Source organism: Paraburkholderia sp. SIMBA_027, assembly GCF_046535315.1.
GTDB classification, from domain to species: domain Bacteria; phylum Pseudomonadota; class Gammaproteobacteria; order Burkholderiales; family Burkholderiaceae; genus Paraburkholderia; species Paraburkholderia tropica.
In genome coordinates, this window is sequence record NZ_JAWRWY010000023.1 from 1 (window position 1) to 96909 (window position 96909).

The 96909-nt window shown below is 62.2% G+C and carries 83 protein-coding genes; 57 read left to right on the forward strand and 26 right to left on the reverse strand.

The window, feature by feature from the left end; genetic code table 11:
• Nucleotides 1-712: 712 nt before the first annotated feature.
• Together SB764_RS32965 and map are read right to left on the reverse strand one after the other, a co-directional pair.
• On the reverse strand, nt 713-3289 hold the full coding sequence (locus tag SB764_RS32965; RefSeq protein ID WP_065060171.1) for a [protein-PII] uridylyltransferase: 2577 nt from the start codon (nt 3287-3289) through the stop codon (nt 713-715).
• Nucleotides 3290-3610: 321 nt separating this feature from the next.
• Nucleotides 3611-4432 (reverse strand): type I methionyl aminopeptidase, encoded by an 822-nt coding sequence (gene map, locus SB764_RS32970; protein ID WP_065060170.1) that lies wholly within the window; start codon nt 4430-4432, stop codon nt 3611-3613.
• 456 nt (nt 4433-4888) lie between these two features.
• Between map and rpsB the strand changes: the two genes are divergently transcribed.
• The 16 genes from rpsB (at nt 4889) to SB764_RS33050 (ending at nt 21328) form a co-directional block, all read left to right on the forward strand.
• Nucleotides 4889-5644, forward strand: coding sequence for a 30S ribosomal protein S2 (gene rpsB / locus SB764_RS32975; protein ID WP_065060169.1), 756 nt, complete (start codon nt 4889-4891; stop codon nt 5642-5644).
• A gap of 213 nt (nt 5645-5857) precedes the next feature.
• Nucleotides 5858-6739 (forward strand): translation elongation factor Ts, encoded by an 882-nt coding sequence (gene tsf, locus SB764_RS32980; protein ID WP_065060168.1) that lies wholly within the window; start codon nt 5858-5860, stop codon nt 6737-6739.
• A gap of 270 nt (nt 6740-7009) precedes the next feature.
• On the forward strand, nt 7010-7726 hold the full coding sequence (pyrH, locus tag SB764_RS32985) for a UMP kinase (RefSeq protein ID WP_027814826.1): 717 nt from the start codon (nt 7010-7012) through the stop codon (nt 7724-7726).
• A 92-nt stretch (nt 7727-7818) separates the two neighbouring features.
• Nucleotides 7819-8379, forward strand: a complete 561-nt coding sequence (frr, locus tag SB764_RS32990) for a ribosome recycling factor (protein WP_065060167.1) — start codon at nt 7819-7821, stop codon at nt 8377-8379.
• Nucleotides 8380-8442: 63 nt separating this feature from the next.
• The gene (gene uppS, locus SB764_RS32995) at nt 8443-9225 is read left to right on the forward strand and encodes a polyprenyl diphosphate synthase (protein ID WP_074984510.1); all 783 of its coding nucleotides are present in this window, start codon (nt 8443-8445) and stop codon (nt 9223-9225) included.
• On the forward strand, nt 9219-10028 hold the full coding sequence (locus tag SB764_RS33000; RefSeq protein ID WP_065060166.1) for a phosphatidate cytidylyltransferase: 810 nt from the start codon (nt 9219-9221) through the stop codon (nt 10026-10028). Before uppS ends, SB764_RS33000 begins: the two co-directional genes overlap by 7 nt.
• 24 nt (nt 10029-10052) lie before the next feature.
• Complete coding sequence (locus SB764_RS33005) at nt 10053-11234, forward strand: 1-deoxy-D-xylulose-5-phosphate reductoisomerase (RefSeq protein ID WP_065060357.1); 1182 nt, start codon at nt 10053-10055, stop codon at nt 11232-11234.
• Nucleotides 11235-11322: 88 nt separating this feature from the next.
• On the forward strand, nt 11323-12795 hold the full coding sequence (rseP, locus tag SB764_RS33010; protein WP_110328457.1) for an RIP metalloprotease RseP: 1473 nt from the start codon (nt 11323-11325) through the stop codon (nt 12793-12795).
• A 67-nt stretch (nt 12796-12862) separates the two neighbouring features.
• Complete coding sequence (gene bamA, locus SB764_RS33015; protein WP_065060164.1) at nt 12863-15169, forward strand: outer membrane protein assembly factor BamA; 2307 nt, start codon at nt 12863-12865, stop codon at nt 15167-15169.
• A 44-nt stretch (nt 15170-15213) separates the two neighbouring features.
• Nucleotides 15214-15759, forward strand: coding sequence for an OmpH family outer membrane protein (locus tag SB764_RS33020; protein WP_074984514.1), 546 nt, complete (start codon nt 15214-15216; stop codon nt 15757-15759).
• An 18-nt stretch (nt 15760-15777) separates the two neighbouring features.
• Nucleotides 15778-16848, forward strand: coding sequence for a UDP-3-O-(3-hydroxymyristoyl)glucosamine N-acyltransferase (gene lpxD / locus SB764_RS33025; RefSeq protein WP_065060162.1), 1071 nt, complete (start codon nt 15778-15780; stop codon nt 16846-16848).
• A gap of 318 nt (nt 16849-17166) precedes the next feature.
• Complete coding sequence (gene fabZ, locus SB764_RS33030; RefSeq protein WP_065060161.1) at nt 17167-17631, forward strand: 3-hydroxyacyl-ACP dehydratase FabZ; 465 nt, start codon at nt 17167-17169, stop codon at nt 17629-17631.
• 73 nt (nt 17632-17704) lie between these two features.
• Nucleotides 17705-18493 carry an acyl-ACP--UDP-N-acetylglucosamine O-acyltransferase gene (gene lpxA / locus SB764_RS33035; RefSeq protein ID WP_065060160.1) on the forward strand — a complete coding sequence of 263 codons (789 nt, stop codon included), beginning with the start codon at nt 17705-17707 and terminating at the stop codon, nt 18491-18493.
• 3 nt (nt 18494-18496) lie between these two features.
• Entirely contained in the window at nt 18497-19666 is a 1170-nt protein-coding gene (gene lpxB / locus SB764_RS33040) for a lipid-A-disaccharide synthase (protein ID WP_065060159.1), read from the forward strand.
• On the forward strand, nt 19663-20448 hold the full coding sequence (rnhB, locus tag SB764_RS33045) for a ribonuclease HII (RefSeq protein ID WP_080180069.1): 786 nt from the start codon (nt 19663-19665) through the stop codon (nt 20446-20448). The genes lpxB and rnhB overlap by 4 nt, the downstream gene beginning before the upstream one ends.
• A 94-nt stretch (nt 20449-20542) precedes the next feature.
• On the forward strand, nt 20543-21328 hold the full coding sequence (locus SB764_RS33050; RefSeq protein ID WP_065060158.1) for a TrmH family RNA methyltransferase: 786 nt from the start codon (nt 20543-20545) through the stop codon (nt 21326-21328).
• 99 nt (nt 21329-21427) lie between these two features.
• Here SB764_RS33050 and SB764_RS33055 read toward each other — a convergent pair whose 3' ends face one another.
• Nucleotides 21428-22243 carry a pyruvate, water dikinase regulatory protein gene (locus SB764_RS33055; RefSeq protein ID WP_065060157.1) on the reverse strand — a complete coding sequence of 272 codons (816 nt, stop codon included), beginning with the start codon at nt 22241-22243 and terminating at the stop codon, nt 21428-21430.
• A gap of 403 nt (nt 22244-22646) precedes the next feature.
• Here SB764_RS33055 and ppsA point away from each other — a divergent pair, with 403 nt between their 5' ends.
• The 3 genes from ppsA (at nt 22647) to SB764_RS33070 (ending at nt 26660) form a co-directional block, all read left to right on the forward strand.
• The gene (gene ppsA, locus SB764_RS33060; RefSeq protein ID WP_176079204.1) at nt 22647-25046 is read left to right on the forward strand and encodes a phosphoenolpyruvate synthase; all 2400 of its coding nucleotides are present in this window, start codon (nt 22647-22649) and stop codon (nt 25044-25046) included.
• A gap of 161 nt (nt 25047-25207) precedes the next feature.
• Entirely contained in the window at nt 25208-25663 is a 456-nt protein-coding gene (locus tag SB764_RS33065; protein ID WP_074984517.1) for an NfeD family protein, read from the forward strand.
• Between the two features lie 40 nt (nt 25664-25703).
• Nucleotides 25704-26660: an SPFH domain-containing protein gene (locus tag SB764_RS33070; RefSeq protein ID WP_074984518.1), complete on the forward strand. Its 957-nt coding sequence runs from the start codon at nt 25704-25706 to the stop codon at nt 26658-26660.
• A 152-nt stretch (nt 26661-26812) separates the two neighbouring features.
• Here SB764_RS33070 and smpB read toward each other — a convergent pair whose 3' ends face one another.
• Nucleotides 26813-27259: an SsrA-binding protein SmpB gene (gene smpB / locus SB764_RS33075; RefSeq protein WP_065060154.1), complete on the reverse strand. Its 447-nt coding sequence runs from the start codon at nt 27257-27259 to the stop codon at nt 26813-26815.
• Between the two features lie 102 nt (nt 27260-27361).
• On the opposite strand from smpB, the gene SB764_RS33080 reads away from it, so the two are divergent.
• Both SB764_RS33080 and SB764_RS33085 read left to right on the forward strand, forming a co-directional pair.
• Nucleotides 27362-27805, forward strand: a complete 444-nt coding sequence (locus tag SB764_RS33080; protein ID WP_065060153.1) for a type II toxin-antitoxin system RatA family toxin — start codon at nt 27362-27364, stop codon at nt 27803-27805.
• Nucleotides 27802-28134: an RnfH family protein gene (locus SB764_RS33085; RefSeq protein ID WP_065060152.1), complete on the forward strand. Its 333-nt coding sequence runs from the start codon at nt 27802-27804 to the stop codon at nt 28132-28134. Before SB764_RS33080 ends, SB764_RS33085 begins: the two co-directional genes overlap by 4 nt.
• A 132-nt stretch (nt 28135-28266) precedes the next feature.
• Here SB764_RS33085 and SB764_RS33090 read toward each other — a convergent pair whose 3' ends face one another.
• Entirely contained in the window at nt 28267-29310 is a 1044-nt protein-coding gene (locus SB764_RS33090) for a DMT family transporter (RefSeq protein WP_410865978.1), read from the reverse strand.
• A 313-nt stretch (nt 29311-29623) separates the two neighbouring features.
• Here SB764_RS33090 and guaB point away from each other — a divergent pair, with 313 nt between their 5' ends.
• From guaB to guaA, 3 genes are all read left to right on the forward strand, one after another.
• A complete protein-coding gene (guaB, locus tag SB764_RS33095) occupies nt 29624-31084 on the forward strand; it encodes an IMP dehydrogenase (RefSeq protein ID WP_065060151.1) in 1461 nt (486 codons plus the stop codon).
• A gap of 6 nt (nt 31085-31090) precedes the next feature.
• Nucleotides 31091-31780 (forward strand): hypothetical protein, encoded by a 690-nt coding sequence (locus SB764_RS33100; protein WP_410865979.1) that lies wholly within the window; start codon nt 31091-31093, stop codon nt 31778-31780.
• A 165-nt stretch (nt 31781-31945) separates the two neighbouring features.
• Nucleotides 31946-33529, forward strand: coding sequence for a glutamine-hydrolyzing GMP synthase (guaA, locus tag SB764_RS33105; RefSeq protein ID WP_074984522.1), 1584 nt, complete (start codon nt 31946-31948; stop codon nt 33527-33529).
• A gap of 248 nt (nt 33530-33777) precedes the next feature.
• Here the strand turns inward: guaA and SB764_RS33110 are convergent, their stop codons facing one another.
• Nucleotides 33778-34251: an Lrp/AsnC family transcriptional regulator gene (locus tag SB764_RS33110; protein WP_065060148.1), complete on the reverse strand. Its 474-nt coding sequence runs from the start codon at nt 34249-34251 to the stop codon at nt 33778-33780.
• A gap of 254 nt (nt 34252-34505) precedes the next feature.
• On the opposite strand from SB764_RS33110, the gene SB764_RS33115 reads away from it, so the two are divergent.
• Both SB764_RS33115 and SB764_RS33120 read left to right on the forward strand, forming a co-directional pair.
• A complete protein-coding gene (locus SB764_RS33115; protein ID WP_065060147.1) occupies nt 34506-35918 on the forward strand; it encodes an amino acid permease in 1413 nt (470 codons plus the stop codon).
• 62 nt (nt 35919-35980) lie between these two features.
• Nucleotides 35981-37177, forward strand: coding sequence for an amino acid aminotransferase (locus SB764_RS33120; protein WP_110329132.1), 1197 nt, complete (start codon nt 35981-35983; stop codon nt 37175-37177).
• 59 nt (nt 37178-37236) lie between these two features.
• Here SB764_RS33120 and SB764_RS33125 read toward each other — a convergent pair whose 3' ends face one another.
• On the reverse strand, nt 37237-37425 hold the full coding sequence (locus tag SB764_RS33125) for a hypothetical protein (RefSeq protein WP_074984526.1): 189 nt from the start codon (nt 37423-37425) through the stop codon (nt 37237-37239).
• Nucleotides 37426-37678: 253 nt separating this feature from the next.
• Here SB764_RS33125 and SB764_RS33130 point away from each other — a divergent pair, with 253 nt between their 5' ends.
• From SB764_RS33130 to SB764_RS33175, 10 genes are all read left to right on the forward strand, one after another.
• Entirely contained in the window at nt 37679-38083 is a 405-nt protein-coding gene (locus SB764_RS33130; RefSeq protein ID WP_065060145.1) for a DUF1992 domain-containing protein, read from the forward strand.
• The gene (tadA, locus tag SB764_RS33135; protein ID WP_110329133.1) at nt 38080-38760 is read left to right on the forward strand and encodes a tRNA adenosine(34) deaminase TadA; all 681 of its coding nucleotides are present in this window, start codon (nt 38080-38082) and stop codon (nt 38758-38760) included. The genes SB764_RS33130 and tadA overlap by 4 nt, the downstream gene beginning before the upstream one ends.
• 41 nt (nt 38761-38801) lie before the next feature.
• A complete protein-coding gene (ldcA, locus tag SB764_RS33140; RefSeq protein ID WP_183713963.1) occupies nt 38802-39728 on the forward strand; it encodes a muramoyltetrapeptide carboxypeptidase in 927 nt (308 codons plus the stop codon).
• Between the two features lie 306 nt (nt 39729-40034).
• Entirely contained in the window at nt 40035-40763 is a 729-nt protein-coding gene (locus SB764_RS33145) for a GntR family transcriptional regulator (protein WP_065060143.1), read from the forward strand.
• A gap of 323 nt (nt 40764-41086) precedes the next feature.
• On the forward strand, nt 41087-42610 hold the full coding sequence (locus tag SB764_RS33150) for an NCS1 family nucleobase:cation symporter-1 (protein WP_321865418.1): 1524 nt from the start codon (nt 41087-41089) through the stop codon (nt 42608-42610).
• Between the two features lie 43 nt (nt 42611-42653).
• A complete protein-coding gene (locus SB764_RS33155) occupies nt 42654-43442 on the forward strand; it encodes an aspartate/glutamate racemase family protein (RefSeq protein WP_110329135.1) in 789 nt (262 codons plus the stop codon).
• 258 nt (nt 43443-43700) lie between these two features.
• On the forward strand, nt 43701-44660 hold the full coding sequence (gene puuE / locus SB764_RS33160) for an allantoinase PuuE (protein WP_321855479.1): 960 nt from the start codon (nt 43701-43703) through the stop codon (nt 44658-44660).
• A complete protein-coding gene (gene uraD / locus SB764_RS33165) occupies nt 44657-45178 on the forward strand; it encodes a 2-oxo-4-hydroxy-4-carboxy-5-ureidoimidazoline decarboxylase (protein WP_065060139.1) in 522 nt (173 codons plus the stop codon). The genes puuE and uraD overlap by 4 nt, the downstream gene beginning before the upstream one ends.
• A 78-nt stretch (nt 45179-45256) precedes the next feature.
• A complete protein-coding gene (alc, locus tag SB764_RS33170) occupies nt 45257-46267 on the forward strand; it encodes an allantoicase (RefSeq protein ID WP_336751765.1) in 1011 nt (336 codons plus the stop codon).
• Between the two features lie 8 nt (nt 46268-46275).
• Nucleotides 46276-46800, forward strand: coding sequence for an ureidoglycolate lyase (locus tag SB764_RS33175; RefSeq protein WP_410865980.1), 525 nt, complete (start codon nt 46276-46278; stop codon nt 46798-46800).
• 124 nt (nt 46801-46924) lie between these two features.
• Here the strand turns inward: SB764_RS33175 and SB764_RS33180 are convergent, their stop codons facing one another.
• The gene (locus SB764_RS33180; protein WP_410865981.1) at nt 46925-50401 is read right to left on the reverse strand and encodes an ESPR-type extended signal peptide-containing protein; all 3477 of its coding nucleotides are present in this window, start codon (nt 50399-50401) and stop codon (nt 46925-46927) included.
• 675 nt (nt 50402-51076) lie between these two features.
• Between SB764_RS33180 and SB764_RS33185 the strand changes: the two genes are divergently transcribed.
• The 4 genes from SB764_RS33185 to SB764_RS33200 all read left to right on the forward strand — a co-directional run bounded on the left by SB764_RS33185 (nt 51077) and on the right by SB764_RS33200 (nt 56957).
• Nucleotides 51077-52036, forward strand: coding sequence for a hypothetical protein (locus SB764_RS33185; protein ID WP_110329139.1), 960 nt, complete (start codon nt 51077-51079; stop codon nt 52034-52036).
• Nucleotides 52037-52108: 72 nt separating this feature from the next.
• A complete protein-coding gene (locus tag SB764_RS33190; RefSeq protein WP_410865982.1) occupies nt 52109-53317 on the forward strand; it encodes an HlyD family efflux transporter periplasmic adaptor subunit in 1209 nt (402 codons plus the stop codon).
• A 2-nt stretch (nt 53318-53319) separates the two neighbouring features.
• A complete protein-coding gene (locus SB764_RS33195; protein WP_336751757.1) occupies nt 53320-55431 on the forward strand; it encodes a peptidase domain-containing ABC transporter in 2112 nt (703 codons plus the stop codon).
• A gap of 32 nt (nt 55432-55463) precedes the next feature.
• On the forward strand, nt 55464-56957 hold the full coding sequence (locus SB764_RS33200; RefSeq protein ID WP_231957551.1) for a TolC family outer membrane protein: 1494 nt from the start codon (nt 55464-55466) through the stop codon (nt 56955-56957).
• Between the two features lie 110 nt (nt 56958-57067).
• Here SB764_RS33200 and SB764_RS33205 read toward each other — a convergent pair whose 3' ends face one another.
• Both SB764_RS33205 and uraH read right to left on the reverse strand, forming a co-directional pair.
• On the reverse strand, nt 57068-58261 hold the full coding sequence (locus SB764_RS33205; protein ID WP_065060132.1) for a urate hydroxylase PuuD: 1194 nt from the start codon (nt 58259-58261) through the stop codon (nt 57068-57070).
• Nucleotides 58262-58505: 244 nt separating this feature from the next.
• Complete coding sequence (gene uraH, locus SB764_RS33210) at nt 58506-58859, reverse strand: hydroxyisourate hydrolase (protein ID WP_065060131.1); 354 nt, start codon at nt 58857-58859, stop codon at nt 58506-58508.
• Between the two features lie 270 nt (nt 58860-59129).
• On the opposite strand from uraH, the gene SB764_RS33215 reads away from it, so the two are divergent.
• On the forward strand, nt 59130-59321 hold the full coding sequence (locus tag SB764_RS33215) for a hypothetical protein (protein ID WP_065060130.1): 192 nt from the start codon (nt 59130-59132) through the stop codon (nt 59319-59321).
• 153 nt (nt 59322-59474) lie between these two features.
• Nucleotides 59475-60884 carry an 8-oxoguanine deaminase gene (locus SB764_RS33220; protein WP_110329143.1) on the forward strand — a complete coding sequence of 470 codons (1410 nt, stop codon included), beginning with the start codon at nt 59475-59477 and terminating at the stop codon, nt 60882-60884.
• Nucleotides 60885-60947: 63 nt separating this feature from the next.
• Here the strand turns inward: SB764_RS33220 and SB764_RS33225 are convergent, their stop codons facing one another.
• The gene (locus SB764_RS33225) at nt 60948-61880 is read right to left on the reverse strand and encodes a LysR substrate-binding domain-containing protein (RefSeq protein WP_065060128.1); all 933 of its coding nucleotides are present in this window, start codon (nt 61878-61880) and stop codon (nt 60948-60950) included.
• Between the two features lie 365 nt (nt 61881-62245).
• Here SB764_RS33225 and SB764_RS33230 point away from each other — a divergent pair, with 365 nt between their 5' ends.
• The 4 genes from SB764_RS33230 to SB764_RS33245 all read left to right on the forward strand — a co-directional run bounded on the left by SB764_RS33230 (nt 62246) and on the right by SB764_RS33245 (nt 67211).
• The gene (locus tag SB764_RS33230) at nt 62246-63868 is read left to right on the forward strand and encodes an ABC transporter ATP-binding protein (protein WP_410865983.1); all 1623 of its coding nucleotides are present in this window, start codon (nt 62246-62248) and stop codon (nt 63866-63868) included.
• A 71-nt stretch (nt 63869-63939) separates the two neighbouring features.
• On the forward strand, nt 63940-65046 hold the full coding sequence (locus tag SB764_RS33235; protein ID WP_065060127.1) for an ABC transporter permease: 1107 nt from the start codon (nt 63940-63942) through the stop codon (nt 65044-65046).
• An 89-nt stretch (nt 65047-65135) separates the two neighbouring features.
• Entirely contained in the window at nt 65136-66065 is a 930-nt protein-coding gene (locus SB764_RS33240; RefSeq protein ID WP_065060126.1) for an ABC transporter permease, read from the forward strand.
• A gap of 60 nt (nt 66066-66125) precedes the next feature.
• Entirely contained in the window at nt 66126-67211 is a 1086-nt protein-coding gene (locus SB764_RS33245) for a BMP family ABC transporter substrate-binding protein (protein ID WP_065060125.1), read from the forward strand.
• 148 nt (nt 67212-67359) lie between these two features.
• Here the strand turns inward: SB764_RS33245 and SB764_RS33250 are convergent, their stop codons facing one another.
• A complete protein-coding gene (locus SB764_RS33250) occupies nt 67360-67569 on the reverse strand; it encodes a dodecin (RefSeq protein WP_065060124.1) in 210 nt (69 codons plus the stop codon).
• A 217-nt stretch (nt 67570-67786) separates the two neighbouring features.
• On the opposite strand from SB764_RS33250, the gene SB764_RS33255 reads away from it, so the two are divergent.
• The 6 genes from SB764_RS33255 (at nt 67787) to SB764_RS33280 (ending at nt 77221) form a co-directional block, all read left to right on the forward strand.
• Nucleotides 67787-68686, forward strand: coding sequence for an NAD(P)-dependent oxidoreductase (locus SB764_RS33255; protein ID WP_410865984.1), 900 nt, complete (start codon nt 67787-67789; stop codon nt 68684-68686).
• A gap of 224 nt (nt 68687-68910) precedes the next feature.
• On the forward strand, nt 68911-70503 hold the full coding sequence (locus SB764_RS33260) for an ABC-F family ATPase (RefSeq protein WP_065060123.1): 1593 nt from the start codon (nt 68911-68913) through the stop codon (nt 70501-70503).
• A 348-nt stretch (nt 70504-70851) separates the two neighbouring features.
• Nucleotides 70852-71607, forward strand: a complete 756-nt coding sequence (locus SB764_RS33265) for a hypothetical protein (RefSeq protein WP_410865985.1) — start codon at nt 70852-70854, stop codon at nt 71605-71607.
• A gap of 494 nt (nt 71608-72101) precedes the next feature.
• The gene (locus tag SB764_RS33270) at nt 72102-75005 is read left to right on the forward strand and encodes a DUF927 domain-containing protein (RefSeq protein ID WP_410865986.1); all 2904 of its coding nucleotides are present in this window, start codon (nt 72102-72104) and stop codon (nt 75003-75005) included.
• Between the two features lie 406 nt (nt 75006-75411).
• On the forward strand, nt 75412-76500 hold the full coding sequence (locus tag SB764_RS33275) for an endonuclease NucS domain-containing protein (RefSeq protein WP_410865987.1): 1089 nt from the start codon (nt 75412-75414) through the stop codon (nt 76498-76500).
• A 157-nt stretch (nt 76501-76657) separates the two neighbouring features.
• The gene (locus SB764_RS33280; RefSeq protein ID WP_410865988.1) at nt 76658-77221 is read left to right on the forward strand and encodes a hypothetical protein; all 564 of its coding nucleotides are present in this window, start codon (nt 76658-76660) and stop codon (nt 77219-77221) included.
• Nucleotides 77222-77296: 75 nt separating this feature from the next.
• Here SB764_RS33280 and SB764_RS33285 read toward each other — a convergent pair whose 3' ends face one another.
• From SB764_RS33285 to SB764_RS33320, 8 genes are read right to left on the reverse strand one after another with little or no spacing between them, the layout of a single operon-like run.
• Nucleotides 77297-77908, reverse strand: coding sequence for a PolC-type DNA polymerase III (locus tag SB764_RS33285; RefSeq protein ID WP_410865989.1), 612 nt, complete (start codon nt 77906-77908; stop codon nt 77297-77299).
• A 47-nt stretch (nt 77909-77955) separates the two neighbouring features.
• Complete coding sequence (locus SB764_RS33290) at nt 77956-78552, reverse strand: hypothetical protein (protein ID WP_410865990.1); 597 nt, start codon at nt 78550-78552, stop codon at nt 77956-77958.
• On the reverse strand, nt 78543-79352 hold the full coding sequence (locus tag SB764_RS33295) for a hypothetical protein (RefSeq protein ID WP_410865991.1): 810 nt from the start codon (nt 79350-79352) through the stop codon (nt 78543-78545). The genes SB764_RS33290 and SB764_RS33295 overlap by 10 nt, the downstream gene beginning before the upstream one ends.
• A gap of 18 nt (nt 79353-79370) precedes the next feature.
• Complete coding sequence (locus tag SB764_RS33300) at nt 79371-79796, reverse strand: DUF3293 domain-containing protein (protein ID WP_410865992.1); 426 nt, start codon at nt 79794-79796, stop codon at nt 79371-79373.
• 31 nt (nt 79797-79827) lie between these two features.
• Nucleotides 79828-82905 carry a type I restriction endonuclease subunit R gene (locus SB764_RS33305; protein WP_410865993.1) on the reverse strand — a complete coding sequence of 1026 codons (3078 nt, stop codon included), beginning with the start codon at nt 82903-82905 and terminating at the stop codon, nt 79828-79830.
• A 2-nt stretch (nt 82906-82907) separates the two neighbouring features.
• Nucleotides 82908-83729 carry a DUF3883 domain-containing protein gene (locus SB764_RS33310; protein WP_410865994.1) on the reverse strand — a complete coding sequence of 274 codons (822 nt, stop codon included), beginning with the start codon at nt 83727-83729 and terminating at the stop codon, nt 82908-82910.
• Complete coding sequence (locus tag SB764_RS33315) at nt 83726-85108, reverse strand: restriction endonuclease subunit S (protein ID WP_410865995.1); 1383 nt, start codon at nt 85106-85108, stop codon at nt 83726-83728. The genes SB764_RS33310 and SB764_RS33315 overlap by 4 nt, the downstream gene beginning before the upstream one ends.
• Entirely contained in the window at nt 85105-86946 is a 1842-nt protein-coding gene (locus SB764_RS33320; protein WP_410865996.1) for an N-6 DNA methylase, read from the reverse strand. The genes SB764_RS33315 and SB764_RS33320 overlap by 4 nt, the downstream gene beginning before the upstream one ends.
• Nucleotides 86947-87219: 273 nt before the next feature.
• Between SB764_RS33320 and SB764_RS33325 the strand changes: the two genes are divergently transcribed.
• Nucleotides 87220-87774, forward strand: a complete 555-nt coding sequence (locus tag SB764_RS33325; protein WP_410865997.1) for a hypothetical protein — start codon at nt 87220-87222, stop codon at nt 87772-87774.
• Nucleotides 87774-88700, forward strand: a complete 927-nt coding sequence (locus SB764_RS33330; RefSeq protein ID WP_410865998.1) for a Kiwa anti-phage protein KwaB-like domain-containing protein — start codon at nt 87774-87776, stop codon at nt 88698-88700. Before SB764_RS33325 ends, SB764_RS33330 begins: the two co-directional genes overlap by 1 nt.
• A gap of 207 nt (nt 88701-88907) precedes the next feature.
• Here SB764_RS33330 and SB764_RS33335 read toward each other — a convergent pair whose 3' ends face one another.
• The 4 genes from SB764_RS33335 to SB764_RS33350 form a co-directional block, all read right to left on the reverse strand.
• Nucleotides 88908-89837, reverse strand: a complete 930-nt coding sequence (locus tag SB764_RS33335) for a hydrolase or metal-binding protein (protein ID WP_410865999.1) — start codon at nt 89835-89837, stop codon at nt 88908-88910.
• A gap of 15 nt (nt 89838-89852) precedes the next feature.
• Nucleotides 89853-90854 carry a YqaJ viral recombinase family protein gene (locus SB764_RS33340; protein WP_410866000.1) on the reverse strand — a complete coding sequence of 334 codons (1002 nt, stop codon included), beginning with the start codon at nt 90852-90854 and terminating at the stop codon, nt 89853-89855.
• A gap of 82 nt (nt 90855-90936) precedes the next feature.
• On the reverse strand, nt 90937-91902 hold the full coding sequence (locus tag SB764_RS33345; RefSeq protein ID WP_410866001.1) for a DUF932 domain-containing protein: 966 nt from the start codon (nt 91900-91902) through the stop codon (nt 90937-90939).
• Nucleotides 91903-92014: 112 nt separating this feature from the next.
• Nucleotides 92015-92161 (reverse strand): hypothetical protein, encoded by a 147-nt coding sequence (locus tag SB764_RS33350; protein WP_410866002.1) that lies wholly within the window; start codon nt 92159-92161, stop codon nt 92015-92017.
• 87 nt (nt 92162-92248) lie between these two features.
• On the opposite strand from SB764_RS33350, the gene SB764_RS33355 reads away from it, so the two are divergent.
• Complete coding sequence (locus tag SB764_RS33355) at nt 92249-93355, forward strand: hypothetical protein (RefSeq protein WP_410866003.1); 1107 nt, start codon at nt 92249-92251, stop codon at nt 93353-93355.
• 13 nt (nt 93356-93368) lie between these two features.
• Here SB764_RS33355 and SB764_RS33360 read toward each other — a convergent pair whose 3' ends face one another.
• On the reverse strand, nt 93369-93794 hold the full coding sequence (locus SB764_RS33360) for a transcriptional regulator (RefSeq protein ID WP_410866004.1): 426 nt from the start codon (nt 93792-93794) through the stop codon (nt 93369-93371).
• A gap of 199 nt (nt 93795-93993) precedes the next feature.
• On the opposite strand from SB764_RS33360, the gene SB764_RS33365 reads away from it, so the two are divergent.
• Nucleotides 93994-94566 carry a hypothetical protein gene (locus SB764_RS33365; protein WP_410866005.1) on the forward strand — a complete coding sequence of 191 codons (573 nt, stop codon included), beginning with the start codon at nt 93994-93996 and terminating at the stop codon, nt 94564-94566.
• Nucleotides 94567-94592: 26 nt separating this feature from the next.
• On the forward strand, nt 94593-95522 hold the full coding sequence (locus SB764_RS33370; RefSeq protein WP_410866006.1) for a hypothetical protein: 930 nt from the start codon (nt 94593-94595) through the stop codon (nt 95520-95522).
• A 344-nt stretch (nt 95523-95866) separates the two neighbouring features.
• Here SB764_RS33370 and SB764_RS33375 read toward each other — a convergent pair whose 3' ends face one another.
• A complete protein-coding gene (locus tag SB764_RS33375; RefSeq protein ID WP_410866007.1) occupies nt 95867-96817 on the reverse strand; it encodes a site-specific integrase in 951 nt (316 codons plus the stop codon).
• Nucleotides 96818-96909: the final 92 nt, after the last annotated feature.

Consider the following 96909-nt stretch of genomic DNA (forward strand, 5'->3'; position numbering starts at 1 on the left):
TCATCGCGGCGTTGGAACGGACGACGTTCGCCACCTTCCTCACGCGGACGGAATTCGCGACGCTCGCCACCTTCGTCGCGGAGTTGGAACGGACGACGTTCGCCACCTTCCTCACGAGGACGGAATTCGCGACGCTCACCGCCTTCGTCACGGCGCTGGAACGGACGGCGTTCACCGCCTTCATCGCGGCGCTGGAACGGACGACGTTCGCCACCTTCCTCACGCGGCCGGAATTCGCGACGCTCACCACCTTCATCGCGGCGCTGGAACGGACGGCGCTCGCCACCTTCCTCACGCGGCCGGAATTCGCGACGCTCACCACCTTCATCGCGGCGCTGGAACGGACGGCGTTCACCACCTTCCTCACGCGGCCGGAATGGGCGACGCTCGCCACCCTCATCCCGGCGCTGAAACGACCGACGCTCATCCCCCTCGCCACGGCCGCGCGAGAACCCGCGCTCGCCGCGTTGATCGCCATCGGCGCGTCGCGGGGGACGCGCGTCGCCCTCGCGCGGCGCGCGCGGTTTCGACGACGCGCCTTTCGGCCCCGTCGACTGGGCAAAAGGCTTCGCCTCGGCCGGACGCACCGGTTTGCGCGCGGTCGTGGCGCCGCGGCGGACGGGGGCGCGTTCCGGGGTAGTCGGGCGCGGATGCTTGGCTGTCAGTTTGGCTCGCATGATTCCAGGTATTTCGATGTTGCTCGGTGTTGCATTCAGACTGCGATCGCGCGCAGCAATTCAGTTTCGACGCGGATTTGCAACCGGTTGTCGGAAAGTCCCGACCCGTCCAGCAGGAAAACGTCCTCGACGCGCTCGCCGAGCGTATTGATTCGCGCCGCCTGGACGCCAATCCGGTGCTCGGCCAGCACGCGCGCGATCGAATAGAGAAGGCCGGGCCGGTCATTCGCCGACACGGACAGGATGTAGTACTGGCCGCGCTCGTCGGCCCGCAGGTCGACGCGCGGCGTCACCGGGAAGGTGCGCGACAGGCGCGAGAGGCGGCCCTTGGACGGCTCCGGCAGCACATGGCTTTCGGCCGTCAGCCGCTCGGCGAGTTCCTGCTCGACGAGGTTCGCGATATCGCGATAATGCACTTCGTCCTCGGTATTCGCGACGATGAAGTTGTCCAGCGCGTAGCCGTGGCGCGTCGTGCTCACGCGCGCGTCCAGCACCGACAGGCCGCTGCGGTCGAAGTACGCGCACATCGTCGCGAACAGATCCGGACGGTCCTTCGCATAGACCAGCACCTGCAGCGCTTCGCCGACCGGCGACGGGCGTGCGCGCACGACGGGCGACGGTGTCTCCACGTGGCGGTACAGCACGCGCGTCTGCCAGGCGATGTCAGCGGCGTCGTGACGCAGGAAATAGCCCACGTCGAGCTTGTCCCAGAGCGCGCGATGCGCGTTTTCCGGGACGGTCTCCAGACGCAGCAGCGCGAGCGCCAGCTCCTGGCGCGTCTTCAGCTCGGAATGCGCGTCGGGCTTGGCGCCGCCGAGCACCGCGAGCGTCGCGCGGTAAAGGTCTTCGAGCAGCTTGCCCTTCCAGTTGTTCCAGACCTTCGGGCTGGTGCCGCGAATATCGGCGACCGTCAGCAGATAGAGCGCGGAAAGGCGGCGCTCCGTGCCCACGAGATCGGCGAAACGCTTGACCACTTCGGGATCGCTCGTGTCCTGCTTTTGCGCGACCTGGCTCATGGTCAGATGCTGCTCGACGAGCCAGACGATCAAGTCGGCGTCCTCGCGCTCGATGCCGTGTTCGCGGCAGAAGCGGCGCGCGTCGGCCATGCCGAGCTGCGAGTGATCGCCGCCGCGACCCTTGGCGATGTCATGAAACAGCGCCGCGACGTAAAGCACCCACGGGCGTTCGAAGTTGGCGATCAGCTGGCTGCAGAACGGGTATTCGTGCGCGTGTTCGGCCACGGCGAAGCGGCGGATGTTGCGCAGCACCATCAGAATGTGCTGATCGACCGTGTAGACGTGATAGAGGTCGTGCTGCATCTGCCCGACGATGCGGCGGAAATTGAGCAGATAGCGCCCGAGCACGCTCGTCTGGTTCATCAGCCGCATCGCGTGCGTGATGCCCGCCGGCTGACGCAGGATCTCCATGAACAGGCGGCGGTTTTCCGGGTCGCGGCGCCAATGCTGATCCATCGTGTCGCGCGCGTTGTACAGCGCGCGCATCGTGCGCGCCGACAGGCCCTTGACGCCGGGCACCTGTTCGTAGAGCAGGAAGGCTTCGAGGATTGCGTGTGGATCGCGCTCGAACACGTCGTCGGCGACGATTTCGAGCATGCCTTGCTTCTCGACGAAATGGTCCGAGAGCGTGCGCGTGATGCCGCTCGTGCTCGGGAACAGCTGGGCTTCGATGTTTTGAATCAGGATACTCGAGAGCTGCGTGACTGCCTTGGCCGCCCAGTAATAACGGCGCATGAGCTGTTCGCTTGCGCGCCGCGAGCTGCTGGCCTTGAAGCCGAAACTTTCGGCGACGGCGGTTTGCAGGTCGAACACGAGAATGTCCTGCCGACGCCCCGTGATGACATGCAGACGCGCGCGCAGCGTCTTCAGAAAGGTTTCGTTGCGGCGCAGTTCGCGCGCCTCGCGGCCGGTGATCAGGCCGCGCTGGTCGAGTTCCTTCCAGCTGCTGCCGAACGCCGCCGCTTCGGTCATCCAGAGAATCAGTTGCAGATCGCGCAGGCCGCCGGGGCTTTCCTTGACGTTCGGTTCGAGCGCGTAGGGCGTGTCCTGGAAGCGCGCGTGACGCTGGCGCATTTCGAGTACTTTCGCCTGGAAGAACGCGCGCGGGTCCATGGCGTCGCGATAACGCTGGGCGAAGTCGCCGAACAGCGTCGGGCTACCGGTCAGGCGGCGCGCTTCGAGCAGCGAGGTGCGCACGGTTACGTCGTTGGCCGCTTCCTCCAGACACTGCGAGACGCTGCGCACGCTGCTGCCGATCTCCAGCCCGAGATCCCACGCGAGTCCGATGAAGCGCTCGATGCGCGCTTCGAGCGGCGCGAGCGGTTCGTCGTCGGGGAGCAGGACCAGAATGTCGACGTCGGAAAACGGTGCGAGCTCGCCGCGACCGTAGCCGCCCACCGCGACGAGCGCGAGCGAGGCCGGCAGCTCGCACAGGCTCCACGCGCTGCGCAGCGTGTCGTCGGTGGTATGGGAGAGGGCGTGCATCAGCGTGTCGACGTTGGAGGCCGACTTGAACCGTTCGAGTAACTGGGCCTTGGCGGCCTTGTAATCGGACCTCAGCGACGACGTATCGGGTGCGGCGGCGAGAACGCTCATGAACTGGAACTGGACGATGGTTGGCGCACGGGGCGCGGTCGAAGGGGCAGGCCACCGGGGCCGGGCAGCCGCTGGCGCACGCGGGCGCCTTCACTGCATGTCTTGCCTGAACTGCTGCGAGCCGGTCGCTGGATGCGCGCCCGCCTTGCGGCTGCTGGATTACGGGGCCGGATGCGCGACGGCACGCTTTCCGGCGGACTGCTCATGATCGACTGTCGCTCGCTGCGTTGCGCGCTTCGTGCCACGGAATCGTCGATCAAACGTGGCCGGGACTGACGCGGCGGCCGCCCCGGGAAGGGCGCCGCCGCCGTGCGAACCCGCTCAGGCCGGGCTGCCCGCCATCTGCGCGACGATCGCCGGCTTGGCGGGCGTGCCCGCCGACACCGTCAGCACTTCGTAACCGGTTTCGGTCACGAGCACCGTGTGCTCCCATTGCGCCGACAGGCTGCGGTCCTTCGTCTTGACGGTCCACTGGTCCGGCATGGTGCGGATGTCACGGCGGCCGGCGTTGATCATCGGCTCGATCGTGAAGATCATGCCCGGCAACAGTTCGACGCCCGTACCGGCGCGGCCGTAGTGGAGCACTTGCGGCTCGTCGTGGAACACGGTGCCGATGCCGTGGCCGCAGTATTCGCGCACCACGCTGTAGCCTTGCGACTCGGCGTAACGCTGGATGGCATGGCCGATGTCGCCCAGATGTCCGCCCGGACGCACCTGGTCGATGCCCAGCCACATGCATTCATACGTGGTCTGCACGAGACGCTTCGCGAGAATCGAGCCTTCGCCCACGATGAACATGCGGCTCGTGTCGCCGAAATAGCCTTCCTTGATGACGGTGATGTCGATATTGAGCGTGTCGCCGTTCTTCAGCGCCTTGTCGCCCGGAATACCGTGACAGATCACGTCGTTGACCGAGGTGCAGATCGCCTTCGGGTAGGGCGGATAGCCGGGCGGCTGATAGTTCAGCGGCGCGGGCACGGTGCCCTGCACATTGGTCATGTATTCGTGACAAAGGCGGTCGAGCTCGCCGGTCGTCACGCCCGCGACGACGAACGGCGTAATGTAGTCGAGCACCTCGCTTGCCAGGCGGCAGGCGACGCGCATTTGCGCGATGTCGTGTTCGTTCTTGATCGAAATGGCCATGGTGTGCGCCCGAAAATGCAGTCGAATATCGAATTATCGCACCTAATCCCGGCGGTCGCTGGCCTATTGCTAATAGATGCGCGGTATACAGGCGGCCGCGGCCGGCGACGGCGAGGCTCGGGTTGCCGAGGGGGCTGTCGGTTCGGCATCCGCCTGCCGCCCACGTTTCGAGGGTAATAGCTGGCTTGAGTGGTGCTGATTTCGCGTGCTATAATCATCGGCTAAGTCGCTCCCCGTATTCTTTCATTCCCTGACTAACATGGGTGGAAGGTGTGGCGGGGTGCTGGCTGAGTCCGCAGTCGCCGCGGGCTCAGTTGATCAGTAGCAAGTCGTACCAGGCGGCATTTTTAAATCGCGAGCCGGCGCACCCAGGGTGTCGGGCGTTTATCCGCAAAAGCGGAGGGCGTCACGATACGGCAGCCGGCTTAAGACCCAAACCCTAGCGGAGAAATTCTCATGGCAGTTACCATGCGCCAAATGCTGGAAGCCGGTGTCCACTTCGGCCACCAAACGCGCTTCTGGAACCCGAAGATGGCCCCCTTCATCTTCGGTCATCGCAACAAGATTCACATCATCAACCTCGAAAAGACGCTGCCGATGTACAACGACGCACTGAAGTACGTGCGTCAGCTGGCATCGAACCGTGGCACGATCCTGTTCGTCGGCACGAAGCGTCAATCGCGTGACACGATCGCCCAGGAAGCGCAGCGCGCTGGCATGCCGTTCGTGAACGCACGCTGGCTCGGCGGTATGCTGACCAACTTCAAGACGCTGAAGGTTTCGATCAAGCGCCTGAAGGACATGGAAGCGGCTGTTGAGGCAGGCGAACTCGAAAAGATGAGCAAGAAGGAAGCGCTCCTGTTCGAACGCGAAATCGCCAAGCTGCAAAAGTCGATCGGCGGCGTGAAGGACATGGGCGGCATTCCGGACGCAATCTTCGTGGTCGACGTCGGCTACCACAAGATTGCCGTGACGGAAGCCAACAAGCTGGGCATCCCCGTCATCGCCGTGGTCGACACGAACCACTCGCCGGAAGGCATCGACTACGTCATCCCGGGTAACGACGACGCCAGCAAGGCAGTCGCGCTCTACACCGCAGGCGTGGCCGACGCGATCCTCGAAGGCCGTGCGAACTCGGTCAACGAAGTCGTCGCAGCCGCGCGCGGCAACGACGGCGACGACGAGTTCGTCGAGGTCAACTCGGAGGCGTAAGCTGCCCCGTGTCCGGCAAGAAAAGGGGGCTTTCCATAGGCCCCTTTTTTTTAAGCCGCGACTTTCGTCGCCGCGTCATCACCGCGGCACCGTAGTCCTGTAGAAGCAGCTGTAAAAAAGCGTTTCAGAACAGACTCGAACGGAAACGAATTCCAGCCGGCCGCATCGAAGCATGCGGCGCGGCGTGTACCAGACAGACTCAAGGAGCGAATGATGGCGGCAATTACCGCAAGCATGGTGGCAGAACTGCGCGCAAAGACCGACGCGCCGATGATGGAATGCAAGAAGGCGCTGACGGAAGCCGACGGCGATCTGGCGCGTGCTGAAGAGCTGCTGCGCGTGAAGCTCGGCAACAAGGCAAGCAAGGCAGCATCGCGCGTCACGGCTGAAGGCGTGATCGCTTCGTTCATCGGTGGCAATGCTGGCGCAGTCGTCGAACTGAACTGCGAAACCGACTTCGTCGCCAAGAACGACGACTTCCTCGCCTTCGCGAACACGGTGGCCGAACTGGTCGCCACGCAAAACCCGGCTGACGTCGCTGCCCTGTCGGCGCTGCCGCTGGAAGGCTCGACGGTCGACGCAGTGCGCCTCGCACTGGTCGGCAAGATCGGCGAAAACGTTTCGATCCGCCGTTTCGCGCGCTTCGAAACCGCCAACCAGCTGGCTTCGTACCTGCACGGCACGCGTATCGGCGTGCTGGTCGAGTACACGGGCGCGGAAGAGCAGGTCGGCAAGGACGTGGCAATGCACATCGCCGCGATGAAGCCGGTCTCGCTGTCGTCGGACGAAGTGCCGGCCGACCTGATCGCCAAGGAGCGCAGCATCGCCGAACAGAAGGCTGCCGAGTCGGGCAAGCCGGCTGAAATCGTCGCCAAGATGGTCGACGGCTCGGTGCAGAAGTACCTGAAGGAAGTCTCGCTGCTGAACCAGCCGTTCGTGAAGAACGACAAGCAGACGATCGAACAGATGCTCAAGGCGGCTAACACGTCGGTGCAGAAGTTCTCGCTGTTCGTCGTTGGCGAAGGCATCGAGAAGCGCCAGGACGACTTCGCTGCTGAAGTGGCCGCGCAAGTCGCTGCTGCAAAGCAGCAATAAGGGCCGCGCAGCCTTTAGCCGTATCGAGTCGTACCCGTATCAAAGTCTCATCGCAGTCCCGTAGTACGCCGCGGCGGCGCATTTCCGCCGCGGTGGGGCAGCGTAGCGACGCTCGATGTAGCGACGCCCGGCGAACTTGCCGGGCGCAGCGGTCTCCCGCTGTGCCCCGTGGCGCCAACTTTCGCTATTTCTGGTGGCGCTTGCCCCAAGTCGTATTTCACCCCTACAGTTTCAAGTTATTGCCCTTTGCGCGCGATCCTGGATACCTCCATGCCCACACCCGCCTATAAACGCGTCCTGCTCAAACTTTCCGGCGAAGCCCTCATGGGCGATGATGCCTTCGGCATCAATCGCGCCACGATCGAACGAATGGTGGCAGACGTGGCCGAGGTGGTGCGGCTCGGCACCCAGCTCGCAGTCGTGATCGGCGGTGGCAATATTTTCCGCGGCGTCGCGGGCGGCGCGGCCGGTATGGACCGCGCGACCGCCGACTACATGGGCATGCTCGCGACCATGATGAACGCGCTCGCGCTGCAGGACGCCATGCGTCACGCCGGTATCGAAGCGCGCGTGCAGTCCGCGCTGCGCATGGACCAGGTGGTCGAGCCGTACATCCGCCCCCGCGCGATCCGTCAGCTCGAGGAAGGCAAGGTCGTGATCTTCGCGGCCGGCACGGGCAACCCGTTCTTCACGACCGACACGGCCGCCGCCCTGCGTGGCGCCGAAGTGGGCGCGGAAGTCGTGCTCAAGGCCACCAAGGTCGACGGCGTCTATTCGGCCGACCCCAAGAAGGACCCGACGGCCACGCGTTACTCGACGATCAGCTTCGACGAGGCAATCGGCCGCAATCTGCAGGTGATGGACGCCACCGCTTTCGCGCTGTGCCGCGACCAGAAGCTGCCCATCCGCGTTTTTTCGATCGTCAAGCCGGGTGCGCTCAAGCGCATCATTCAAGGCGAAGACGAAGGCACGCTCGTCCACGTGTAAACTCTCGTTTCACACGAGATCGATTCTGGGCCGCGCCGCCCTTCATGCGCGCGGGCGGGCCCACACCGTAACAAAGGTTCGGAGGTATCAAAATGGCTGTGGCTGACATCAAGAAGGGCGTCGAGCAGAAGATGCAACGCTCGATCGACGCGTTCAAGAGCGATCTCGCGAAGATCCGCACGGGCCGCGCCCACACGGGCCTGCTCGATCACATCCAGGTCGACTACTACGGTTCGCCCGTGCCCATCTCGCAAGTGGCCAACCTCACGCTCGTCGACGCCCGTACGATCGGTGTGCAGGCGTGGGAAAAGAAGATGGTTCAGGTCATCGAAAAAGCCATCCGCGAGTCGGATCTGGGTCTGAACCCGGCCACGCACGGCGACCTGATCCGCGTGCCGATGCCCGCACTGACCGAAGAGCGCCGCAAGGAACTCACGAAGGTCGTCAAGAACGAAGGCGAAACGGCCAAGGTTGCCGTGCGTAACCTGCGTCGCGACGCCAACGAGCAACTGAAGAAGCTCGTGAAGGACAAGGAAATCTCGGAAGACGACGAGCGCCGTGGCGGCGACGACGTCCAGAAGCTGACGGACCGCTTCGTCACGGAAATCGACAAGCTCGTCCAGACCAAGGAAGCCGAGATCATGACGGTTTGAGGCCGCCAGGCTCTCATCCCGCCAGGGTTTCTCTTTCCTTATCGCAGTTATAGTCCGACGGCCATGACCTATACCAGCTCAACCGTTCGCGTGCCCGAAGTGGCGGCCGTGCCGCGCCACATCGCGATCATCATGGACGGCAATGGCCGTTGGGCGACGCAACGCCGCTTGCCGCGCGTCGCGGGCCACACGCGTGGCGTGGACGCCGTGCGTGCGGTCGTCGAGGGTTGCGTCGAGCGCGGCGTCGAGTACCTGACGCTGTTCGCCTTCAGTTCCGAGAACTGGCGGCGCCCGACCGACGAAGTCTCGTTTCTCATGCGCCTGTTCATCTCGGCGCTGGAGCGCGAGGTAGGGCGCCTGCACGCGAACGGCATTCGCCTGCGCGTGGTCGGCGACCTGTCGATGTTCAACGAGCGTATTCAGGATCTGATCCGCCGCGCCGAAACCAAGACGGCGCGCAACACGCGTCTGACGCTGACCATCGCCGCCAACTACGGCGGCCGCTGGGACATCCTTCAGGCCACGCGCAAGCTGGTCGAAGCCGCCGTGGCGGCGGGCGAACCGGTGCCGGTCACCGAAGACACGCTCGGCCAGTATCTCGCCATGAATTACGCGCCCGAGCCCGACCTGTTCATCCGTACGGGCGGCGAGCAGCGCGTGAGCAATTTCCTGCTCTGGCAACTGGCTTACGCAGAATTCTATTTCACCGATACGTTCTGGCCCGACTTCGATCGCGACGCGCTCAACCGCGCGATCGCGTCGTACACCGAACGTGAGCGCCGCTTTGGCCGTACCAGCGCGCAGCTCGAAACCCAGTCTCAGAACGCCGACTCCCTTTCATGCTAAAGACCCGTGTCATCACGGCGATCGTCCTGCTGGCCGTGCTTTTGCCGGTCACGCTGTTCGCGCCGGTGGCCGCCTTTGGCGTGCTGATCCATGTCGTGGTGGCGTTCGCCGCGTGGGAATGGGCGCGCCTGCTCAAGGCGGGCAAGGTCGGTTCGATCGTCTATGCGCTGATCGCCGCGCTCGCCGTGCTGGCGAGCGAGCGTCTCGCTTCGCCGCGTCCGCTGTTTCAGGCGGCCGGTATCTTCTGGATCGTCGCCGGGCCGTATGTGCTGGTGCGCAAACCGGTGCTCGCCGCGGGCGCCTGGCGCGCCTTCCTGCTGGCCGCCGGGCTCGTGATCTTCTGCGCCTGCTGGCATGCGCTGGTGCTCGCACGCACCTCCGGCGTGGCCTTCGTGCTGTCGCTGCTGCTGGTGGTCTGGCTGGCCGATATCGGCGCATACTTTGCCGGTAAGGCATTCGGCAAGCATAAGCTTGCGCCCGCCATCAGCCCCGGCAAGACCTGGGAAGGGGCCGTCGGCGGCTGGGCGGCCGTGATGATCGTCGCCGCTGCCGCGCTTGCGCTGCACGCGTTCGAACCCACGCTTTATTCGGCGCTGGCCGGCCAGCTTGGTCTGGGCCGCGCGTTCTTCGTGCTTACCGTGCTGGTCGCGTTCAGCGTGGTCGGCGATCTGTTCGAATCGATGCTCAAGCGCCAGGCCGGCGTGAAGGATTCGAGCGGCCTCCTGCCGGGTCACGGCGGAGTCCTCGACCGCATCGATGCGCTGTTGCCGGTGCTGCCGCTTGCCATGCTGCTGCTTGGCTAAAGGCGTTCGGCTAGAGAAATGGAAATGCAAAAACGACTCACCTTGCTCGGTTCGACGGGCTCGATCGGAGACAGCACGCTCGACGTCGTCGCGCGTCATCCGGACCGCTTCACGGTTTATGCGCTCACGGCGCACCGCAACGGCGACAAGCTCGTCGAACAATGTCTGCGTTTCGCGCCTGAAGTGGCCGTGGTCGGCGACGCCGCGACGGCTCAGGACGTCGAGCGCAAGCTGCGCGCGGCCGGTTCGAAGACCATTGTGACGCACGGCCCGCAGGCACTCATCGATGTCGCGAAGAGCGACGGCTGCGATACGGTGGTCGCGGCCATCGTCGGCGCAGCGGGCCTCGAGCCCACGCTCGCGGCGGCGCAGACCGGCAAGCGCATCCTGCTCGCGAACAAGGAAGCGCTCGTGATGTCGGGCGACATCTTCATGAACGCGGTGCGCGACAACGGCGCGGTCCTGCTGCCCGTCGACAGCGAGCACAACGCCGTGTTCCAGTGCTTGCCGCGTGAAGCGGCCATGCACGGCGGCGTGACCAAGATCATCCTGACCGCCTCGGGTGGCCCGTTCCGCACGCGCGAACCGTCGACGCTCGTCGACGTCACGCCGGAGCAGGCCTGCAAGCACCCGAACTGGTCGATGGGCCGCAAGATTTCGGTCGACTCGGCCACGATGATGAACAAGGGTCTCGAGGTAATCGAGGCGCATTACCTGTTCGATCTGCCGGGCGATCGCATCGACGTGCTGATCCATCCGCAGAGCGTGATCCACTCGATGGTCTCGTACGCCGACGGTTCGGTGCTCGCGCAACTGGGCAACCCGGACATGCGCACGCCGATCGCGCACGCGCTGGCGTATCCGGATCGCGTAGATTCGGGCGTCGCGCAACTCGATCTCGTGCAGGTCGCGACGCTTAACTTCGAGCATCCCGACTACACGCGCTTCCCGTGCCTCGCGCTCGCCATGAAGGCGCTGAACGAAGGCGGCGTGGCGAGCGCCACGCTCAATGCGGCCAACGAAATCGCGGTCGAGGCCTTCCTCAACCGCCGCATCGGCTTCATGGCCATCGCGCAGACGGTCGACGCCGTGCTCAACGCACTGCAGAATCGTCCCGCCACGAGCCTCGAAGTCGTGCTCGAAGCCGACGCCGCCGCGCGCCGCGCGGCACACACCATCATCGACAGCCTGCCGGTGCCGGCGTAAGGTCCGGCAGCGGGCCCAGCGGCGAGGCCGGGCGATCCCCGGCGCGCCGCTCCAGCACCAGCGTGCTGCTTCCAGCAGAGGAGGCGCTATGAATCTGCTCACCGAACTGGTGGCGTTTGTCGTTGCGATCGGCGTGCTCGTCGTCGTACACGAGTATGGTCACTATAGCGTCGCGCGCTTGTGCGGCGTTAAGGTTCTGCGATTCTCGATCGGCTTCGGCCGTCCGCTGCTGCAATGGGTCAGCAAAAAGACCGGCACCGAGTGGACGATCTCGGCGTTGCCGCTCGGCGGCTACGTGAAGATGCTCGACGAGCGCGAGTCTCCCGACACGATCGATGCGGCCGATCTGCCGCACGCGTTCAACCGTCAGCCGGTCAGCAAGCGTATCGCCATCGTGGCGGCCGGTCCGGTCGCCAACTTCATTCTTGCCATCGTGCTGTTCGGCGCGGTCTACGCGAGCGGCGTGACCGAGCCCGCGGCGATCGTGGCGACGCCGCCCGCGCAGTCGGCCGCGGCGCAAGCCGGTTTCCAGGGCGGCGAAACCATTCTCTCCGTGAGCAACGCCAGCGGCAGCCACACTGAACCCGTGCGTTCGTGGGCGGATCTGCGCTGGAAACTCATGTCGACGGCGTTCGAGCACGGCCGCGTGGTGCTCGCCGCGCGTGACGGCGCCAGCACCTACGATTTCCCGCTCGATCTCTCGCGTCTCACGAGTCAGGACCTCGACGACGACTTCATGTCGAAGCTCGGCCTCGAACCGGGCGGCGGCACGCTGCGCATCGCGGGCATCGAACCGGGCAGCGCGGCGCAGCGGGCGGGTCTGGAAAAGGGCGATCGTCTGCGCGCGATCGACGGTCGTCCCGTTGATAGCGCAAGCAGTTTCATCGCATATGTGAAGGCGCACGCGGGCAAGCCCGTGCAGTTGTCGATCGAGCGCGGCGGCGCCGTGCAGTCCGAGGTCGCGGATAGCGACGCGGACAATAATGCCGACGACAACGCCGGCGCCACCCGCGGCAATCCGTCGAACGCCGCGCCCTCGAAGCCGCAAACGCTCACGCTGAGCGTGACGCCGGCCGCGCAGCGCGACGAGGAAACGGGCAGCGAGGTGGGTCGCATCGGTGCGGCGCTGTCGGCGCAAGCGCCTTCGGTGGAGGTGCGCTACGGTCCGATCGAGAGCGCGCGGCTGGGTGCTTATCGCACGTGGGATATCGCGTTTTACTCGCTGCGGATGTTCGGCCGCATGCTCACGGGCGAGGCTTCGCTGAAGAATCTTTCGGGGCCGGTGACGATTGCTGACTATGCCGGCAAGAGCGCGCGGCTCGGTCCTTCCGCATTCCTGTCGTTCCTCGCCCTTGTCAGTATTAGCCTGGGCGTACTCAACCTGCTCCCAATTCCCGTATTGGATGGGGGGCATCTGTTATATTATGCGGTTGAAGCCGTAACGGGCAAAGCCGTCTCGGACCGCTGGCAGCTCGTGCTGCAGCGAGCGGGACTTGCCTGCATCGTCGCGCTGTCGGCGATCGCGTTGTTCAACGATCTGGCTCGGTTAATCCATTTCTAAAGGTGTCTGGCGGCGTCCTAGGGCGGGCCGCCTGACCTGATGCAGCTATACATACTGGGGAAGCACGTTGTTTAGACCTCATCGCTTGGTTCCAAAAACGGTTGCGGCTGCGGCGATCGCCGCACATGGTCTCGTTGTCCACGCAGCGACGACGCCTTTTGTGGTACAGGACATCCGCATCGAAGGACTGCAACGCGTCGAGCCGGGCACGGTGTTCGCGTACCTGCCCATCAAGCAGGGCGATACCTTCAACGACGACAAGGCTTCCGAAGCCATCCGCGCATTGTATGCGACGGGCTTTTTCAACGACGTGCGCATCGCTACCGAAGGCGGCGTCGTGGTCGTCCAGGTGCAGGAGCGTCCCGCGATCGGCACGATCGACTTCGCCGGCATCAAGGAATTCGACAAGGACAACCTCACGAAGGCGCTGCGCGCAGTCGGTCTCTCGCAAGGCCGCTACTACGACAAGGCACTCGTCGACAAGGCGGAGCAGGAACTCAAGCGCCAGTACCTCACGCGCGGCTTCTACGCCGCCGAAGTGACCACCACCGTCACGCCGATCGACCGCAACCGCGTCGGTCTGCTGTTCTCCGTGGTCGAAGGTCCGAGCGCGAAGATCCGCCAGATCAACTTTATCGGCAACAAGGCATACAGCAGCGGCACGCTCCTGAGCGAAATGCAGCTGTCCACGCCGAACTGGTTCTCGTGGTACACGAAGAACGACCTGTACTCGAAGGAAAAGCTCACGGGCGACCTCGAGAACGTGCGCTCGTACTACCTGAACCACGGTTACCTCGAGTTCAACATCGACTCGACCCAGGTTTCGATCTCGCCCGACAAGAAGGACATGTACCTCACGATCGGGCTGCACGAGGGCGAGCCGTACAAGATTTCGGGCATTCATCTCGCGGGCAATCTGCTGAACCGCGAAGCCGAGCTCACCAAGCTAATCAAGATCAAACCGGGCGATACGTTCTCGGCTGAGAAGCTGCAGGCAACGACCAAGGCGATCGTCGACAAGCTCGGCGAATACGGTTACGCCTTCGCGACCGTCAACGCGCTGCCGCAGATCGACCAGGCGCATCACACGGTCGAACTCACGCTGCAGGTCGACCCGAGCCGCCGCGTCTACGTGCGCCGCATCAACGTGGTGGGCAACACCCGCACGCGTGACGAAGTCGTGCGCCGCGAAATGCGCCAGCTCGAAAGCTCGTGGTTCGATTCGAGCCGCCTCGCGCTCTCGAAGGACCGTATCAACCGTCTGGGCTACTTCACCGACGTCGACGTGACGACGGTGCCGGTGGAAGGCACGGCCGACCAGGTGGACGTCGACGTCAAGGTGGCCGAAAAGCCGACCGGCGCGATCACGCTGGGCGCGGGCTTCTCGTCCACGGACAAGGTGGTGCTCTCGGCGGGCGTGTCGCAGGACAACGTGTTCGGTTCGGGCACCTCGCTGTCGGTGAACGTGAACACCGCGAAGACCTACCGTACGCTCGCGGTCACGCAGGTCGACCCGTACTTCACGGTCGACGGCATCAAGCGCATCACCGACGTCTACTACCGCACGTATCAGCCGCTGTACTACTCGACTGATTCGAGCTTCCGCATCATCACGGCCGGTGGCGACCTGAAGTTCGGCATTCCGTTCTCGGAAGTCGACACGGTCTTCTTCGGCGTGGGCTTCGAGCAGGACCGCCTCGACGTCGACTCGTACACGCCGCAGAGCTACATCGACTACGTGAACCAGTTCGGCCGCGTGTCGAACAACGTGCCGCTCACGATCGGCTGGTCGCGCGACGCGCGTGACAGCGCGCTCGTGCCGAGCCGCGGTTACTTCACGCAGGCGAACGCCGAATACGGCACGCCCGCGGGCGCCACGCAGTACTACAAGGCCGACGTCCAGGCGCAGTACTATTACTCGTTCGCGCGCGGCTTCGTGCTGGGCATGAACTTCCAGGCCGGTTACGGTAACGGTCTCGGCGGCAAGCCGTACCCGATCTTCAAGAACTACTACGCTGGCGGTATCGGTTCGGTGCGTGGCTATGAACCGAGCTCGCTCGGTCCGCGCGACAAGACCACGAACGATCCGATCGGCGGCTCGAAGATGGTGGTCGGCAACATCGAACTCACGTTCCCGCTGCCGGGTACGGGTTACGACCGTACGCTGCGCGTCTTCACCTTCGTCGATGGTGGTAACGTCTGGGGCGACGAGGGTTCGAGCATCGGCTCGAACGGCCTGCGCTACGCCTACGGTGTGGGTCTTGCGTGGATCTCGCCGATCGGGCCGCTCAAGCTGAGCCTCGGCTTCCCGCTCACGAAACACGAAGGCGACCAGTATCAGAAGTTCCAGTTCCAGATCGGGACGGCATTCTGACGACGCGCACCGCCACAGGCAATTTCAGAAACGAGAGGATAACTTTGCTAACGGGATTGTTTTCCAGACGGACGATCGGGGCCATGACGCTGTCGCTGGCGATGCTCGCTCTCGGCACGGGCGCGGCCCATGCGCAGGAAGCGAAGATCGCGGCGGTCAACTCCGACCGCATCCTGCGCGAATCCGCCCCCGCGAAGGCCGCGCAGACCAAGCTCGAAGCCGAGTTCGCGAAGCGCGACAAGGACCTGCAGGACATGGCGCAGCGTCTGAAGACCATGTCGGACTCGATCGACAAGAACGGTCCGTCGATGTCCGCGACCGACCGCGCGCAAAAGCAGCGCGATCTGTCGCAGCTCGACAGCGACTTCCAGCGCAAGCAGCGCGAGTTCCGCGAAGACCTGAATCAGCGTCGCAACGAAGAACTCGCCGCGGTGCTCGACCGCGCGAACAAGGTCATCAAGCAGATCGCCGAACAGCAGCATTACGACCTGATCGTGCAGGAAGCGGTGTACGTCAGTCCGCGCATCGACATCACCGACCAGGTGCTGAAGGCGCTCGCAGCCAACAGCACCGGCAGCAACAGCAACTAAGGCAGGAGCAGCACGCGTATGGCATTTACGCTTGAGGAAATCGCCGGGCGGTTCGGCGGCGAAGTGGTCGGGAATCCGGCGCAACGCGTCGGCTCGCTCGCGCCGCTCGACCAGGCCGGTCCGCAGCAGCTGGCGTTCCTTGCCAATCCGAAGTATCTGTCGCAGGTGGATGCCACCCGCGCCGGCGCGGTCCTGATCAGCCCGAGCGATCTGGAAAAGCTCGCTTCGCGCGAGGGCCGCAACTTCATCGTCACACCCAATCCGTATGCTTATTTCGCGCGTGTCGCGCAGGCGTTCATCGACCTCGCTACGCCGAAAACGCAGCCGGGCGTGCACCCGAGCGCGCACGTCGACGCGTCGGCGAAGATTGCCGCAAGTGCGGTGATCGGGCCGAACGTCACGGTGGAAGCGGGCGCCGTGATCGGCGAGAACGTGCGCCTGGACGCGAATGTGTTCATCGGCCGCGGCACGCAGGTGGGCGAGGGCTCGCACTTCTATCCGGGCGTTACGGTCTATCACGGCTGCAAGTTCGGCGCGCGCGCGATCGTGCATGCGGGCGCCGTGATCGGCTCGGACGGCTTCGGCTTCGCGCCCGATTTCACGGGCGAGGGCGAGGCGCGCACGGGTAGCTGGGTCAAGATTCCGCAAGTTGGCGGCGTCACGATCGGACCGGACGTCGAAATCGGCGCGAACACGACGATCGACCGTGGGGCCATGGCCGACACGATCATCGAAGAGTGCGTGAAGATCGACAACCTTGTGCAGATCGGCCACAACTGCCGCGTCGGCGCTTACACCGTGATCGCGGGCTGCGCGGGTATCGCCGGCAGCACGAGCATCGGCAAGCACTGCATGATCGGCGGCGCGGTCGGCATCGCGGGGCACGTCACGCTGGGCGACTACGTGATCGTCACGGCGAAGTCGGGCGTCTCGAAGTCGCTGCCCAAGGCCGGCATCTACACGAGCGCCTTCCCGGCGGTCGATCACGCCGACTGGAACAAGAGCGCCGCGCTGCTTCGCAACATCGACAAGCTGCGCGACCGCATCCGCGCGCTCGAAGCCGCCCAGAAGCCGCAAGGCGACGCCTGAGCAGGCTCGGGCAAGAATCAAAGCAGTTTCGGGGCACCGGGCAGCGCGCCGCCATTCTTCATTTGCTAACTGTGTTGGCGGAGATAGGCGGCGCGCGGCCTGGCCGGCACGCAAAAGCCGGCGCCACGCGCGGGCGCCGTTTTTTGCGTGCCGCTTTGCGTTCCGGGCCTCGGGCCATCGGCCCCGGGGCAATCCGCATGCACGAAGCGCCGTGCGTGGCGCATACTGCGCCTCAGCGCGGGCCGTCGAGGTACGTCAGGCACTTCAGGCATCGCATCCGATAGTCACACGCGCAATTCCTGCGTGAGCAGAAACACCATGAACATCGAAAAACTCAACTTCGACATCCACAAGATCCTCACGCTGCTGCCGCACCGCTATCCGTTCCTGATGGTGGACCGGGTTATCGAGCTCGAGCCGCACAAGAGCATCAAGGCGTTGAAGAATGTGACGATCAACGAGCCCTTTTTCACGGGCCATTTCCCGCAGCGTCCGGTCATGCCCGGCGTGATGATTCTCGAAGCGCTGGCCCAGACCGCCGCGCTGCTCACGTTCTCGGAAGAGGAGCAGGACTTCGAGAACACGCTGTATTACTTCGTCGGCATCGACGGCGCGCGCTTCAAGCGCGTGGTGGAACCGGGCGACCAGCTCGTCCTGAACGTGACGTTCGAGCGCTACATGCGCGGCATCTGGAAGTTCAAGGCAGTCGCCGAAGTCGAAGGCTCGGTCGCCTGCGAAGCGGAACTGATGTGTACCGTCAAGAAAATGGACGCAGCGCAATAAGACGCGCCGCGCATTGCCGTCGCGCGCCGGGTGGCGCGCGGGCACGCTAACAGAATTCGGAGAGCCAGGACGAATGAGCAGGATCCATCCCACTGCGATCGTCGAGCCGGGCGCACAGGTCGATGAAACGGTCGAGATCGGCCCGTATGCGATCGTGGGCGCGAACGTCACCATCGGTGCGCGCACCAAGATCGGCTCGCACAGCGTGATCGAAGGCCACACCACGATCGGCGAAGACAACAGCATCGGCCATTACGCGTCGGTCGGCGGCCGCCCGCAGGACATGAAGTACAAGGGCGAACCCACGAAACTCGTGATCGGCAACCGCAACACGATCCGCGAGTTCACGACGCTGCACACGGGTACGGTGCAGGACACCGGCATCACCTCGATCGGCGACGACTGCTGGATCATGGCCTACGTGCACGTCGGTCACGACTGCCGTCTGGGCAACAACATCATCATGTCGAGCAACGCGCAGCTCGCGGGTCACGTGATCGTCGACGACCACGCGATCGTCGGCGGCATGACCGGCGTGCACCAGTTCGTGCGCATCGGCGCGCACTCGATGGTCGGCGGCGCCTCGGCGCTCGTGCAGGACGTGCCGCCGTTCGTGATCGCCGCCGGTAACAAGGCGGTGCCGCACGGCATCAACGTCGAAGGTCTGCGCCGCCGCGGTTTCTCGCCCGACGCGATTTCGGCGCTGCGCTCGGCGTACCGCACGCTCTACAAGAACGGTCTGTCGCTCGAAGAGGCGAAGGTGCAACTCGCCGAACTCGCCCAGGCGGGCGGCGACGGCGACACGCACGTGAAGGCGCTGCTCGATTTCGTCGAGCTGTCGCAGCGCGGCATCATCCGCTAAACGATGGCGCTGCAAAACCGTCCGCTGCGTCTCGCGATGGTCGCCGGCGAACCGTCCGGCGACCTGCTCGCGTCGTCGCTGCTCAAGGGGCTCGTCAGCAAGCTGCCGGATAGCACGCAGTACTACGGAATCGGCGGCCCGCGCATGCAGGCCGTCGGTTTCGACGCGCACTGGCCGATGGACAAGCTGACCGTGCGTGGCTACGTCGAGGCGCTCAAGCACATTCCCGAAATCCTGCGCATCCGCAACGAGCTCAAGCATCAACTGCTCGCGGAACCGCCCGACGCTTTCATCGGCGTCGACGCGCCGGATTTCAATTTCGGCCTCGAACACCCACTGCGCGACGCCGGCATTCCGACGATTCACTTCGTCTGTCCGTCGATCTGGGCGTGGCGGGGCGGCCGCATCAAGAAGATCCAGAAGTCGGTGGATCACATGCTCTGCGTGTTCCCGTTCGAAACGGCGATTCTCGAAAAGGCCGGCGTGGCTGCGTCCTACGTGGGCCATCCGCTCGCCGACGAGATTCCGCTCGAACCGGACGTGCCGGGCGCGCGTCGCGCGCTCGGTCTGCCCGAGAGCGGCCCGGTGATCGCCGTGCTGCCGGGCAGCCGTCGCTCTGAGATCAACCTGATCGGCCCGACCTTCTTCGACGCGATGCAGATCATGCAGCAGCGCGAGCCGGGTCTGCGTTTCGTGATGCCGGCGGCGACGCCCGCGATCCACGCGCAGTTGCAGGAACTCGCGAATTCGCATCAGGGTCTCGCGCTGACGATCATCGACGGCCAGTCGCAGGTTGCGATGACAGCCGCCGACGCGATCCTCGTGAAGAGCGGCACGGTCACGCTGGAGGCCGCACTGCTCAAGAAGCCGATGGTCATCTCGTACAAGGTGCCCTGGCTCACGGGTCAGATCATGCGCCGCCAGGGCTATCTGCCGTATGTCGGTCTGCCGAACATTCTCGCGGGACGCTTCGTCGTGCCCGAGATTCTTCAGCATTTCGCCACGCCCGAGGCGCTGGCCGAAGCCACGCTCACGCAGTTGCACGACGAGGCGAACCGGCGCACCCTGACCGAAGTGTTCACGCAGATGCACATCGCGCTGCGCCAGAACACCGCGGAGCGCGCGGCGGAAGTGGTCGCGCGCATCACCGAAGGCCGCAGGAGCAAGGCATGACCGGAAGCACGACCCGCGCCAAGGCCGCGCCCAAGGGTGCGGCGGGCGGCGCGACGCGGGCGAAGGCGCCGTCGCAGGCGGCGCAAAAGCGCGCTGCGCGTCTGCAACTCGCGGAACAGGCCGGCTTGCTGTTCGAGTCGCCCGACGACGTGATTTGCGGCGTCGACGAAGCCGGGCGCGGCCCGCTCGCCGGTCCCGTGGTCGCGGCCGCGGTGATTCTCGATCCGGCGCGCCCGATTGCCGGACTCGACGACTCGAAGGTGCTCACGGCCAAGGCGCGCGACGCGCTCTACGATCTGATCGTCGAGCACTCGCTGGCCTGGTGCGTGGCCGAAGCGAGCGTCGAGGAAATCGACACGCTCAACATCCTGCACGCGACGATGCTGGCCATGCGCCGCGCTGTCGAAGGCCTGAGCGTCACGCCGACGCTGGCGAAGATCGACGGCAATCGCTGCCCGGTGCTGCCGGTGCGCAGCGAAGCGGTGATTGGCGGCGACGCGCTCGTGCCCGCGATTTCGGCGGCGTCGATCATCGCCAAGGTCACGCGCGACCGCATGCTGACGCAGTTGCACGCAACCTTCCCGTTCTACGGCTTCGATGCGCACGCGGGCTACGGCACGGCGCAGCATCTGGCCGCGCTGCGCGAACATGGTCCGTGCGAACATCATCGCCGCTCGTTCGCGCCGGTGCGCGAAGCGTTTGCGCTGCACGGCGCGGTGCTGACCGCAAGCGTCGCTACGGCGGCGTCCGCGGCCGAAGGCGACGCATTCGCGCCGCTCTAGACGCACGCGTGTCGCCGCGCAGCCCTATCGGCGTCGCCTCGTGCGGCGCCGTTTTCCTTTTCATTCATCGCATTACTGATCGTCAGGCCCGCCCGTGAAAGCCATTACCTCGCGCGACAATCCGCTCTACAAGCGCCTCAAGGCGCTGGCCGGCTCGACCCATCAGCAGCGCCGCGCGCATCAGGCGCTGCTCGAAGGCTTCCATCTGGCGAGCGCCTGGCTCGATGGCGGCTCGCAGCCCGAATATTGCGTCGTGACCGAAGGCGCGCTCGCGCACGCGGAGGCGCAGGACATCGTCGCGCGCGTGGACGAGCGCCGTATCATCACGCTCCCCGACGCGCTGTTCGGCCAGCTTTCGAACGTAGTGCACGGCGCGGGCATGCTGCTGCTCGTCGATATGCCCGAAGCGACGCTGCCGCAGCGCGTCGAATCGACTTGCCTCGTGCTCGACGGTCTGCAGGACGCGGGCAACGTCGGCTCGATTCTGCGTAGCGCGGCGGCGGCGGGTATCGACAAGGTGTTCTGCACGCCGGGGACCGCCTACGCGTGGTCGTCGAAGGTGCTGCGCTCGGCGATGGGCGCGCATTTCCTGTTGCAGGTGTTCGAGAACGTCGAGCCCGAGACGCTCGTCGATCTGCTCGGCGTGCCCGTCGTGATCACCGATTCGCACGGCGCGCAGGCCATCGACGAGGCCGATCTCTCGGGTCAGGTCGCCTGGGTGTTCGGCAACGAAGGCGCGGGCGTCTCGCAGGTCTGGCGCGACGCGGCCGCGCTGCGCGTGACCATTCCACAGCCAGGCGGCATGGAGTCGCTCAACGTGGCGGCGGCCGCCGCCGTGTGCGTGTTCGAGCAATGCCGGCAGCAGCGCCGCGCGCGCTGAATCTTGCGGATCGTCGCCGCAAATTGAAAAAGGCCCGCTGCGTGCGGGCCTTTTTGCGTTTGCAGCGATCCGTTTCCGCGATCGGCCGCGCTCGATCGCTCAATAGGCGGGCTTGTCGATGCGGATTTCCTGCAGGATCGTGGTGGCGATTTCCTCGATCGACTTGTGCGTGGAGGAGAGCCACTTGATGCCTTCACGGCGCATCATCGCCTCGGCCTCGTTCACTTCGTAGCGGCAATTTTCCAGCGCCGCGTACTTGCTGCCCGGACGGCGTTCGTTGCGGATTTCCGTGAGGCGCTGCGGATCGATCGACAGGCCGAAGATCTTGCCGCGATGCGGCAGCAGCGAATTCGGCATCTTGCCGCGCTCGAAGTCGTCGGGGATCAGCGGATAGTTCGCGGCCTTCACGCCGTATTGCATCGCCAGATAAAGGCTCGTCGGCGTCTTGCCGCTGCGCGACACGCCCACGAGGATCACGTCGGCGTCGGCGAGATTGCGGTCCGACTGGCCGTCGTCGTGCGCGAGCGAGAAGTTGATCGCCTCGATGCGGTTCTTGTATTCGTCGGTGTCGGCGTTCTGGTGGCCGCGACCCATCGCGTGGCTCGACTTGAGCTCCAGCTCCTGTTCGAGCGGTTCCACGAAAGTCTGGAACATGTCGAGCACGAGCGCGTTCGCGCGTTTGACGATCTCGTTCGAATTGCTGTCCACGAGCGTCGTGAAGACGATCGGACGGCGGCCTTCCTGAACGGCGGCTTCGTTGATTTTTTCGGCGGTCGAGTAGGCTTTTTCCGTCGAATCGATGAACGGAACGCGCACGAGGCGGAATTTCTGGTCGAACTGCGACAGGATCGAATGCGCGAAAGTCTCGGCGGTGATCCCGGTACCGTCGGAGACGATGAATACGGTTGGCGGCATCGGATGAGGCTGGGTACGTGAACTGCTGTGCGGCTCACAGGACGGGCTTGGGCGCCCGGACTACGCCTGCGGGCGGGGCCGCGGCGCGATTCTCGCCGACTGACACAATTTCTGTAGTCGGCACGGTAGAATAGCGGCAACCTGTTGGATAAGCAATTGCAGTGCAACCACGCCAAACGGCAGTCCATCGTGGCTCAATCTGGCGTCAACTTGCAGCGATTTTGCATAACTCCCTGCAATCGCGCGCATCTTCCTGCTTTTCCTTCCGCTGCGTGTGAGCTTTCGCACCTCTCGCGATTGCTTCTCCAACAGGTTGCGCAAGACGCGAATCCGCTTCCAATGGGCGGTCCGCGTTCGAGCCCACTTGCGCAATCGTGAATTTTTTTCACACTTAGGGGCTTGTATGACTAACACCGTTGCCAAGGATCAGGCTTATGTAGTGCCTTTCGAGCAGTTGCGGATGACCGACGTCGAGATCGTGGGCGGCAAGAACGCCTCGCTCGGCGAAATGATCAGCCAGTTGGCTGAGGCTGGCGTGCGCGTGCCCACGGGTTTCGCGACGACCGCGCTCGCATTCCGCGACTTCCTGAAGCACAACAACCTGACCGAGCGGATCGCCGCCCGTCTGGAAACGCTCGACGTCGACGACGTCAAGGCGCTGGCCGAAGCGGGTAAGGAAATCCGTCAATGGATCATCGACGCGCCGCTGCAGCCGAAACTGGAAGCGGACATCCGCGCCGGCTTCGAAACGCTGAAGGCGAGCTCGCCGTCGGAACTCTCGTTCGCCGTCCGCTCGTCGGCAACGGCGGAAGACCTGCCCGACGCTTCGTTCGCCGGTCAACAGGAAAGCTACCTGAACGTGGTCGGCATCGAAGACGTGCTCGACCGCCTCAAGCACGTGTTCGCGTCGCTCTACAACGACCGCGCCATCTCGTATCGCGTCCACAAGGGCTTTACCCACGCCGAAGTCGCCCTGTCGGCTGGCGTGCAGCGCATGGTCCGTTCGGACCGCGGCGCGGCTGGCGTGATGTTCACGCTCGACACGGAATCGGGCTTCAAGGAAGCGGTGTTCATCACGTCAAGCTACGGCCTCGGTGAAACCGTGGTGCAGGGCGCCGTGAATCCGGACGAGTTCTACGTCTTCAAGACCACGCTCGCACAAGGCAAGGCGCCGATCATTCGCCGCTCGATCGGCTCGAAGCTCATCAAGATGGAATTCACGCAGCCGGGCGAGCCGGGCCGCGTGAAGACGGTCGACGTCTCGCACGAACAGCGCAACCGTTTCTCGATCACCGACGAAGACGTGATCGAGCTGGCCAAGTACGCCGTCATCATCGAGAAGCACTACCAGCGTCCGATGGACATCGAGTGGGGCAAGGACGGTCTCGACGGCAAGATCTTCATTCTCCAGGCGCGCCCGGAGACGGTGAAGAGCCAGGCCGCCGGCAAGGCCGAGCAGCGCTTCAAGCTCAAGGGTCAGTCGCAGGTGCTGGCAACGGGCCGCGCAATCGGTCAGAAGATCGGCGCGGGCCGCGTGAAGGTGATTCACGATCCGTCCGAAATGGAACGCGTGCAGCCGGGCGACGTGCTGGTCGCCGACATGACCGACCCGAACTGGGAGCCGGTGATGAAGCGCGCAGCGGCCATCGTCACGAACCGTGGCGGCCGTACCTGCCACGCGGCGATCATCGCGCGTGAGCTGGGCGTGCCGGCAGTCGTGGGTTGCGGCGACGCAACCGACCTGCTCAAGGACGGCGCGCTGGTGACGGTGTCGTGCGCGGAAGGCGACGAAGGCCGCATTTACGACGGTCTGCTGGAAACCGAAGTCAGCGAAGTCCAGCGTGGCGAGCTGCCGGCCATTCCGGTCAAGATCATGATGAACGTCGGCAACCCGCAACTCGCGTTCGACTTCTCGCAACTGCCGAACGCAGGTGTCGGCCTCGCGCGTCTGGAGTTCATCATCAACAACAACATCGGCGTTCACCCGAAGGCGATTCTCGAGTATCCGAACGTCGACGCGGACCTGAAGAAGGCCGTGGAAAGCGTGGCGCGCGGCCATGCGTCGCCGCGCGCGTTCTACGTCGACAAGCTGACGGAAGGCATCGCCACGATCGCGGCGGCGTTCTATCCGAAGCCCGTCATCGTGCGGATGTCCGACTTCAAGTCGAACGAGTACAAGAAGCTGATCGGCGGTTCGCGTTACGAGCCGGACGAAGAAAACCCGATGCTGGGTTTCCGCGGCGCGTCGCGCTACATCGCCGACGACTTCGCGCAGGCGTTCGAAATGGAGTGCCTGGCGCTCAAGCGCGTGCGTGAAGAAATGGGCCTCGCGAACGTCGAGATCATGGTGCCGTTCGTGCGTACGCTGAAGCAGGCGGAGCGCGTGGTTGGCCTGCTCGCGAAGTACGGTCTGAAGCGCGGCGAAAACGGTCTGCGCCTGATCATGATGTGCGAAGTGCCGACGAACGCGATTCTTGCCGAAGAGTTCCTGCAGTACTTCGACGGCTTCTCGATCGGTTCGAACGACCTGACGCAGCTCACGCTCGGTCTCGACCGCGACTCGGGCATGGAACTGCTGGCCGCCGACTTCGACGAACGCGACCCGGCCGTCAAGTTCCTGCTCAAGCGTGCGATCGAAACCTGCCGCCGCCTGGACAAGTACGTCGGCATCTGCGGACAGGGCCCGTCCGATCATCCGGACTTCGCCCAGTGGCTTGCTGAAGAAGGCATCGCTTCGATTTCGCTGAATCCGGACACGGTTGTCGAAACGTGGCAGGCGCTGGCCAAGTCGCAAGGCAAGTAAGGCAGCCCGCGTCACATGCGTTTCGTGTGTGACGCGCCGTGCGCGAAGGTTGAGGCGGTCGAGGTACCTTACGCTTCACTTTCGCGCGCTGCGGAAAAAAGTGTCAGCTTCGTGCTATAACACCCCGGTCTATCCGGGGTGTTTTGCTTTGGGAGGTCGAAGTGGGTCCGCATGGTGTGTTCTGGTGGATCGGCGCGGGCGTGCTGATCGTGGCCGAGCTGATGACCGGCACCTTCTATCTGCTGATGATCGCGCTTGGCTTTCTCGCGGGCGTGGCGGCGTATGAGCTGGGCGCGCCGCTCGATCTGCAGCTCATGTGCGCGGCGCTTGTGGCGTTGATCGCGGTGATCGTGCTGCGCCGCTCGCGGTTTGGACGTCGCCGCCGCATGGTCGATGCGTCGACCGATCCTGGCGTGAACCTCGATATCGGCTCGACGCTGACTGTCGCCGCGTGGCATGAAGGCCGCGCGCGCTCGATGTATCGCGGCGCCGAATGGGACGTGGAACTCGCGCCCGGCGAGCCCGATAACGCGCCCCTCTATGAAATCCAGGCTGTGCGCGGCAACTGTCTGATCGTGGGCGCGCATCGCGCAGCGGGCGCGCCGCGTCACGCGTGATCAATCGAAACAAACCAGTCGAAGCTCAGGGGGAAAGTGTATGCAAGTGCCTATCGTCGGATTGATTTTGCTCGTGATCGTCATCGTGATGGTGTCGAAGACGGTCAAGATCGTGCCGCAGCAGCACGCGTGGGTGTTGGAGCGGCTGGGCCGCTATCACGCAACGCTCACGCCGGGCCTCACGATCGTGCTGCCGTTCATCGACCGTGTGGCGTACAAGCACGTGCTCAAGGAAATTCCGCTCGACGTCCCGAGCCAGATCTGTATCACGCGCGACAACACCCAGCTTCAGGTCGACGGCGTGCTGTACTTCCAGGTCACCGATCCGATGAAGGCGTCGTATGGTTCGAGCAATTTCGTGTTCGCGATCACGCAGCTTTCGCAAACCACGCTGCGCTCGGTGATCGGCAAGCTGGAGCTCGACAAGACTTTCGAGGAACGCGATTTCATCAACCACAGCGTGGTGTCGTCGCTCGACGAAGCGGCGTCGAACTGGGGCGTGAAGGTGCTGCGCTACGAGATCAAGGATCTCACGCCGCCGAAGGAAATCCTCCACGCGATGCAGGCGCAGATCACCGCCGAGCGCGAGAAGCGCGCGCTGATCGCGGCGTCGGAAGGCCGCAAGCAGGAGCAGATCAACCTCGCGGCCGGTGCGCGCGAGGCGGCGATCCAGAAGTCGGAAGGCGAGCGGCAGGCGGCCATCAACCAGGCGCAGGGGCAGGCGGCGGCGATTCTGGCCGTGGCCGAGGCGAATGCGCAGGCGATCCAGAAGATCGGCAATTCGATCCAGGCGCAGGGCGGTATGGACGCCGTCAACCTCAAGGTGGCCGAGCAGTATGTGAACGCGTTCGGCAATCTGGCTAAACAGGGCAACACGCTGATCGTGCCGGGCAATATGAGCGATCTGAGTTCGATGATCGCGTCGGCGCTCACCATCGTGAACCGTACCGGCATGAAGGAAGGGCAGTTGAGCCGGGACGCGGCGAAGGGCGTCTGAGCGGGCCGCCCGGCTGCGGCAAATCGGCACATTTGGGGACCGATTTCGCGTCGTTTCGCACGGTTCGGTTTCGGGTGGTTCAGACGAAAAAAGGGCGGCTCGAAGCCGCCCTTTTTGCATCCGGACGCACGTGACGCGTGGAACGCGTGCGATCAGGTCGGCGTGCGCATCAGGCGCGCCTTTTCGCGCTGCCAGTCGCGCTGCTTCTCGGTTTCGCGCTTGTCGTGCTGCTTCTTGCCCTTCGCAAGGCCGATTTCGCACTTCACGCGACCGCCCTTGTAGTGGAAATTCAGGGGCACGAGCGTGAAGCCGCGCTGCTCGATCTTCCCGATCAGCTTGTCGATCTGGTCGCGGTGCAGCAGCAGCTTGCGGGTGCGCGTGGGATCGGGATTGATGTGCGTCGAGGCCTCCGGCAGCGGGCTGATGTGCGTGCCGATCAGGTAAAGCTCGCCGTCCTTGATGATGACGTAGCCTTCCTTGATCTGGGCCCGCCCGGCGCGCATAGCCTTGACCTCCCATCCTTCGAGCACGAGTCCTGCCTCGTAGCGCTCTTCGATGAAGTAGTCGAAGAACGCTTTTCTGTTGTCGATGATGCTCATAGGAAAATGGAAAAGGCCCAACTCTTGTAAAATTACGATTTTAGCAAAGCGGGCCAGCGAAAGCCCGTCGCGCTTTCACCCTTGCCTCGCATTGCGCAATTTATGGCGGATGTCCAGAAAACCGTGTTGATTCGCCATTCGGCGGAACAGATGTTCGACCTCGTCACCGATGTCGACGACTACCCCAACTTCCTGCCGTGGTGCGGCGGCGTCGAGGTTCGTCGCAAGGACGAAACCGGTATGGAGGCGAAGATCGACATCAACTTCAAGGGTATCAAGCAGCACTTCGCCACGCGCAACACGCAGACACGCCCGGAACGTATCGATATGGAGTTCACGGACGGTCCTTTCAAGAAGTTCACGGGCGCCTGGCGCTTCACGCCGCTGCGCGCCGATGCCTGCAAGATCGAATTCGCGCTGCATTACGAGTTTTCGAACATCATTCTCGAAAAGATCATCGGGCCGGTGTTCCATCACATCGCGAACACCTTTGTCGATTCGTTCGTCAAGCGTGCCGACCAGCGCTACGGCAAGAACAAGGTATGAGCGCGACACTGTCCATCGACGTCTGCTACGCGCTGCCCGACGCGCAGACGCTCATCGGCGTGCAACTGGCGCCGGGCGCCACGGTGCAGCAGGCCATCGAGGCGAGCGGCGTGCTCGCGCGCCATCCCGAGATCGATCTGACGAAACTGAAGGTGGGCGTCTACGGCAAGCTCAAGCCGCTCGACACGGTGCTCGCCGACCACGACCGCGTGGAAATCTACCGTCCGCTGCTGGTCGATCCGAAGCTCGCGCGCCAGCGCCGCGTTGACAAAACGCGTAAGGAAGGCTCGATCGAAGGGCGCAAGTGGCAGAACAAGGATTCGCGCTGAGCCGGTTCGGCGTGTCTTCGGCGTTTTAGTCTGAGCGATCAGCATTTCGGCGCGGCCATCGTTCGATGGACCGCGCCGAATTCGTTTTAAGCGCGCGGTTTTCGCGCCCGCTCCACAAGGGATCAAGCGGGATCAAGCCGTCGTGCTGCGTCGCTCGCTGCCGTTGCCGGGCCTGCGCGGGCCCGAATCGCCGCCGAGACCCGGCAGATCGCCGTCCGGCACGAAGCCGTCGCCGTGCGCGGTGTCTTCCGGGCCGCCCGCGTGCTGGCGCACCGACCAGCTCACGCCCGCCATCAGCAGGACGATGGCGGCGACTTCGAGTACGCGCGGCAGGCGGTGATCGTAGATAAAGCCGTAGAGCAGCGCGAACAGCGTCTCGAATACGATCATCTGCCCGGACAGCGTGAGCGGCAGGCGCTTGGCGGCGGCGTTCCAGAGCCCGTTGCCGAGCCACGACGCGCCGATCGCCAGCACCAGATTGAGTTGCCAGAACGTGGTCCAGCGGCCGTCGGCGACGGTTGCCTGCACCGCGCCGGAGGGCAGCACGAGAATCACGAGCCACAGCAGCGCGCCGAGCGCGCCCGTCACCACGCCCCAGAGCACTGACCATTCATTGCCGCCGAAGTGGTCGTTGCGCTGGAGGTAGCGCGCGTTTTCGACCGCGAACCACGTCCAGCAGACCAGCGCGCCCAGCGCGCAGCCGAGCCCGGCGATCTTGGTCAGCACGCTCGCGTGGTCGGAGGCGTCGGCCGTGAACACATCCACGTTGATGCAGACGATGCCGGCCGCGATCATCGCGAGCGGCCAGACGAGCTTCGAAAGCGGCACGGCGCCGTGATCGCCACGACCCAGATACGTGACGGTCACCGGCAGCACGCCGACGATCAGCGAAGCGGGCGCGATGCCCACGAGATGGATTGCACTGGCGAGAAAGAGGTAATAAAGCAGATTGCCCATCAGCGCGAGCTTGACGAGCGCGATCAGATCCGCGCGCGTGATGCGCGGCCAGACGCGGCGCAGCATCGGCACGAGCGCCGCGAGCGAAACGAGCCCGTACATGACATAGCGCCCGGCGCTCAGCAGCAGCGGCGAAAACTCCGGCAATTGCCGGGGCACCAGAAAGACGGTTCCCCATAACGCACCGGCCAACACGCCGTACAACACACCACGCTGCATTTCACTTGCCTCCGCTTCGGCTTTGCTTGGACGCGCTGATTGCGCGCTGGCGGCCCGCATGGCCGCTCAGAATGGGTGCCAGCATAGCGGGGCGGTGCGCGCGCGTCTTGTTCAATCCTGCACCGGACTCGCGTGCGGCGGAGCTGAAGTGAAAATCGGGTCGAAATCCCGGTGCGCATACGATGTCCGAGGCGCCGCGAGACCCCTTCAAAACTTCGCGGAAATCCCAAATTCGGCGCTAAGCTACTGTAGGCACTGATGATTTCCAGGGCGGTATCCCGTATAATCTGCTTTTGCGCCTATAGGATTTGCCATGCGTCTGATCCAGAAAGCACTCACGTTCGATGACGTGCTCCTCGTTCCCGCCTTCTCCGACGTTCTCCCGCGCGACACCAGCCTGAAAACCCGGCTGACCCGCAATATCTCCCTGAACATTCCGCTCGTGTCGGCCGCTATGGATACCGTCACGGAAGGTCGTCTGGCGATCGCCATGGCGCAGCAGGGCGGCGTCGGTATCGTCCACAAGAACCTCACGCCGTCCGAACAGGCGCGCGAAGTGGCGAAGGTGAAGCGTTTCGAGTCGGGCGTCGTGCGCGATCCGATTACCGTGCCGCCGCAGATGAAGGTCGCCGACGTCATCGCGCTCTCGCAGCAGCATGGCATCTCGGGCTTCCCGGTCGTGGAAGGCGCGCAACTCGTCGGTATCGTGACCAACCGCGATCTGCGCTTCGAAACCCGTCTCGACGAACCCGTGCGCTCGATCATGACGCCGCGCGAGCGCCTCGTCACCGTCAAGGAAGGCACGCCGCTGGCCGAAGCCAAGTCGCTCATGCACAGCCACCGCCTCGAGCGCGTGCTGGTCGTGAACGAAGCGTTCGAACTGCGCGGCCTCATGACCGTCAAGGACATCACCAAGCAGACCGAACACCCGGCCGCCTGCAAGGACGAGCACGGCAAGCTGCGCGCGGGCGCGGCAGTCGGCGTCGGTCCTGACAACGAAGAGCGCGTCGAGCTGCTGGTGCAGGCCGGCGTCGACGTCATCGTCGTCGATACGGCGCACGGCCACAGCAAGGGCGTGCTCGAGCGCGTTCGCTGGGTCAAGCAGAACTTCCCGCACGTCGAAGTCATCGGCGGCAACATCGCCACGGCTGACGCTGCGCGCGCGCTCGTCGAGTACGGCGCGGACGGCGTGAAGGTCGGTATCGGCCCGGGTTCGATCTGCACGACGCGTATCGTCGCGGGTGTGGGCGTGCCGCAGATCACGGCCATCTCGAACGTCGCCGAAGCGCTCAAGGGCACCGGCGTGCCGTGCATCGCCGACGGTGGCGTGCGCTACTCGGGCGACGTGTCGAAGGCGCTGGCCGCCGGCGCGAACGCCGTGATGATGGGCAGCATGTTCGCGGGCACCGAAGAATCGCCGGGCGACGTGTTCCTGTTCCAGGGCCGCCAGTACAAGTCGTACCGCGGCATGGGTTCGGTCGGCGCGATGAAGGACGGCGCGGCGGACCGCTACTTCCAGGACAACTCGGCGAACATCGACAAGCTCGTGCCGGAAGGCATCGAAGGCCGTGTGGCCTACAAGGGCCCGATCAACGCGATCCTGTTCCAGATGATCGGCGGCGTGCGCGCCTCGATGGGCTACTGTGGTTGCCGCACGATCGACGAACTGCACACGAAGGCGGAGTTCGTGCAGATCACCGGCGCCGGCTTGAACGAATCGCACGTGCATGACGTGCAGATCACGAAGGAAGCGCCCAACTACCACGTGGACTAAGCCCCGATGAAGCCGCTGCTGCGCATAGTACTGATTGTCGATGCGTTGACGTTGCTGGGTTTCGGCGTGCTGTTTCTGCTCACGCCGTGGACCTCGCTCTACAACGCGCTGCAACTCGTGCAGACGCAGCCGGCGCTCATCGGACAGGCGTTCGGGGTCGTGCTGATCGGTTTCGCCTGGCTCGCGCTGCGCGGCGCCATCGACGGCGCGCTGACCGCCACGGTCGGACGCACCGCGGGCCACGTCAACTGGATCGCGGGTGTGCTGATGCTGGTCTGGCTGATCGGTCTGCACGAGCCGCGGCTCACAGGCTTCGGTCAGCTTGTGGCGGGCGCGGTCGGGGTCTGGCTGATCATCGTCGGACTTGGCGGCGCGCGTCTCGCGGGCGCGGTGAAGCAGCGCGATCGCGTGCTGGCTTCCGAAGCCGCTGCGCAGGAGCGCGAAGCGCGTGCGGCGGCGAAAGCCCGCCGCGACGAGCCGGTCGTCTACGCGAAGCCGGTTTTCGCGGGCGAGAAGACGGCGCCTGCCGTCGAGCCGGTGGTGGTCGAGCCGCTTGCGCCCGCTGCGCCCGCTGCCGGATCGACAATGGTCCCGCATCCGGTGGCCGAAGCCGCCGGGTCGACCGAAGCCGCGGACGCGCGCCTCACCGCGCGCGACGAAGCCGCCGACGCGCCGAGGCCGCCGCTGCGTGGCTAAGGCCCGCGAAACCGGCCGCCGTTTCGACAGACGTAGTCCGCCCGAACCGCGCCGCTCCACGGCGGCAAGGTTCCGCGCCCCGGTCCGAAAAATTCATGCCGCGCGCCATGCTCAGCCAGCGCGCGGCTTTCTGTATCCGTTCTTTTTGAGGTCTCGTCCGCTGCCATGCATGACAAAATCCTGATCCTCGACTTCGGTTCGCAAGTCACCCAGCTGATCGCGCGCCGCGTGCGCGAAGCCAACGTCTACTCGGAAATCCACCCGTACGACGTCGACGACGCGTTCATCCGCGAATTCGCACCGAAGGGCATCATTCTCTCGGGCGGCCCGAATTCGGTCACCGAAACCGACACGCCGCGCGCGCCGCAAGCCGTGTTCGAACTGGGCGTGCCCGTGCTCGGCATCTGCTACGGCATGCAGACGATGGCCGAGCAGCTCGGCGGCAAGGTCGACGGCGGCCACCTGCGCGAATTCGGCTATGCCGAAGTGCGCGCGCGCAATCACACGAGCTTCCTGAACGGCATCGAAGACTTCCGCACGTCGGAAGGCCACGGCATGCTCAAGGTGTGGATGAGCCACGGCGACAAGGTCATCGAAATGCCGGCGGGCTTCCAGCTGATGGCGTCGACGGAATCGTGCCCGATCGCGGCGATGGCCGACGAGGCGCGTCACTTCTACGGCCTGCAATGGCACCCGGAAGTCACGCATACGGTGCAGGGTCGCGCGATGCTCGAGCGCTTCGTGCTGGGCATCTGTAACGCGAAGGCCGACTGGGAAATGGGTCACTACATCGACGAAGCCGTCGAAGCGATCCGCAAGCAGGTCGGCAAGGAACACGTCATTCTCGGTCTGTCGGGCGGCGTGGATTCGTCGGTGGCCGCGGCGCTGCTGCATCGCGCGATCGGCGACCAGCTGACCTGCGTGTTCGTCGATCACGGCCTCCTGCGCCTGAACGAAGCCGAACAGGTCATGTCGATGTTCGCGGACAACCTCGGCGTGAAGGTGATTCACGTCGATGCGAGCCAGGCGTTCATGTCGAAGCTGGCGGGCGTGACCGATCCGGAAGCGAAGCGCAAGATCATCGGCGCCGAATTCGTGGAAGTGTTCCAGACGGAAGCGGGCAAGCTGACGGACGCGAAGTGGCTCGCGCAAGGCACGATCTATCCGGATGTGATCGAGTCGGCGGGCAAGGGCAAGAAGGGCGCGCACACGATCAAGAGCCACCACAACGTGGGCGGCCTGCCGGAAACGCTGAACCTGAAACTGCTCGAGCCGCTGCGCGAACTGTTCAAGGACGAAGTCCGCGAACTGGGCGTGAAGCTCGGTCTGCCGCACGACATGGTGTATCGCCACCCGTTCCCTGGCCCGGGTCTGGGCGTGCGGATTCTCGGCGAAGTGAAGCGCGATTTCGCGGATTTGCTGCGCCGCGCGGACGCGATCTTCATCGAGACGCTGCGCAACACCATCGACAAGGAAACCGGCAAGTCGTGGTACGAGCTGACGAGCCAGGCATTCGCGGTGTTCCTGCCGGTGAAGAGCGTGGGCGTGATGGGCGATGGCCGCACGTATGAGTATGTCGTCGCGCTGCGCGCTGTGCAGACGCTCGACTTCATGACGGCGCATTGGGCGCATCTGCCGCATGAGCTGCTCGGCCATGTGTCGAATCGCATCATCAATGAAGTGCGCGGTATTAACCGTGTCGTGTACGACATTTCGGGTAAGCCGCCTGCGACGATCGAGTGGGAATAATCCCGTTCTAACCGACGCGCTTGCACGTCGGCGTCAACAAAAAACCCGCGCACGGATCTCGATCCGGCGCGGGTTTTTTTGTTGGCGGCATCCGCGTCCGCTACAAAATCTGATCCCTTCGTACTTATTCGATTTCGCCCTTGCTCACAGGGCCAAAACGCAATCTTCCCTCATCTGCGGCATGCAAATGAGATAAAATTGTGTACCCGCACGGGACTTATCCCCAGCGAGCCGGCTTCACGCTCCGCTCACGCCTCCAGCGGCATCGCGCTCGTACCCTTGAGTTCATCGAGGCAGACAATCGAATGCACGCTGCTCACGCCAGGCGCGCGCATGAGCGTGTCTAGCAGGAATTCGGACAGCGCCTTGAGATCGCGCGCCACCACTTTCAGTACGTAGTCGATATCGCCGGTCACGGAGTAGCACTCCTGCACCTGCGGCAACTGCGCGACGAGTTCCTTGAACTTCATAAGCTCGCGCATGTGCCCGCGCTCCATCGTCACCTGAATGAACGCGACCACGCCAAAGCCAAGTGCTTGCGGGTCGAGGCGCGTCTCGTAGCGCTTGATCACGCCCAGTTCTTCGAGTCGGCGATGGCGTCTGAGCGTCTGGGCCGGCGAGAGCTTCACGGCGGCGGCCAGCTCGAGGTTCGAGGCGCGTCCGTGCTGCTGGAGCGCGGCAAGTAGCCGCAGATCGATGGGGTCGAGGGCGATGTTTTGCACTTTTCTTGCTCGGGATAAGTTCGATGCGAAACGAAATTGTACCAATCAGGGTTTGCCTGCGTATCAGATGAAATCATATTTTCCCCCGCCGCCTATACACTGGGCGCACCTGACGGGCTTGTCGGCTGCTGCCGATGGTCTCGTAAGCGCGCCAGCGCAGAAAGTTGCGCGCGCAATTTTATTTCGCGCGGCCGTGCAGGGTCCCCAGCCGGACACCTCGCGGGCGCATCGATAAAGAAGAGACAGGAAGAGACATGGTTTCCCACGATACAAGCGGCGCACGCGGTCAGCAGGACGCGAACGGCCACCTCAAGCGCGGCCTCAAGAACCGTCACATTCAACTGATCGCGCTGGGCGGCGCAATCGGCACGGGCCTGTTCCTCGGCATCGCGCAGACGATCCAGACGGCCGGTCCCTCGGTGCTGCTCGGCTATGCCATTGCCGGCGTCGTCGCGTTCTTCATCATGCGGCAACTGGGCGAGATGGTGGTCGACGAGCCCGTCGCCGGTTCGTTCAGCTATTTCGCCGATAAATACTTCGGCCCGTTTGCAGGCTTTCTCTCCGGCTGGAATTACTGGGTGCTCTACGTGCTCGTGAGCATGGCGGAACTGTCGGCGGTCGGCATCTACATGCACTACTGGTGGCCGACTCTGCCGACGTGGGTGTCGGCGCTCGGCTTCTTCGTCGTCATCAACGGCATCAATCTGGCGAGCGTCAAGTCGTACGGCGAGCTCGAATTCTGGTTCGCGATCATCAAGGTGCTCGCCATCGTCGGCATGATCGCGTTCGGCGGCTGGCTGCTGCTCTCGGGTTCGGCGGGGCCGGAAGCGGGCGTGTCGAATCTCTGGCGTCACGGCGGCTTCTTCCCGCACGGCGTGTCGGGTCTCGTGATGTCGATGGCCGTCGTGATGTTCTCGTTCGGCGGTCTCGAACTGGTCGGCATCACCGCCGCCGAAGCCGACGATCCCTCGCACACCATCCCGCGCGCGACCAACCAGGTCATCTATCGCATCCTGATTTTCTACGTCGGCGCGCTGGGCGTGCTGCTCTCGCTGTATCCGTGGGAAAAGGTCGTGTCGGGCGGCAGCCCCTTCGTGCTGATTTTCCACGCGATGAACAGCAATCTCGTCGCGCACGTGCTCAACGTGGTCGTGCTGACGGCGGCGCTCTCGGTCTATAACAGCGGCGTGTACTGCAACAGCCGCATGCTCTACGGTCTCGCGCTGCAGGGCAACGCGCCGCGCGCGCTGCTCAAGGTGAACAGCCGCGGCATTCCGCTGGCGGCGCTCGCGGTGACGGCGGTCGCGACGGCGGCTTGCGTGCTGATCAACTACTTCATGCCGGGCAAGGCTTTCGAGCTGCTGATGGGGCTCGTGGTCTCCGCGCTGATCATCAACTGGGCGATGATCAGCCTGATCCACCTGAAATTCCGCCGCGAAAAGGCGCGCGCCGGCGAGACGACGGCGTTCAAGAGCCTCGGCTATCCGCTCACGAATTACGTGTGCCTGGTGTTCCTCGCGGGCATTCTCGTTGTAATGTATTTGATTCCGGACCTGCGCATTTCCGTGTATCTGATTCCCGTGTGGCTGGCCGTGCTCGCCGGCGCGTATCGTTTCTGGCGTCGTGGCGCGGCGCCCGCGCTGCAAGGCAGCGTGCCGACGCGATAAGCGAGTCGACAAACTGCGCCGGCCACTTCGTAACCTGCTCATCAACGAAACAAGCAACCGTCATGTTCGAACATATCGATGCCTATCCCGGCGACCCGATTCTCTCGCTCAACGAGAACTTCCAGAAAGATCCGCGCCAGAACAAGGTCAATCTGAGCATTGGCATCTATTTCGACGACGACGGCCGCTTGCCGGTGATGCAGGCCGTCCACGCAGCGGAAGCGGCGATTCTCAACGAGCCGGGTCCGAAGCCCTATCTGCCGATGGCCGGTTTCGCGCAGTATCGCGATGCGGTGCAGGCGCTCGTGTTCGGCGCCGAGTGCCCGTCGCGCGCGGCGGCTCGCATCGCGACCGTGCAGACGCTCGGCGGCTCGGGCGCGCTCAAGGTCGGCGCCGATTTCATCAAGCGCTATTTCCCGCAGAGCCAGGTGTGGGTGAGCGATCCGACGTGGGAAAACCATCGCTTCATCTTCGAGCGCGCGGGCTTCGAGGTGAACACGTATCCGTACTACGACGAGGCGACGGGCGGCCTGAAGTTCGACGCGATGCTCTCGGCCATCGACGCGCTGCCCGCGAAGAGCGTGGTGCTGCTGCATGCGTGCTGCCATAACCCGACCGGCGTCGATCTGAACGACGCGCAGTGGGTGCAACTGATTGACGTGCTGCAAAAGCGCGATCTGCTGCCGTTCGTCGATATGGCGTATCAGGGCTTCGGCGCGGGCCTCGATGCCGATGCGTTCGCCGTGCGCGAACTCGGCCGCCGTGGCGTGCCGGCGCTGGTCGCGAACTCGTTCTCGAAGAACTTCTCGCTGTACGGCGAGCGTTGCGGCGGTCTGCATGTGATCTGCGAAGACGCAGCGGCCGCGGATCGCGTGCTGGGTCAACTGACCGGCGCGGTGCGCTCGAACTACAGCAATCCGCCGACGCACGGCGCGAAGATCGTCACGCGCGTGCTCTCGACGCCGGAACTCAAGCAATCGTGGGAAACCGAGCTGGCGGCGATGTGCGAGCGCATCGCGCGCATGCGCGTGAAGATTCACGACGGCCTCAAGGCGCACGTGAGCGGCGAGGCGCTGGAGCGCTACGTCAAGCAGCGCGGCATGTTCACGTACACGGGGCTGAGCGCGGAGCAGGTCGATCGGCTCAAGGAAGAGTTCGGCGTGTACATCCTGCGTTCGGGCCGCATGTGCGTGGCCGGGCTCAATGAGAAGAACGTGAGCGTCGTGGTCGATGCGGTGGGCAAGGTGCTGAAGGACTAAGCAGCGAATCGATCCACGCAATGCAGGCAAAGGCCCCGTGAAAGCGGGGCCTTTGCTTTTTAGAAGCGCATGCCGGTTCCGCACCCGCCGGCGACGCCGCCACCGCTGCCGCCCGCTGCGCCGCAGAACACGCCGCAGCCGCTGAGGCTGACGGCGATCAAGAGGCCGATCGCGCCCAAACGCGCCTTGCGCGCGAGCGCCGCGCGAAATCTAACCGGATTGTCATCAAAACTCGTGTGTTTCGTCATTGCGTGCGCACCAGAGAATGTTGAGCGATGGCGGCGTCGATCCTGCGCCCCGATTGGCCACGCTAACGCCGTGCCGCGGCTGGGCGCCATCAGACGTATCCGGTTTTTCCGGTATTGGTCTGAGTTAATGCGCTTCGCATCAAACAGGGCGCCTGTCAACCTGTAAGAGCTTGACGTGTCACACGACAGACGTCGACGGTCTTCCAGGTCTTACCCTGATAGAATGCGTGGGCCGCAACGTAGTGGATTGCCGATGAAATTGCTTGATGCCCTCGTCGAACAACGGATTGCCGCCGCAGCAGCGCGCGGCGACTTCGACGATCTGGATGGCGCACGCGCGCCCCAGGAACTCGACGACGACCCGTTCGTGCCCGATGACGTCCGGGTCGCGAACCGCATCCTGAAGAACGCCGGTTTCGTGCCGCCCGCGGTCGAACAACTGCGCGCGCTGCGCGATCTCCAGGAAGAACTCGCCAAGGTCGGCGACAACAAAGCCGCGCGCTGCCGCCTGCGCGCGCGCATGCTCGCGCTCGACATGGCGCTGGAGTCGCTGCGCGGCGGCCCGATGGTCGTGCCGCACGAATATCGACGCCGTATCGCCGAACGCCTGTCCGAACGCGCGGCAGGCGAGGGCGGCTTCGCGGCGGGCAGCGCGTGAACGTCGATCCGGGCGCCACGCCGCCCGACGAGACGCCGCAGCCGGGCGTCAGCGCCGAACCGGCTGCCGCTGTCGACCCTTCAGTCGCTCCTTCCGCCGATCATTCGGCTGACGCCTGCGCCGCTCCTCAACCCGATTCCGTCACCGACCGCGACCGCCATTTCATGCGCCTCGCGCAAGCCGCCGCCGACGAAGCGCGCGCGGCCGGCGAAGTGCCGGTCGGCGCGGTGCTGGTGCGCGGCGACGAGGTGATCGCCACGGGCTTCAATCATCCGATCGGCACGCACGACCCGTCGGCGCACGCGGAAATGGCGGCGCTGCGCGCGGCCGGCGCCGCGCTGGGTAACTACCGCTTGCCCGGCTGTGAACTCTATGTGACCCTAGAACCGTGCCTGATGTGCGCGGGCGCCATCATGCACGCCCGCATCTCGCGCGTCGTGTACGGCGCGCGCGACCCGAAGACGGGCGCGTGCGGCAGCGTCGTCGATGCCTTTTCGAACGGCCAGCTCAATCACCACACGAGCGTGATGGGCGGCGTGCTCGAAACGGAATGCGGCGACGCGCTGCGGTCGTTCTTCGCCGAGCGGCGCCGTGCCAGCCGAGAAGCGCGACGCGCAGCGGCGGAGCAGGCCACCGACGCCTCCGCTGGCGCGCCGTCCGACGACAACCCATCCTGACTCCGCTCGCCGCGCTCCGGCGAGCTTCCACCGCCTCGAACATGATCAAGCATCGCACCATCGAACTGATCGCGCCGTCGGGCTATCCGCATGATCCGGCGGCGGTGCATCGCGGGATCGCGCGTCTGCGCGCCGAAGGTCACCGCGTCGAGAACGTCGACGCCACCGAACGCCGCTTTCAGCGCTTCGCGGGCACCGACGGCCAGCGCGCCGCCGAACTGAACCGTCTCGCCGATCCCGCGCGCGCGTTGCCCGACATCGCGCTGGCGGTGCGCGGCGGCTACGGCGCGGTGCGCGTCCTGCACGGACTCGACTACGAAGGATTGCAGCGGCGCCTGACCGATCAGCCGATCGCGTTGGTCGGTCATAGCGATTTCACGGCGATCCAGCTCGCGCTGTTCGCGCGCGCAGGCATCAAGACGTTCGGCGGCCCGATGCTGCTCAGCGATTTCGGCGCGGAAACGCTCAGCACTTTCACGATGCGCCACTTCTGGGACGTGCTGACGAAACCCGAGTACACGCTCAAGGTGCACGCGCCGCAGGCGCAGCAGGCCGAGGTGTCGGGCATGCTCTGGGGCGGCAATCTGGCCGTGCTCACCTCGCTGATCGGCACGCCGTATATGCCGCCGGTGGAGGGCGGCATTCTTTTCGTCGAGGATGTGAACGAGCAGCCGTTCCGCGTCGAACGCATGCTGTATCAGCTGCATCTTTCCGGCATCCTCGCGCGGCAGAAGGCACTCGTGCTCGGCGATTTTTCGGGCGGCAAGCCGTTCGACTACGACAACGGTTACGACCTGCACGCAGCGATCGAACAGATTCGCTCGCTGGCGGGCATTCCGGTGATCACGGGCCTGCCGTTCGGCCATATCGCCGATATGGTCACGCTGCCGTTCGGCGCGCAGGCGCAATTGAGCGCCCACGCGCATGGTTTCGAGTTGCAGATGAGCGGGTATCCGCATCTTGGCTGATCGACGTGACTGCGAAGCGCCTTCGGGCGCTTTTTTTGAGGCCTTATTTGCAACTAACGGCCAATAAATCGCGCCCCAGACCTATGTTCAAGGAACCGCCTCGTCGCTAAATTGTTGACAAAAAATTGGGCCAATGTGGGGCAGCTGGTCACCACGAAAGTGCGATATTCCCAGAATTGACGCGGGTTTCACCGTTGAGATGCACGAACGTCTTGCGTCGGTGTGGGTGTCTTCCCCAGGATGGCCGATAAAATTGTTGACAATATTTATGTCCAAACTAGCATACCCAACATCAAGGTGACAGACATGCGAAACACCGAAACCGATACCGAAGCCGACGCGACCGGCACGAAACCCGAGGCGATCGCCGCGCGTATCCGCGCCGCGATCCTCGAACATCGTTTGCCGCCTGGCGCGAAGCTGACGGAAGCGCAGTTGTGCGAAGTGTTTGGCGTGAAGCGTGGCCCGATCCGCCAGGCGCTGGCGCTGCTGGCCACCGATCATCTCGTCGATCTGGAACCGAACCGGGGCGCGTTCGTCGCGAGTCCTTCGCTACAGGAGGTTCACGAGGTGTTCGAGATGCGCCGCATCATCGAACTCGCGGTGGTGGAGCGCGTTTGCAGCGCGCAGCACGGCAACCGGCGGTTGAAGAGCATCGGCGAGACGATCCGGCGCGAACGCAAGGCGTTCGAGAGCCGCGACTTTCCGGCGTGGATTCGCCTCTCGGGCGAGTTCCACACGGCGCTCGCGACGCTTACCGGCAACACGGTGCTGTGCGACTGCCTGAACGGACTGGTGGCGCGTTCGACGCTGATTTCGGCGCTTTACGAATCGCCGGGACGCAGCCCCTGTTCGTACGACGATCACGAGGCCATTTTGACGGCGCTCGAAAGCGGTCAGGCGCAGGAAGCGGCGGCGCTGATGGTGCGGCATCTGCAGGGCGTCGAGCTGAAAATGCTCGACCGGCCGGCGGGCGCATCGGTCGATTTGCAGGATGTGTTCGGCACGCGCGAGACCGCGGCGTCCGGACGTTGAACCAGACGCCGAATCGGGCAGGGCGGCGAGCGTTGCGGCGAGCAACCGCCGCCGCATAAAAGAACGAAACAGCGCAAACCCGGGAATTCAAACGATCGTGATGCGCATGCCGCCAGGCGTGAAGCGCACACGTATCGGCATGACGGTGGGCACGGCGATCAGGGCGCGCGCAAGCGGCGACCGACGCGGTGCCCAGCACGCGGCGCAAGGCCCCGTGCATCCGCAGGGAATCATCGCGGCGGCCGCAACGAGCGGCGCGGCGCGCGTGTCGAGGCGTTCAGGCGTCTTTTTTCCGTCGGCGTATCCATCCCAAGGAGCGGGTCATGGCTCAGTTCAGCGCATCTCCAGGCAGTCCGGCAGTGCCCGGTTTCGATTCAGGCGAAAGCGGCAACAGCGGCGATGGCGCCGACAATCTGACGATCCCGGCCGGCTACAGCGAGCGGCTCTACAACCACGATCTTGCGCCGCTCAAGGAGCAAACCTGGGGCGCGTACAACATCTTCGCGTTCTGGATGTCCGATGTGCACAGCGTCGGCGGCTATGTGTTCGCGGGCTCGCTGTTCGCGCTTGGTCTCACGAGCTGGCAGGTGCTGGTCGCGCTGATCGTCGGCATCTCGATCGTGAACGTGCTCTGCAATCTCATCGCGCGTCCGAGTCAGCGTCACGGCGTGCCGTATCCGGTCGCGTGCCGCGGCACCTTCGGCGTGCTCGGCGCGAATATTCCCGCCGTGATTCGCGGCCTCATCGCGGTGGCGTGGTACGGCATCCAGACCTTCCTGGCGTCAAGCGCGCTTGTGATCGTCGTGCTCAAATTCTTCCCGCAACTGATGCCTTACGCCGACGTGCACAAGCACGGCATGCTCGGTCTTTCCACGGTCGGCTGGGCCGGCTTCATGACGCTCTGGGTGCTGCAGGCGTTCGTGTTCTGGAACGGCATGGACACCATCAAGAAGTTCATCGACTTCGCGGGCCCGGCAGTCTACGTGGTGATGTTCGCGCTCGCGGGTTACATGGTTTATCGCGCGGGCTGGCAGAACATCGGCCTGAATCTCGGCGGCGTGAAGTATCACGGCACCGAGGTGATTCCGGTGATGATCACGGCGATCTCGCTGGTGGTGTCGTATTTCTCGGGGCCGATGCTCAATTTCGGCGACTTCTCGCGCTACGGCAAGTCGCTGCGCAGCGTGCATCGCGGCAACTTCTGGGGCCTGCCCGTCAACTTTCTCGCGTTTTCGCTGGTCACGGTGATCACGACGTCGGCGACGCTGCCGGTGTTCGGGCAACTGATTACCGATCCGGTCGAAACGGTGGGTCGTATCGATCATCCGACCGCCGTGATTCTGGGCGCGCTCACGTTCACGATCGCGACCATCGGCATCAACATCGTCGCGAACTTCGTGTCGCCCGCGTTCGACTTCTCGAACGTCGCGCCGCGTCTCATCAGCTGGCGTGCGGGCGGCATGCTCGCGGCGGTCGCGTCGATCTTCATCACGCCGTGGAATCTGTTCAACAATCCGGGCGTGATTCACTACACGCTCGACGTGCTCGGCGCGTTCATCGGGCCTTTGTATGGTGTCCTGATCGTCGACTTCTATCTCGTGAAGCGCGGCCGGCTCGCGGTCGACGACCTTTATTCGGTTTCGCCGAAGGGCGCGTACTGGTACAGCAACGGCGTGAACTGGCGCGCGGTCGCGGCGCTGTTGCCCGCAGCCGTGATCGCGGTGCTCTGCGTGATGGTGCCGTCGTTCGGCAATGCGGCGAACTTCTCGTGGTTCATCGGCGCGGCGCTCGGCGCACTGTTCTATCGCGCCTTCACGATGGGCGAACGCGCTCGCGCGCAGGCCTGAGCCCGCGAAAGACGCAAGAGACGAAGGAGACGAAGGAACTGCCATGCGTATCAAACTCATCAATCCGAATACCACGCAGCGCATGACGGCCGCCATGGAGCAGTGCGCGCGCGCCGTCGTTGCGCCGGGCACCGATGTGGTGGCCGTGAGTCCGACCATGGGGCCGCCCTCGATCGAGGGCTATTACGACGAGGCGCTCGCGACGCCCGGCTTGCTCGCGGAAGTGGAGGCGGGCGAGCGCGAGGGCTATGACGGCTACGTGATCGCCTGCTTCGGCGATCCCGGTCTGTACGCCGCGCGCGAACTGGCGCGCGGGCCGGTGGTGGGCATCGCCGAAGCGGCCATGCACGCGGCGAGCGTGCTCGCGCCCGGCTTCTCGGTGGTGACGACGCTCTCGCGCACCCGCGCGATGGCCTGGCATCTGGCCGAGCGCTATGGCATGACGCGTTTCTGCCGCAACGTGCGCGCGATCGACGTGGCCGTGCTCGAACTCGACGAGCCGGGTTCGGCGGCGCGCCGCGCGATCGTCGACGAATGCCGGCGCGCGCTCGAGGAAGACGGCAGCGATGCCATCGTGCTCGGCTGCGCGGGCATGACGAGCCTGTGCGCCCAGGTGGAGGACGCGCTGGGCGTGCCGGTCGTCGATGGCGTGACGGCGGCCGTGAAATGGGTCGAGGCGCTGGTCGCGCTGCGCCTGACGACCGCCAAGCGCGGCGACTTCGCGCGTCCGCTCGCCAAGCGCTACGACGGCGAATTCGCCCGCTTCAGCCCGACCAGCCCCGCGAGCGCGACGGACACGCCGCCGCCGGTGCGCCCGCTGCGCTACGGGTAAACGCGTGTCCGGCGAGCGTGCAAGCCGGGCGCGGCCCGTCCGGCTCATACACCTCGCTTGACCTGCACTATCTGAGCGTGCATATGGGCGCGGCCTGACGATTTCGCTACACTGGGCCGGTCCGTGAAGCAGATCGCCGTCGAATCCCGCCAATCCTTGTGGCGCAAGGCTTGCAGGCGGGTGGTACCGGTATCGCGCGGACCCGGAAGCCGTTTTCAGCGTGTGTTTCATCCTCACCATTCGATTGATTCGACCAGCATGCCACTCGATCCCCACTATCCCCGCGATCTGATCGGTTATGGCCGCCATCCGGTGCAGGCCAACTGGCCTGGGCGCGCGCGCGTCGCTGTGCAGTTCGTGCTCAACTACGAAGAGGGCGGCGAGAACTGCGTGCTGCACGGCGATCCCGCGTCGGAGCAGTTTCTCTCCGAGATCGTCGGCGCGGCTGCGTATCCCTCGCGTCATATGAGCATGGAGTCGATCTACGAATACGGCTCGCGCGCGGGCGTCTGGCGCATCCTGCGCGAGTTCGAGAAGCGCGGTCTGCCGCTGACCGTGTTCGGCGTGGGCATGGCGATCGAGCGTTATCCCGACGTCGCGCGCGCATTCGTTGAACTGGGTCACGAGATCGCGTGCCACGGTTATCGCTGGATTCACTATCAGGACGCGACGCCGGAACTCGAAGCCGAGCACATGAAGCTCGGCATGCAGGCGATCGAGCGCGTGACGGGCCAGCGCCCGCTCGGCTGGTACACGGGGCGCGACAGTCCGAACACGCATCGTCTGGTGGCGGAATACGGCGGCTTTCTCTACGACTCCGACAATTACGGCGACGACCTGCCGTTCTGGATGGACGTGGCGGTGACGGGCGGCAAGACCTCGCCGCAACTGATCGTGCCGTACACGCTCGACACCAACGACATGCGCTTCGCCACGCCGCAAGGCTTCAATACGGCGGATCACTTCTTCACCTATCTGCGCGACGCGTTCGACGTGCTCTACGAGGAAGGCGACGAAGCGCCGAAGATGCTGTCGATCGGCATGCACTGCCGACTGCTCGGACGTCCTGGGCGCTTCCGCGCGCTGCAGCGCTTTCTCGATCACATCGAAAAGCACGAGCGCGTGTGGGTCACGCGCCGCGTGGATATCGCGCGCCACTGGCGCGAGCACCATCCCTATCAACCGCAACAGAACGAGAACCGCGGGGCCGCCGCATGAAGGCAATGCACTACACCCTCGACCAGCTGAATCAGGCCTCGACCGACGCCTTCGTGGCGGCGCTCTCGGGCATCTTCGAGCATTCGCCCTGGGTGGCCGAGGCGGCCGCGCAGCAGCGCCCCTACGCGAGCATCGACATGCTGCACACGACGATGTCGAACATCGTCGAAACCTCGGGCGAAACGCGCCAGCTCGCGCTCATCAACGCTCACCCGGAACTCGCGGGCAAGGCGGCGGTGCGCGGCGAACTGACCGCCGAATCGACGCGCGAGCAGAGCGGCGCGGGCCTCAACCAGTGCACGCAGGAAGAGTTCGACAAGCTGCAGGCGCTCAATCGCGCGTATCGCGAGAAGTTCGGCTTTCCGTTCATTCTCGCGGTGCGTGGCTATGACCGTCACGGCATCATCGCGAACTTCGAAGCGCGTGTGAACAACAGCCGCGCCGACGAAATGCGCGCGAGCCTCGACCAGATTTATCGCATTGCGCGCTTCAGGCTGGATGAGCTGATCGACGCGTGACGTGGCGATGCGCTCCGGCAGCCGACGCGGAGCGCAGCGCCTTTTTGAACCACAGAAAAGATACGAAGGAAGACAAAGATGGCACTCCCGACTCTCGACCCCAACGCACCTGACTTCACGCGCCGCTACGTGAATCTCGCGGACCCGCGTCTGGGCGCGCAGGCGCTCGAGGCGAGCGACGACTTCTTCGCGCCGAAGGAGCGCATGCTCAATCCGGAGCCGGCCGTCTTCATCCCTGGCAAGTACGACGATCACGGCAAGTGGATGGACGGCTGGGAAACGCGCCGCAAGCGCACGACGGGCTACGACTGGTGCGTCGTGAAGCTTGCGCGTCCGGGCGTCATCAAGGGCCTCGATCTCGACACGAGCCACTTCACGGGCAACTATCCGCCGGCGGCCTCCGTTGAAGCCGCGCATGTGCCCGACGGCGCGCCCAACGGCTCGACGCAATGGACGGAAATCGTGCCGTCGATGTCGTTGAACGGCAACAGCCATCACTACGTGGAAGTGCGCAGCGACAAGCCGTTCACGCACCTGCGCGTGAACATCTATCCGGACGGCGGCATTGCGCGTCTGCGTGTCTACGGCCAGCCGCAACTCGACTGGCAGGGCGCGAGCCGCACGGAACTGTTCGACCTCGCCGCGATGGAAAACGGCGCGTATCTCGTCGGCGCGAACAACCAGCACTTCGGTCTCGCCTCGACGATTCTGATGCCGGGCCGCGGCGTGAACATGGGCGACGGCTGGGAAACGCGCCGCCGCCGCGAACCGGGCAACGACTGGGCGATCATCGCGCTCGCGCAGCCGGGCATCATCAAGAAGATCGAAGTCGATACGGCGCACTTCAAGGGCAATTATCCGGATCGCTGCTCGTTCCAGGCCGCGCGCGTGGTGGGCGGCACCGACAGCTCGCTCGTGACGCAGGCGATGTTCTGGCCCGTGCTGCTCGGCGAGCAGAAGCTGCAAATGGATAACCAGCACTACTTCGAAAGCGAACTCGCGGCGCTCGGCCCGGTCACGCACGTGCGCTTCAACATCATCCCGGACGGCGGCGTGTCGCGCGTGCGTCTGTGGGGCACGCTGGCCTGAGCCGCATCATGAGCGATACCCGTACCACGCTGACCATCGAGCCGCTCACGCGCGAGGCGTTCGCGCCGTTCGGCGACGTGATCGAGCTTGAAGGCGCGAAGCAGATTCCGATCAATCTGGGCACGACGATCCGCTATCACGATCTCGCGAAAGTGGATGTCACCGACGAAAACGGCCGCACGCTGGTCAACCTGTTTCGCGGACAACCGCGCGTGCTGCCGTTCGAAGTGAGGATGCTGGAGCGGCATCCGCTCGGCAGTCAGGCGTTCGTGCCGCTCAACGACAAGCCGTATCTCGTCGTGGTGGCGCTGGCCGGCGATCTGGACCTGACGAAGATTCGCGCGTTCGTCACGAGTGGGTGGCAGGGCGTGAATTACGCGAAGGGCGTCTGGCATCACCCGCTGATCGCGCTGGGCGAGGTGAGCGATTTCATCGTCGTCGATCGTGGCGGTGACGGGCTCAATCTCAACGAGCTGGATCTGCCGGAATCGCTGTGGCTCACGCAGGAAGCGATGGAGGCGGCGGGTCGCTGACGCGGTGTTTTCGTCGTCAGTTGTGGCTTCGCCATGCAAAAAGCCACGAACTCGCGTTCGTGGCTTTTTTGTTTGCTGCGAGGTGGCGCGCCCGCGTAGCCGCGAGCGCGCCACCGCATGCCGATCAGAACTCGTAGCCGACCTGGGCGCGTGCGCCCGCGTCGCCGTTGTTCGTGACCGCTACGCCGACGTTCGCCAGCCAGTGCATATTGGCCGAACGATACGTGACGGCGACTGCCGCCGCGCTGCTGCCCTTGTAGTAGCCGCCGCCCGCCGCGACCACGGTCTTGCCCGGGCCCGAAGGCGTCAGGTTAGGCATGGCCATGGCCGCTGCCACGCCCGCATACGCGTTCTTCTCGACCGTGTTGATCGAGCGCTGCAGGCTTTGCACCTGCTGGTTGAACGTGTTCGACTGCTGCGAGAGCGCGCTGTTCATCTGGCTCAGGTTGACCACGTCCGTGCCCGACGTGCCCGCCGCGACGTTGGTGATCTGCCGCTCCGAACCTTCCGAGCCCACCGACACCGCGCCTGCGCGGTCCGCAACCGAATTCGCGCCGATGGCAACCGAGTTCGCCGCCGTGGCCGACGCGTTGCGGCCGAGCGCAACCGTGCTCTCGCCCGACGCCACCGACGAATCACCGATCGCCGTGGCGTTATTGCCCGACGCCGCTGCGCCGCCGCCGAGCGCGATGGTCTGCGCGTTCGTCGCCGATGCCGGACCGTTCGCACTGTTGACCGAAAGCGCCGTGGAACCCGTCGTGGCGATGTTCTGCACGGCCTGGTTCAACGCGTCGACTTGCAGGTTGGTCGCGAAGAGTTGCTGGCCGGTCACGGCGTCGCGGCTCGTCGACGACAGATCCGCGTTTTCCAGACCGCTGAGCTTCACGTTGCCGCCCGTTGCGCTCGCCAGCGTGATCTGGTCGTGCGCATCCGAGTCGTAATGCACGGCGCTGGTGTCCGTGGCAGCGCTCGCTGCGACGTTCGTGTCGCTCGCGGCGAGCAGGGTGCGGTTGACCGCGGACATCTGCACCACGGAGTTCGACGAGCCGCTCGCATGGATCGCGTTCGCGCCGCCCACGACATCCGCGAGATCGGCCGTGTTTTGCGTCACGCGGCTGTCGAGATTCGCGATGGCGTCGCCGACCGTGTTGACGACCGTGCCGCCTACCGAATACGACGGCGCGACGAACGCACCCGCCGAGTTGATCGACGCGCCGCCGCCCAGTGCGCTCACGACGCTGCGCATCTGACCGACGTTGACGGCGTCGTTATCGGCCTGACCCGCCGCCATGTTGACGATGCGGCGCGTGTTGGCCTGGCTTTGCGCGGTGTAGGCATTGCCGTCGGCGTCATAGGCGGTGAACACACCCGTGCCGTCGCTGCCCACGGAGACCGTGTTCGACTGGTTGGCCACCGAGCCCGCGCCGAGCGCGACGGCGTCCTTCGCGTTGGCGTAGGCCTGCACGCCGAGCGCGACGGCGTTCATCGCGGGCGTGTAGGCACCCGAACCGATGGCGATCGATCCCGCGCCGAATGCGCGCGCGACGTCGGTGGGCGCCGTGCTGCCCGAGTCGTTGCCGTAGCCCGCGACCTGCGAGTAGTACGCCGCGCTCTTATAAGACTCGGTGCGCCCCGAAGCGTCGACGCCGGAACCGCCATTGACGTCCGAACCGGGGCGAGCGGCGAACAGCTGTTGACCGCCGCCGGCGCCAGGCATGTGGGAGGCGACGATGTCGTAGACTTGCCCGACGTTAGCGGCATCCGTGTCTTGCACGCCGTCGGCCAGGTTGCTAATGCGGGTGCCGACCGGCAGGTGGCCTTTTTCGCGGTCCCCATCGACGAAATACACGCTGTCGCCGACACCGGGGTTCAGCACGATTTCCGGGCTGCCGGCGTCGATCGAACCCGCCACATAAGTCACGGCTGCATTGCTGACGTTGCCCATGCTGTCGAACTGGAAGCCGGCCGAGGCCATTTGCGCCACGTTCACGGCCGCGCTGTCGGCAATGCCGTTCGCGAGACCCATGAGCTGACGCGCACCGGCCGTGCCCGTGAAGTCAACGTTCGCACCGTCGGTGTCTTTCGCAACGGTGATGTCTCGCGTGTCCTCGTCCTGCAGGGTGAGGCCGATCTTGCCGTTCGTGATGTTGTACGTCAGGTTGTTGATCGTAGTGGTGTTCGCACTGGTTTCCTGGATCGTCGAGAAGAGCTGCGAGCCGTTCACCGCGTCGGTCGAGTCGGCGCTCAGGCGGCCAGCCGCGACGTTGGTGATCGTGCGCTCCGCGCCCACGTCGCCGATGCTGAGCGTACCGACCGGCGCCACGCCCGCGAAGGCGTAGTCGTTGTCGCCGATCGTGGCTTCCGTGGTGGCGACGACCGGCGCGGTCTTCGCGTCCGCGCCGAGGGCGATCGAGCCGTTGTCTGCCGCGTGCGCATTGCGGCCGATCGCAATACCGTCGATGCCGGAAGCGGCTGCATTAGCGCCGAGCGCAATGGCTTGCGCGCCGGTTGCGCCGTCGTTGTTGAAGTTGCTGAAGCTGGTGTCGCTGTTCACGCTCAGATAGTGCAGCGACGAACTCGTGATCTTCCTGTCGATGGCGTAGAGCTGCGCGCCGTTGACGGCGTCGGTACTCGTGCTGCTGAGCGTGCCCGCCTTGATGTTGGTGAGTGCCACCGGCGTGGATGAGCCCGCGCCGCCGAGCGTCACCTTGCTGTGCGCCGACGAGTCGTAGACCACGGCGTCGGCGAGCTTGCCCTGGATGTTGGTGACGTCGCCCGCGAGGTTGGTGACCGCGCCGGCGATGTTCGTCACGGTGCCCGCGAGGTTGCTGACCGACTGATTGGTCGCGTAGAGCTGCGCGCCGTTGACGGCGTCGGTGCTCGCGTCGCTGAGCGTGCCCGCTTCGATGTTGGAGAGTGCGACCGGCGTGGAGGTACCCGCGCCGCCGAGCGTCACCTTGCTCTGCGCCGTCGAGTCGTACACCACCGCGTTGGCGAGCTTGCTGTCCACAATCTGCTGCGCCGCATAGAGCTGCGAACCGTTGATGGCCTGTTTGCTGGTGGCGTTCACGTCGCCGTCCGCGAGACCGACGATCTTGTGGCCGGTCATCATGACCTGGCTGTCGAACGCCGCCGTGCCGTAGACCTTCACAGCGGCATCGCTGCCGGTGCCGCCGCCGGTGCCGCGGATCTCGACCGTCTTGCCGTAGTTGACGAGCGTGCCGTCTGCATAGCCCGAAACGCGTGCGGTCGACGTAGTGAAACCGTAACCGCCATAGCCGTCGCCAGCGTTGTTCAGCGAGAAGGTGAGGCCGTCGGTCGTGCCCTTGCCGTCGGTCGAGCAGTCGATTCGCTCGTATCCCCCCGTATTGCCCCACGCATAGCCGGCGGCGCCGGAACACAGTTCAAGCGAGCCTTTGCCGACAGTGCCGACCGTGGCCGCGCCGGCGGAATTCACCGCGAGACTCGCCGCGAGCCCCATGGCTCCGGTGGCGATGACCGCCATCGTGCGCGACGATTTTCCGCGCGCAGCGGCAGTTTCCGGAGCAGCTACCCAGGTTTGGTCTGTTTCACTCCAGACGGAGCGATATATTTTGTTCATCTAACTACCTATAAGGTGAGGTGAAAGGCGAATGCGCGTGACATGGCGCAGGCAGTTCGAGATGCCCCCCGTATGACGATCACGTGCTCGGCGAAATTTATGTGGGGATCAATGCACCGAACATACGATTTGTCCTAAATGGACCCCGATGCGGCTGTTCGTTGTCTGAGAGCTTGCCTGGCAGGGAAGGTGTCTTCCCTAAACATGCAGAAGGGATTAGGCGGAAAAGTTGACGTAGATCGTTTGCGGCTGTGGGGGAATTCTTCCGCAATGAAGGATCACAATGAGGCGTGAGTCAGGTGGCGCTTAATTGTTGTGAACAGTGATCAAAAAATGTCAATCGGATTGGACGGCGATTCTGTGTTTGATAGGATCAATTCGCCCCCCAAAACGAGGGAGGCATAAACCAACTTAAATGAGGAAACCTAATCATGAAAAAAATCGAACGCGCTCAACTCGCGGAAATCAAGGTAGCCGGCGGTTGCTGCAAGAAAGTTTGCGCACCGCGCCGTGTCGTCTCGACGCCGGTATCGTCGGGCAGCTCGGGTGGCTCGCCGGTTCCGCGTTAATCGCGTGAGTTGAGCAGGAGGGGCGCATGCCCCTTCTGCTTTCGACGTCACGGTCGCGCATGGACGGCGAGTCGCGTCGCCGCTCCATTGCATGCCGTCATTCACCATGCAAACACCACTCTCCGTCCTGCTGCGTCTTAACCGGCAACTGCGCTACCGGTTCGCCTGTGCGCGTCATGCGATGCGCCGCGCCGTGTTCGCGAGGCTGTCGTTCGCGGGTGTCGAGCGCGTCGCGTTACTGCGCTGGCTGATCGGCAGTCTGTTCGACGCACGCTCGCGCGCAAGCGGCATCGCGCGTTACGAAGCGGGGCGCACGGACGTCGGGCTTGCACGCGAACACGCGTTGCGCACGATGTCGGCGGATCTGCGTCAGCGTTTGCTCGATGAATGCCTCTATGCCGGTCGCGCGCTGCATCGCGACACGTGGCCGGATCTGCGTGCCGCCGGCGGGCACGTGGCGCAGCGCATCCGCGAAATCAAGGCGCGCGAACCGGGGCGCGCGGTCCTGCTTTCGCCGTTTCATCATGTTTCGCAGTACGCCAACATCTATGTGATCGACGAAGTGCGCAAGGCGCTCGGCCTCGCGTCCATTGCCGTCGTGTCGGGCGTGCCGCGCGACGTCTACGGCGAGGACGCCGCGATGATCCCGTCCGTGCCGGTGCTGTACACCTACGACAGCGACAGTGAGCAGCGCAACAGGCTTGGCTTGCGCGTGGCGCGCGCGTTGCGTCGTGACGGCGTGCTGGCGATCTTCGCCGACGCCGCGCCGTTTTCGCTCGCGAAATATCCGATGGAAACCGTCGGCGTCACGATGTCGGGGCGCGCCGCGCGCGTGCATAACGGCGTCTTTCGGCTCGGGGCGCCGATCGATGCCTGTTTGCTGCCGTTTTACCTGACGCTGTCGAACGGGCGTTTCGACGTTCAGGTGGGCGAGCCTGTCGACCTCGCCGCGTCAGACGCGCCGCAACGGCTCGCCGACGCCATCGACGCCGCGCGTCGCCACAACTATCCGGACTGGCTGTTCGCGGGCCATCCGTGCGGCTATCACTTCGCGCCCACGCGCTGAGCCGCGCATAACACGCTGTAGACGAATCACACGCATTGCCGGCACCGCCGGCAACGGGGACCTGATAACAAGATGGAATCGAAGCCTCTTCCCGAGTTTCGGGATATTCGCTGGCGCTGGATCGCCTATGCGTCGTCGGCGTTCGTCGTCGTGGCCTTGGTGCTGGCGTTCACGCACGAAGTCGAGCTCAAGCAGGATGTGCGCTGCGAAATCGTCTCGCCGGCCGAAATCAAGATTCAGGGCGAGACGGGGCTGGTCTCGGCGATCTACGTCGAGCCGCCCGCGCGTGTCGCTGCCGGTCAGCCGTTGTTCCGTCTCGAACGCGACATGTCGCTCGCCAACGACGGCACGCGCCGCGCGACATTCGACGCACAGGTGCGCGACGAAGAGCGCCGCGCCGCGGACGCGCTCTACACGCAACGACGTATCGACCTGAACACTCAGCTCGCGACCGCGCGCGCCAACGAGGCGAGCCGGCGCGCCGAACTCGCGCAGCTCGGCGAACAAGGCGCGCAGAATGCGCAACTGGTCGGCGAAGCGCAGAAGAAGCTCGCGCGGCTCGAATCGGTGTCCGACTACGTCGTGGCGGATCGAATCGAGCAAGCCCGCGCGGATGTGCATCAGAGCCGCATCGCGCGCGCGGAATCCGCTTCGCGCAGGCAGCAGACGCTGGCCGCGCTCGTCGACCTCCAGAATTCGCAGACCGCGCTCGCGGCGCAGTTGAAGGAACTCGACGCGAGCCACGCGCGGGATCTCCAGGAGGCCGACGCGCGCTTCGAGCAGAACCGACGCGACGCCACCATTTCCGCGCCGAAGTCGGGCGTCGTCACCTTTTCGCGACTGGTTCAGGGCGCGATGCTGCAGCCGTCGGATATCGCGCTCGTCATCGTGACCGACACCTCGCAGCCTTTGCGCGCCGAGTTGCGCATTCCGTCGCGGCGGCGCGGCTTCGTGCGCGAAGGGCAGACCGTGCGCCTGAAATTCGACGCGTTTCCGTATGCGAAATTCGGTTCCTACGAGGCGCGCATCGATTCGATTTCGCGCACGACAGTGGGCACGGCGCCGCCCGCGCCCGCGAGCGCGGGCGCCGACAAAGCCGCCGCCACGCCGCCCGGCGACGAGTACGTTGCGTGGGTCACCTTGCGCGGCCGCACCTTCGATTACGGCAAGCAGCACTTCGACATCTTGCCGGGCATGCAGGCGAGCGCGAGCGTCGTGGTCGAGCGTCGCACAGTGGCCGAGTGGGTGCTCGAGCCGCTCTTCAAGATCGCGCGAGGTTGAGCATGCACGTCATCTACCAGAATGAAGTCGCGGAGTGCGGCTATGCGTGTCTCGCGATGGTGCTCACGCATTGCGGTCGAGCGACGGAGGTTCGCGAGCTGTCGGCACATCGGCCAATTTCGGCGAACGGCTTGACGCTGATGGATCTCTATGACGTCGCGACCGAGTTCGGCCTCGAAGTGCAGGCGTTTCGCTTCGAACCTCAGGATGTCGCGGATATCAAGCGCGGCTCGATCGTGCACTTCGGCGGCGCGCATTTCGTCGTCGTCGAACGTTGCTCGCGCAACTATGTGAAGTTGATCGATCCAGCGATGGGGCGGCGGCGCATCTCCATGGATACGTTTCTCGCCAACGTGTCGGGTTTCCTGATCGAGTGCGCGCCCACGCCCGCGATGCAGCGCATCGCCAGACGCTGGCGCGTGCCGGCCGCGCTCGCGCAATTGCGTGCCCTCAATCCGCAGATGCGCGGCCAGATCACAAAGATCCTTTTCGTGGCGCTCGGCAGCCAGTTCGCCGTGCTCGCGCAGCCGTATCTCGGCTCGTTCGTGCTCGATCATGTGGTCGCGGAAGACAACCTCAATCTGTTGAACGTGCTCGCGATCACCTTCGCGGGCATCTTCCTGGTAGGAGCGATCAGCCAGTACGCGCAGGGCGTGCTCGTCGAACTGCTGCACGCGCTGATGAGCGTGAACGCGACGCAGGGGCTGCTCGGCCATCTGCTGCGTCTGCCGGTTTCGTACTTCGAAAAACGCAACGTGGGCGATGTCTTCGCGCGCGTGAAGGCGCAGGACGAAGTGACGGGCTTCGCTTCGCGTTCGGTCGTCACGCTCTATATCGATCTCGCGGTCGGCCTGCTCGCGCTGGCGATGATGTTCGTGCAGAACCCCGGATTGTCGTTGGTCGTGCTGGCGATCTTCGGGCTGTATGTGCTGGTTTCCGGCTTGATGTTCGCGTCGATGTGGGAAACGCACGCGCGCGTGTTCAACGAATCTGCGCGTTGCGACGACGCGCTGATCGAAACCGTGCGCGCCGCGCCGCTCATCAAGCTCTCGCAGGGCGAGACGCGCCGCGTCGCGCGCTTCATGGAGCAGTTTCGCAGTTACGCGTCGGTGCTGTTTCGCAGTACCCGGCTGTCCGCCACGCGCGACGCCGTGCTCAAGCTGCTCGCACACGCGGAGACGCTGGCCGTGACCTGGCTCGCGGCGAAGCTCATGCTCGCGGGCACGGTGTCGGTGGGCGCGTTCTATTCGTTCATGATCTACAAGTCGTTGTTCTCCGATCGCGTCGCGCACGCGATCAACACCGGTTTCGCGTACTTCATGCTGAGCGTGCCCGTCGCGCGCGTGGACGACATCACGCAGACCGAAACCGAGCGTTACACGCCGCTCGAAGATATGCACAAGACGGTCGAGGCGCGGCGCTTCGAATGCATCAGCGTGCGCGACGTGACGTTTGCGTATGGCGTGTCGGACCAGCCGGTGCTGCGCCACGCGAGCCTCGATATCGCGCGCGGCGACAAGATCGTCATCACCGGGCCGTCGGGCGCGGGTAAGTCAACGCTCTTCAAATTGCTCGCGGCGGCCGAGCAGGCGCAGTCGGGCGAGATTCTGCTCAACGGCATCGCGTGGCCGAATCTCGCGGTCGACGAAATCCGCCGACACGCGGTGCACATGCGCCAGGGCGACATCATCCTGCACGGTTCGATCGCCGATAACATCTCGCTTTTCGAAGGCAACGCCGACGAAAAGCGCATTCACGCGCTGCTCGAAGCCGTGGGCCTGCTCGACGACGTGATGCGTCTGCCGATGCGCACGCGCACGGTCATCAGCGATTCGCTGGCGAATATTTCGGCGGGGCAGCGTCAGCGGCTGCTGCTGGCGCGCGCGCTGTATCAGCCGCGCGAACTGCTGCTGCTCGACGAACCCACGTCGAATCTCGATCCGCTTGCTGTGCGGCGGATCGCGTCGCTGTTACGGCGGATCGAGCGCACCGTCGTGGTGATTACGCACGATGTTGCGATGGCCGAGGGCTTCGATCGCCACTATCGGCTGATTGACGGGGCGTTCGTGCCGGTGGATCGCGCGCAGGCGGAAGCCGCGATGGAGTCGGCGTGATGGCGGCTTCCGGCTCGAAACGATTGGTCTGCGTGACACGTACATGGACGTGCGCGTTGTCGGTCGCGCTGACGATGCTGACATCGCCGGCCGCGCACGCCGCGGACCTGCTCGGCGTGGTGGAAGACACGCTCGATCACGACGCGACGCTGGCCGCTTCGCGCGACGCGTACCGCGCGGCCATGCAGGCGGTCCCGAAGGCGCGCGCGGGCCTGATGCCGCGCGTGCAGGGCGGCTGGGGCCGCGCGTACAACGGCATCGTGATGGAAGACTTTCCCACCCAGCACTACTGGCAGAGCGGCTGGACCGTTTCGCTCGTTCAGCCGATTTTCGACTGGTCGCTCTGGACCGCGTATCGTCAGGCGGATTACGTGGTCGCGCGCGGCAAGCTGGAGACGGCGAGCGCGACGCAGGACGCGATCCTGCGCGCGGCGCAAGCCTATTTCGATGCGCTCGCCGCCGAGGACGAACTGGCGCGCGCCACCGCCTATCGCGCGGCGCTCGATACGCATTACGCGCAGTTGGTGCGCGCGAAGGCGGCGGGCGAGGCCACGCTCGTCGATCTGCGCGAAGCCGAATCGAGCCGCGCGCAGGCTCAGGTGCAATGGCTCGATGCGCAGAGCCAGGCGAGGCTGACGCGGCTCGCGCTGGAGCGGCTGACCGGTAAGCCACCGGGCGCGCTTGCCGTGTTGCCAGCGCAGGTCGCACCACCCGCGCTCGCACCCGCCGACGTCGAACCGTGGGTCACGCAGGCGCAAACCCGTGCGTACGCGGTGCAGATCGGCGAGATGGCGTTGCAGGTCGCGAAGTTCGATACGCAGAAGGCGCAGGCCGCGCATTATCCGAACGTTTCGCTGCAAGTCACGCATACGCCGGCGGGTGCGGGCGGCGGCTACTCGCGTCCGACCACCACCACGACCGGCATGCTGCAAGTGACGATCCCCGTGTTCTCGGGCGGCGAAACCACGGCGCTCACGCGCGAAGCGCAGGCGCTCGAGGACAAGGCGCGCGATGAACTCGAAGCCGCCGTGCGCGACGCGGCGGCGAACGCGCGCGACGGCTGGCTGCGCGTGAACGCGGGTGTCGAGCGCAGCCAGGCGCTCGCGCAGTCGGCGCGGCGCGCGCAGGACGCGCTGGACGCCACGCGGATCGGTTTTCGCGCGGGTAGTCGTACGAGCGTCGACGTGCTTCGCGCGACCGACGCGCTCTATGCGAGCCAGCGCGATCAGATCCGCGCGCGCTACGACACGGTGCTCGCCTTGCTCAAGCTGCTGGCCGAAGCCGCGATTCTCGATCTCGATGAAGTGGGGCGTCTCAACACGCAGTTGTTCGGCCGTGAAGGCGAGGGCAAGATGGTCGACGTGCCCGCGCCGGTGAGGGCGACGACGATCGTCGAAGCGCACACGGCAGAGCCCGCACGGCTGCCGGAAAAAGCCGCATCGCCGGAAACAGCGCCTTACGCACGACGCCCGATGAGCGCCGCCGAGATGGCTCCGGCCGCATCGGTTTCCGGCGCAGTCTGGTAGGGATTTACACCGGCGCAACAAGCAAGAAAGCAAAGAAAAGGCAAAGGCCCGAAGCATCGTCTGCTTCGGGCCTTTGCGTTTGACCGGTGACGCGCGCAGGCGTCATGCGCTTACTGTTTTGCGCCGCCCTGGAACCACATCGCGATCTTCTGGCGCTCGTCGTCCGTCATATGCGTGACGTTGCCGAGCGGCATCGCCTTGAGCGTCACCGCCTGCTGATACAGACGCTGCGCGTTCTGCGAGATTTCATCGGGCGTATCGAACATCACGCCGGCGGGCGCAGCGCCCATCATCGTCGGGTGGGCCGAGTGGCAGCCCGCGCAACGTTGCTGAAGAATCGGCTGGATGTCGCCGACCTTGAGCGTCGGCGCGTTCGCCGCTTCGGCTTGCGGCACGACCGGGCGCGGCAGCGTCCACACCAGCGCGACGAACATCAGCGCCACGCCGCCGATCGGCAGATACCAGAGCTGCTGACCGCGATGACGCATCACGAAGAACTGGCGAATCAGCGCGCCGGCCAGCATGATCACCACGAGCACGGCCCAGTTGTAGGTGTGTGCGTACGTCATCGCGTAGTGGTTCGACAGCATCGCGAACACCACCGGCAGCGTGAAATAGGTGTTGTGCACCGAACGCTGCTTGCCGCGCTTGCCGTAGATCGGGTTCGGCACTTCGCCCTTGAGCATCGCGGCGACCATCTTGCGCTGGCCCGGGATGATGACGAAGAACACGTTCGCCGACATGATCGTCGCCAGCATCGCGCCCATGATCAGATACGCGGCGCGGCCCGAGAAGATGTGGCAAGCGAGGTACGCGGCGATCACCACGTAAAGGCCCACGCATACGCCCAGCAGGCGGTCTTTCGTGCCGAGCAGGCGGCACAGCGAGTCATAGACGATCCAGCCCGCGGCGAGAAAGCCGAGCGCCGAGAAGATCGCCACGACCGGGCCCATGTCGAGGACGTTCTTGTCGATCAGATACGTGTTCGGCGCCATCAGATAGAGCACCGTGAACAGCGACGCGCCCGAGAGCCACGTCGTGTACGAAGGCCACTTCGACCAGTGCAGGTCGTCGGGCATTTCGGGCGGCGCAACCGTGTACTTCTGCATGTTGTAGAAGCCGCCGCCGTGCACGTGCCACAGTTCGCCGAACACGCCGCGACGGCGCTGGTTCGGGTCCGTCGGCGGTTTCAGGCTGTTGTCGAGCGCGACGAAGTAGAACGATTCGCCGATCCAGGCGATCGCCGCGATGACGTGGAACCAGCGCAGCGCGAGGTTCAGCCAGTCAGTGATAAAGCCTTCCATGAAACTCCTCCACTTCTGATTCGTGACGCGCGCTGGGCATCGTCCTGGGATCGATGCGCCGTCGCGCGCGGACTGCGGGGCTGGACGCCATGCAAAGAGGCGGCGTCGTGCAGGCAGGACGCTCCAGTGCGCTCCACGGCGATACAGCGCCGTTGCCTCGACGTTGAATGTGTCTAGCCGCTGTCTTTGCGGTCCGTCTGTTGTTGTGTCTGTATCGTCTGCGCGATGCCGAAAAACGGCGCGCCTAGCTGCCGCGATACGTGCTGTACGCCCACGGCGAGACGAGCAGCGGCACGTGGTAGTGCGCGTTGACGTCGGCGATACCGAAGCGCAGCACCACGCGGTCGACGAAGCGCGGCTCCGGCACCTTCACGCCGAGCGCCGCGAAGTAATCGCCCGCATGGAACACGAGTTCGTATTCGCCCGCGGCGAGCGCGACGCCTTCGAGCAGCGGTTCGTCGCAGCGGCCGTCGTGGTTGGTGGTCACGGTCTTCAGCGCCCGGCGTGCCTCGCCGTCGAGCGCATGAAGTTCGACCTTGATGCCCGCGCCGGGACGGCCGTTCGCGGTGTCGAGCACGTGGGTAGTCAGCTTGCCCATTCGCAGTTTTCCTTGTGTTTTGCTGGTGTCTTTGCGAGCTTGCGGCGGCAGCCCGATCCCGGAATTCGGTGCGGCGGATCGAGGCTCCACGTCGCTGGCGAGACAGTGGCTACATACCCGTCGGCGGATCGATGCGAGCGCCGTGAACGCATTTTAAGAACGATCGGGCCTCCAGCGCGCGAGCGATAGGAAAGATAATGCCGGCAGCATGAGCCTCGCGCGCCGCGCCAGTCCTGGCGGCCTTCCGGCGCGATCCAACCCGCATTTTCCATGCGGGTTTTCACCCATGAGTGCATCCTCGCACAGCCAAAAATCGACCTTTATATGCTGGGCGTGAATTCGGGTATCTCATTGGCGCGAATTGTCAGCATTTTTTTGACCGCCGAAGGTAGAGGTCATGCGCTGCCTCGCCGGCTGAACGGCGGGCGGCGCATCCCGAAGACGGCGCTGCGCGCCGGGTAACCGGGCCAGCGGCGTCCTTGCGGGGATGCGTCGGCACCGGTTTCCGGCTCGGCGGCGCGTGCGGCAGGGACGTCTGTCAACACCCAGGGCCAGGGCCCGAACGCCGCGGCACAGCAGGGCCGCCGCGGCACGACAACGGAGCGAACAGACACGATGGAACCCACGAACCGCACGACGAACGGCATGGCGCGCGAACCCGGCAAGGGCAAGACCCTGCTGGTGAAGAACGCCGACATGCTGGTGACGATGGACGGCGCGCGCCGCGAGATTCGCGGCGGCGGCCTTTATGTCGAGGACAACCGCATCGTCGCGGTCGGACCGACGGCGGAATTGCCGTCCGACGCCGACGACGTGATCGACGCCACCGGCCATCTCATCACGCCGGGCCTCGTCAACACGCATCACCACATGTACCAGAGCCTCACGCGCGCGCTGCCCGCCGCGCAGAACGCCGAACTGTTTGGCTGGCTCACGAATCTCTACAAGGTGTGGGCGAATCTCACGCCCGAGATGATCGAGGTGTCGACGCTCACGGCGATGGCCGAGTTGCTGCTGTCGGGCTGCACGACGTCGAGCGACCATCTGTACATCTATCCGAACGGCAGCCGTCTCGACGACAGCATCCGCGCGGCGCAGCAGATCGGCATGCGCTTTCATGCGAGCCGCGGCAGCATGAGCGTCGGGCAGAAAGACGGCGGTTTGCCGCCCGATTCGGTGGTCGAGCGCGAGGACGCGATTCTCGCCGACACGCAGCGCCTCATCGAGACGTATCACGACGAGGGCCGCTACGCGATGCTGCGCGTGGTGGTCGCGCCGTGTTCGCCGTTCTCGGTGAGCCGCGACCTGATGCGCGAGTCGGCGACGCTGGCGCGGCACTACGGCGTCTCGATGCACACGCACCTCGCGGAGAACGTCAACGACATCGCCTATAGCCGCGAAAAATTCGGCATGACGCCGGCGCAATACGCGGAGGATCTGGGCTGGATTGGCCCCGACGTCTGGCATGCGCACTGCGTGCAGCTCGACGATCACGGCATCGGCCTGTTCGGGCGCACGGGCACCGGCGTCGCGCATTGTCCGTGCTCGAACATGCGGCTCGCATCGGGCATCGCGCCGGTCAAGAAGATGCGGCTCGCGGGCGTGCCGGTCGGGCTCGGCGTCGACGGCTCGGCGTCGAACGACGGCGCGCAGATGGTGGCCGAGGCGCGTCAGGCGATGCTGCTCGCGCGCGTCGGTTTCGGCCCCGATGCGATGACCGCGCGCGAGGCATTGGAAATCGCCACGCTGGGCGGCGCGAAAGTGCTGGGGCGCGACGACATCGGCGCGCTGGCACCCGGCATGGCGGCGGATTTCGTCGCGTTCGATCTGCGTCAGCCGTCATTTGCGGGCGCGTTGCACGATCCGGTCGCGGCGCTGGTGTTCTGCGCGCCGTCGCAGGTCGCGTTGAGCGTGATCGGCGGACGCGTGGTGGTGAAAGAAGGGGTGTTGCAGACCGTCGAACTGGGTCCGGTGATCGAGCGCCACAACGCGCTCGCGGCGCGGCTCGTGCAGGCGGCGCGTTAATGCTTCGGTGATGAGTTGAGCAAGCGCGAAGCGGCGCCGAACGCCGCTTCGCCTGGACATCGTTTAAGGCTTGTCGATCAGCGTCTTCGTCGCTTCGGCGACGAGGCCGCGCAACCAGCGCACTTCGTCCGAATAATGACAACGCTCGTGCCACAACTGGTAGTACTGCATCGGCGGGAAATCGAGCGGCGCGGGCACGACCGTGAGCGGCAGGAAGCGCGCGTAGTGGTCGGCGAACAGACGCGTGGTCGTGAACACGAGATCCGACTTGATCAGCACGTAAGGCGCGAGATTGAAGTACGGCAGCGTGACGACGACGTGACGCTTGAGACGCTCGCGCGCGAGATGCACGTCGATGGCGCCGCGCTGGCCCACGGAATAGGGCGTGGGCGCGAGATGCGGTGCGTTCAGGTACTGATCGAGCGTGAGCCCGCCGCGCTTGGCGAACGGATGCGTGTTGCTCATCAGGCAGACGATCTGGTCGACGAACAGATTCGAGAGGTGCAGTTGCTCGGGCGGCTCGGGCCAGTTGCCGATGACGATATCGAGCTTGCCTTCTTCGAGCGCGAGTTCGTAATCGAACGCGGGACCGAGCGAATGGAATTCGAGCGTGGCGTTGGGCGCGGCCTGGCGGAAACGCTCGACGACGGTGGGCACGAACAGCACGTTCAGATAGTCGGGGCAACCGATGCGGTAGCAGCGAATGGACGTAGCCGGATCGAAATTATGCTGCTGGAAACGGATGCGTTCGATTTCGCGCAGCGCGTTCTGCACCGGTTCGAGCAGGCGCAGGCCGTATTCGGTCGGCACCATGCCCGACTTGCCGCGCACGAGCAGCGGATCGCCCGTGATGTCGCGCAGACGGCGCAGCGCGGCACTGATTGCGGGTTGGGACTGATTGAGCTTGACGGCCGCGCGCGTGACGCTGCGCTCCATCAAGAGGGTGTGCAAGACGCGCAAGAGGTACGTGTCGATCGCCTCGCGTTGCTGACTCATGAACTACTCTCCGAATTATATGTTTTGGCTGATCGAAAGGCTTCGTGGGTATATGTTTTTTAATATGGACAAAAAGGGCCGTCAAGGGCGGCTTATACCGACGCCGTGTGAAAGCCCGGCCCACGCTGGCGCACGTCGGCCAAATAACCGGTATACGCCTGTGAGGTCTGGACGACGAACATTTTTGATGTCTCGACGTTGGCAGGGCTAACAGGTATCGTCACCCGCGCAGCGGCGCTTCGCGCGGCGCGGAACGAACCGGCTTGCGCCTCCGAACAGGCAATCGATTTCCGCGATTCAGCCGCACTCCGGCCGCACCTCGGCCGCAATGCAGGCGCACGACAACGAACTACGGCACAACCTCCATGGGCGACTCTTCTTCCCGTCAAGCCAGCACGCCGCGACTCGCGCTTTTTGGCATCACGAAGCAATATCCGGCGGTGCGCGCCAACGACGATGTCACGCTGACCGTCGCGCCCGGCGAAATCCACGCCTTGCTCGGCGAAAACGGCGCGGGCAAGAGCACGCTGATGAAAATCGTCTACGGCGCGGTGCGCCCGGACGCAGGCGAGATTCGCTGGGAAGGCGAGCGCGTCGAGATCGCGAGTCCGGCGGCGGCGCGCAAGCTCGGCATCGGCATGGTGTTCCAGCATTTTTCGCTGTTCGAAACGTTGACGGTGGGCGAAAACATCGCGCTCTCGCTCGACGAAACGTTCGATCTGAAGGCGCTCGCAAAACGCATCCGCGAAGTGTCGGCGCAATACGGACTCGACGTCGATCCGCAGCGCCACGTGCACAGCCTCACGGTGGGCGAGCGCCAGCGCGTGGAAATCGTGCGCTGCCTGTTGCAGAACCCGCGTCTGCTGATCATGGACGAGCCCACTTCGGTGCTCACGCCGCAAGCGGTGCGCAAGCTGTTCGACACGCTGCGACGGTTGGCGTCGGAAGGCTGCAGCATTCTCTACATCAGCCACAAGCTCGACGAGATTCAGGAACTCTGCGATACGGCCACCGTGCTGCGCGGCGGCAAGGTCACGGGCAACGTGAATCCGCGCGAGGAAACGCATGCTTCGCTCGCGCGCCTGATGGTGGGCCGCGAATTGCCCGATTACACGCGTCGTGCGCACACGCCCGGCGACGTGCTGCTCGACGTGAAGCAGCTTTCCATGCCGAGCGACGACCCGTTCGGCACCTCGCTCAAGGATGTGTCGTTCGGCGTGCATAGCGGCGAGATTCTGGGGATCGCGGGCGTGTCCGGAAACGGCCAGGCCGAGTTGCTCGCCGCGCTCTCGGGCGAAGCGCAGACCACGCGCCACGGCATGCACGCCGACGCGGTGACGATCTGCGGCAAGCCGGCCGCACGCATGTCGGCGGGCGCGCGCCGCAAGCTCGGCTTCGCCTTCGTGCCCGAAGAGCGGCTCGGACGCGGCGCGGTGCCGGCGATGTCGCTCGCGGAGAACGCGCTGCTGACGGCGCATCGCGAAGGCATGGTGCGCTCGGGCTGGCTCAAGACCGGCGCGATGCGCGCGTTCGCCGAACGCTGCATCGGCGCATTCGACGTGCGCTGCGGCGGTCCCGACGCGCTCGCGCAAAGCCTCTCGGGCGGCAATCTGCAAAAGTTCATCGTCGGGCGCGAGATTCTGCAGGCGCCGAAGGTGCTGGTGGTCGCGCAGCCCACGTGGGGCGTCGACGTCGGCGCGGCGGCGTTCATCCGGCAGCAGTTGCTCGATCTCTCGGCGCGCGGCGTGGCGATTCTCGTGATCTCCGAAGAACTCGAGGAACTGTTCGATATCTGCGATCGCATCGCCGTGCTTGCGGGCGGACGTCTGTCGCCCGCGCGCCTCACCGGCGAGACGAACGCCGAAGAAATCGGCCGCTGGATGGCGGGGCTGTTCGGCGAGCGCGCGGAACAGAACGGGCCACAGACGGGCCCGCAGAACGGTGGCGAGCCGCCCGCCGAACCGGCCGCGCCGACGGCGCACGCGTGAGCGGCGCGACACGACACGACCTAACACGCCGCGCATACCGACAACGACGCAACGTTTCCGATTCCACCGCCATGATTTTTCCCTACCGACTCGAAGCCCGCACGACGCCGTCCCGCACGGTGCGCATTGCCGTGCCGCTGATCGCCGCGCTTCTCACGCTCGCGATCGGCTTTCTGATCTTCGGCCTCGTCGGACGCGATCCCTTGCAGGCGATGCACGCGTTCTTCATCGAGCCGCTTTCCAGCGTCAACGGCTGGAGCGAACTGCTGCTCAAGGCCTCGCCGCTGTGCCTGATCGCGCTGGGTCTCGCGGCGGGCTATCGCGCCAACGTCTGGAACATCGGCGCCGAAGGGCAGATGGTGCTCGGCGGCATCGCCGCCAGCGGCGTGGCGATCTATTTCGACCAGTCGACGGGCTGGTGGATCCTGTTCCTGATGATGCTCGCCGGCGTGCTCGGCGGCATGGCCTGGGCGGCGATTCCCGCGTGGCTCAAGAGCCGTTTCAACACCAACGAAATCCTCACGAGCCTGATGCTCACCTACGTCGCGACGCAATTGCTGATCTGGCTCGTGAGCGGTCCGTGGCGCGATCCGAACGGCATGAATTTTCCGCTCTCCGAAATGTTCAGCGGCGACGCGCTCTATCCGACCTTCGGCGGCGACTGGCGCATTCACTGGCTGCGCGGCACGCGTCTGAACGCGTCGATCTTCCTGACGCTCGCGGCCATTCCGCTCGTCTGGCTGTTCATGCGCCGCAGCTTCGCGGGCTATCGGATGAGCGTGGGCGGTCTTGCGCCGCTCGCCGCGCGCTACGCCGGTTTCTCCGAGAAGAAGACCATCTGGACTTCGCTGCTGCTCTCGGGCGGCCTCGCTGGTCTCGCGGGCATGGGCGAGATCGCCGGTCCGATCGGCCAGTTGCAGGCGACGTGGTCGCCGGGTTACGGCTTCACGGCGATCATCGTCGTGTTCGTGGGGCGGCTGCATCCGGTCGGCATCGTGCTCGCCAGTCTGCTGATGGCGCTGCTGTATCTCGGCGGCGAAGCGGTGCAGACCTCGCTGCAATTGCCGCAGGCGCTTTCGGGCGTGTTCCAGGGCTTGCTGCTGTTCTGCCTGCTCGGCGCGGACCTGTTCGTGAACTACCGCATCCGTCGCCGCCATACCGTGGCGACGGCAGGCTGACGCAGCCATCCGCGTCGCCTTTCGTCGCAACTAGCAACTCGCATCTCGCGCACTCGCCACACCAACGCATCCGAAACAGGTCACACGACATGGATATCCAGCAAGCCAGCTCGCTCGCGTCGAGCGCCGTCACCGCCGCCATTCCGCTGATGTTCGCGGGCGTGGGCGAACTCGTCACGGAGAAGTCGGGCGTGCTCAACCTCGGCGTCGAAGGCATGATGCTGATGGGCGCCGTCACCGGCTACGCGGTCACGACGATCAGCGGCAACCCGTGGCTCGGGCTCGTGGCGGGCATGGCCGCCGGCGTGGCGATGTCGCTGCTGTTCGGCTTCCTCGTCCTCACGATGCAGGCCAACCAGGTCGCCACGGGACTGTCGCTGACGATCTTCGGCGTCGGTCTTTCCGCCTACGTCGGCAAGCCGTACACCTCGGCCGCCACCTCGGCGACGATAGCCGCGTGGCCGATTCCCGGGCTGTCGCATCTGCCGGTCGTCGGCCCGGCGTTCTTCAATCTCACGCCCGTCGATTACCTCGCGTTCGCCATGTTCGCGGTAGTCGGCTGGTTCCTCTACCGCACGCGTGCGGGACTCGTGCTGCGCTCGGTCGGCGAGTCGCCCCAAGTCGCGCATTCGGTGGGCTTTCCGGTGATCGGCGTGCGTTACGGCGCGACCGCGTTCGGCGGCGCGATGGCGGGACTCGCGGGCGCGTATTACTCGGTCGTGCAACTGCATCTGTGGCAGGAGCAGATCACGGCGGGTCGCGGCTGGATCGCGCTCGCGCTGGTGGTGTTCGCGACGTGGCGGCCGGGGCGTCTGCTGATCGGCGCGCTGCTGTTCGGCGCGGTCACGGGCGCGCAGTTCTACGCGCAAGCAGTGGGCGTGCCGGTGCCGACGCAGTTCCTCGCCATGCTGCCGTACGTGGCGACCATCGTCGTGCTGGTGCTCATCTCGCGCAATCCGAACACCATTCGCCTCAACGCGCCGGCCTCGCTTGGCAAGTCGTTCTTTGGCGCCGCTTGAAACATTCGACAACAACAGAAGCGCTCGCAGTTTCTCAATTCACGACCGGAGATCCACACAATGAAAAAAACCCTCCTGACCGCTTTCGCCGTCGCCGCCACGTGCGGCACGGCGGCGCTCGTCCCGGCCGCGCAGGCCGCCGATGCGCCGGGCGTCGCGTTCGTCTACCTCGGCAATCCCGGCGATGCCGGCTGGACCTACGCGCACGATCAGGGCTCGAAGGCCGCCGAACAGAAGTTCGGCAACAAGATCAAGATCACGCGCGTGGAGAACGTGCCGGAATCGGCGGACTCGGAGCGCGTGTTCCGCGATCTCGCGAGCAAGGGCAACAAGATCATCTTCGGTTCGAGCTTCGGTTATCAGGACTTCGAACTGAAAGTGGCGAAGGACTTCCCGGACACCGTGTTCCTGCACGCGACCGGCTACAAGAAAGCGCCGAACTTCGGCACCTATGATGTGCGCATGTATCAGGGCGCGTATCTCGCGGGCGTGGCCGCCGGTTATGCGACGAAGACCAACACGCTCGGCTTCGTGGCCTCGGTGCCGATTCCCGAAGTGGTCCGCAACATCAACGCGTACACGCTGGGCGCGCGTTCGGTAAATCCGAAGGTCCACACCAAGGTTATCTGGATCAACAGCTGGTTCGATCCGGGCAAGGAAAAGCAGGCCGCCGAAACGCTGATCGGGCAGGGCGCCGACGTGCTGCTGCAAAACACCGATTCGAGCGCCACGCTCGCGACCGCCGAAGAAAAGCACGTGCACGCGTTCGGCTGGGATTCGAACATGAAGAAGTTCGGCCCGCACGCGCATCTCGGCTCGGTCGAGGCGAACTGGGGCGTGTACTACGTCGCCGCGATCCAGCAGGTGCTCGACGGCAAGTGGAAGAACGATCCGGTCTGGTGGGGCATTCCGCAAAAGGCCGTCGATCTCGGCGACGTGAATACGGCCGATCTGTCCGCCGACGCGCAGAAGGCCGTCGCCGCGAAGCGCGAAGCGATCGCCAGCGGCAAGTGGGATGTGTTCACGGGCCCGATCAAGGATCAGACGGGCGCGGTCAAGGTCGCGGCGGGCAAGACGCTCACCGACCCGGAACTGCAACGCCTGAACTGGTACGTCGAGGGCGTGGACGGCTCGCTGCCGAAGTGATGGCGACACAAGCGGGGAAATGAGCGGCGAAATAAGTGCGGCGCGTTTCCTCAGATTATTTCGCGCTCAGGACGTGAAACGGCAGCGCGAGGCCCGAGGGCTTCGCGCTGCCGTTTTGTCTTCCGGCCGCGTGACCGGCCGCGCGCGGCTAGTCGTCGATGCGCATGCCCACCTTGATCGTCACCTGCCAGTGCGAAATCTGGTCGTTTTCGATCAGGCCGCGCGTTTCCACGACCTCGAACCAGTGCAGATGACGCAACGTTTTCGACGCGCGCGTGATGGCGCAGCGGATGGCGTCGTCGCTGGACACCTGGGACGATCCGGTGAGTTCGATCTGCTTGTAGACATGGTCGCTCATGACAGTGTCTCCGTTGGGCACGGTTGTTCGGGGATGCGCCAATCGAGTATAGATACGGTTGCGTGCGGATGCGCGCTGAGGCGGCCAGGCCGCCGGTTATGATGGCGCCTCGCGGAATCCGCGTGCATTGCGCATGCCCGGTGCCGAAGCCGGAGCGACGTCAAGCAACGCCGTACCGCACATCACGACGAGCCACGCCACGCAGGAGACGAAGCACATGCAGGAGCAGGACAAAACCGAACTGGGATTTTGCGGCCCGGGATTGATGGGCGCGCCGATGATCCGCCATCTGCTGCGCGCGGGGCACGCGGTGAGCGTGTGGAACCGCACTGCCGCGAAGGCCGAAGCGCTCGTCGCCGACGGCGCGCGCGTGGTCGCCACGCCGCGTGAACTCGCGCGCCGGGCCGAGGTGGTGCTGCTCTGCGTCGCGGACGGCGCGGCGGTCGAGCAGACCGTCTTCGGCGACGACGGCCTGCTGGCCACGCCCGACGACGCGCGCCGCGTGCGCCTGATCGTCGATCATTCGAGCATTCCGCCGGGCCTCACGCGCGAGCTGGCCGAACGCGCAGCGGCGCTGGGCGTCGGCTGGGTGGATGCGCCGGTGTCGGGCGGCGTGGGCGGCGCGCAGGCGGGCACGCTCGCGGTGATGGCGGGCGGCGCGACGCAGGACGTGGCGACGGTCGAGCCGGTGCTGGCCGCCTACGCGGCGCGGGTCACGCACATGGGCGGACCGGGCGCGGGGCAGACGACCAAACTCTGCAATCAGGCTATCGTGACCGCCACGGTCGCGGCGATCGCCGAAGCGGTGAGCCTCGCGCGCCGCAGCGGCATCGACGCCGCCAGGCTGCCCGATGCGCTCGCGGGCGGCTGGGCCGACTCCACGCTGCTGCGCACCTTCGTGCCGCGCATGACACAGGACGGGCTCGCGCCGATCGGCGCCCTGAAAACGTTTCAGAAGGACGTCGATACGGTCGCCGACGCCGCGCGCGAAACCGGCACGCCGATGCCGGTCGCGGGCACGGTGCAGCAATTGCTGCGTCTGGCGGAAGCGATGGGGCTCGCGCAGGCCGACTTCTCCGGTTTCGTCGACATTCTGCAGACGCCGCGTCAGGGCTGAATCCGGCGCACAATCGACGCTGAACCGGCTCTGAACCCGTTGCGCTGGGGGCCGGATGCGCGGACGAATTCCGGCCGTGCCACGCTCCGCAGCATGAATCTGCCACGAATTTCCCGTAATTTGCCGAGGCGCGGTCCTGTCGACGGACAGGTGGCAGCCGCGCGCGAACTGGCATAACCTGCTAAAATTACAGGTTTTTCGTCGATCTACTTTCGGGACGCGCTGTGCTCTCTACCGCCAACATCACCATGCAATTCGGGCCGAAGCCCTTGTTCGAGAACATCTCGGTCAAATTCGGCGAAGGCAACCGCTATGGCCTGATCGGCGCGAACGGTTGCGGCAAGTCCACGTTCATGAAGATCCTCGGTGCCGACCTCGAGCAAAGCTCGGGCAACGTCATCCTCGAGCCGAACGTGCGCCTCGGCAAGCTGCGCCAGGACCAGTTCGCGTACGAAGACGTGCGCGTGCTCGACGTCGTCATGATGGGCCACACCGAAATGTGGGCCGCGATGACCGAGCGCGACGCGATCTACGCGAACCCCGACGCGACCGACGACGACTACATGAAGGCCGCCGACCTCGAGACCAAGTTCGCCGAGTACGACGGCTACACGGCCGAAGCGCGCGCGGGCGAACTGCTGCTGGGCATCGGCATCGACACGGAATTCCATCAGGGCCCGATGAGCGCCGTGGCGCCGGGCTGGAAGCTGCGCGTGCTGCTCGCCCAGGCGCTGTTCTCGAAGCCGGACGTGCTGCTGCTCGACGAACCGACCAACAACCTCGACATCAATTCGATCCGCTGGCTGGAAGATGTTCTGAACGAGTACAACTCGACCATGATCATCATTTCCCACGATCGACACTTCCTGAACCAGGTCTGCACGCACATGGCGGACATGGATTACGGCACGTTGAAGGTCTATCCGGGCAACTACGACGACTACATGCTGGCGTCGGCGCAGGCGCGCGAGCGTCAGGCCAATGCGAACGCGAAGGCGAAGGAACGCGTCGCCGACCTGCAGGACTTCGTGCGCCGCTTCTCGGCGAACAAGTCGAAGGCGCGTCAGGCCACCAGCCGTCTGAAGATGATCGACAAGATCAAGATCGAGGAATTCAAGCCCTCGTCGCGTCAGAACCCGTTCATCCGCTTCGAGTTCGAGAAGAAGCTGCACAACATCGTCGTGGTCGCGGACGAGATCACGAAGACCTACGAACGCCGCATCTTCAACAAATTCAACATCAGCGTGCAGCCGGGCGAGCGCATCGCGATCATCGGGGAAAACGGCGCGGGCAAGACCACGCTGCTGCGCTCGCTGCTGGGCAACGTGGCGGTCGACAACGGGTCGGTGAAGTGGGCCGAAAACGCGAACATCGGCTACATGCCGCAGGACACGTACGAAGAATTCCCGGCCGACGTCACGCTGATGGACTGGATCGACCAGTACCGCCAGGAAGGCGACGACGAGCAGTCGGTGCGCGGCACGCTGGGCCGTCTGCTGTTCAACGCCGATGACATCAAGAAGTCGGTCAAGGTGCTGTCGGGTGGCGAAAAGGGCCGCATGATCTGGGGCAAGCTGATGCTGGGCCGCCACAACGTGCTGCTGATGGACGAGCCGACCAACCACATGGACATGGAATCGATCGAGTCGCTGCAGATCGCGCTCGAAAAGTTCGAAGGCACGCTGATCTTCGTGTCGCATGACCGTGAATTCGTGAACGGCCTGGCGAATCGCATCATCGAAGTGAAGACCAACGGCACGATCAACGACTACAGCGGCAACTATGAGGACTTCCTGGCGAGCCAGGGTCTGCATTGAGTCGTCGCGGACGTCCCAGATCACTCATCCATGGGACACCATTGTCCCACGGATTTGTCCCATTGGGACAATGGTCACCCGTGCGCTTCTGGCGGGGGCTTAAATAGCCAGGGACGGTATCTCGTAAGCAAAGACGTCAGCAACTAACAGGAGCTGGTATCTGCATGAAGCGGCTTGGCAGTTTCCAGGCCGTTTTGCATTGGTGGCAGCTATCCCTGAGCCAAACAACAGGGGAAGGCGCCCGGAAAGTTGGATCTTGGCCGGTTGAAAAACAAAGGGGTGGCTCCCAGTTCGCATCGTTAGCGGGGGTCCATCCGGAGCGCCTGCGATATGTCCGGGAGACGAGCCGTGCCCGCATCCAAGAAGACCACCGAAGCAACTGCCGACGATCTGGCTTGGTTCGAGCTGGACAAATACGCCAGCCTGAGTCCGTTCACAGCTCTGGACTGGGCCCGCCTCGTCGGCGATCGTCTTGCCATACGTCGGGCAATTGACGGCAAGATTCCGGAGTCCGTCGCCGATGTCTTCGAGTTGATCAAGGATGAGCCCCTGAAGTGGCTTGGCTCCGACGTTCGGTACACCGGAGCTAAACATGCTGCCAACACGGCGACGGTCAAGTCCCTGAATCTCAATCGTTTGCGGCGTCTCGCCGACGAGGCCACGGTGTCACTTGGTTCCGAAGGCGGTGACGCGGTCGTGGACCAATTGCTGGCCCGCAATCCCGAATCGGCCTTCCGGCGATACGCTCATGTAATGGTGTCGATCGACGCTCCAAGAGATCAGATCGTCGATGATTTCGCCCGCTGGCTGGATGGCTGGCTGGCTTCGTTCACATCGTTGCCCGACACAGACTTTCAAAACGGCGACTACATGGACAAGGCGCGGAACAGGTGGATTCCGCTGCGTGCCGTACAGTGGTATGACCTCGACCTATTCGAGCGGATGACGGGCAAATCCGTGCCATCGGTGTTCCGGTGGAGCAGGCTGTTTCCGAACGTGGATGCCGAAGCACTGGAGTCGAAGAAGAAGGGAGCCCGCAATGCGGCGGCCCAACTGTTCTCGTATGACACGCTTACCGTCCTGCGGAGCATGGCACATGCATAACCATGCGTGACTGGCTTAGCTCCGGTCAGGAAAATTTTCCCGAACGATTTTCTTCCTGTTATTCCTCCCACGTCCCGCCGCATAATTCGATAGCCAGTCGATGACCTTCGGTTGGTGGTCTGGCGGTCGCCGCCCCTTCTATTGTTCGCCGGTCGAGAGAGGCCCCGAAAACAGACGTGGGGCTGGCTTGAACTAGACCCTGCTCTTTAACAATCGAAGTTCTCATTTCCTGTTCCTGCGCCGATAGACGTGGGGGCACGGGTCCCCATTCAACGAGAAGCTCGCACTACGACAACTGGACGATGCGAGTAGGCCGCTGATAGCTCGACAACATACGACATGTCGTCAGGCGCACGAATAGGCTGACGGGACGAAGTGGCTCTGTGACGATGGGGATTGACGCCTTGTCCGAGCCTACAGTCTGGCTCTGTACCCAGGTGCAATGAAGCGCGGGAGGGCGTTCCGGCCAGACGTATTCTTCGTTTATGTTTGGTATGTCGAAGCAAAAAGAGAAGCAAGTCGTGACTTATGGGTCCGATCTTAAGGAATTTCAATCCACGTCCCGTCGTGTCGGAAAACTGGATTTCGAACTGCTTGCCAAGCGTGCCTTGGAGTACTTCGACACGGTCGTTGAAGACATTCTTGATCTTGAAGGCAAGTACGAAGGCAAGGAGTTCGTGGCTTTCAATCCCCGGCGACGGGACAACGATCTTGGTTCGTTCAAGATCAATTCGGAGACGGGCGTTTTCTGCGATTTCGCTTGTGAGGACGAATGCCGGGGCGGAGACCTGATTGCGCTCGCTGCGTACGTTTGGAACTGCGGCATGAAGGAGGCGGCTTTGCGCTTGCAGGCGGAGTTCAGTAGGCGCCAGGTCGAGATGCCTTCGAACGCCGTTACCGCCCCGGTGGTGCGGCAGATAGTCGGCCGGAAAGCTATTTCCTCCGATCTCGTGCAGCCGATCCCTGAAGATAGCCCGGAACTCGACGTGCGCCGTTTCGTGTCCAGAGGCAGTGCGCTTGAAGCACGGTACGAGTACGTGGATGTGAGTGGTGCTCTCTGTTTCGTTCACTTGCGTTTGCGCCAGGCGGACGGTCGGAAGAGCTTCGTAACGTTGCATGTTGAACGGCGCGAGGACGGTTCGTTGGACTGGACCGGTGGAATGCCGAAGGGGCTGCGCCCGTTGTTCGGTTTGCGGGCGGTGGTCGACGGTGGGCCGGAACAATCGGTTTGCGTTGTAGAGGGCGAAAAGGCGGCTCTCGCTTTGCGGCGATTGATCGGAAGTGTCGTGACGTCGGCAGGCGGAGCTCAGGCAGCAGCCAAGACTGATTGGTCCCCCGTGGCTGGGCGAAGGGTTCTCATCTGGCCGGATAACGACGAGCCAGGGTTGAAATATCGGGATCAGGTCGTCGGGCTGATCCGTGCTGTAGATCCGGCTACGAGGATCAGAAGCATCGATCCGGCGAAGCTTATGCATGGCATTTGCGAGGTGCAGGGCTGGGACTACGCCGAGAAAGCCGAGTCTATGCGTGGATGGGATGCCGCTGACGTCATGGAGTTGGGGCTTGAGAATGCCGTTCTATTTGATCTGCTGACGAGCTCGGCTGTCGATCTGCCCATCGGGACCAAGCAGTGCGAATCGACGACGCAGGCCGTTTCTGTCGTTGACGCCTCCGGGCATGTGACGTGGCATTCGGGAAAGCTTTACGAGGTAACTCAGGACGGTGTGACTGCCTGGAAACAGCAGGGAGACCAGATGGTTCCCGTTCAGGTGTCGTCGTGTGTCGAAATTCTCCGTCAACTTCGTGATCGTGATAGCGAAGGGTGGAGCCTCGAACTGTGCTTGCATAAGCCCGATGGCGAGCAGCAAACCATCATCGTCCGGCGGGCGATGTTGAGCGATAGCAAGGTTTTTCGGGAGACGTTTAGCGATCTCGGCGTGCTCGTGTACAGCTGGACCGAGTTCCATGACTACCTTGCTCACGCCGTCACGCGGGATACACACGTTCTGGTGCGTAGCGTGGGCTGGAATGGACCTCTCTTCGTTCAAGCGACTCGCGTGTACGGGCAGGGGGCGGAAGCCGTGGCTCTCGATCCGGATGCGCCGGCCTGTGCGGCGTTTGAACAGCGCGGGACGCTTGAGCAGTGGAATGCGCAGATTGGCCGGCACTGCGAGAACAATTCCCGTCTCATGCTTGCCGTCTGTCTGTCGCTCGCTGGGCCGCTACTGCATTTGGTCGGAAACGAACCGGGTGGTGTTCATCTGGTCGGGCAAAGCAGCGTAGGCAAGACTACGGCAATGCGCGTAGCGGCATCCGTTTGGGGCAGCGTCGCGGGTTTCGTTCGATCGTGGCGTTCGACGTCGAATGGTCTCGAAGCTGTCGCGGCGAGCTTGAATGACTGCGTCTTGTTGCTCGATGAGATGAACCAGGCGACGCCCTTGGAGGCAGGAGAGGCGGTTTATATGCTCGGCAACGGGCAGGGCAAGGTTCGCATGACTCGTACCGGGGCGGGTGGCCGTCTCTATCAATGGCGGCTTCTCTTCATGTCCACTGGGGAGATTCCATTGCAGCAACACATCGAGTCGGTGGGCAAAAAGGCACGTGCCGGCATGGACGTTCGCCTGCTGAATATCCCGGCTGACGCAGGGCGCAATCTTGGGTTGTTCGAGTCGTTGGACGGGTTCAAGAGCAGCAGGGCCCTGGCAGATCATCTCAACGCTGCGACCAGCGAAGTTTATGGCGTGGCTGGCGAACAGTGGTTGATGTTTCTGACGGACAAGGTTGCGAACGGACAGTACCAGTCGTTTGGCGATGAACTGAAGGAACGGCTCCGGGAAATCGAGGGCCAGTTCCAGGCCGATGGCGGTAGTCAGGTAACGCGGGCAGCCAAGCGTTTCGCATTGCTTGCGCTGGCTGGAGAACTGGCCGTTGAGGCGGGCATCGGAGGTTGGCCAAGTGGGACGCCCACGTCGATGATGAAGCGGTGCTTCGATGCATGGATTCGGGAGCGGGGTGGCACGCAGGCCGCAGAGGAGGTGCAGGCATTGCGGCAGGCCCAGCACTTCTTCGAGCAGCACGGTCAGTCGGCTTTTCAGCGGGTCGTTCCGGGTGTCGGTAATGAACTCGACGAGACACGGACGGTCGTCAATCGGGCAGGGTACGTAAATATGGAAGACGGGACCTTCTACGTCCTACCCGAAGCATTCAAGACCCGGGTTTGTGATGGGCTGGACCACAAGTTCGTGGCTGAGGTACTGAGAAAACATGGATTGTTGCTTGGAGATTCCAGCAAGTCGGTGCGGGTGCCTGGCGTGGACTCGATGCGAGTGTGGAAGATCAGTGGACGGATCGTCGGATACTCCCCCGAGCCGCTGGCGAACGCTGAGGGGCCGCAGTAGCGTAACTATGCGGATGTGACGCTTGTGACGTAGCTGTGACGCGACTTCTCCAGCCCAAACCCTTGTCAATCAAGGGTTGTGACAATGTGCCGAATGTGACGTAGGAAACAATACAATCTTAAAGGGCTTCGGGGTGAGGGCGGACTACTGGCCGTTGCCGCTCCGCCTCCCCGAGACTTGGTTTTGCCTTTTTAGCGCGTCACATCCGTCACCTTGTCACATCGCTTGTCTGGCAACGCTTTTCGAGTTTCTGGAGTTGTCACATCATCGTCACGGGCGTCACAGGCTCTGAAAAATGAGTATCTATTTTCCCTCTGGCTAAAATCGGCAATTGATTCAGTTCAAATTGCAGAGGAAATTGTGCATCGGATGTTGCAACCAACTTGATTCTGTTTTGGGAGTCTGTATGTTTCGGGTGGACATCGAGAATAAAAAACTGATCGAGCTTAAGCCTACTGGCTTTGGTGATCTTCGCCTTCGGGAGCGCTTCGATATTCAGGAGTGGATTGAGAAGACGCCCGGGATCCTCGGCGAAGGTCTGCTGATGATCGGCAAGGAAGTTATCCTGCCCTCAGGAAAGCGGCTGGACCTTCTCTGCATCGACAGAGCAGCAGCGCTTGTCATCATTGAGCTGAAACGCGACGATTCCGGATCCTCGGTCGAGTGGCAAGCAATCAAATACGCTTCGTACTGCTCGGCGTTTTCGCCGGACGACATCTTCAAACAGTACTCGCAGTATCTCGGTTGCGCCGAACGGGAGGCAGCTCAAGCGATTGAGGAGTTCATCGCTTGCGACATTGAAGCCCTGAACAACACCCAGCGGATCATTCTCGTATCCAAGGAATTCAACCCGGAGGTGATATCCGCGGTGTTGTGGCTGCGGGAATTCGGCCTCGATATTCAGTGCACGAGGCTGGCCCCGTACCTGGACACCGACAACCAACTCTTCATCAAGCCGGAAACGTTGGTCCCCTTGCCGGAGGCAAAGGACTACATCGAAAGGAAGGAAGTCAAGCAGCGCAATATCTCAGATGCGATCAAGGAGTGGACGGGCTACTGGTTTGTCAATGTCGGCGAAGGGCCGCACCGAACATGGGACGACAACCGAAAATTCAGTTTCATTGGCGCGGGCCAAGGGACGTACTACTCCTCGGCTCTGAAGCGCCTCTCTGTTGGCGATAAGTTCTACGCCTACATGAAAGGTCTGGGGTATGTTGGCTTCGGCGAAGTTGTGAGTCCAGCGGTGATGATCCGGGACTACGTACTGCCCGACACGCAGACTGCTCTTCTCTCTGCCGGTTTGAAGGCCGAGTATCCTGACGAAAACTCCGACAATGAGGAACTATCGGAATACGTCGTTGGCGTTAGGTGGCTCAAGTCCGTCGGAAAGGATCAAGCGAAGACCTTTCCCAAAATCTTCGCAAATCAAAACGTTGTCTGCAAACTTCGTGATGAAGCGACGCTCAAGTTCCTTCAGCAGACATTTGGAGCATAATCATCGCGTCACTGGAATGGGGCAAGCGCCGTGAGCAGCAAGCTCTGGATTCAGGAATATAAACTGTATTGTGAATGGGTATGTTCTTAAAAACTATTTTGTGAAATCATAGTAATACCATATTGATATCTTGTGAATGTATTGGAAGGATTTTTAAATGTCATACGGGGAAAAATTCATCGTGCGCTTGCACACAAAAGCGGCCTTTGGTGCAATCGGAAGATCCACTCTTCGAAGCCAAGGTGCTCCAGGAATGGTCGATTGTGCAAGGAGGTTTCTGGCTTCATCCGTGGCAATCGGTGATTTCAACGTCGAATCCGAGGCGCAATTCGGCAAAATGCTGGATAGATACACCAAGAGACTCGCCAATAGCTTTCCTGACGCTGGGAAGGGAAATTGGGGAGCTGCCCGGAAGGCACTGAATATATTTCTTCGAGACGTTGTATATAATCGCACTCTATCAGATCATTACGGCGTTGAGCACATCCACGAGTGGCTGGAACTCCCGATGGATCGTCATTGTTACGATGGTCTTGCTAGGCTTGCTTCAGAAAAAGTAGGGGTGTGGCCAAAAATAAAATATCTAAAGCCACATGAAAATGTGTATTTTCAGAATGTTGCATCGGAAGTGGCCAAGCAGGAGAGCATTTTTCGAGTCGATCTAGATATCGTATTCTGGCAGAGCGAGAAGCTTGACGAGCTTTTAAAGCGTTCGCCGTAAGGAGTGGTCGCTCGACCTCCGGGGGAAGGCTCCGACATGGGGATCGGGAAAACTAGGTTGTTCGACTTTGCGGGCTCAGTCGTTAGACAACGAACCCAGAAACGTCGCCACCTTAGCCTTGCTGGTCTTCTGCAACCGGGCCATGAGCCCGTGATCGACTTGATCTAGCCTGTAGTCCTTAGCAATATCCCGTTGCAGCAGCAACCAGAGGTGACTGGCCGTCTCCGCATCAACCATCGCCCGGTGAGCAGGGCCCGATTTTGGCAATCGCAGCATCTCGGCCAAGCTTGATAGGCGGTGGCTCGAAGCGTGCGGGTAGATGCGCCTCGAAACGCGCATCGTGCAAGCAAAGGGATGCTCCGCTGACACACTCAGTAGCCCCAGTTCTGCTTGCCAGAATCGCTTGTCGAAGCCCGCATTGTGGGCAACGACCGGGTGGCTTCCAACGAAAGCCGCGGCTTCCGGCATCACTTTCGACACCGGAGGAGCGGAGGCGATCATGTTGTTCGTGATGCCAGTGAGGGCGATGACATCAGACGGGACACGCCTGCCTGCATTCATCAAGCTCTGGTAACGATCAACGATCTGACCGTCTCGCAGAAGAATGACGGCAATCTCGGTAGCACGGTCGCCCATGCTCGGCGAAAGCCCGGTTGTTTCGAAGTCCAGTACGGCGACGGTTTGCATTTGTTATATCGCAAACATTTGAATTTCAAGTGTCGCAACACAAATGCTCACCCAGCATACATTTTGAGGGTATCTACTATTGGCTTTGTGTCGACGAGAACATCCGCCAATGGCCATTCAAACCAAATCGCTTGCATGTGTTCTCCGACCGTTTCGATTTGGCCGCTATCACCGCTCGGATCCCCAGTTTCGTCCCAAAGCTCACTGAATGGGCGCGTAGAAGGCTTCGTCGGACGGAAGATATACGCTTGGAGTACACCGCTCCCTATCGGCAAAGTCACGGCATCAGGCTGACCGACAACCCCGTTCTTCTTTCGATTCTCGGGAGTGAAGCCGTCGTCCACATACGTACACAAGCTGAGACCCATATCGGACGGTTGGGCTTCGATGCCTTCGGTTCGCCAGTAGACCTGATTGAAGGCAAAAAGAGGGGCGTAATCCCAAGCCCATTTTGTACTGGGCTGAGTAGTGCCACGGCCCGGCATGTTCGTGTGCAAGGGTGCCCAATAACGGAACTGGCAACCTAGCTCGGAAGCAATATTGTCTAGCGTTGGGAGAAAACGTTTGTAAAATGCTACTGAAATCCGATGAGCAAATTGAAGCTGCTCAACCATTTTTTCGGCAGCTGCTTGATTCAAGCCCATAATTTAGGTTCCAAGGTACTGTGGTTGGTGAGCCCCACGATCGATTGCCAATCGACCTGTTCATCAACGGTACTGATTTGAGGCGGTGTTGTAGTTTTAAAAAAATGAGGCCAGCTAGACGAAATTTTTCCTGCCAGTGGCAACATCCCTTCGAATGGTGCTGGACGATCGATCAGGCCGAATAGCGAAAACGCCTCGATCCAATCAGAATATATGAATGCATCGTGGCCTTCCTCGGCATCAAGCAACGCAGTTATGCCATGATTGATGTCATGCCACTCAACCGCGTGAATGGATAGGCCGTAGTCAGCATATTCGGCTTCCAAGGCGGTAGCAGTCGCTTTCCAGTCTTTGATATTGCGGCCGAGTGCAACAAAGCAGATTTTGTCTGGAACCATCCATTCAGAATTTTCTCGTTCCTTTTGCAGAACGAGGCTTTCAATCTCCGCTTTCCACTGTTCAAACGATTGCTGTCCGGAAAACGGCGGCTTGACTTCAATCAGAAATGCGACGTTTGCGTAATTGATCAGCACATCGGGCTCAACAAACGAACGTTTAGCGTGGCCGGTTAGCCTTGGCCAAAACGAGATGGATTCCATCGGCCCGAGGGTTTCCGTAAGTCCGGGGGCAAGCAGCTTCAATACGCGTTGCTTGCCAGCGTCGGAAAGATACGCCAATCGTCCAAAGAAGGTAGCCGTCAGCAGATCCTCTCGCTGTCGGAATATCTCTCGCCAGCTCTGTTCGACTCCCCCGGCCAGAACCGCTCTTCCTGCTTTCCCGTGCAAAATGGCTTTTAACATTTCATGCCGTGAGTTTATTTATCGAAGCAACACCAACTCTGGCACGGCATCCGCTCCGCACCAGACGATTGCATTCTGCTCGTATCGATTTCCCAGTTCCTTCGCAGCTTCAAGCGAGATCCTCAGCACGAGAAGGCTCGGCTCAGCCCAATCACTCGCCGGGTGACGACCGACACCGTTGACGAAGCACAGACTGCGTGTGGTTAGCTCGTCGATCAGCTTCTTTTGCAGGTCGGCGTTGGTTTCATCGTCGCATCTCCGGCTGTACGGATTCCAGGCGGTTACGAAGGCGCTCGACGTGGCACCTGACGCTTTGTGCAAGGCAGAGAGAGTCTCATTCTTCTCACCGATCCGCAGCGTTAGCGGAGCATCGCCTTCGACGCAGAAATGCGTTTCACGATAGGCTTGGATTATGGCGGGGTCGATGACTGAAGTTATGGTCATGGCCAATGAGGTCGTCGGTTGAGATCGGGCTTCAAGTAGACGCGGCTGGACCTGAATCGGCTCGTCGCTTGGCAAACCTTTCGTAAAGAAGCCCGCTAATCAAGGCCGCAAATTCATCTTGCAGCTTCGGGCTATTGAGAACCTGCTTTGCCATGTCGGTGTACTTGTCGAGGCCATCGGCAACTGACTCGATCATGATGTTCTTGAAATCGGGGCTGGCCTCAAACTGTTCCTTCGAGTTCGCTCCGGCCTGCTGTTCGAGCGTCTGGCTCTCCATCATCGTGCCGGTAACATGCAAGGCGAAGGGGAGAACGTCGGTCTCGCTCACGCCTTCGAACAGATCATTCATCTTTTCGACGACCAGCGCCAGCAGCACCATTTCGGGTTCGTGCGGCTTGCCTGATCCGAGTTCGGTCAGCGGCTTGAGCTTGGCGTCTTCTGCGCCGGTCACAAGCTTGATGTCCTGCTGTCCCTTGCTCGACAGTCGGTAGTGCGTGAGTTTCACCTCACTGAGATCGACGCCGGCATCAGTGCGGACCTCTCTCAGCAGGGGGAGCAGGTGCTTCAGGAAAATCGAGCGCTTTTCCAGTTCCGTATCGCCAAAATCGACTATCTGGGACAGGAAATCATAGGCTCGCACAAATGCACCGACGTCACGCCGGAAAACAACGAGACCGTCCTTGGCTTCCTTGTCACGTTCAGCCTCGGTGTCGTTCCAGCGCACCCTGAAACGTTCAACTGCCGGAGCGATCTTGGCCTGCATGTCCTTCTGCTGGCCCTTGAAGTACGCTATGACAAACGCCTCGACTTCTTCTGGTGTGTAGATCAGTTCAGCGTCAAGTTTGCTTTGCAGGGCGTGGATCAGGTTCGGATCGCTAATATCTTCCAGCTCGGCCGTCTCGTAGTACGGCTGGAACGCTGCGATGATGTCCTCCGGCGCATTCACGAAGTCGAGCACGTACGTTTGGTCCTTGCCGGGATAGATGCGGTTCAAGCGGGAAAGCGTTTGTACGGCAGCAACGTTGGCGAGCTTCTTGTCGACGTACATGGATACGAGCTTGGGCTGGTCGAAGCCGGTCTGGTATTTGTTGGCGACCAGCAGAATCTGGAACTGGTCGGTGTCAAACGCTTCCCGCAGGTCACGGCCCTTCAAGCCGGGGTTCATGTTGATTTCGGAGAAGGGCTGCGGACCACTCTCGGAATCATCTACGTCGCCGGAGAATGCAACTAGCGTGGCGAGATCCTTGTATCCCTGTTGCTTGATGTACTTGTCGACAGCCAGCTTGTAGCGGACGGCCTCCTTGCGGGATGCCGTGACGACCATCGCTTTCGCGTGGCTGTCCAGTCGCCAGGCTACGTTGGAGCGGAAGTGCTCGACGATGATCTGGGCCTTCTGGGAAATATTGAAGGGATGCAGCCGAACCCATCGCATCAGCGACTTCATTGCCTCGCTCTGGTCAACGGTTTCGTCGTTATAATCCTTGCCGTTGTGAGCGAGCTTGAACGCAAGCTTGTAGGGCGTGTAGTTTTTAAGCACGTCGAGGATGAAGTCTTCCTCGATAGCCTGGCGCATTGAATAGACGTGGAATGCCTCGGGCTTGTTCGTTTGCGATGCAGGTTGTTCGGGATGAGGACGGCGACCGAACATTTCCAGCGTCTTCGCTTTAGGTGTCGCGGTGAATGCGAAATAGCTCAGACTCTTCTGGTCCGGCCGCGCAGCCATGTCGGCCGTCAGCAGTTCGTCTACGGAGACGTCCTCGCCCTCGGCGATCTGCTCAGTGGTGAGAACCTGTTTGAGCTTCTTGGCAGCCGCACCGGTCTGGGACGAGTGAGCTTCGTCTGCAATGATGGCGAATGTGCGATTCGTCAGGCTGGTCTCGGCCTGAATCGCTTCGAGAACGAAGGGGAAAGTCTGGATAGTGACGATAATGATCGGCACGCCATCCTTCAGCGCTTCCGCCAGTTTTGCAGATTTCACACCCTCGTTTGTGATCCTGCAGACAACGCCAGCCTTGTGCTCGAACTGGTAGATCGTATCCTGCAACTGCTGGTCCAGCACCGTCCGGTCGGTGATGACGATGACAGACGAAAAGACCTTATTGTCAGCGTCGTCATGCAGGTTGGAGAGCTGGTGAGCAAGCCACGCGATCGAGTTCGACTTACCCGAGCCGGCCGAGTGTTGAATCAGGTATTTGTGACCGGCCTGTTCAGCCTTTGCGGTGGCGAGCAGTTCCGTCACAGCTTCCCATTGGTGGAAGCGGGGGAAAATCAGCGACTCGCGGATTTGCTTCTTGCCTTCGAGCGTCCGCTTTTCTTCCTTTGCCAGATGAACGAAGCGGCCGATGATATTGAGCCAAGCGTCTCGTTGAAGGATGCGCTCCCACCAGTACGAGGTCCGGTAGCCGGTAGGGTTGGGGGGATTGCCTGCGCCTCCGTGATTGCCGAGGTTGAACGGCAGGAAGAACGTATCCTTGCCCTTGAGATTCGTCGTCATCCAGACTTCGTCCGTTGACACGGCGAAGTGCACCAGTGCTCGCCGTTTGAATGCCAGCAGTGGCTCTTCCCGTTTGGCGCCGGGAGGGCGGGGAATTCGGTCGAACCGGTATTGCTTCTTGGCGTCATCGATCGACTGGGTGAAATCAGTTTTCAATTCAGCCGTGGCAACCGGAATGCCGTTGACGAAGAACACGAGATCGATGGCATTCTCGTTCGAGAGACTATAGCGAACCTGGCGGACGACCCGGCAACGAACTTTGCTGTATCGCTCCAGAGTCTCGGGATTGATGCCTTGCGCGGGGCGAAACTGGCACATCTCGAACTTGGTCGATACGTCCTTGAAGCCATGTCGAAGAACGGACAGCGAACCATCGGTATCGAGTACCTGGGCGAGGCGGTTGAGCAGTGCGGCTTCCGTTTTATCGTTCTTCGCCGCCTTCAACTGTTCCCACGTTTTCGGCTGCGTTTCCTGCAACCACGCAAAGATATCTTCGGGGTACAGCGCCAGTTCACGGTTGTACTTGGCGGGATCACCGTCGAGCCAACCGTTGGCAGTGAGGTGGGCAACGATGTCCGACTCGAAGTGAATTTCTTGGTGTTTTGGAGCGTTCATCGCTATTCGCCAAGTGTAGCTTTGTAAGCGACGGCCTCAAGAACAATCCCAGTATCGGGATTCATTGGGTCGCAGATTTCCCTAACCACCGTGGAGTTCTTCGGTTCCTGTCGATCCACTTTGCAGAGATATATGAAAGCGCTCCGCCCTAATTGAGCAAGAGTTTCCCGCTCATTCTCAGAGATATAAAAGGCGTCCGAGAGGTAACTGGAGGACTTGACTTCAATGTACCGTGTCTCCCCCTCAAACATACTGCGCATGTCATAGCCGGCGCCGACGTCGCTTTCAGAGACACGGACAATATGATCGACAGGGTTGGCACAGCCCAAGCTATACAGGCGCACATATTCGTAACGATACGCCGCATCTTCGCCTAACTGGCCTATTTCCCGTTGTAGAGCTAGTCTCTGCTCAAGTTCGACAAGCGAGACCGCCCTGGCGGCTCGGGCAGGGCGTTCTCCGTCGGATGGCAACAATGATACGGATTGCCGTTCGTCCGACATGGAAAGAAGACGTTTTCGTTCGGCCTCAACTGCATCAAGAAATCTTCTTCCGATGATGAGGCGATCTGCCTTTGCGAACGTAATGGTCGTCTGACGGCCGTTGCTTGGGCGGTAAGCGGCAAGCCACATGCCTTGTTCACCCTTTGCATAGCGCTCCATGAAAGTTGCCAAAGGAATTGATTCCTTCTGGCAATAGACATAGGGCCGACCGGCATGGTCGTAGGTGATTCGGGGACTGACGGTCTCTTCTGGAGCATCTGTCACGTACTCGATGTCGACTAGTCGCTCATTCTCGATGAGATGGAGAAACGGATCCATCATGCTGCTTTCTCCGTACCCATGTCCGCCTCAAAAAAGCCTCGCACGTCAATCTTGCCCGTCACAGCGGCGGAGATCAGAGCAGCGCGGTGCTCCTTTTGCAGTTCGATAGCTTGCTGGGCTTTGGTGATGAGAGTGTCAATCTTGTTCACTTCATTATCGAGATAGTCAACGATCGCATTTTGTTCCATTAGTGTTGGCGTAAGCATCGGGATGGTTCGAACGTCCTCGAGGCTAAGTTGAATCTTGGTGCCACCATAACCCTGAGCTGCAAAATGATTTTGCCCGACAGCAGATAGCACCGTGTATGCAATCCAGCGAGGTAGCAGTTTGCGTTTCAGAGGTCTAGCTAGAGCGACATGTTGACTAACGAAGGCTTCACCGAGACCGACGGGGACGACTGCCACCGAACCCAAATATGCGGTGATTGAAACCAATATATCATCCTGTCGTACCCGGGTACGCTCCCCCTCAGAACCAGTTGGTACATCTACGTATTGCAGATCGGTAAGATTGAGATCTATGTGGTCGCGGGTGAGATTGCCGATTCGGATGAAAATACTTCCTTCGTCGGCATAGTGCTCCGCCCATCCACGGGAGCCACTCGTAATGAAGTCGATATCTCGCTTAAGGGAGCTTACGCCCCAATGCTCCGGAACATCCCCCAGCCATTCCACGCCGCTCGGTTTTATTGGCACATCGGGATCGAGCCCCTTCGTGACGGCGTGGGAGATCACAGCCTGACGCTTTTCTTGAAGTAGTGTAATCAGCTTTTCTTGTTTGGCGATCAGCGTGTCGATCTTGGTGGTCTCACAGTCGAGGAAAGTGACAATGGCAAATTGCTCCTCCACTGGTGGAGTCGTAGAGAGAAGCTGCCCGATCATCGTTCCATTAAGATTCGCCAATCCTGTCGTCGAGTTAGACAAATAGTCGAACTGTAGTCTGGCGAGCTGATTATTCATCAAATACCAGGCAAGCTGCGGTACTAAGGTGCGCTTTGTCCTAATCCGCTGCATGAAATTTGAATAACAGCAATGCAGCTCGGCAATCTCAGTGTCGACAATAGTGGTCTTTCCGATGTGAAGTGCACTACCGCTGGACTTTGTGACTAGCAGATCACCTTCAAACAGGAGACCTGCAGCTCGCTCGGCGTCAGTGAGTAGCCGCTTCGCAGGTTCTTCGATTTGCCAATGCCCATCAACAGTCTGCTCTGTGGAGCGAAGGACAATAGTGCCTTCGTCATCAGATGGGTCATTGCCCCAGACTCCGCCATCATTGCGCTCAATCTGCCACTTAAACGGGGCTACCAACCAATGCGATGGCACATCACCCAGCCACTCCACGCCGGACGGCTTGTATTTGGGATAGGGTTTGAGCTTCACTCAGTCACCTCTTGCAGCAGTGCCAGAATCTCACCCGTGACTGCCTTGAGCTCAGCGTCGATCACTTCCAGCGGACGTGGCGGAACGTATTGGTAGAAGAAACGATTGAACGGAATCTCATAGCCAACCTTCGTCTTGTCTTCGTCGATCCACGCGTCGGGCACATGCGGATGCACTTCACGCATGAAATGCGCTTCAATGTCGTCTTTGAGGGGAACGTTCTCGGTGTCACGCAGCTTAGCGTCAGCCTTCGCCTTGCCTTTCCGGTCACGCTCTATTTCGCCGTTCTCGTCACGAAGCGGGCGCTCAACGGTAATCGCCGAATAGCCGAAGTCCGCATTGTCGAAGATACGGGATACCATCCAAGATTCGACCTTACCGCCCTCGGGTTGCTCGGGCAATTTGTCCTTTGCAGGAAACACGCCCTCAGATTGGACCTCCCCGGCAGCATTCGTAACTTTGACGTAACGCAATTCCTCGAAGCGACCATGAATGTGGACAACCGTGCTGATGTCAGTCTCGCCGAATTCCTTGCGTTTGCTGCCCAGAGACTTGCGCATCTTCCGATAGAACTCGGCGGCGTTGATCAACTGGACCTTGCCCTTGCGGTCGGCGCTCTTCTTGTTCGTCAGAATCCAGACATAGGTGGCGATGCCTGTGTTGTAGAACATGTCCGTTGGCAGCGCAACGATAGCTTCTAGCCAGTCGCTCTCGATGATCCAGCGACGAATTTCGGATTCACCTGAGCCAGCTCCGCCCGTGAACAGCGGCGAGCCGTTTAGCACGATGCCGATACGAGAGCCGCCTTGGTTCTTCGCCTTGTCGTAGGGGCGCATCTTGGACAACAGGTGCATGAGGAAGAGCAGGCTGCCATCCGATACACGAGGCAGTCCGGGACCGAACCGGCCCTCATAGCCACGTTGCTCATGCTCCTTTCGAACGTCCTTCTCGACCTTCTTCCACTCGACGCCGAACGGCGGATTGGAAAGCATGTAGTCGAAATCCTTCCCGGCATGCTGATCGTCGGAAAGTGTGTTGCCGAATGCGATGTTGCCGACGTCCTGGCCCTTGATGAGCATATCCGCCTTGCAGACTGCATACGACTCGGCGTTCAGTTCCTGTCCGAACATGACCAGGCGGGCGTCGGGGTTCAGGTTTCGAAGGTGCTCGCCAGAGATCGACAACATGCCGCCCGTGCCAGCCGTGGGGTCGTAGACAGTTCGGACGACGCCAGGCTTGCTCAGCGCATCATCATCCATCGTGAACAGCAGATCGACCATCAGTCGGATGACTTCCCGGGGCGTGTAGTGCTCACCGGCAGTCTCATTCGAGAGCTCGGCAAAGCGCCGGATCAACTCTTCGAAGAGCAGTCCCATGTCTGCATTGGTTATGCGTTCTGGATGAAGTTCAATGCCTGCGAACTTCTGCGTTACGAGGAACAGCAGGTTGCTTTCGTCGAGCTTATCGAGCTGCTTGAGGAAATCGTACCGCTCAAAGATATCCCGGGCGTTCTCGGAGAAGGCGTTGACGTAGGCCGTCAGGTTTGCCTTGATTTGCGCAGGATCACCCTGCAGTTTCTCGAAATCGAAGGGCGATGAGTTATAGAACGTCTGTCCCGCCTTCTTGGTCAGGAACGGCGACAGCTCGATGCCCATGTCCTTCTTGGCATTGAACTCCTTGAGCACAGCGGCCTTGGTGGGGGCGAGGACGCAGTCCATACGCCGGAGCAGGGTAAACGGCAGGATTACCTTGCCATAGTCGGATTGCTTGTAGTCGCCCCGAAGGAGGTCAGCGACCGACCAGATGAACGATGCGATTTCGTTGAAGTTTGCTGCCACGGCTTGCCCCTGCTTGTCCGGAATGGTAGGAATTATAAGGCTCGGCGGGATTCATCAGGTGAGGTGGAGGGACGTGGTGGGCACATTACCGGCACGATGCGGATCGTGAGGCATTTTCTCTTTTCCCGCATCTTGTCTGTACCGCATGAGCCTTGAAAACTGTTGAGCTCTCAAGTTCGGGAAAGTCCCATTAGTTCAATATTTCCCGTAGCTGGTATTTTCTAATAATATAGCGATAGAGTTCACTTCAATCGCCGAAGATTTGGAGCATTCATGAAAAGGGAGCCGCTTCGGTTTCTGAGGTTACTTTTTGTCATTGCTAGCTTTTCGCCACTAGTAATTATCTGGGGCGTTCGAGGTGTACCTCTGCTTAGTGAGGTGAGTGTTTGGATATCAGTTGCTGTGCTTGTTATCGTTCCCAATGGAGTAGTATGGCTCCGTTGGTATATAGTCAAGCAACAAAAACTCACAGCCCAGGCAGAGGTGCAGCAAGCCACTGACCACCGAGAGCATTTGGTCGTATATCTTCTTGCTGTGCTCTTGGCGATGTATGGGGCGAGTGTCGGATCGATTCGGGAACTAATCGCCGTGATTTTGGCATTTGTTTTGGTTGTGATGCTATTTTGGTTCTCGAATCTTCATTATTTAAATGTTTTCTTTGCTATTCTCGGTTATCGGACGTTTACGGTTGTGCGTCGTGTTAGCGACGGTAGTGGGCGCAAATCGTCAACGATTGTTTTACTGACGAAACGAGATTGCATAGAGGCTGGTGATTTGGTTATTTGCTATCGACTGAGTCACGACGTGTTCATTGATGCGGAGGATTGATGGATTTTGATTTTGATTTTTCAGCCATTTGCCACCAGGAGCTGCTCGTGGCTTTCGGTGATCAAGATAAATTTTCGCAATTGGTTGTTGATAAAACGGTTCAGGCATGCCTTCAGTCAATGTTGGAAGACACCGTAACTCGGTTTGAGGCCATTGCTCATGAAGATATTCCGATCTATGAGTTGGCCGAAAAATACGCATCCGAAGAGATGGTTAGGGCGTCTTTGGCTGTTGAGGAATATGCGAATCTCAGAATGCTTTTTGAACTTACTGGAGTGGCGCAAGATAGCGACGTTATCAATAATATTTCACGGGTTTCATATTATCTATATAAAGTAATCGATGATCAAAAACGGAGTCTCGTTGCTGTCAGGAAGGCGCAGCATTTTAAAGGTCTCGCGTCGGCGCATGGCCGATTGGTGAGCTGGGTAAATGACAGTCTCACCATTATGGAGAAGCCAGTTTTTAAGCTTGATCGAGATTTTGATCTTATTATAACCCCCACAGAAGTATTCGCTATTCGACCGAATACGTTGGCGTTTGTTGCAGAGGTTGGGGAGGCTGCGACCGCTGCTGCGGCCGAGAGACTGACTGGGATCGGAAAATCTATTTCGTTTTTGGCTTTGGATCGATTGCGGGATTATGTTTCCACGCACAAGCGTGGAGCTCATCTTATTTCCTCCATTTCGGCTCGTGACGATTTGGCGAGGTTTAGTAAAATTAAATTAGCGTCCGCGTGTGCGGAGCTCGGAATCCAAATAGAGGCAACAGAGGATGATAGGATTAGCCCATTGATTGGACATGAATTGGCGTTGTTGGAGCTTTTAGATAATCGGAGGTACGTTACCTCACTGACTGATGATGCGCCGAAGGCCTTTGTCGCCGCGTCTCGCCGGCAAGTGCAAAATTCCCCGAAATCCCAGTGATCAATGGATTCATTGTCAACGCAATTTTATGTGAGATCGTGCTGGACGTAACTCAGCTAAAAAGCTCTCGCCGACGCAAGAGCAAAACGAGCGCTTAGCGCCCGAAAAGGCAGATCAGGATCTTCCGGCCAAGCCACAGCCAGACCACGCCGACGAGGATCACACCGGTCGGCGCAACGACGAGGACGAGGAAGGCGTTCAGCAGAATCATTGCCCGTCCTCCCGCCTCGCTGCCACCCGGCGATCAAGCTTGGCCTTCAGGCTCGTAGGGGTGGGGGAGTCGCCCGAGCTGGTGCCAGCTTCGGCATCTGCTCCGTAGTCGCTTCTGTCGTCGGCTTCCGGATAGAACTCTTCGACCACGGCGGGAACGTCGTCGCCTGTTTCCTCGAACATGCCATTGCCGAAGCCCAGTCTCGCCGCTTCGTCGAGTGCAGCCTGATCGAAGCCCGCAGCTTTGCGTTCGTCGGCCAGTTCTCGGGCACGAGCGATGGCCTCCTGAAGTGTGAAACCCGACTGGACGACAAGATCGAGGTAGTAGATCGGACTGCGGTAGCTCCGGGTAGTCGATTTCCCTCGCAGCTTCAATTCCAGTGGCATCGTCGCCAGCAAGCCGCCTGAAACGGCACTGAAATACCGAAGTCTTGCCGCCAGCGTGCGGATCGAGTTGAATGATGTGGTGCGGAAAACGAACGAGCCCAGATCGTCGTCGTCGCCGATCACGACGTTCAACCTGCCATAGGGTTTGCAACCACCTTTCTGTCCGAACGGGCAGCCGTCTGGTGATGGACATGGCAACGCTTCGATGCCGTCGTCCGTCACACGCTTGCAGGTTTCGCCATTGCCGACGCAAACTGGCCGTCCGGTTTCACGGTCGAAGAGAGAAAACTCCGCTCGCAGATTGAGGTCTGGATTGTTAAAGAGCATCCTGACAGGAATCGAACGAAGCTTGCCGGTGCCGCTTCCCTTGCGTAGCGCTTCGTCGAAGGGGTGCAGAACCCAGCCTTCACGATTCTGGATCTGCGTCGTGATCGTGAACTGGTCGTCCTTCTCCGGCAAGCGTTTGCCGTTCTTTTCGACTACTCGACCGATGGAGATCCGCCCAATGACAGGCGGCGTGATCGCAAGACCTTTCAACATAGTTGCCTCCTTGGGCTAGACTGATACGAGGAACCGGCGTGAGCCGGGTTTTGTCATGGCGTATTGCGCGCCGAGGTCGGGGTGATCGGCGAGCAGGCTTTTGAGGTCGATCCCAGTTCCGTCCTTGCTGCGCTTGAACGACACTTCGCCTGTCTCGAAGATCGCCCGGCTGGCGTCGCCGATAGCCTGTTGCAGGCTCTGCTTGAGCTGCGATTCGAGCTGTTCCCGGGCTTCGATTTCGGTCCGGACCGTCACCAGATCGGCAAACGTCGCCGAAAGCGTGCGGTCGTCGGAGAAATCAACCGTGCTACCTGCGTCTCTGGGAAACAGGCAACGCAGAGCACGATCCGCCGAATCCGAACCATCAGCGGGTGGCGCAGTGTCGCTCTCCACGTATTGCCAGAAACGAGCTTCGAGGTCGATCAGCTTGGCTATCAACTCATCGTCGCGTTCAATGCGATGAACGTCGAGCTGCTGACCACACAAGAGAACGGCAACGTGAGCAGCTTGCTTGCCGGTCACGGCGAGCTGGTGTTGAACCTGTAGTTGGACGTATTCCGGAACGCCGTCACGCCACAGCTTTGCTCCGTTGATTCCGGCGGTCTTGCATTCGAGAATCTGAACGGCGCTGTTGCCGACGACTTCACGATCGAGATTGGCGAGCATGAACGGTACGGTTGGATGCCGAAGCACGGCATTGACCTTGCGGACCCTGTTGCCGGTTTGCTGTGTGTAGGCTGCGGCGACGATTGGTTCGAGCAGCGTTCCCCAGTAGACGGGCGCTGTCGTATCCTTCGGATCGGGCTTGTCGAGATCGGCGTCTCGCCCGGTCTTTTCAAGCCACAACTCCAGCATCGACTTGTACGGATTCAAGCCGACCGCCGACGCTGCGTCACTTCCACCGATCCTGGATTTCCTCACCTCAAGCCAATCGTCGCGGGCCAGCGATTTCGTTTCGACAAGCCGGAGGGCAGGGCGTCGCTTGGCCGGGCCTCTCGTTTGTGTTGCAATGCTCATGTTTTGCTCCTTCAATGAAAGAAGCCCGGCGAACCGAAGTTCAAACCGGGCTAAGGCTGCGTTGGGGAGATGGGAAGACGGTTCAGGCGATGAGTCGTAATGCTTCGTCCCATGCTTTCTGCTTGATCGTTGCGCCTGCACCGAACCAGGCTGCGTCGAGGCGTGAGTCTGGGCTGCGAGCGCGTCTTTCATGGTCGACGTATTCGGTCACAGCGTTCACGAGGCCCCACGCCGTTCCTGCGGCTGAGGCAAGGTCCGAGCCTTTGCCACGACCAGAGCACAACTCGGTTGCAACTTTGACGGCGCGTTCGTTCGTCGCAGCTACGGGACTGTCCTTGGCGGTGTTACTGGGATAAGCAAGGACCCGGCGGAAATATGCTTCGGCAGTTTCGGGCTTGACCTTGCGCTCGGACAGAGCTTTCATGCGGTACATGAATTCGTCCCAGTGGGAGACGGCGATACCAAGCTGCTTTTTCACTGCCTGAGCGTCAAACTGCGAGCGGTGCGAGACCTTGACGGCTCCGGCGCTGTCGCCTAGAGCAATTTGCAGGGTGTTGTTACAGACCACGCGGATTGACGTGAACTGCGCGGTGGTTGCCAATGTTCCATCGCAGGCGGTAGCCAGGAGTAAATATCCGTTGACTTCGTCGCGGCCTTTGAGCGTTGCTGATTGCCCGGTGCGTGCGAGGGCAAAGACCTTGCGGCCCTCTTTCAGGACCCCAGCCGTTTCGAGTTCGAAGCCACCGGCTTGGGTCAGGTCACGGTAAAACTCCAAGATTTCTCTCGGTTGGACGACCTGATAGCGAGACGAAACAACGGAGAGGGGAGTTTTCGTATCCGAACGGTAGAGAACCTTCTGATCGGGGAACGCGTGGATCGAGCCAAGTCCGTCGTTACCGGCAACAAAGCGGACATCGGCGGAATTGATCTGCCAATCCATGCCGGCCTGCTTGGCCCAGACATCGATCGGCTGGCGTGGGGAGAGTTGGTTGCCGAGGCCGTGCCAGGGCTCTTCGCCGACATAGGCCATGCTGTGAACGAGATGCATCTGTTTCTCCAATAGGTGAGCGCATCCAGCCCGGAACGAAGCCGGGCGGGAAGCTGGATATCAGTAAGGGGGAAGCGTGCTGCCGGAGTGGCAGTGGAACGGTCAGCAGGGATCAGGCGTAGGCGAAATCTTCGTCGTCGCCGGGACCGAAGTCCGAACCGCGAAGGTTGCCCATGAGGCGTTGTTTCAGGTAGTTGGCGATAGCGGAAACGGCTTCGATGAGAACTACGAGCAGGAAACTAAGAGCAGCTTTCTTCATTGCGGGGGCTCCTTGGTGGTTTACAGAATCGAGGCACTTCCTTATCGTTCTTGTACCGACGCCACACCCGGAAATTGAGAAGATCAAATGGCTGGCCTCTATGTGCTGCAACACGACAACAAACTGGTCGAATTCAAAGAGGCGGAGTACGACTCCGAGAAGGTTCTGCAGGATTTGCTAGAGCGTTACCCGGGGCTACTTGCTGGCGAGTTGGTTGACTCCACGGCTCCACGACGATGGCTACTCGTCAAGCGTGAAGCTGGGGTTCCCGACGCTATGGACGTAGGGAGTCGTTGGTCGATTGACCATCTATATCTCGATCAGGATGGGATCCCGACGCTCGTAGAGGTCAAGCGAAGTACCGACACTAGGATCAGGCGAGAGGTTGTCGGTCAGATGCTTGACTATGCGGCCAACTCTGTCGTGTATTGGTCAATCGACGAGATTCGAAGGCAGTTTGAGAATACGCACGGCGAAAGTGCTGACTTGGACCTTGAAGAGTTTCTTGATGGTGGTGCTTCGGACGATTTTTGGTCAAAGGTGCAGACGAACCTTCAAGCGGGAAGGATCCGCATGCTCTTCGTGGCCGACCGCATCCCGAAGGAGCTTCGCCGCATTGTGGAGTTTCTTAACGAGCAGATGAACCCGGCTGAGGTTCTTGCCTTCGAAATTCGCCAATACATAGGCGAGAACCTAAAGACGTTCGTGCCCTCGGTCATCGGGCAGACTTCGGAGGCAGAGGTTCGCAAGGCTGTGACGTCACCTGGAAGGATTTGGGACGAGGAGACGTTCTTTGATCTCCTTGCGCAAAAGGATCCAAAGGCAGTTGGCCATGTTCGCAAGCTGCTGGAATGGTCAGGCAAGAACGGTAGCGTCGTCTGGGGGCGTGGGCGGGACACCGGTTCGTTTGTGCCCATGATTGATTCGAAACCCAAAGCGCAGGCTTTGTTTGCGATGTATACCGGTGGGACGCTGGAGCTATATTTCCGCTTTCTATCTACGAAGCCACCGTTCGATCACGAGCAACTGCGTCTGGAGGCAGTGACGAAGGTTAATGCGGCTCTTCCAAAGCCGATGATCCACGATGCCCAGAACAAGAAGCCAAACATTCGACTCTCGGAACTATCGGACACACAGCTCGGGGCGCTGCTGCAAGCTTTGACTTGGATGGCGGAACAGATTCGCAGAGTATGAGGCCAAGGCGGCTCTAGTCCCGCCAAATCTCGTCGTCGAGGCTGAACTGCTCGATGACACCCTCAACAAGCTGACGCCGATACTCCGACAGGCCCCGGAGACGACGAAGCACTTCGAGCTCTTCGGCGGTTGGCTGAATAGTTTCCTCGGTCGGCTTCGCTCCCTTCGCAGGCCGGCTGCGTTTCATATCGGTTACGCCGAAACGGAGCCATTCCGGAGACACGTCGAGCCAGTCCGCAAGCGTCTTGATCTTGTCGACGGTGGGCCGGGCGGTGCCAGTAAGCCATTTCTGGGCCGCTTGCGGGGTAATCGGCTCTGCTGGATGCCTCAGATTGAACTGAGTCGACAACTCCGTCGCCGTCTCGATTCTCTTCGAGCTGCGCTTGAGGGCTTGCTTTAGGCGTGTGGCAAAGGCCTTTTTTTCGTCCAGTGTCGGCATTCCGCAAGTGTGCGAAAAGCGCGGTTGTTCGTGATAACCATATGGTTGTTTACGTAAACCAAGTGGTTTATTATCTGGGGCGTGTCTGCTGGGGAATCGGAGGGCGGTATCTGTGAATCCGCCAGCAGAAAATCTTGCGATGTAGAAATTGCGGGATAGCATCGACGAGCAAGACCTTGCACGTATCGGGGATTGGCAAATGAGCAAAACGGTGTGGGCAGGCGCAGGCGGTGTGCTCACTGCCTTGGCAGCTGCGGCATTACTCCCGGAAATCGCGGTGGTCGCAGTCGCAGGGGCGGCAACGGTGGCGGTTGGTACTGGCGTTCTCGAAATCCGCAACCGATACCGGGCGGCGCACCGCTGTCAGGCTTGTGGCGAACAGGCGAGTGACATGGTCAGGCTTGACTGGAAGTGGCTGGCAGAAGCAGTGCGCCCGACCGCAGAACAAGTATGTCCTCGATGCTTCCATCAAGGGCAATGGGGTGCGCAGTATCGGCGCTACGAGATGGCCGTCGATTCGGCCGACGACGTCACGACCTATAGCGCTCGGTATAAAGGACGAGTGCCCAACTCCGTGGATCAAGAGATTCCGGTTGCCGGTGCATGGTTTCTGGGGAAGGATGATGCCGACAAGAGCCTGAAGGTAACGGCTGCCTATCTCGGGAAAAACATCGTCACGCAATGCAAGGAAGAGCGACGTTCGGTCGGGAGCACGCCAGTAAGGTCGGAATGGCGTTACGTTGGGGTGGCTGGCTGCGCTGCAATAAGATAACAACGCTTAATATGCGAGAAAGATAAATGAAAATGTCTTGGTTTTCTGCGTTTTTGATGTTTATTGCGCTTTTCTTTAGTGTGGGAGTATCTGCAAAGACCATCTACGAAAATCATGGGGATTGGGAGTGGATTGCGAATGCTCCATATGGCAATAGTTCCGAAAAAATATTTTATGATCGAAGCTCCCCCAAAAGAAGCGGAAATGGCTTGGTGGATCTTGTGTTTTCGGCCCAGATGCAACCCGAAAACTACGTTCCCGGCAAAGGAATGGTGTCCTTTGATGTAGCGTTTTATTCGGTTGAAGTAAATTGCGGTCAGGTAAATGCGGCAGATCGGTCGATGAGATTCCTTGAGACAAAATACTTCTATCGAGGCGTGTTGCAGGCAGCGAATATCCCCGATAAACCTCAATGGGTGAAGATTCAAAATGGTAGCCCGATGGGCCCCATGAGTTCTGAAGCGTGCCGTGCAGTATCCATATCCACTGCGCCAGCTCAAGCGGTCGGGGCGGCTCAGCCGATCAGTTGCATCGACGTCAAATTCTTCAAGGATTTGGGGCCGGGAAACAAGGTTTTCATGCCTGTCGATATGAACGGCGACCCGTCCAAGACCCCGGCAAGCATAGCTGCAGTGAAGCTCTTTGACGCAGCGATTCCCGGAGCGACGAGTCTTCCTGCGTGGCTCAACCCTGTTGATGGATTGCTGACGCCCGCACTCAACGATCCACCGACGCTTGGGGATGGCTGCGCTCGATGGAATGGAGCAGACTGGTACGTTCGTGGCGTTACAAAGCCTCATGATGCACCCGGAGGGGGAGGGTTCATTGCGCTTGACCTTACACATAGGAAGGCGTACCTGAAAATCGCCCAGGATACGCCTCAAGGTAAGCGAACCGTGAAGGCTCTTGGTGAACCGGCGTTGCTTGACTGTATTCAGACAGCGTTTGGGCTTTGATGGGGCCATGCCATCGGCGTTGGTCAAGGGTGGAAATGTGACGCGTGTGGCGCATACGATTTGCCCTGCGTCACGGGCAAAACGCTTGCTGCATAAGGGAAGTGACAATGTGACAAATGTGACGTTGCTAGAAAAGGAGTTGAGGGGGGCCTGGGCGGGACAGACCGTAACCCACAGACTACGCAGTGCCGCCCCAACTGTTTATGCTTTTACTTGTCACAAACGTCACAATGTCACAACCCAGTATTCATGCGGGTTTCCGGGCACTGCTGGCCGTCACAGCTCCGTCACGGGCGTCACATCACGGCGTTCGTAGTGACGCCAGCAGGTTGGTGCACGAGGAGCTATCCGAGTTTCTTCGCCAAATCCTCGGCACGTAGGTGCGTGTATCGCTGAAGGTGCTTCAGGTTCTTGTGCCCCGTAATGGTAGCGACTTCGATGACATTCAGTCCCTTCTCAAATAGGCGGCTCGCCGCTTCATGCCGCAGATCATGAAAGTGCAGATTCCCAAGGCCGCATTGCTCCCGTACCCGACTGAAAGCGTACTTCATAGCCGACTGAGTGAGCTTGAAAACGCGCCCTTGATGCGGCGGCGGACACCATGTCAAGGCTTCGACTGCGCGTGAGGATAGGGGCACCTTGCGTGTTGTTCCGTTCTTCGTCATTGGGAGAAATACCGTCCGGGCTTCAAGGTCGATATGCTCCCAGCGTAGCTTCGCAATTTCGCCTTGTCGCATGGCCGTCTCAATGGCGAGAACGATTGCGGGGGCTATCTCCCGGTTGAAGTCCAGCGCAGCGGCGACGAGGCGTTCATCGTCTCCGGCTATGAGCCGGACGTCACGAGGTAGTGGGAGCTTTGGGCGGCGAAAACCGCGCACCGGATTGGACGTGATGCCCATGTCCCATTCATCAATCGCCACCCGGTACGCTGCGGAGATAGCATCGAGTTCCCGCCCTACGGTGCTTCCTAGGACTTCCTTGATACGGCGGTCCCGCCACTCTGCAAGGTGGGTCTTGTCGAGCTGGCAGACAGGGACCATACATAGCTTCTTCTCCCGGCGCAGCATCCGCTGGAGGGTACGGCGGTCCCATTCGCTAGATCGCCGGTCGGGCATTGGGTGCTTGATATATTTTCTGAACAGGTCGCCCACCGTGGGGCCCGTGTCGATGCGTTCATGCTCTTCGACCCAGCGGCGAGCTGCTGCCTCTGTGGCGAAGGTCGCCGACAGCTGTGGTTGGTCCTTCCGACGAATCTTTACCTGCCATTTTGTCCCACGTAACGTAATTGATGCCATTCATGCTCTCCAAGTGTAAGCGACTGGGCAACCCATCTTGAAATGCCCTAAAGGTCTTGGGAGTATCGTGTCCACCTAACGAATAAGCGGAC

What these genes read in the sequence shown, in the direction of transcription:
- SB764_RS32965 (WP_065060171.1), bottom strand. Translation starts at nt 3,289, where the DNA reads ATGAGCGTTCTCGCCGCCGCACCCGATACGTCGTCGCTGAGGTCCGAT.
- map (WP_065060170.1), bottom strand. Translation starts at nt 4,432, where the DNA reads ATGGCCATTTCGATCAAGAACGAACACGACATCGCGCAAATGCGCGTC.
- rpsB (WP_065060169.1), top strand. Translation starts at nt 4,889, where the DNA reads ATGGCAGTTACCATGCGCCAAATGCTGGAAGCCGGTGTCCACTTCGGC.
- tsf (WP_065060168.1), top strand. Translation starts at nt 5,858, where the DNA reads ATGGCGGCAATTACCGCAAGCATGGTGGCAGAACTGCGCGCAAAGACC.
- pyrH (WP_027814826.1), top strand. Translation starts at nt 7,010, where the DNA reads ATGCCCACACCCGCCTATAAACGCGTCCTGCTCAAACTTTCCGGCGAA.
- frr (WP_065060167.1), top strand. Translation starts at nt 7,819, where the DNA reads ATGGCTGTGGCTGACATCAAGAAGGGCGTCGAGCAGAAGATGCAACGC.
- uppS (WP_074984510.1), top strand. Translation starts at nt 8,443, where the DNA reads ATGACCTATACCAGCTCAACCGTTCGCGTGCCCGAAGTGGCGGCCGTG.
- SB764_RS33000 (WP_065060166.1), top strand. Translation starts at nt 9,219, where the DNA reads ATGCTAAAGACCCGTGTCATCACGGCGATCGTCCTGCTGGCCGTGCTT.
- SB764_RS33005 (WP_065060357.1), top strand. Translation starts at nt 10,053, where the DNA reads ATGCAAAAACGACTCACCTTGCTCGGTTCGACGGGCTCGATCGGAGAC.
- rseP (WP_110328457.1), top strand. Translation starts at nt 11,323, where the DNA reads ATGAATCTGCTCACCGAACTGGTGGCGTTTGTCGTTGCGATCGGCGTG.
- lpxD (WP_065060162.1), top strand. Translation starts at nt 15,778, where the DNA reads ATGGCATTTACGCTTGAGGAAATCGCCGGGCGGTTCGGCGGCGAAGTG.
- fabZ (WP_065060161.1), top strand. Translation starts at nt 17,167, where the DNA reads ATGAACATCGAAAAACTCAACTTCGACATCCACAAGATCCTCACGCTG.
- lpxA (WP_065060160.1), top strand. Translation starts at nt 17,705, where the DNA reads ATGAGCAGGATCCATCCCACTGCGATCGTCGAGCCGGGCGCACAGGTC.
- lpxB (WP_065060159.1), top strand. Translation starts at nt 18,497, where the DNA reads ATGGCGCTGCAAAACCGTCCGCTGCGTCTCGCGATGGTCGCCGGCGAA.
- rnhB (WP_080180069.1), top strand. Translation starts at nt 19,663, where the DNA reads ATGACCGGAAGCACGACCCGCGCCAAGGCCGCGCCCAAGGGTGCGGCG.
- SB764_RS33055 (WP_065060157.1), bottom strand. Translation starts at nt 22,243, where the DNA reads ATGCCGCCAACCGTATTCATCGTCTCCGACGGTACCGGGATCACCGCC.
- ppsA (WP_176079204.1), top strand. Translation starts at nt 22,647, where the DNA reads ATGACTAACACCGTTGCCAAGGATCAGGCTTATGTAGTGCCTTTCGAG.
- SB764_RS33070 (WP_074984518.1), top strand. Translation starts at nt 25,704, where the DNA reads ATGCAAGTGCCTATCGTCGGATTGATTTTGCTCGTGATCGTCATCGTG.
- smpB (WP_065060154.1), bottom strand. Translation starts at nt 27,259, where the DNA reads ATGAGCATCATCGACAACAGAAAAGCGTTCTTCGACTACTTCATCGAA.
- SB764_RS33080 (WP_065060153.1), top strand. Translation starts at nt 27,362, where the DNA reads ATGGCGGATGTCCAGAAAACCGTGTTGATTCGCCATTCGGCGGAACAG.
- SB764_RS33085 (WP_065060152.1), top strand. Translation starts at nt 27,802, where the DNA reads ATGAGCGCGACACTGTCCATCGACGTCTGCTACGCGCTGCCCGACGCG.
- SB764_RS33090 (WP_410865978.1), bottom strand. Translation starts at nt 29,310, where the DNA reads ATGCAGCGTGGTGTGTTGTACGGCGTGTTGGCCGGTGCGTTATGGGGA.
- guaB (WP_065060151.1), top strand. Translation starts at nt 29,624, where the DNA reads ATGCGTCTGATCCAGAAAGCACTCACGTTCGATGACGTGCTCCTCGTT.
- SB764_RS33100 (WP_410865979.1), top strand. Translation starts at nt 31,091, where the DNA reads ATGAAGCCGCTGCTGCGCATAGTACTGATTGTCGATGCGTTGACGTTG.
- guaA (WP_074984522.1), top strand. Translation starts at nt 31,946, where the DNA reads ATGCATGACAAAATCCTGATCCTCGACTTCGGTTCGCAAGTCACCCAG.
- SB764_RS33115 (WP_065060147.1), top strand. Translation starts at nt 34,506, where the DNA reads ATGGTTTCCCACGATACAAGCGGCGCACGCGGTCAGCAGGACGCGAAC.
- SB764_RS33120 (WP_110329132.1), top strand. Translation starts at nt 35,981, where the DNA reads ATGTTCGAACATATCGATGCCTATCCCGGCGACCCGATTCTCTCGCTC.
- SB764_RS33125 (WP_074984526.1), bottom strand. Translation starts at nt 37,425, where the DNA reads ATGACGAAACACACGAGTTTTGATGACAATCCGGTTAGATTTCGCGCG.
- SB764_RS33130 (WP_065060145.1), top strand. Translation starts at nt 37,679, where the DNA reads ATGAAATTGCTTGATGCCCTCGTCGAACAACGGATTGCCGCCGCAGCA.
- ldcA (WP_183713963.1), top strand. Translation starts at nt 38,802, where the DNA reads ATGATCAAGCATCGCACCATCGAACTGATCGCGCCGTCGGGCTATCCG.
- SB764_RS33145 (WP_065060143.1), top strand. Translation starts at nt 40,035, where the DNA reads ATGCGAAACACCGAAACCGATACCGAAGCCGACGCGACCGGCACGAAA.
- SB764_RS33150 (WP_321865418.1), top strand. Translation starts at nt 41,087, where the DNA reads ATGGCTCAGTTCAGCGCATCTCCAGGCAGTCCGGCAGTGCCCGGTTTC.
- SB764_RS33155 (WP_110329135.1), top strand. Translation starts at nt 42,654, where the DNA reads ATGCGTATCAAACTCATCAATCCGAATACCACGCAGCGCATGACGGCC.
- puuE (WP_321855479.1), top strand. Translation starts at nt 43,701, where the DNA reads ATGCCACTCGATCCCCACTATCCCCGCGATCTGATCGGTTATGGCCGC.
- uraD (WP_065060139.1), top strand. Translation starts at nt 44,657, where the DNA reads ATGAAGGCAATGCACTACACCCTCGACCAGCTGAATCAGGCCTCGACC.
- alc (WP_336751765.1), top strand. Translation starts at nt 45,257, where the DNA reads ATGGCACTCCCGACTCTCGACCCCAACGCACCTGACTTCACGCGCCGC.
- SB764_RS33175 (WP_410865980.1), top strand. Translation starts at nt 46,276, where the DNA reads ATGAGCGATACCCGTACCACGCTGACCATCGAGCCGCTCACGCGCGAG.
- SB764_RS33180 (WP_410865981.1), bottom strand. Translation starts at nt 50,401, where the DNA reads ATGAACAAAATATATCGCTCCGTCTGGAGTGAAACAGACCAAACCTGG.
- SB764_RS33185 (WP_110329139.1), top strand. Translation starts at nt 51,077, where the DNA reads ATGCAAACACCACTCTCCGTCCTGCTGCGTCTTAACCGGCAACTGCGC.
- SB764_RS33190 (WP_410865982.1), top strand. Translation starts at nt 52,109, where the DNA reads ATGGAATCGAAGCCTCTTCCCGAGTTTCGGGATATTCGCTGGCGCTGG.
- SB764_RS33195 (WP_336751757.1), top strand. Translation starts at nt 53,320, where the DNA reads ATGCACGTCATCTACCAGAATGAAGTCGCGGAGTGCGGCTATGCGTGT.
- SB764_RS33205 (WP_065060132.1), bottom strand. Translation starts at nt 58,261, where the DNA reads ATGGAAGGCTTTATCACTGACTGGCTGAACCTCGCGCTGCGCTGGTTC.
- uraH (WP_065060131.1), bottom strand. Translation starts at nt 58,859, where the DNA reads ATGGGCAAGCTGACTACCCACGTGCTCGACACCGCGAACGGCCGTCCC.
- SB764_RS33215 (WP_065060130.1), top strand. Translation starts at nt 59,130, where the DNA reads ATGCGGGTTTTCACCCATGAGTGCATCCTCGCACAGCCAAAAATCGAC.
- SB764_RS33220 (WP_110329143.1), top strand. Translation starts at nt 59,475, where the DNA reads ATGGAACCCACGAACCGCACGACGAACGGCATGGCGCGCGAACCCGGC.
- SB764_RS33225 (WP_065060128.1), bottom strand. Translation starts at nt 61,880, where the DNA reads ATGAGTCAGCAACGCGAGGCGATCGACACGTACCTCTTGCGCGTCTTG.
- SB764_RS33230 (WP_410865983.1), top strand. Translation starts at nt 62,246, where the DNA reads ATGGGCGACTCTTCTTCCCGTCAAGCCAGCACGCCGCGACTCGCGCTT.
- SB764_RS33235 (WP_065060127.1), top strand. Translation starts at nt 63,940, where the DNA reads ATGATTTTTCCCTACCGACTCGAAGCCCGCACGACGCCGTCCCGCACG.
- SB764_RS33240 (WP_065060126.1), top strand. Translation starts at nt 65,136, where the DNA reads ATGGATATCCAGCAAGCCAGCTCGCTCGCGTCGAGCGCCGTCACCGCC.
- SB764_RS33245 (WP_065060125.1), top strand. Translation starts at nt 66,126, where the DNA reads ATGAAAAAAACCCTCCTGACCGCTTTCGCCGTCGCCGCCACGTGCGGC.
- SB764_RS33250 (WP_065060124.1), bottom strand. Translation starts at nt 67,569, where the DNA reads ATGAGCGACCATGTCTACAAGCAGATCGAACTCACCGGATCGTCCCAG.
- SB764_RS33255 (WP_410865984.1), top strand. Translation starts at nt 67,787, where the DNA reads ATGCAGGAGCAGGACAAAACCGAACTGGGATTTTGCGGCCCGGGATTG.
- SB764_RS33270 (WP_410865986.1), top strand. Translation starts at nt 72,102, where the DNA reads ATGTCGAAGCAAAAAGAGAAGCAAGTCGTGACTTATGGGTCCGATCTT.
- SB764_RS33275 (WP_410865987.1), top strand. Translation starts at nt 75,412, where the DNA reads ATGTTTCGGGTGGACATCGAGAATAAAAAACTGATCGAGCTTAAGCCT.
- SB764_RS33280 (WP_410865988.1), top strand. Translation starts at nt 76,658, where the DNA reads ATGTCATACGGGGAAAAATTCATCGTGCGCTTGCACACAAAAGCGGCC.
- SB764_RS33285 (WP_410865989.1), bottom strand. Translation starts at nt 77,908, where the DNA reads ATGCAAACCGTCGCCGTACTGGACTTCGAAACAACCGGGCTTTCGCCG.
- SB764_RS33290 (WP_410865990.1), bottom strand. Translation starts at nt 78,552, where the DNA reads ATGGGCTTGAATCAAGCAGCTGCCGAAAAAATGGTTGAGCAGCTTCAA.
- SB764_RS33295 (WP_410865991.1), bottom strand. Translation starts at nt 79,352, where the DNA reads ATGTTAAAAGCCATTTTGCACGGGAAAGCAGGAAGAGCGGTTCTGGCC.
- SB764_RS33300 (WP_410865992.1), bottom strand. Translation starts at nt 79,796, where the DNA reads ATGACCATAACTTCAGTCATCGACCCCGCCATAATCCAAGCCTATCGT.
- SB764_RS33305 (WP_410865993.1), bottom strand. Translation starts at nt 82,905, where the DNA reads ATGAACGCTCCAAAACACCAAGAAATTCACTTCGAGTCGGACATCGTT.
- SB764_RS33310 (WP_410865994.1), bottom strand. Translation starts at nt 83,729, where the DNA reads ATGATGGATCCGTTTCTCCATCTCATCGAGAATGAGCGACTAGTCGAC.
- SB764_RS33325 (WP_410865997.1), top strand. Translation starts at nt 87,220, where the DNA reads ATGAAAAGGGAGCCGCTTCGGTTTCTGAGGTTACTTTTTGTCATTGCT.
- SB764_RS33330 (WP_410865998.1), top strand. Translation starts at nt 87,774, where the DNA reads ATGGATTTTGATTTTGATTTTTCAGCCATTTGCCACCAGGAGCTGCTC.
- SB764_RS33335 (WP_410865999.1), bottom strand. Translation starts at nt 89,837, where the DNA reads ATGTTGAAAGGTCTTGCGATCACGCCGCCTGTCATTGGGCGGATCTCC.
- SB764_RS33340 (WP_410866000.1), bottom strand. Translation starts at nt 90,854, where the DNA reads ATGAGCATTGCAACACAAACGAGAGGCCCGGCCAAGCGACGCCCTGCC.
- SB764_RS33345 (WP_410866001.1), bottom strand. Translation starts at nt 91,902, where the DNA reads ATGCATCTCGTTCACAGCATGGCCTATGTCGGCGAAGAGCCCTGGCAC.
- SB764_RS33350 (WP_410866002.1), bottom strand. Translation starts at nt 92,161, where the DNA reads ATGAAGAAAGCTGCTCTTAGTTTCCTGCTCGTAGTTCTCATCGAAGCC.
- SB764_RS33355 (WP_410866003.1), top strand. Translation starts at nt 92,249, where the DNA reads ATGGCTGGCCTCTATGTGCTGCAACACGACAACAAACTGGTCGAATTC.
- SB764_RS33360 (WP_410866004.1), bottom strand. Translation starts at nt 93,794, where the DNA reads ATGCCGACACTGGACGAAAAAAAGGCCTTTGCCACACGCCTAAAGCAA.
- SB764_RS33365 (WP_410866005.1), top strand. Translation starts at nt 93,994, where the DNA reads ATGAGCAAAACGGTGTGGGCAGGCGCAGGCGGTGTGCTCACTGCCTTG.
- SB764_RS33370 (WP_410866006.1), top strand. Translation starts at nt 94,593, where the DNA reads ATGAAAATGTCTTGGTTTTCTGCGTTTTTGATGTTTATTGCGCTTTTC.
- SB764_RS33375 (WP_410866007.1), bottom strand. Translation starts at nt 96,817, where the DNA reads ATGGCATCAATTACGTTACGTGGGACAAAATGGCAGGTAAAGATTCGT.